108 protein-coding genes (2 of these 108 running past the window's edge) are annotated in these 111,898 nt (G+C 64.2%); 59 read left to right on the top strand and 49 right to left on the bottom strand.

What is annotated here, in order from left to right:
• The 3 genes in view from ACP7DW_RS20140 to ACP7DW_RS20130 are tightly spaced (at most 13 nt apart) and all read left to right on the top strand, a layout consistent with a single transcriptional unit that may run on beyond the window.
• Window positions 1–679: the 3' portion of a sugar phosphate isomerase/epimerase family protein gene (locus ACP7DW_RS20140; protein ID WP_426056352.1), read on the top strand. 383 nt of this gene lie to the left of the window's left edge; the window shows 679 of its 1,062 coding nt (coding positions 384–1,062); the start codon falls outside the window, past its left edge; its stop codon occupies window positions 677–679.
• A gap of 13 nt (window positions 680–692) precedes the next feature.
• Window positions 693–1,565, top strand: a complete 873-nt coding sequence (locus ACP7DW_RS20135; protein WP_426056351.1) for an alpha/beta fold hydrolase — start codon at window positions 693–695, stop codon at window positions 1,563–1,565.
• Window positions 1,562–2,491, top strand: coding sequence for an alpha/beta hydrolase (locus ACP7DW_RS20130; RefSeq protein WP_426056350.1), 930 nt, complete (start codon window positions 1,562–1,564; stop codon window positions 2,489–2,491). The genes ACP7DW_RS20135 and ACP7DW_RS20130 overlap by 4 nt, the downstream gene beginning before the upstream one ends.
• 81 nt (window positions 2,492–2,572) lie before the next feature.
• On the opposite strand, the gene ACP7DW_RS20125 is transcribed toward ACP7DW_RS20130, so the two are convergent.
• Together ACP7DW_RS20125 and ACP7DW_RS20120 are read right to left on the bottom strand one after the other, a co-directional pair.
• Complete coding sequence (locus ACP7DW_RS20125; RefSeq protein ID WP_426056349.1) at window positions 2,573–3,109, bottom strand: molybdopterin-dependent oxidoreductase; 537 nt, start codon at window positions 3,107–3,109, stop codon at window positions 2,573–2,575.
• A gap of 30 nt (window positions 3,110–3,139) precedes the next feature.
• Window positions 3,140–5,122, bottom strand: a complete 1,983-nt coding sequence (locus tag ACP7DW_RS20120; protein WP_426056348.1) for a TonB-dependent receptor plug domain-containing protein — start codon at window positions 5,120–5,122, stop codon at window positions 3,140–3,142.
• A gap of 288 nt (window positions 5,123–5,410) precedes the next feature.
• Here ACP7DW_RS20120 and ACP7DW_RS20115 point away from each other — a divergent pair, with 288 nt between their 5' ends.
• From ACP7DW_RS20115 to ACP7DW_RS20080, 8 genes are all read left to right on the top strand, one after another.
• Window positions 5,411–6,235, top strand: coding sequence for an IclR family transcriptional regulator (locus ACP7DW_RS20115; RefSeq protein WP_426056347.1), 825 nt, complete (start codon window positions 5,411–5,413; stop codon window positions 6,233–6,235).
• A gap of 39 nt (window positions 6,236–6,274) precedes the next feature.
• Window positions 6,275–7,429 (top strand): acyl-CoA dehydrogenase family protein, encoded by a 1,155-nt coding sequence (locus ACP7DW_RS20110; RefSeq protein WP_426056346.1) that lies wholly within the window; start codon window positions 6,275–6,277, stop codon window positions 7,427–7,429.
• A gap of 11 nt (window positions 7,430–7,440) precedes the next feature.
• Window positions 7,441–8,979, top strand: a complete 1,539-nt coding sequence (locus ACP7DW_RS20105) for a class I adenylate-forming enzyme family protein (protein ID WP_426056345.1) — start codon at window positions 7,441–7,443, stop codon at window positions 8,977–8,979.
• 60 nt (window positions 8,980–9,039) lie between these two features.
• On the top strand, window positions 9,040–10,206 hold the full coding sequence (locus ACP7DW_RS20100) for an ABC transporter substrate-binding protein (protein WP_426056344.1): 1,167 nt from the start codon (window positions 9,040–9,042) through the stop codon (window positions 10,204–10,206).
• 103 nt (window positions 10,207–10,309) lie between these two features.
• The gene (locus tag ACP7DW_RS20095; RefSeq protein WP_426056343.1) at window positions 10,310–11,182 is read left to right on the top strand and encodes a branched-chain amino acid ABC transporter permease; all 873 of its coding nucleotides are present in this window, start codon (window positions 10,310–10,312) and stop codon (window positions 11,180–11,182) included.
• Complete coding sequence (locus ACP7DW_RS20090; RefSeq protein ID WP_426056342.1) at window positions 11,179–12,153, top strand: branched-chain amino acid ABC transporter permease; 975 nt, start codon at window positions 11,179–11,181, stop codon at window positions 12,151–12,153. The genes ACP7DW_RS20095 and ACP7DW_RS20090 overlap by 4 nt, the downstream gene beginning before the upstream one ends.
• Complete coding sequence (locus ACP7DW_RS20085; RefSeq protein ID WP_426056341.1) at window positions 12,146–12,859, top strand: ABC transporter ATP-binding protein; 714 nt, start codon at window positions 12,146–12,148, stop codon at window positions 12,857–12,859. The genes ACP7DW_RS20090 and ACP7DW_RS20085 overlap by 8 nt, the downstream gene beginning before the upstream one ends.
• 4 nt (window positions 12,860–12,863) lie before the next feature.
• Window positions 12,864–13,565 (top strand): ABC transporter ATP-binding protein, encoded by a 702-nt coding sequence (locus ACP7DW_RS20080; protein WP_426056398.1) that lies wholly within the window; start codon window positions 12,864–12,866, stop codon window positions 13,563–13,565.
• A gap of 26 nt (window positions 13,566–13,591) precedes the next feature.
• On the opposite strand, the gene ACP7DW_RS20075 is transcribed toward ACP7DW_RS20080, so the two are convergent.
• On the bottom strand, window positions 13,592–14,581 hold the full coding sequence (locus tag ACP7DW_RS20075) for an HDOD domain-containing protein (protein WP_426056340.1): 990 nt from the start codon (window positions 14,579–14,581) through the stop codon (window positions 13,592–13,594).
• A 164-nt stretch (window positions 14,582–14,745) separates the two neighbouring features.
• Between ACP7DW_RS20075 and ACP7DW_RS20070 the strand changes: the two genes are divergently transcribed.
• A complete protein-coding gene (locus ACP7DW_RS20070) occupies window positions 14,746–15,330 on the top strand; it encodes a DinB family protein (RefSeq protein ID WP_426056339.1) in 585 nt (194 codons plus the stop codon).
• 1 nt (window position 15,331) lies between these two features.
• On the opposite strand, the gene ACP7DW_RS20065 is transcribed toward ACP7DW_RS20070, so the two are convergent.
• Complete coding sequence (locus ACP7DW_RS20065) at window positions 15,332–15,724, bottom strand: VOC family protein (RefSeq protein WP_426056338.1); 393 nt, start codon at window positions 15,722–15,724, stop codon at window positions 15,332–15,334.
• An 81-nt stretch (window positions 15,725–15,805) separates the two neighbouring features.
• Here ACP7DW_RS20065 and ACP7DW_RS20060 point away from each other — a divergent pair, with 81 nt between their 5' ends.
• The 7 genes from ACP7DW_RS20060 (at window position 15,806) to fghA (ending at window position 21,351) form a co-directional block, all read left to right on the top strand.
• A complete protein-coding gene (locus ACP7DW_RS20060) occupies window positions 15,806–16,348 on the top strand; it encodes a GNAT family N-acetyltransferase (RefSeq protein WP_426056337.1) in 543 nt (180 codons plus the stop codon).
• Between the two features lie 132 nt (window positions 16,349–16,480).
• A complete protein-coding gene (locus ACP7DW_RS20055; protein ID WP_426056336.1) occupies window positions 16,481–18,055 on the top strand; it encodes an oleate hydratase in 1,575 nt (524 codons plus the stop codon).
• Between the two features lie 126 nt (window positions 18,056–18,181).
• Window positions 18,182–18,433: a hypothetical protein gene (locus tag ACP7DW_RS20050; RefSeq protein ID WP_426056335.1), complete on the top strand. Its 252-nt coding sequence runs from the start codon at window positions 18,182–18,184 to the stop codon at window positions 18,431–18,433.
• A complete protein-coding gene (locus ACP7DW_RS20045) occupies window positions 18,430–18,675 on the top strand; it encodes a hypothetical protein (protein ID WP_426056334.1) in 246 nt (81 codons plus the stop codon). The genes ACP7DW_RS20050 and ACP7DW_RS20045 overlap by 4 nt, the downstream gene beginning before the upstream one ends.
• Before the next feature lie 162 nt (window positions 18,676–18,837).
• Window positions 18,838–19,509 carry a signal peptidase I gene (lepB, locus tag ACP7DW_RS20040; protein WP_426056333.1) on the top strand — a complete coding sequence of 224 codons (672 nt, stop codon included), beginning with the start codon at window positions 18,838–18,840 and terminating at the stop codon, window positions 19,507–19,509.
• A gap of 49 nt (window positions 19,510–19,558) precedes the next feature.
• Complete coding sequence (locus ACP7DW_RS20035; protein WP_426056332.1) at window positions 19,559–20,422, top strand: NAD-dependent protein deacetylase; 864 nt, start codon at window positions 19,559–19,561, stop codon at window positions 20,420–20,422.
• Between the two features lie 56 nt (window positions 20,423–20,478).
• Complete coding sequence (gene fghA / locus ACP7DW_RS20030) at window positions 20,479–21,351, top strand: S-formylglutathione hydrolase (RefSeq protein ID WP_426056331.1); 873 nt, start codon at window positions 20,479–20,481, stop codon at window positions 21,349–21,351.
• Window positions 21,352–21,613: 262 nt separating this feature from the next.
• On the opposite strand, the gene ACP7DW_RS20025 is transcribed toward fghA, so the two are convergent.
• The 5 genes from ACP7DW_RS20025 to ACP7DW_RS20005 all read right to left on the bottom strand — a co-directional run bounded on the left by ACP7DW_RS20025 (window position 21,614) and on the right by ACP7DW_RS20005 (window position 27,862).
• Entirely contained in the window at window positions 21,614–22,423 is an 810-nt protein-coding gene (locus tag ACP7DW_RS20025; protein ID WP_426056330.1) for a hypothetical protein, read from the bottom strand.
• A 507-nt stretch (window positions 22,424–22,930) separates the two neighbouring features.
• Window positions 22,931–23,596 carry a dienelactone hydrolase family protein gene (locus ACP7DW_RS20020; protein ID WP_426056329.1) on the bottom strand — a complete coding sequence of 222 codons (666 nt, stop codon included), beginning with the start codon at window positions 23,594–23,596 and terminating at the stop codon, window positions 22,931–22,933.
• Between the two features lie 161 nt (window positions 23,597–23,757).
• Window positions 23,758–26,079, bottom strand: coding sequence for a molybdopterin cofactor-binding domain-containing protein (locus ACP7DW_RS20015; protein WP_426056328.1), 2,322 nt, complete (start codon window positions 26,077–26,079; stop codon window positions 23,758–23,760).
• Window positions 26,072–26,539, bottom strand: a complete 468-nt coding sequence (locus ACP7DW_RS20010; protein ID WP_426056327.1) for a (2Fe-2S)-binding protein — start codon at window positions 26,537–26,539, stop codon at window positions 26,072–26,074. Before ACP7DW_RS20010 ends, ACP7DW_RS20015 begins: the two co-directional genes overlap by 8 nt.
• 24 nt (window positions 26,540–26,563) lie before the next feature.
• On the bottom strand, window positions 26,564–27,862 hold the full coding sequence (locus tag ACP7DW_RS20005; RefSeq protein WP_426056326.1) for a cytochrome c: 1,299 nt from the start codon (window positions 27,860–27,862) through the stop codon (window positions 26,564–26,566).
• A gap of 189 nt (window positions 27,863–28,051) precedes the next feature.
• Between ACP7DW_RS20005 and ACP7DW_RS20000 the strand changes: the two genes are divergently transcribed.
• The 7 genes from ACP7DW_RS20000 (at window position 28,052) to ACP7DW_RS19970 (ending at window position 34,096) form a co-directional block, all read left to right on the top strand.
• On the top strand, window positions 28,052–29,704 hold the full coding sequence (locus tag ACP7DW_RS20000; protein ID WP_426056325.1) for a Na+/H+ antiporter: 1,653 nt from the start codon (window positions 28,052–28,054) through the stop codon (window positions 29,702–29,704).
• A gap of 196 nt (window positions 29,705–29,900) precedes the next feature.
• Window positions 29,901–30,491: a YfiR family protein gene (locus ACP7DW_RS19995; protein WP_298408977.1), complete on the top strand. Its 591-nt coding sequence runs from the start codon at window positions 29,901–29,903 to the stop codon at window positions 30,489–30,491.
• Window positions 30,488–31,759, top strand: coding sequence for a diguanylate cyclase domain-containing protein (locus ACP7DW_RS19990; protein WP_426056324.1), 1,272 nt, complete (start codon window positions 30,488–30,490; stop codon window positions 31,757–31,759). The genes ACP7DW_RS19995 and ACP7DW_RS19990 overlap by 4 nt, the downstream gene beginning before the upstream one ends.
• 16 nt (window positions 31,760–31,775) lie before the next feature.
• Complete coding sequence (locus ACP7DW_RS19985) at window positions 31,776–32,279, top strand: OmpA family protein (protein WP_426056323.1); 504 nt, start codon at window positions 31,776–31,778, stop codon at window positions 32,277–32,279.
• 32 nt (window positions 32,280–32,311) lie between these two features.
• Window positions 32,312–32,809 (top strand): gluconokinase, encoded by a 498-nt coding sequence (locus ACP7DW_RS19980; protein WP_426056397.1) that lies wholly within the window; start codon window positions 32,312–32,314, stop codon window positions 32,807–32,809.
• A 28-nt stretch (window positions 32,810–32,837) separates the two neighbouring features.
• Entirely contained in the window at window positions 32,838–33,155 is a 318-nt protein-coding gene (locus ACP7DW_RS19975; RefSeq protein ID WP_071078001.1) for a DUF3144 domain-containing protein, read from the top strand.
• On the top strand, window positions 33,152–34,096 hold the full coding sequence (locus ACP7DW_RS19970; RefSeq protein WP_426056322.1) for an acyl-CoA desaturase: 945 nt from the start codon (window positions 33,152–33,154) through the stop codon (window positions 34,094–34,096). The genes ACP7DW_RS19975 and ACP7DW_RS19970 overlap by 4 nt, the downstream gene beginning before the upstream one ends.
• On the opposite strand, the gene ACP7DW_RS19965 is transcribed toward ACP7DW_RS19970, so the two are convergent.
• From ACP7DW_RS19965 to ACP7DW_RS19950, 4 genes are all read right to left on the bottom strand, one after another.
• Complete coding sequence (locus ACP7DW_RS19965; protein ID WP_426056321.1) at window positions 34,069–34,611, bottom strand: gamma carbonic anhydrase family protein; 543 nt, start codon at window positions 34,609–34,611, stop codon at window positions 34,069–34,071. The genes ACP7DW_RS19970 and ACP7DW_RS19965 overlap by 28 nt on opposite strands.
• A gap of 186 nt (window positions 34,612–34,797) precedes the next feature.
• Window positions 34,798–36,006, bottom strand: a complete 1,209-nt coding sequence (locus ACP7DW_RS19960) for a benzoate/H(+) symporter BenE family transporter (RefSeq protein WP_426056320.1) — start codon at window positions 36,004–36,006, stop codon at window positions 34,798–34,800.
• A 95-nt stretch (window positions 36,007–36,101) separates the two neighbouring features.
• A complete protein-coding gene (locus ACP7DW_RS19955) occupies window positions 36,102–37,577 on the bottom strand; it encodes a PLP-dependent aminotransferase family protein (protein WP_426056319.1) in 1,476 nt (491 codons plus the stop codon).
• Window positions 37,574–38,515 (bottom strand): hypothetical protein, encoded by a 942-nt coding sequence (locus ACP7DW_RS19950; RefSeq protein WP_426056318.1) that lies wholly within the window; start codon window positions 38,513–38,515, stop codon window positions 37,574–37,576. Before ACP7DW_RS19950 ends, ACP7DW_RS19955 begins: the two co-directional genes overlap by 4 nt.
• Before the next feature lie 148 nt (window positions 38,516–38,663).
• Between ACP7DW_RS19950 and ACP7DW_RS19945 the strand changes: the two genes are divergently transcribed.
• On the top strand, window positions 38,664–39,119 hold the full coding sequence (locus ACP7DW_RS19945) for an META domain-containing protein (protein WP_426056317.1): 456 nt from the start codon (window positions 38,664–38,666) through the stop codon (window positions 39,117–39,119).
• Window positions 39,120–39,174: 55 nt separating this feature from the next.
• On the top strand, window positions 39,175–39,897 hold the full coding sequence (locus ACP7DW_RS19940) for an HAD-IA family hydrolase (RefSeq protein ID WP_426056316.1): 723 nt from the start codon (window positions 39,175–39,177) through the stop codon (window positions 39,895–39,897).
• On the opposite strand, the gene ACP7DW_RS19935 is transcribed toward ACP7DW_RS19940, so the two are convergent.
• The 5 genes from ACP7DW_RS19935 to ssuE are packed head-to-tail and all read right to left on the bottom strand — an operon-like array spanning window position 39,842 to window position 44,325.
• Window positions 39,842–40,681, bottom strand: coding sequence for an ATP-binding cassette domain-containing protein (locus tag ACP7DW_RS19935; protein ID WP_426056315.1), 840 nt, complete (start codon window positions 40,679–40,681; stop codon window positions 39,842–39,844). The two genes, ACP7DW_RS19940 and ACP7DW_RS19935, sit on opposite strands and share 56 nt — an antisense overlap.
• Before the next feature lie 25 nt (window positions 40,682–40,706).
• On the bottom strand, window positions 40,707–41,507 hold the full coding sequence (ssuC, locus tag ACP7DW_RS19930; RefSeq protein ID WP_426056314.1) for an aliphatic sulfonate ABC transporter permease SsuC: 801 nt from the start codon (window positions 41,505–41,507) through the stop codon (window positions 40,707–40,709).
• Between the two features lies 1 nt (window position 41,508).
• A complete protein-coding gene (ssuD, locus tag ACP7DW_RS19925; RefSeq protein WP_426056313.1) occupies window positions 41,509–42,669 on the bottom strand; it encodes an FMNH2-dependent alkanesulfonate monooxygenase in 1,161 nt (386 codons plus the stop codon).
• 12 nt (window positions 42,670–42,681) lie between these two features.
• The gene (locus tag ACP7DW_RS19920) at window positions 42,682–43,680 is read right to left on the bottom strand and encodes a sulfonate ABC transporter substrate-binding protein (RefSeq protein ID WP_426056312.1); all 999 of its coding nucleotides are present in this window, start codon (window positions 43,678–43,680) and stop codon (window positions 42,682–42,684) included.
• 24 nt (window positions 43,681–43,704) lie between these two features.
• Window positions 43,705–44,325: an NADPH-dependent FMN reductase gene (ssuE, locus tag ACP7DW_RS19915; protein ID WP_426056311.1), complete on the bottom strand. Its 621-nt coding sequence runs from the start codon at window positions 44,323–44,325 to the stop codon at window positions 43,705–43,707.
• 254 nt (window positions 44,326–44,579) lie between these two features.
• Here ssuE and ACP7DW_RS19910 point away from each other — a divergent pair, with 254 nt between their 5' ends.
• From ACP7DW_RS19910 to ACP7DW_RS19890, 5 genes are all read left to right on the top strand, one after another.
• Window positions 44,580–45,794, top strand: coding sequence for an acyl-CoA dehydrogenase family protein (locus tag ACP7DW_RS19910; RefSeq protein WP_426056310.1), 1,215 nt, complete (start codon window positions 44,580–44,582; stop codon window positions 45,792–45,794).
• Between the two features lie 21 nt (window positions 45,795–45,815).
• Window positions 45,816–46,643, top strand: a complete 828-nt coding sequence (locus tag ACP7DW_RS19905) for a MetQ/NlpA family ABC transporter substrate-binding protein (protein WP_426056309.1) — start codon at window positions 45,816–45,818, stop codon at window positions 46,641–46,643.
• Between the two features lie 3 nt (window positions 46,644–46,646).
• Window positions 46,647–48,038, top strand: a complete 1,392-nt coding sequence (locus ACP7DW_RS19900; protein WP_426056308.1) for an LLM class flavin-dependent oxidoreductase — start codon at window positions 46,647–46,649, stop codon at window positions 48,036–48,038.
• Window positions 48,039–48,138: 100 nt separating this feature from the next.
• Window positions 48,139–49,044 carry a subclass B3 metallo-beta-lactamase gene (bla, locus tag ACP7DW_RS19895; protein WP_426056307.1) on the top strand — a complete coding sequence of 302 codons (906 nt, stop codon included), beginning with the start codon at window positions 48,139–48,141 and terminating at the stop codon, window positions 49,042–49,044.
• A 79-nt stretch (window positions 49,045–49,123) separates the two neighbouring features.
• Window positions 49,124–49,603, top strand: coding sequence for an META domain-containing protein (locus tag ACP7DW_RS19890; protein ID WP_426056306.1), 480 nt, complete (start codon window positions 49,124–49,126; stop codon window positions 49,601–49,603).
• Between the two features lie 123 nt (window positions 49,604–49,726).
• On the opposite strand, the gene epsC is transcribed toward ACP7DW_RS19890, so the two are convergent.
• The gene (gene epsC / locus ACP7DW_RS19885) at window positions 49,727–50,665 is read right to left on the bottom strand and encodes a serine O-acetyltransferase EpsC (protein WP_426056305.1); all 939 of its coding nucleotides are present in this window, start codon (window positions 50,663–50,665) and stop codon (window positions 49,727–49,729) included.
• Between the two features lie 189 nt (window positions 50,666–50,854).
• On the opposite strand from epsC, the gene ACP7DW_RS19880 reads away from it, so the two are divergent.
• Window positions 50,855–52,030 carry a multidrug effflux MFS transporter gene (locus ACP7DW_RS19880; protein WP_426056303.1) on the top strand — a complete coding sequence of 392 codons (1,176 nt, stop codon included), beginning with the start codon at window positions 50,855–50,857 and terminating at the stop codon, window positions 52,028–52,030.
• Window positions 52,031–52,131: 101 nt separating this feature from the next.
• On the opposite strand, the gene ACP7DW_RS19875 is transcribed toward ACP7DW_RS19880, so the two are convergent.
• Window positions 52,132–52,428, bottom strand: a complete 297-nt coding sequence (locus ACP7DW_RS19875; protein WP_426056302.1) for a hypothetical protein — start codon at window positions 52,426–52,428, stop codon at window positions 52,132–52,134.
• Window positions 52,429–52,507: 79 nt separating this feature from the next.
• The gene (locus ACP7DW_RS19870; protein WP_426056301.1) at window positions 52,508–52,948 is read right to left on the bottom strand and encodes a carboxymuconolactone decarboxylase family protein; all 441 of its coding nucleotides are present in this window, start codon (window positions 52,946–52,948) and stop codon (window positions 52,508–52,510) included.
• Between the two features lie 103 nt (window positions 52,949–53,051).
• Here ACP7DW_RS19870 and ACP7DW_RS19865 point away from each other — a divergent pair, with 103 nt between their 5' ends.
• The gene (locus ACP7DW_RS19865) at window positions 53,052–54,524 is read left to right on the top strand and encodes a PLP-dependent aminotransferase family protein (protein WP_426056300.1); all 1,473 of its coding nucleotides are present in this window, start codon (window positions 53,052–53,054) and stop codon (window positions 54,522–54,524) included.
• On the opposite strand, the gene ACP7DW_RS19860 is transcribed toward ACP7DW_RS19865, so the two are convergent.
• The 5 genes from ACP7DW_RS19860 to trxC form a co-directional block, all read right to left on the bottom strand.
• Window positions 54,493–55,083 (bottom strand): DUF1287 domain-containing protein, encoded by a 591-nt coding sequence (locus tag ACP7DW_RS19860; RefSeq protein ID WP_426056299.1) that lies wholly within the window; start codon window positions 55,081–55,083, stop codon window positions 54,493–54,495. The genes ACP7DW_RS19865 and ACP7DW_RS19860 overlap by 32 nt on opposite strands.
• 62 nt (window positions 55,084–55,145) lie before the next feature.
• The gene (locus ACP7DW_RS19855; RefSeq protein WP_426056298.1) at window positions 55,146–55,481 is read right to left on the bottom strand and encodes a DUF6616 family protein; all 336 of its coding nucleotides are present in this window, start codon (window positions 55,479–55,481) and stop codon (window positions 55,146–55,148) included.
• Between the two features lie 19 nt (window positions 55,482–55,500).
• Complete coding sequence (locus ACP7DW_RS19850) at window positions 55,501–56,247, bottom strand: HEAT repeat domain-containing protein (RefSeq protein WP_426056297.1); 747 nt, start codon at window positions 56,245–56,247, stop codon at window positions 55,501–55,503.
• Entirely contained in the window at window positions 56,244–56,765 is a 522-nt protein-coding gene (locus ACP7DW_RS19845; RefSeq protein WP_426056396.1) for a MarR family winged helix-turn-helix transcriptional regulator, read from the bottom strand. Before ACP7DW_RS19845 ends, ACP7DW_RS19850 begins: the two co-directional genes overlap by 4 nt.
• A gap of 70 nt (window positions 56,766–56,835) precedes the next feature.
• Window positions 56,836–57,288 (bottom strand): thioredoxin TrxC, encoded by a 453-nt coding sequence (gene trxC, locus ACP7DW_RS19840; RefSeq protein ID WP_426056296.1) that lies wholly within the window; start codon window positions 57,286–57,288, stop codon window positions 56,836–56,838.
• A 130-nt stretch (window positions 57,289–57,418) separates the two neighbouring features.
• Here trxC and ACP7DW_RS19835 point away from each other — a divergent pair, with 130 nt between their 5' ends.
• Entirely contained in the window at window positions 57,419–58,849 is a 1,431-nt protein-coding gene (locus ACP7DW_RS19835; protein ID WP_426056295.1) for a coniferyl aldehyde dehydrogenase, read from the top strand.
• On the opposite strand, the gene ACP7DW_RS19830 is transcribed toward ACP7DW_RS19835, so the two are convergent.
• Entirely contained in the window at window positions 58,850–59,455 is a 606-nt protein-coding gene (locus ACP7DW_RS19830; RefSeq protein WP_100872449.1) for a LysE/ArgO family amino acid transporter, read from the bottom strand. It lies immediately after the preceding gene.
• Between the two features lie 204 nt (window positions 59,456–59,659).
• Here ACP7DW_RS19830 and ACP7DW_RS19825 point away from each other — a divergent pair, with 204 nt between their 5' ends.
• On the top strand, window positions 59,660–60,550 hold the full coding sequence (locus tag ACP7DW_RS19825) for a LysR family transcriptional regulator ArgP (RefSeq protein WP_426056294.1): 891 nt from the start codon (window positions 59,660–59,662) through the stop codon (window positions 60,548–60,550).
• Between the two features lie 106 nt (window positions 60,551–60,656).
• On the top strand, window positions 60,657–61,676 hold the full coding sequence (locus ACP7DW_RS19820) for an alpha/beta hydrolase (protein ID WP_426056293.1): 1,020 nt from the start codon (window positions 60,657–60,659) through the stop codon (window positions 61,674–61,676).
• A gap of 118 nt (window positions 61,677–61,794) precedes the next feature.
• Here the strand turns inward: ACP7DW_RS19820 and ACP7DW_RS19815 are convergent, their stop codons facing one another.
• From ACP7DW_RS19815 to ACP7DW_RS19790, 6 genes are all read right to left on the bottom strand, one after another.
• Window positions 61,795–62,433, bottom strand: coding sequence for a phasin family protein (locus ACP7DW_RS19815; protein WP_426056292.1), 639 nt, complete (start codon window positions 62,431–62,433; stop codon window positions 61,795–61,797).
• Window positions 62,434–62,707: 274 nt separating this feature from the next.
• Complete coding sequence (locus ACP7DW_RS19810) at window positions 62,708–63,025, bottom strand: DUF2628 domain-containing protein (RefSeq protein ID WP_426056291.1); 318 nt, start codon at window positions 63,023–63,025, stop codon at window positions 62,708–62,710.
• A gap of 27 nt (window positions 63,026–63,052) precedes the next feature.
• On the bottom strand, window positions 63,053–63,424 hold the full coding sequence (locus ACP7DW_RS19805) for a VOC family protein (protein WP_426056290.1): 372 nt from the start codon (window positions 63,422–63,424) through the stop codon (window positions 63,053–63,055).
• Window positions 63,425–63,540: 116 nt separating this feature from the next.
• A complete protein-coding gene (locus tag ACP7DW_RS19800; RefSeq protein ID WP_426056289.1) occupies window positions 63,541–64,818 on the bottom strand; it encodes a hypothetical protein in 1,278 nt (425 codons plus the stop codon).
• A gap of 57 nt (window positions 64,819–64,875) precedes the next feature.
• Entirely contained in the window at window positions 64,876–65,769 is an 894-nt protein-coding gene (locus ACP7DW_RS19795; RefSeq protein WP_426056288.1) for a creatininase family protein, read from the bottom strand.
• 149 nt (window positions 65,770–65,918) lie between these two features.
• Window positions 65,919–66,383, bottom strand: a complete 465-nt coding sequence (locus ACP7DW_RS19790) for an SRPBCC family protein (protein ID WP_426056287.1) — start codon at window positions 66,381–66,383, stop codon at window positions 65,919–65,921.
• A 181-nt stretch (window positions 66,384–66,564) separates the two neighbouring features.
• Here ACP7DW_RS19790 and ACP7DW_RS19785 point away from each other — a divergent pair, with 181 nt between their 5' ends.
• From ACP7DW_RS19785 to ACP7DW_RS19775, 3 genes are all read left to right on the top strand, one after another.
• A complete protein-coding gene (locus tag ACP7DW_RS19785; protein WP_426056286.1) occupies window positions 66,565–66,963 on the top strand; it encodes a hypothetical protein in 399 nt (132 codons plus the stop codon).
• Window positions 66,964–67,012: 49 nt separating this feature from the next.
• Entirely contained in the window at window positions 67,013–67,543 is a 531-nt protein-coding gene (locus ACP7DW_RS19780; protein ID WP_426085226.1) for a lysozyme inhibitor LprI family protein, read from the top strand.
• Window positions 67,544–67,729: 186 nt separating this feature from the next.
• Window positions 67,730–68,083, top strand: coding sequence for a hypothetical protein (locus ACP7DW_RS19775; protein ID WP_426056284.1), 354 nt, complete (start codon window positions 67,730–67,732; stop codon window positions 68,081–68,083).
• A 215-nt stretch (window positions 68,084–68,298) separates the two neighbouring features.
• Here the strand turns inward: ACP7DW_RS19775 and ACP7DW_RS19770 are convergent, their stop codons facing one another.
• The 3 genes from ACP7DW_RS19770 to ACP7DW_RS19760 all read right to left on the bottom strand — a co-directional run bounded on the left by ACP7DW_RS19770 (window position 68,299) and on the right by ACP7DW_RS19760 (window position 72,377).
• A complete protein-coding gene (locus tag ACP7DW_RS19770) occupies window positions 68,299–69,945 on the bottom strand; it encodes a methyl-accepting chemotaxis protein (protein ID WP_426056282.1) in 1,647 nt (548 codons plus the stop codon).
• Window positions 69,946–70,038: 93 nt separating this feature from the next.
• Window positions 70,039–71,154, bottom strand: a complete 1,116-nt coding sequence (locus ACP7DW_RS19765) for a patatin-like phospholipase family protein (RefSeq protein WP_426056281.1) — start codon at window positions 71,152–71,154, stop codon at window positions 70,039–70,041.
• A 308-nt stretch (window positions 71,155–71,462) separates the two neighbouring features.
• On the bottom strand, window positions 71,463–72,377 hold the full coding sequence (locus ACP7DW_RS19760) for a LysR family transcriptional regulator (protein WP_426056280.1): 915 nt from the start codon (window positions 72,375–72,377) through the stop codon (window positions 71,463–71,465).
• A 133-nt stretch (window positions 72,378–72,510) separates the two neighbouring features.
• Between ACP7DW_RS19760 and ACP7DW_RS19755 the strand changes: the two genes are divergently transcribed.
• From ACP7DW_RS19755 to ACP7DW_RS19745, 3 genes are all read left to right on the top strand, one after another.
• Window positions 72,511–74,052 carry an MFS transporter gene (locus tag ACP7DW_RS19755; RefSeq protein ID WP_426056279.1) on the top strand — a complete coding sequence of 514 codons (1,542 nt, stop codon included), beginning with the start codon at window positions 72,511–72,513 and terminating at the stop codon, window positions 74,050–74,052.
• 209 nt (window positions 74,053–74,261) lie between these two features.
• A complete protein-coding gene (locus tag ACP7DW_RS19750; RefSeq protein ID WP_426056278.1) occupies window positions 74,262–75,482 on the top strand; it encodes a maltoporin in 1,221 nt (406 codons plus the stop codon).
• A 291-nt stretch (window positions 75,483–75,773) separates the two neighbouring features.
• The gene (locus ACP7DW_RS19745; protein ID WP_426056277.1) at window positions 75,774–76,784 is read left to right on the top strand and encodes a substrate-binding domain-containing protein; all 1,011 of its coding nucleotides are present in this window, start codon (window positions 75,774–75,776) and stop codon (window positions 76,782–76,784) included.
• Window positions 76,785–76,828: 44 nt separating this feature from the next.
• On the opposite strand, the gene ACP7DW_RS19740 is transcribed toward ACP7DW_RS19745, so the two are convergent.
• On the bottom strand, window positions 76,829–77,503 hold the full coding sequence (locus tag ACP7DW_RS19740) for a hypothetical protein (protein ID WP_426056276.1): 675 nt from the start codon (window positions 77,501–77,503) through the stop codon (window positions 76,829–76,831).
• 345 nt (window positions 77,504–77,848) lie between these two features.
• Between ACP7DW_RS19740 and ACP7DW_RS19735 the strand changes: the two genes are divergently transcribed.
• From ACP7DW_RS19735 to ACP7DW_RS19665, 15 genes are all read left to right on the top strand, one after another.
• The gene (locus tag ACP7DW_RS19735) at window positions 77,849–79,486 is read left to right on the top strand and encodes an alpha-amylase family glycosyl hydrolase (protein WP_426056275.1); all 1,638 of its coding nucleotides are present in this window, start codon (window positions 77,849–77,851) and stop codon (window positions 79,484–79,486) included.
• 87 nt (window positions 79,487–79,573) lie between these two features.
• Entirely contained in the window at window positions 79,574–80,659 is a 1,086-nt protein-coding gene (locus ACP7DW_RS19730; RefSeq protein ID WP_426056274.1) for an ABC transporter ATP-binding protein, read from the top strand.
• A 109-nt stretch (window positions 80,660–80,768) separates the two neighbouring features.
• Window positions 80,769–81,989: a maltose/maltodextrin ABC transporter substrate-binding protein MalE gene (malE, locus tag ACP7DW_RS19725; protein WP_426056273.1), complete on the top strand. Its 1,221-nt coding sequence runs from the start codon at window positions 80,769–80,771 to the stop codon at window positions 81,987–81,989.
• A gap of 128 nt (window positions 81,990–82,117) precedes the next feature.
• Window positions 82,118–83,629, top strand: a complete 1,512-nt coding sequence (malF, locus tag ACP7DW_RS19720; protein WP_426056272.1) for a maltose ABC transporter permease MalF — start codon at window positions 82,118–82,120, stop codon at window positions 83,627–83,629.
• A gap of 10 nt (window positions 83,630–83,639) precedes the next feature.
• Window positions 83,640–84,530, top strand: a complete 891-nt coding sequence (gene malG, locus ACP7DW_RS19715; protein ID WP_099759769.1) for a maltose ABC transporter permease MalG — start codon at window positions 83,640–83,642, stop codon at window positions 84,528–84,530.
• Window position 84,531: 1 nt separating this feature from the next.
• Entirely contained in the window at window positions 84,532–86,166 is a 1,635-nt protein-coding gene (locus tag ACP7DW_RS19710; protein ID WP_426056271.1) for an alpha-amylase family glycosyl hydrolase, read from the top strand.
• Entirely contained in the window at window positions 86,163–87,074 is a 912-nt protein-coding gene (locus ACP7DW_RS19705) for a carbohydrate kinase family protein (RefSeq protein ID WP_426056270.1), read from the top strand. The genes ACP7DW_RS19710 and ACP7DW_RS19705 overlap by 4 nt, the downstream gene beginning before the upstream one ends.
• Window positions 87,075–87,168: 94 nt before the next feature.
• A complete protein-coding gene (locus tag ACP7DW_RS19700; RefSeq protein ID WP_426056269.1) occupies window positions 87,169–88,455 on the top strand; it encodes an O-acetylhomoserine aminocarboxypropyltransferase/cysteine synthase family protein in 1,287 nt (428 codons plus the stop codon).
• Window positions 88,456–88,996: 541 nt separating this feature from the next.
• Window positions 88,997–90,547, top strand: coding sequence for a glycerol-3-phosphate dehydrogenase (gene glpD / locus ACP7DW_RS19695; RefSeq protein WP_426085162.1), 1,551 nt, complete (start codon window positions 88,997–88,999; stop codon window positions 90,545–90,547).
• 147 nt (window positions 90,548–90,694) lie between these two features.
• On the top strand, window positions 90,695–92,194 hold the full coding sequence (glpK, locus tag ACP7DW_RS19690; RefSeq protein WP_289949219.1) for a glycerol kinase GlpK: 1,500 nt from the start codon (window positions 90,695–90,697) through the stop codon (window positions 92,192–92,194).
• 42 nt (window positions 92,195–92,236) lie between these two features.
• Window positions 92,237–92,944 carry an MIP/aquaporin family protein gene (locus ACP7DW_RS19685; protein WP_099759773.1) on the top strand — a complete coding sequence of 236 codons (708 nt, stop codon included), beginning with the start codon at window positions 92,237–92,239 and terminating at the stop codon, window positions 92,942–92,944.
• A gap of 108 nt (window positions 92,945–93,052) precedes the next feature.
• Entirely contained in the window at window positions 93,053–93,634 is a 582-nt protein-coding gene (locus tag ACP7DW_RS19680; protein WP_426056267.1) for a DJ-1/PfpI family protein, read from the top strand.
• Window positions 93,635–93,710: 76 nt separating this feature from the next.
• On the top strand, window positions 93,711–94,613 hold the full coding sequence (locus tag ACP7DW_RS19675) for a methylglyoxal synthase (RefSeq protein ID WP_426056266.1): 903 nt from the start codon (window positions 93,711–93,713) through the stop codon (window positions 94,611–94,613).
• Window positions 94,614–94,725: 112 nt separating this feature from the next.
• Complete coding sequence (locus ACP7DW_RS19670) at window positions 94,726–97,539, top strand: FAD-binding and (Fe-S)-binding domain-containing protein (RefSeq protein ID WP_426056265.1); 2,814 nt, start codon at window positions 94,726–94,728, stop codon at window positions 97,537–97,539.
• Between the two features lie 178 nt (window positions 97,540–97,717).
• The gene (locus ACP7DW_RS19665; RefSeq protein ID WP_426056395.1) at window positions 97,718–98,641 is read left to right on the top strand and encodes an AraC family transcriptional regulator; all 924 of its coding nucleotides are present in this window, start codon (window positions 97,718–97,720) and stop codon (window positions 98,639–98,641) included.
• A 3-nt stretch (window positions 98,642–98,644) separates the two neighbouring features.
• On the opposite strand, the gene ACP7DW_RS19660 is transcribed toward ACP7DW_RS19665, so the two are convergent.
• From ACP7DW_RS19660 to ACP7DW_RS19605, 12 genes are all read right to left on the bottom strand, one after another.
• Entirely contained in the window at window positions 98,645–99,688 is a 1,044-nt protein-coding gene (locus ACP7DW_RS19660) for an AAA family ATPase (RefSeq protein WP_426056264.1), read from the bottom strand.
• Window positions 99,685–101,064 carry a capsule biosynthesis protein CapK gene (locus ACP7DW_RS19655; protein ID WP_426056263.1) on the bottom strand — a complete coding sequence of 460 codons (1,380 nt, stop codon included), beginning with the start codon at window positions 101,062–101,064 and terminating at the stop codon, window positions 99,685–99,687. The genes ACP7DW_RS19660 and ACP7DW_RS19655 overlap by 4 nt, the downstream gene beginning before the upstream one ends.
• Window positions 101,061–101,654, bottom strand: coding sequence for a hypothetical protein (locus tag ACP7DW_RS19650; protein WP_426056262.1), 594 nt, complete (start codon window positions 101,652–101,654; stop codon window positions 101,061–101,063). The genes ACP7DW_RS19655 and ACP7DW_RS19650 overlap by 4 nt, the downstream gene beginning before the upstream one ends.
• A 1-nt stretch (window position 101,655) precedes the next feature.
• Complete coding sequence (locus tag ACP7DW_RS19645) at window positions 101,656–103,425, bottom strand: vWA domain-containing protein (RefSeq protein ID WP_426056261.1); 1,770 nt, start codon at window positions 103,423–103,425, stop codon at window positions 101,656–101,658.
• On the bottom strand, window positions 103,422–104,393 hold the full coding sequence (locus ACP7DW_RS19640; RefSeq protein WP_426056260.1) for a hypothetical protein: 972 nt from the start codon (window positions 104,391–104,393) through the stop codon (window positions 103,422–103,424). The genes ACP7DW_RS19645 and ACP7DW_RS19640 overlap by 4 nt, the downstream gene beginning before the upstream one ends.
• Before the next feature lie 9 nt (window positions 104,394–104,402).
• The gene (locus ACP7DW_RS19635; RefSeq protein WP_426056259.1) at window positions 104,403–104,876 is read right to left on the bottom strand and encodes a hypothetical protein; all 474 of its coding nucleotides are present in this window, start codon (window positions 104,874–104,876) and stop codon (window positions 104,403–104,405) included.
• Complete coding sequence (locus ACP7DW_RS19630; RefSeq protein WP_070218287.1) at window positions 104,873–106,453, bottom strand: AAA family ATPase; 1,581 nt, start codon at window positions 106,451–106,453, stop codon at window positions 104,873–104,875. Before ACP7DW_RS19630 ends, ACP7DW_RS19635 begins: the two co-directional genes overlap by 4 nt.
• 159 nt (window positions 106,454–106,612) lie before the next feature.
• The gene (locus ACP7DW_RS19625) at window positions 106,613–107,764 is read right to left on the bottom strand and encodes an ABC transporter permease (RefSeq protein ID WP_426056258.1); all 1,152 of its coding nucleotides are present in this window, start codon (window positions 107,762–107,764) and stop codon (window positions 106,613–106,615) included.
• A complete protein-coding gene (locus ACP7DW_RS19620) occupies window positions 107,761–108,942 on the bottom strand; it encodes an ABC transporter permease (RefSeq protein ID WP_426056257.1) in 1,182 nt (393 codons plus the stop codon). Before ACP7DW_RS19620 ends, ACP7DW_RS19625 begins: the two co-directional genes overlap by 4 nt.
• Window positions 108,943–108,948: 6 nt before the next feature.
• Entirely contained in the window at window positions 108,949–109,923 is a 975-nt protein-coding gene (locus ACP7DW_RS19615; RefSeq protein WP_426056256.1) for an HlyD family secretion protein, read from the bottom strand.
• Between the two features lie 2 nt (window positions 109,924–109,925).
• On the bottom strand, window positions 109,926–111,335 hold the full coding sequence (locus tag ACP7DW_RS19610) for a TolC family protein (RefSeq protein ID WP_426056254.1): 1,410 nt from the start codon (window positions 111,333–111,335) through the stop codon (window positions 109,926–109,928).
• 177 nt (window positions 111,336–111,512) lie between these two features.
• On the bottom strand, window positions 111,513–111,898 hold the end of the coding sequence (locus tag ACP7DW_RS19605; RefSeq protein ID WP_426056253.1) for a bifunctional aspartate transaminase/aspartate 4-decarboxylase. The gene runs 1,219 nt beyond the window's last position; 386 of the gene's 1,605 nt are visible here — the last part of the coding sequence; its start codon lies beyond the right edge, outside the window; it ends in the stop codon at window positions 111,513–111,515.

The following is a 111,898-nucleotide window of genomic DNA, read 5'->3' as shown; positions in this document are numbered from 1 at the left end:
ACGCCTGGGCCTGACGGACATGGGCACGTTTTCCGGCTCGTTCGCCTGGCCATATCTGTTCCCGTTCCCGCAGCGCCCGCCCGGCCTGATCGAGGCGGCCTTCGACGAACTGGCGCGCCGCTGGCTGCCCATCCTCGACGTGTGCGAGGAACAGGGCATCAACCTGTGCTACGAAATCCACCCGAGCGAAGATCTGCATGACGGCATCAGCTTCGAGATGTTTTATGAAAGAGTGGGCCGCCACCCGCGCTGCAAGATGCTGTTCGACCCCAGCCACTTCGTGCTGCAGCAGCTGAACTACCTGGAATTCATCGACATCTACAAGGACCACATCCGCATGTTCCATGTGAAGGATGCGGAATTCAATCCGACGGGGCGGCAAGGCATCTATGGCGGCTACCAGTCGTGGGAAAACCGCGCCGGGCGTTTCCGTTCGCTGGGCGATGGCCAGGTCGACTTCAAGGCCATCTTCTCGAAGATGGCGCAGAACGATTACGCGGGCTGGGCCACCCTGGAATGGGAATGCTGCCTGAAGGACCAGGAAGTGGGTGCGCGCGAAGGCGTGGCCTTCATCAACGCCCACATCATCGCCGTGACCGACAAGATCTTCGACGACTTCGCCGGCGCCCCCGTCAGCGAACAACAGATCCATCAATTGCTGGGCATCCAGCACAACTGAACAAGGAAACACCATGAACGAATTTACACATGATTACGTCCGCATCGACGGCCAGCGCCTGCATTGCGTGATCGCTGGTCCCGGCACCGGCAAACCCGTGCTGCTGATCCCCGGCTGGCCGCAAACCTGGTACGCCTGGCGCCATGTCATGGCGGCGCTGGCGGCCAATGGCTACCAGGCGATCGCCATCGACCCGCCCGGCAGCGGCCACTCCAGCCGCCCGGCCGATGGCTACGACACGGGCGCCGTGGCCGCCACCCTGCACCGCACCATGCTGGCACTGGGCCACGCACAGTACGATGTCGTCGGCCACGACATCGGCATGTGGGTCGGCTATGCGCTGGCCAGCGATTTCCCGCAGGCCGTGACGAAACTGGCGCTGACGGAAGCCGTGATTCCCGGCCTGGCACCGGCGCCGCCGATCTTCGTTGCGCCATCCGACAACATCTTCCTGTGGCACTTCATGTTCAACCAGGTGCTCGATTTGCCGGAAATGCTCACGGCGGGCAAGGAGCGCGAATATATCCGCTTCATTTTCGACCGCTGGTCGTACCGCCGCGACAAGGTGGCCGTCGACGTGTATGCGGACGCCTACGCCACGCCGGGCGCCCTGCGCGCCGGTTTCGCCTACTACCGGGCGATTCCGGAAACCATCCGGCAAAACCTCGAGCGGGCCAAGCGCAGCCTGCCGATGCCCGTGCTGGCCATCGGCGCCGACCACGCGACGAATGACGCGCCCCTGCTGACCATGCAGGGCAAGGCGGATCATTTACAAGGCGCCATCGTCGCCGAATGCGGCCACTTCATCATGGAAGAACAGCCGGAAGCGTTCATCGCTCACCTGCTGCCCTTCCTGGCCGGAGAAAAGTCAGGAAACAACGCATGAGCCTCGATCCGCTGATCGCCGCCTGGCTGGAAGAGAGCAAAAATGCGCCGCCGCCCGCCTCGCTGGCAGACCTGCGCGCCGCCACGGAAACGGGCTTGCGCCAGCTGCACGGGCCATTGGAAGACGTCGCTTCGATCCAGGATTACGTGCTGCCCGGTGAACATGCGCTCATCGTGCGCGCCTACGTGCCGGCCGGCGCGGACACAAGCAAGGCCGTGCCCGCCATCGTCTTCGCGCATGGCGGCGGATGGTGTCTGTGCTCGCTGGACCTGTACGACAATCCGTGCCGTGCGCTGGCCAACGCCACCGGTTGCGTGATCTTTTCCGTCGACTACCGGCTGGCGCCCGAGCACAAGTTCCCCGTGCCGCTAGCCGATTTTTATCGGGCCTTGTGCTGGGTCGCCGAGCATGCGGCGGCGCTGGGCGTCGACGCGAAGCGCCTCGCCGTGGGCGGCGACAGCGCGGGCGGCAACCTGGCCGCCGCAGCGGCACTGATGGCGCGCGACCAGGCCGGCCCGGCGCTGGCGCACCAGTTGCTGCTGTACCCGGCGCTCGATTTCGCCTTCGACACGGCGTCGTACCAGCGCTATGCGGACGGCCATTCGCTGACCAGGGAGGCCATGCGCTTTTGCTGGTCGGCGTACCTGAACGAGCCGGCCGAGGGCGCGCAGCCTTATGCTGCGCCCCTGCGGGCCGCCTCGCTGAAGGACCTGCCGCCGGCGACGGTGCTGGTGTGCGAATTCGACCCGCTGCATGACGAAGGCGCGGCGTATGCACGGCGCTTGCGCGACGACGGCGTGGCGGCAGAGTACGTGCAGCTTGACGGCATGATCCACGCATCGATCCACATGCTGGGCCTGACGCCAGCGGCGCGGGGATTGTTCGACGTGGCGGGCAAAGCAATGAGACAGGCACTAGGCGCTTAATGGAAAGGGGGCTGTCCTTACAGGATCGGTATGCGCCCTACTAGGGCGCATACCCCCGGCGGGTCAGACCCCAGCATGCCTCTATTCCACCAATTTGCGCACCTCGATGCCGTTCAGCCACTTCACGTGGCGCGGACCCGTGCGAATGTCTTTTGCCGAGATGAGGGCGATCTCGCCATCGTTGTCGTCGAGCGCCTTGCCGTTTTTTTCGTAGTAGACGATCACGCCCTCGCCGGCCGGCGCGTTATACAGCTCGCCCCAGGAAAACACCACCGCGTAGCCATCGGTGGCCGTGGCGATGATGGCGAGCTTCTTGACGTCGTTGTGGCCAGGCGCATCGAGCACCGCCTTGTCGAGAATATCGCGCAGGCGCACGCCACGATAGCTGGTGATGGTCTCGGCCTTGTCGCCGTTATGGCGCGTGACGGCAATCTCTCCGCCATTGGCCGGCGGCAGGCCGCGCAGGTCGGCCACCTTCAGGGTCAAGGGCGTTTCCACCATGCCCGTCACGGCGAGCGCGTGGCTCATGTTGTCGCGCGCCTGCGCCGGACCGGCCCATGCGGGTGCCGCCGACAGCAGCGCGGCCGAAGCAAAACCAAGGAATATTTTCTTCAACATGCTGTGTCCTTTCATGAAACAATCAAAAAATCAGAACTGGTATTGCGCATTGGCCAGCCAGGTGCGTCCGGCGCCGGGAAAACCGTCGGCCAGCGCGTAATTGCGGTCAGCCAGGTTCGCCACGCCCGCTTCCAAGGTCAATGCCGGCATGGGGCGGTACACGGCCTTCAGGTTCAGCGTCGTAAAACCGCCGAGTTCCAGGGTGTTCGAGACCCAGCGCCCGCTGTTCGATTCAGCGATGGCCACCACGTCGACCTGGCGCCCCGCGTGCAGCACGGCGTGCGCCGTCAGCTTGTGGCGCGGCACGTCCGTCAGGCGGATGGCGCGGTCGCTGACGTTTTTCATGTCCGTATACGTGTAATTGCCGCCGACATCCAGCCAGGCGCCGGCGCGGCCGCGCAAGCCCAGCTCCACGCCGCTGATGTGCGCCCTGCCCGCGTTGCGCATCTGCGCGCGCACGCCCGAGACGTTCGCCACGCTCTGGATCTTGTCCTTCACGTCGCTGTAGAACAGCGCCGCCTCCAGCGCCAGGCCTTGCGCATTACCCTGATAGCCCAGCTCATAATTCATCGCCTCCTCCGCGCGCAAGGCCGGGTTTTCGATATACGTGCCCAGGCGCTGCGAGTAGCGGTCCTTCAGGGTCGGCAGGCGCGACTTGCGCGCCACGGTGGCATACACGCGCGCATCAAGACCGGTCTTGCGGAACAGGCCCGCCTGCAAGTCGGTGGCCGATTGATTCTCCGGCAAGGTATAGGCATTGCCGGCGCTGTAGACGGTGTCCGGGCGCAGCGCGTTGCGCGAGACGCCCAGCGACAGTTCCGTCGCTGCGTCAATGGCGATGCTGTCTTCCGCGCCCAGGGTCCACAGGGCATCCTTGTACCAGGTGGTGCGCACGCCTTTGGCATCGAGTTCCTGGTGCTCGTCGGCCTTGACGCTGGCGACAAAACGCAGGCTGTGCGCGGCCAGGCGGAACGATTCGAGTTCCACCGCGCCGCCATTCGTGCGGTCGTTATAGATGCTGCGACCGCCGCTGACGCTACCCTGGCCGCTGGTTTTCAGGGTCGTGTAGCTGCCGTTCGTGTAAGACGTGATTTCATTGTCGTAGCTGTCGTGGTACAGGCGCAGTTTCAGGCGCTCCTGCTGGCCCAGGCGCGTCTGCGAGACGAAATACACGCTTTCCTTGTTCCAGTACGGCCATTGCCAGTAGCGCGCGCCGACGGGGTTGGTCGACGGCGGCTGGCCCTTTTCGCCATGCTGCTTGTAGTAGCTCAGTGCATACTCGTCGCCAGCCTGCGCGCCATCGGGCGTGTAGCCCACCTTGAACGACAGTTTATGGTCCTTGCGGTAGGCGTTGTTGCGCATGCCGCCGTCTTGCGTGGCCGTCGGGCGGAAGTCGGACGACAGGGGGAAGCCGTCGCTGTCGATATACGACACGCCCGCCTGCAGATACCACAGGCCCTGATTCGTGCCCACGTTGGCCGAGACCTGGCGCTCGCTGTCCGAGCCGAAACCGATGGAGGTATCGCCTTCCAGCAGCGCGGACGGCTTGCGCGAGATCAGGTTGATGGCGCCGCCCAGAGTATTGGCACCGTAGGCCACGGAACTGTAGCCCTTGGCCACCTGGATGGCGGCCAGGTCGGCCGTCGTGAAGCGGTTGAAATCGACGTAGCCGTCATACGGCACGTAGACGGGAATGCCGTCGATGTACAGCGGCACCTGGCGCGCATCGAAGCCGCGGATGGCGACGGTTTTTTCGTTGCGCGCATTGGTCGACAGCGACACGCCCGACAGCAGATTGAGGGCGTCGCCCACGTTGTCGCGGTTAAAGCGGCGCATCTCGGCGCGGCTTATTTGCGCGCCCACCTGCTGTTCCATTTCTCCTGCCTGGTCGCGCTGGCCGATCACCGTCACCGTGCCCAGCACGAACGGCGCCGCAGCATCCGCGTCTTCCTTGCCAGCGGCCTGCTGTGCCAGCGCCAGCATCACGGCGCCTGCCATTACCTGTTTCAACATCGTTTCAATCTTTCCATTATCGTTGTATATCGTCTTATATAGCGATATGCAAAAAAATACAAAAAAAGCGGCCACGCATGCGGTGGCCGTCACCCAACAGCGCAATATACAGACGTATATAGCGATGCTCAAGCGACAAGAGCGAAAGCGCGCGCGCAGGTCAAATTCCACGCTTTTTTCATGCAGCGCAGCATTTCGCTGTGCGAACGCATGTTTCACAAAACGGTTGACATGCGAGATCCGGCTAGGCAAACTGATTTCCAGGGAGTCAGAAAAATGAAGGCAAATATGACAAATATTCCAGCCGCGGCAGATCCGGAACTCATCGTCTTCAGCGACGACGAGGAAGGCAAGGACCGCCAGTTCGTCAACGCGCTGGCGCGCGGTCTGGAGGTGCTCCGGTGCTTCCGCCCCGGCGAAGTCCATCTGTCGAACGCGGACATGGCCAAGCGCACGGGCATCCCCAAGCCCACCATTTCGCGCCTCACCTATACCCTCACCAAGCTCGGCTACCTGAATTACTCGGACAGCCTGGGCAAGTACCAGCTGGGCGCCGGCGTGCTGGCCCTCGGCTACCGCATGCTGTCGAACCTCGACGTGCGCAAGATGGCGCGCGCGCTGATGGAGGAGCTGGCCGAACATGCGCAGGCCTCCGTCTCGCTGGGCACGCGCGACCGCCTCAGCATGGTCTACGTGGAAACCTGCCGCAGCAGCGCCAACGTCACCCTGCGCCTCGACGTCGGCTCGCGCATTCCCCTGATGACGACGGCCATGGGCAAGGCCCTGCTGTGCATCCTGCCGCAGGCCGAGCGCGACTATCTGATGGACCATGCGCGCCTGCACGAGACGCAGCGCTGGCCGCGCATCAAGGCCGGCATCGAACAAGGCTTCAAGGATTACCAGGACCGGGGCTTTTGCATCTCGGCCGGCGAGTGGCAGAACGACGTGCATGCGGTGGGCGTGCCCATGCTGGGAGCCGACGGCGAACAGGTGATGGCCTTCAATTGCGGCGGCCCCGCCTTCCTGCTGTCGCGCGAAAAACTCGAGTCCGACCTGGGACCGCGCCTGGTCGCCCTGGTCAAGACAGTGGAAAAAAACCTGGGCCGCGGGTAGACTGCGCGCCCCCTCTCAATATCGCCTTCGAGGACCCCGATGATACGCGACGAAGAAACCCTGAACATCCTGCTCGACAGCATCGCCCGTTTCGTGCGCGAAGTGCTGGTGCCGAACGAGGCGCTGGTGGCCGAAACGGACACGATACCGCCGGCCATCGTGGCGCAGATGCGCGAGCTGGGCCTGTTCGGCCTGTCCATTCCGGAAGCCTACGGCGGCCTGGAACTGAGCATGGAAGAGGAAGTGCGCGTGGCCTTTGAAATCGCCCGCACCTCGCCCGCCTTCCGCTCGCTGATCGGCACGAACAACGGCATCGGCTCGCAAGGCATCGTCATCGACGGCACGGAAGCACAAAAACAATACTATCTGCCCAAGCTGGCGGCCGGCGATATCATCGGCTCGTTCGCCCTGACGGAAGCGGGATCGGGCTCCGACGCGGCCTCCCTGCGCACGAGCGCCGTGCGCGATGGCGACTTCTATATCCTCAACGGCAGCAAGCGCTATATCACCAACGCGCCCGAAGCCAGCATCTTCACGGTGATGGCGCGCACGGACCCCGTCAAGCGCGGCGCCTCTGCCATTTCCGCCTTCATCGTGGAAAAGGATACGCCGGGCCTTTCTTTAGGTAAGATCGATAAGAAGATGGGCCAGCAAGGCGCGCATACCTGCGACGTCATCTTTGAAAACTGCCGTGTGCCGGCCGCGAACATCATCGGCGGCAAGGAAGGCGTAGGCTTCAAGACGGCCATGAAGGTGCTCGACAAGGGCCGCCTGCACATCGCCGCCGTCTGCGTGGGCGCGGCCGAACGCATGCTGGGCGACGCCCTGGCGTATGCCATGGAACGCCAGCAATTTGGCCAGCCCATCGCCGATTTCCAGCTGATCCAGGCCATGCTGGCCGACAGCAAGGCCGAGATTTACGCGGCGCGCAGCATGGTGCTCGATTGCGCGCGCCGGCGCGACAACAAGGAAGACATTTCGACGGAAGCGTCGTGCTGCAAGCTGTTCGCCTCCGAAATGTGTGGCAGAGTGGCTGACCGCTCCGTGCAGATCCACGGCGGCGCCGGCTACATCAGCGAATACGCGGCCGAGCGCTTCTACCGCGACGTGCGCCTGTTCCGCATCTACGAAGGCACGACGCAGATCCAGCAGATCGTCATCGCCCGCAACATGATCAAGGCTGCACAAAAGTGAAGGAGGCCGCGATGGACATTCCCGCCCTGCTGGCCGGCTTGCCGGCGCGCCTGTCGGCCATTCCCGCCTACTGGGCGGCGCGCGCGCCGGACGCGCCGGCGCTGCATGAAGCTGGCCGCAGCTGGACCTACGCGCAGCTGCAGCACAGTGTGGAAAGTGCCGCGCAGCTGCTGCGCCAGCTGGACGTGCGCGCCGGCGACCGCCTGATGGTGGTGGGCGAGAACTGCGCGCTGCAGGTGGCGCTGATCTTCGCAGCGGCCAGCATCGACGCGTGGATCGTCAACGTCAATGCACGCCTGTCGGCGCGCGAGATCGACACCATCGCAGGCCACTGCTCGGCGCGGCGGCTGCTGTTCCTGGCCGGCGCCTCGCCGGAAGCGGCCGCACATGCGGCACGTCTGGGCGCGGCCAGCGCCACGGTTGACGGCATGGGCGAGCTGCTGGCGGGCGAGTCGAACGACGCAGCCATCGCGGAAGCCACGGTCCCCGGTGACGAACAGGTGGCCGCGCTGATCTACACGACGGGCACCACGGGCCAATCGAAAGGCGTGATGCTGACGCACCGCAACCTGCTGTTCATCGCCGCCGTCTCCAGCACCTTGCGGGGCTTGAGCAGCAGCGACCGCGCCTACGGCGTGCTGCCGATTTCCCACGTGTACGGCCTGGCCTCGGTGGCCCTGGGTACCCTGTATGCGGGCGCCGCGCTGTACCTGGTGCCACGCTTTTCCGTCGATGGCCTGCTGGCCGCATTGAAAGACGATGGACTGACCATCGTCCAGGGCGTGCCCGCCATGTACGCCAAGCTGCTGCAAACCCTGGGCGGCGCCGACACGCCGCTGCCCACGCGGCTGCGCTTCGCGTATGCGGGCGGCTCGCCGCTGGCGCCGTCGCTCAAGCGCGACGTGGAAAAACTGCTGGGCACCACGCTGCACAATGGCTACGGCATGACGGAAAGCGCGCCCACCATCAGCCAGACGCGCCTGGATGCACCGCGCCGCGACGATTCGGTCGGCATGCCGATCCCGGGCGTCGAAGTGCGCGTGGTGGACGTGGCCGGCCTGGACGTGGCGCCGGGCGAGCCGGGAGAATTATGGATACGCGGGCCGAACGTCATGGCCGGCTACTACCGGGAACCGGCCATGACGGCGGCCACCATGCGCGACGGCGGCTGGCTCAATACGGGCGACATGGCGCGCCAGGAACCGGACGGCGCGCTGTTCATTGTCGGGCGCACCAAGGAACTGATCATCCGCTCCGGCTTCAATGTGTATCCGCTGGAAGTGGAAACGGCCCTGAACGCCCACCCTTCCGTGGTGCAGTCGGCCGTGGTCGGGCGCACGCTGGACGATGGCAACGAGGACGTCATCGCCTATGTGGAGCTCGATCCGCGCCAGCCCGCCAGCGTGGCACAATTGCAGGCCTGGCTGGCGCAAACGCTGTCGCCGTACAAATGCCCGTCCGCCATCATCGTCATGGACGCGCTGCCGGCCGCCGCCACGGGCAAGATTTTAAAGGGGCAGCTGCGGCAAATGGCGCAGAATGCCCGATAAGTTGACCATGTAGTACCAGACCCGAGAATAAAACCAAGCCACATCACCGGAGGAGACACGATGAAACGCAGCTACACACGCATCGCCATGGCAGCGCTGGTTGCCAGCGCCTGGATGACGCAGGCCAGCGCCGACGAATTCCTGGTCGGCGCGGAAATCCCGCTGACGGGCAACCTGGCGCGGGTCGGCGCCGGCATGCAGGAAGGGATCATGGTCGCGGCCGAGGTCTTCAACAAGACCAACGGCAAGCACACCATCAAGGTCATCACCGTCGACGACGAATCGGCGCCCGCCAAGGCCATCGCCGCCGTGGAAAAGCTGGCCAGCCAGGGCGTGGTGGCCATCACGGGCGGCTATGGTTCGAACAATATCTCGCCCGCCTCGGACACGGCCAATAAGCTGGGCCTCGTCTATATCACCTCGGGCGGCGTGGACGACAGCCTGGTGGCCAGCGGGCGCAAGAATTTTTTCCGCATCAATAACACGGCCGGCTACGAAAAAGCCATGCTGGGACTGCTTGCCGACGTGGGCGCCAAGTCCGTCTCCATCGTGTATTCGACCAAGGACGCCACCACGGGCCTGGCGAAAGACGTGGAAAAAGCGCTGACGGCCAAGGGCGTGAGGGTGACGACGCATTCCTTCGACCCTGCCATTACCGACTTCAAGCCCATCATCAACAAGATCAAGCTGCAGGATAAATCGGAAGTGGTGGCCATGGTCGGCTACGAAAACGATTACGTGGGCATCATCCGCGCCGCCCGCGTCCTGAAACCGAAGATCAAGGCCATGGTGGGCGTATGGTCGCTGGCCACGCCGAAAATGGCATCCGACTTCCCCGACCTGATGCCGAACGTCTTCGGCACGGCCCTGCTGCCCTTCCCCACGCAATTCAAGACGGCCGACGGCAAGGCCTTCAGCGACGCCTACAAGCAGTTGTACAAGAAGGAACCCGATTACCTGGGCCAGTTCGGCTATGTGCAGTCGATGCTGCTGTTCGAAGCGATCGCGCGCGCGGCCGACAAGGGCACCATCAAGAAGGGCGGCGTGGCCGAGGAAATGCGCAAGACGGACCGCGAAACCCTGATCGGCCGGGTGCAGTTCGCCGCCAATGGCGACAACCAGAACTTCGTGCACCGCATGGCGCAGCACCAGGACAAGAAGGTGGTGATCGTCTGGCCGAAGGAACACGCGACGGGCAAGCTGGCCTACCCGGCCCTGCCCTGGTAACAGCAGCCTCCCGCTGCACACGCGCGTGCTCCGGCGCGCACCGATGAACGGCAGTCCTGCGCAGTGTACATACTGCGCCAGGGCTGCCTGACGGGATGACGACATGACAGAATTAATCTTGCAAGCCCTGTATTCGGGCTTGCTGCAGGGCGGCTCCTACGCCCTGATCGCACTGGGACTGGCGCTGGTCTTCGGCACCATGAAAGTGATCAACCTGGCGCACGGCGAACTGGTGCTGCTGGCCGCCTACATCGCCTACAGCGTGGAATCGGACCTGGGCCTGGGGCCCATGTTCGCCATTCCCATCGCGCTGGTGATCGTCAGCCTGACGTCCGTGGGCGTGTATCTGATCGTCAGCCGCATCCAGAAAGACCGCGAAATCAATTCGCTGATCCTCACCTACGGCATCGGCGTGATACTCACCAATGTCATTTTGCTGGTCTGGAAGGCCGACATCCGCTCGACCTCATCGAGCTGGCTGCAGGAAGGCATCGAGATCGGCCCGTTTTTCAGCATGCGTAGCGAAGTGATTTTCTTTGGCGTCAGCCTGGTGCTGATGGCGGCGCTGTGGCGCTGGCTGGCCACCAGCTGGTACGGCCGCGCCGTGCGCGCCGTGTCCAGCAACCGCGACGCGGCCAAGCTGATGGGCATCGACCCGGGCCGCACGGAACTGGTGTCGTTTCTCGTCGCCGGCATCCTGGCCGCCTTCGCCGGCGTCGCCCTGTTCAGCTATGGCGTGATCCAGCCCGCCTACGGCGGCGCGCTGACGGTGAAAGCGTTCATCATCACGGTATTGGCCGGCATCGGTTCGATCCCCGGCGTGCTGCTGGCCGCCGTGCTGCTGGGCGTGGCCGAAGCGTTGACCGTCACCCTGGCCAGCTCCGCGCTACAGGAATTGTCCGGCATGGTGCTGTTCCTGCTGGTGCTGTTCATCATGCCGAACGGCTTGTTCGGCGCACAACGGAGGCGCGGATGAAGCGCTCGACACTGATTGCAACGGCCGGTTTGCTGCTGGCCGCGTATGTCGCCGTGCCGCTGGCCCTGGGCGGCAACCAGTACGTGATGAGCATGGTGGTGGCGGCCCTGATCATCGGCGGCGTGGCCATGTCCTGGGCCTTGCTCGGCAACTTGGGCGGCATGGTCAGCTTCGGCCATGCCGCGTTCTTCGGCGTGGGCGCGTATGTCTCCGCGCTGGCCACCGTGAAACTGGGCTTGCCCGTGTTCGCCGCCATGCTGCTCGGTGGCGCGGGCGCGGCCATCGCCGCCGTCATCATGCTGCCCGTGCTGCGGCTGCGCGGGCCGTATTTTGCGCTGGCCATCCTCGCCTACGCGCACATCTTCCGCATCCTGGCCACGGAATGGAGCTCGGTGACGGGCGGCGCAGGCGGCATCAACAATATCCCGGCCTTGCCCACCGTCTTCGGCTTCGATTTGGCCAGCAAGACGGGCGCCTACCTGGTGGTGCTGACCCTGGTGGTGGCATGTACGTTTGCCTACAGCCGCATCCGCGCCAGCCATTACGGCATCGCCCTGCGCGCCATGCACGACAGCGAAGACGCCACGCGCGTCGTCGGCGTCAACAGCACCCTGCTGAAAGGCGCGATGCTGCTCGTGTCGGCCTTCATGGCGGGCCTGTTCGGCGCCTTCAACGCCCACTACATCAACTTCCTGGAGCCGGACTACGCCTTCAACAGCCTGTGGGTGACCTTGCCGATCGTGGCGGCCATCTTCGGCGGCTACCGCACGATACTCGGCCCCGTGCTGGGCGCCGTGGTGGTCTACCTGGTCGACCAGCTGATCTTCAAGTCGCTGATCCCCACCGGGCACCAGCTGGTGCTGGGCGTGCTGCTGGTGGCGATGATCGTCTTCAGTCCGAACGGCTTGCTGCCGCTGCTGCAAAAATGGCTGAAAAACATGTTCCAGGCGAAGGAGAAAGCACATGCTTGAACTCGACAATGTGTCCGTGCGCTTCGGCGGCCTGACGGCAGTCGATTCCGTCACGTTAAAGGTCGGCAGCCACGACGTGATCGGCCTGGTGGGCGCGAATGGCGCCGGCAAGACCACGCTGTTCAATGCGATTTCCGGCCTGGTGCGCCCCACCAGCGGCAGCATCCGCTTCGAAGGGCGCGACATCATGGCCACACCCATGTACCAGCGCGCGCGCCTGGGACTGGGCCGCACCTTCCAGATTCCGCAACCGATGCATGAACTGACGGTGCGCGAAAACCTCGTCGTGGCGCAGCGCTTCGGCACCGGCAAGGTCGACATGCGCAAGATCGATGAAATCCTCGATTTTACGAGCCTGCTTGACAAGGCCGGGCGCGATGCGGCCAGCGAACTGGCGCTGACGGAACTCAAAGCGCTGGAAGTGGCCAAGGCGCTGGCGACGAACCCGAAACTGCTGCTGTTAGACGAAGTGCTGGCGGGCCTGGAAACGAACGGCAAGCGCCGCTTCATGGGCATGCTGAAGGACTTGCACGCCGCCTTTGGCGTGGGCATCGTCATGATCGAGCACGACATCGAGACCATCAGCAACCTGTGCCAGCGCGTGGCCGTGCTCAATTTTGGCCAGCTGATCGCGGACGGCACGCCCGATTGCGTGTTCCGCGATCCGGCCGTCATCGAAAGCTACACGGGAGCAGCGCATGCCTGAAACGATGCTTGAAATAAGTCAACTGCGCGCCGGCTATGGCGCCATCAATGTGCTGTGGGATGTCTCGCTGTCCATCCAGAAGGGCAAGCTGACCACCATCATCGGCCCGAACGGGGCCGGCAAGACCACGCTGCTACGCGCCATCATGGGGCTGCTGCCCGTGGGTGCAGGCAGCATCGCGCTCGACGGCGTGGCCATCAACGGCACGCCCACCTGGAAGATGAGCGACGCCAGAGTCACCATGATCCCCGAGGGGCGCATGACGTTTCGCGACATGAGCGTGGAAGAAAACCTGATCATGGGCGCCTTCCCGAAAGAGCACCGCAGCCACATGCCGGCGCGTCTGGCCGACGCCTATGCCATGTTCCCGCGCCTGCACGAGAGGCGCCGCCAACTGGCCGGCTCGCTCTCGGGCGGCGAGGCGCAGATGCTGGCGATGGCGCGCGGCTTGATGTCGGACCCGTCGCTGCTGATCATCGACGAGCCTTCGCTGGGACTGGCGCCGCTGGTGGTCAACGAACTGTTCGAGATCCTCGCGCGCCTGAACGACGGCCGGCGCACCATCATTTTAGTCGAGCAGAACACGGCACGCGCCGTGGCCGTGGCCGATCACGTGTACCTGATGCAAAGCGGCAAAGTGGCGCTGTCGCAGGCAGCTTCCGAAGTCAAGCTCGAACACCTGCACGAACTCTATTTTGCACGCTGAGTGATATCAGCCGCACGCGGCTGGCATCACTCGTCGTCGGCCAGTTTGCCAAACGCCAGCAGCTCACTCTTGCCGAGTCCGGTCGTCACGAAAGGATCGTCGGCAGGAAAGCGGCCGCTATCGGCCAGCATGCGCAGCTTGCTCAAGCGCTCGCCCAGCGCCAGCGCTTGCGCCTGCGGATCGGCATCGGCGCTGGCATCGACGCCCGCCAGCCCGATCGCGCGGGTCACGGACTGGGGAAACTCCCACAATTCGGCGATGCGTACCGACAGGATGCGCGCTTGCGCAAACACCTGCGCAATGAAGGAGTCCGATTGCGGAAAGACATCGGGGCCATGCATCTGGTCGATCAGCCGGAACGCCACCACCAGGCCGACATTGGCCATCAGCCCCGCGAGGTAGGCATCGAAGGCGTTGGCATGCATCGTCGGCGCGACCAGGCTGGCCGCCAGCGCACATTTTTCGGACTGGCGCCAGATCAGCGGCGCCGTGCGCACGGTCAGCCCGCCGCTTTGCATGCTGACGATGGGACGGAAGGCGACGCGGGCGAGCAGCATGCGCATGCCGTTTTGCCCGAGCAGCATGATGGCGCCTTCCATGTTGTTGATCGACGGGCTGGCGTTGTAGCGCGACTGGTAGCAGGGCCGGTTCGCTTCGCGGTAGACCTCGGCCACCAGCAGCACATCCTGGGCCAGCTGGGCCGACAGCTTGGCCGCGCTCATGTTTTCATCTTGCAAGGTACGCATCAACTGCGGAATGATGGCGGGAATGCGCGGCACCAGCGCGGCGCCGGCGATCGGTTCACGCACCAGGCGCGCCAATTCGTCCAGAATCTGCTGTTCCGTCTCCGCCGGAGCCTGCGCCGAACCCGCAGCCGCCAGCCAGCGGTAGTACATGGCATCGATTTCGGTGATGGTGGCTGGCTGCCGCGTCGCCTCGGGCGCCGCCGCTGCCGTGACTGGCGCAGGCTTGTTTTTTTCGTCGCCGCCGTTCAGTAATTTTCCTATCCAGCCCATTTTGCTATCCCAAGCCCTGTATGCATCATTATCGCGAAATTCGCTCCGTGATTTTACTTGATGACAGCAGCGCCGGTGCAGCGGGCGTGAGCGCTTTGTCCATCTGCCGCAACATGCTAAAGTGGCACGACATGCACCCTGCCCTCCTCGACCAGCGATCCAACATGAACAATCCACTTGCGCACTACATCACCAGCCAGGCGTATAACAACGCCTGGGCCAACCACCGCCTGCTGAAAGCCTGCGGGCAGCTGACCCAGGCCGAGTTCCAGGCCACGCGCGTCAGCTTTTTCCCCACCATCGGCTTCACCCTGAACCATATATTGACGTGCGACTGGTTTTATCTCGACGCGCTCGAACGCGAGCTGCGCGGCGCAGCGCCCCATGCCGACTGCTATGTCTTCTTTGAAAAGGATGAGCCATTTACCGATTGCGCCGCGCTGCAGGCGGCGCAGCGCGCCACGGACCTGCGCCTGATCGCCCATTGCCGCAGCCTGAGCGATGCGGATCTGGCGCGGCCCGTGACGATTCTGCGCGACAATCCGCAAATCGACACGCGCCAGCGCATGCTGGCGCATGTGTTCCAGCACCAGATCCACCACCGGGGGCAAGTGCACGCCATGCTGGCCGGCACGCGCATCGAAGCGCCCCAGCTCGACGAGTTCTATTGCGCCGGCGAGGCAAGCGAGCGGGCGCAGGACTTCCTGGAACTGGGCTGGACAGAGGAAGATATCTGGGGCCAGCGCTGAGTTACTCTTCCGCGTGGCAGCAGACGCACAGCTTGTTGCCGTCGAGGTCGCGGAAGTAGGCGCCATAATAATTGGCGTGGTAATGGGGGCGCAAGCCGGGTGGCCCCTCGCACACGGCGCCCAGCGCCAGCGCGACCTGGTAGCTGCGGTCCACCTGGGCGCGGCTGGCCGCCAGCCAGGCCGTCATCTGGCCATTGCCGGGTGTCGCCGGCAAGCCGTCGTGTGGCGCCGTCAGCACGAACAGGGGGCGCGGCGCCTGCTGCGCCATCCAGCCGGCCCAGGGTTGGGCCGGATCATGAAATTTTTCGATCAAACCGAGTTCTCCCAGCAGGGCCGCATAGAACGCGTAGGCGCGGGGAAAGTCGTTGGTGCCGAGGCAGAGATGGGACAGCATGTTGCTCCTTCATGAATTAAGGCATGGGCGGCGAAATGCGCCAGCTGATTATAATGGCGCATCGTTTTCCCACACGCTCCCATGACAGACCTCGACCGCCTTCATCTGCTCCCCCCCTCCAGCGCCGACCTTGCCGCCTTGCTGGCCTTCGAGCTGGAAAACCGCGCGTATTTTGAATCCTGGGTCACGGCCCGGGCGCCATCCTATTACCACCAGGACGCCATCGCCGCCGCCATCGAGCAGGCGCAGCGCGAGCGCGAGCAAGACCGCGCCTACCAGTATCTGGCCAGGCTGGACGGACAGATCATCGGCAGGGTCAACCTGACGGCCGTCACGCGCCCGTATTTCAATAAAGCTGCGCTCGGTTACCGCATCGGCGAACAATTCGGCGGACGTGGCTACGCCACGCGCGTCGTGGCCCTGCTGCTGGAAGAAGCGTTCGGTCCACTGGAACTGTGGCGCCTGGAAGCGACGGCGCGGCCGCAAAACCTGGGCTCGGTCGCGGCCATGCAGCGCAACGGCTTTCACCAGTATGGGCGCGCGGAAAAAGCCATGCATTTCCAGGGCGCCTGGTCGGACTTGCTGTATTTTGAACGGCGCAACGAGCACGCCGGCATGGAATAAAACCGAGCAGTTGCTCTATTGTGAGGCCATACCTCCCCGGATGTTATAAAATAGGCAAATATGGCACGACATCGGCCGTGCCGCTTGCCAGCCTTTCGCGCATGCGGATGCGCTCACATTCAGGGGAAAACCATGACCAATACAAACAAAAAAGCCTACCTCGTCGGCGGTGGCATCGGCTCGCTGGCTGCGGCCGCCTTCATGATCCGCGACGGCGGCATGCAAGGCAGCAACATCACCATCTTCGAAACGTCGCCCGTGACGGGCGGCAGCCTCGATGGCGGCGGCAATGCCGAGGATGGCTATACCTTGCGCGGCGGGCGCATGCTGACCACCGACAATTACGAGTGCACCTGGGATCTGTTCAAGAGCATCCCCTCGCTCGAACATGCGGGCCAGAGCGTCTACGATGAAACCATCGCCTTCAACGAACGGCACCTTCCCCACTCGCGCGCGCGCCTGGTCGACCGCAACCGTTTCAAGGTCGATGTCAGCAGCATGGGCTTTTCCATGCAGGACAGGCTGGAACTGCTGAAGCTGACGGAAGCCGATGAAGACACGCTGGGCAGCAGCGCCATCACGGACTGGCTTTCGCCGGAATTCTTCGACACCAAGTTCTGGTACATGTGGGCCACCACGTTCGCCTTCCAGCCCTGGCATAGCGCCGTCGAGTTCAAGCGTTACCTGCACCGCTTCATGATGGAGTTTTCGCGCATCGAAACCCTGGCTGGCGTCAAGCGCACCGTCTACAACCAGTACGACTCGCTGGTGCGCCCGCTGGTCGCGTGGCTGCAGGAGCAAGGCGTCAACATCATCATGGATTGCACGGTGACCGATATCGAGGTACAGGAACCCGAAGGCCGCCTGACTGCCACCGCCCTGCACTGCCAGCGGCGCGGCCTGGCCGACGTGATTCCCGTCGCCGCCGGCGACCTGGTCTTTTTCCAGAATGCCTCGATGACGGATGCCTCCAGCTATGGCAGCATGCACAGCGCACCGGCCAAGCGCACGAAAAACGACAGCCAGGGTTGGCTTCTGTGGGAAAAGCTGGCCGAAGGCCGCCCGGCGCTGGGCCGTCCAGCCGCCTTCAACAGCAGCATCCCCGAATCGTACTGGGCCTCGTACACGGTCACCTTGAAAGACAGCGCCTTCTTTGACAGGATGGAGCAATTCACGGGCAACAGCGCGGGCACGGGCGGCCTCGTCACCTTCAAGGACAGCAACTGGTTCATGTCCATCGTGCTGGCGCACCAGCCCCATTTCGCCGGCCAGCCCGAGGGCGTGCAAGTATTCTGGGGCTATGCGCTGCACCCTGACCGCATCGGCAACTTCGTCGCCAAGCCCATGTCCGAATGCAGCGGCGAAGACATCCTGCGCGAGCTGTGCGGCCACCTGAACTTCGACCTCGACATCATGGCCACGGCCAACTGCATTCCCTGCCGCATGCCCTACATCACCAGCATGTTCATGCCCCGCGCAAAGAGCGACCGCCCGCTGCCCGTGCCGGCCAATTCCGTCAACCTGGCCTTCGTCAGCCAGTTCGTGGAACTTGCCGACGATGTCGTCTTCACCGTGGAATACTCGGTGCGCGCGGCGCAGACAGCCGTCTACCAGCTGCTCGGCGTGCAGCGCGACGTGCCGGCCATCCACGCGCACGACAAGTCGCTGAAGGTCAAGCTCGATGCCGTCATCAAGGCCTTCAAATAGGCGCATTTTCCGGCGTCAACGCAGTATTGGTCCTGTCGGCCGCGCCTTTGTCACAGCGCAAAGCACGGCGATATTGAACTGATAACGTCAGGGTTCGGGAATTTCCCCTATCTTGCCAAGTCCAACATGAAACTGCGGCGACGCCTGTTCGAACATGTGCTGCTGGTGCTGGCATTGGCCGTTGTCATCTTTGCCGCCGCCATCGTGCTGGCACGCATGACGCAATGGGCGGAAGCGCAGGAATTGCCCGCCTACCTGATACAGGGCATGCATCTGGTGGGCAAGGTGCTGTTTTTTCTGGACGGCTGCATCGTCATTGCCGTCAGCAGCATCCTGCCCGCCCGGCTGTTCCGCCTGCTCACCAAGGAGGATGTATGAAGCACCTTCATTACCTGTTCACGCTCCGGCATCCGCGCCGCTTCTGGTGCAGCGCCCTCGTCATCGCCGTGGCTTCGGCCATCGTGCTGGGCCCCTGGATCGACAACATCCCATGGCTGGTGGCGATCCCCCTCGTGGCCGGCGGCCTGCTGGTGGCGCTGGGCGAACTGTGGGATGAAATGCACGGCAAGCGCCTGCCGAACGGCAACGACGATACGCAAGCGCCGTGCCGCCATCCCTGATGACTGGCACGGTGATGCGTACACGCAACAGCGGTCACGCCATCGGCCCCGCATGCGCTGGATTTAAGACTGGCTTCAGCCTCGCCGTGCATCGTGGATAGGGCGCCAGCAACCATGGCGCTTCCCTCACACTCACGGGCACGGCCCAGCGAAAGAGCCAGCATGACAACATGGATGCGCGCCAACAAAGGTTTTTTGATGTTTTTACTGCTGTTCGGCGTGTTCCGCACGGCCGTGGCGGACTGGAATCCGATACCTTCGGCATCCATGCGCCCCAACCTGCTCGAAGGCGACGTGGTCTTCGTCAATCGCCTCGCCTTCAACCTGAAAGTGCCGCTCACCGATATCGTGCTGCAGCGCCTGGGCGACCCGCAGCGCGGCGATATCGTCACCTTTTCCTCGCCGAAAGACGGCACGCGCTTGATCAAGCGCATCATCGCCCTGCCCGGCGACACGGTGGAAATGCGCAATGAACAGCTGGTCATCAATGGCCAGCCTGCCCGGTACACGGCGCTCGACACGGCGCCCGAAACCATCGCCCACCTGGGCCAGCTGACGGCGCAGCGCATCAGCGAGCGCAACGCAACCGAGCAGCACCGCATCCAGGTCTTGCCGCAAATCGCCGGGGCGGCACGCAGCTTTGCCCCCGTGACGGTGCCGGCCGACCATTTTCTCATGCTGGGCGATAACCGCGACAACAGCGCCGACTCGCGCTACTTCGGCTTCGTGCCGCGCGCATTGCTGATTGGCAGGGCCGAGCGCATCCTCGTCTCGGCCGATATTGACGAGCATTGGCAGCCGCGGCTGCAGCGTTTCGGCATGAAGCTGGAGTAACCATCCCCCCTTGCAACGGCGCCGTGCTTTTGAGTTAGCATGGCGCATCATGCAAAATTTTTCCTCAGCCAGCCTGCCAGCCGCCAGCGACGATGCCGCCCTGGAGCAACTGGCGCAGTTCCTGCGCAGCCATCCCGACGTGCTGCTGCTGACGGGCGCCGGCATCAGCACGGCGTCCGGCATTCCCGCTTACCGCGACACGGATGGCGTGCGGCGCGGCAATCCCCCCGTGCAAGGCCCCGATTTTCGCCGCCAGGAAGCCGTGCGCCGCCGCTACTGGGCGCGCAGCATGGTGGGCTGGCCGACCCTGGCGCGCGCCACGCCCAATCCCGCTCACCTGGCCATCGCGCAATTGGCACAGCGCCAGCACATCGGCGGCCTGATCACGCAAAACGTCGATGGCTTGCATCAGCAGGCAGGCAGCAGCGCCGTCACGGAGTTGCACGGCAGCATACATGGCGTGATATGCCTCGATTGCCAGGCCCGCCATACGCGCCGCCTGATCCAGGATCAGCTCGAACGCGACAATCCGCAAATGCTGGGCGCCACGGCCACTCCCGCGCCCGATGGCGACGCCTTGCTGGAACCATCCCAGCTGGCCACCTTCCACTTGCCCGCCTGTCTCCACTGCGGCGGCACCCTGCAGCCGGACGTGGTGTTTTTCGGCGACGGCGTGCCCGCCGCCTGCGCGGCCGAGGCCGAAAGCAAGATGCACGCGGCCAGCGCCTTGCTGGTGGTCGGCTCGTCCGTCATGGTGTATTCGAGCTTTCGCCTGTGCCGCATGGCGGCCGAGACGGGCAAGCCCGTGGCCGCCATCAACCTGGGCAAGACGCGTGCCGACCATTTGCTGGCATTCAAGACCGAAGCGCCGGCACAGGACATCCTGCCTGCAATAGCGGCCATGCTGGGCTGATGCCGTGTCGGCGCTGCGCCACTCTCGCTATACTGTGGCATTAACGAGGAGAATTCATGCTGGAACTGTTGAGTGAACACGCCTGTTTTGGCGGCGTACAACGCTTTTATCGCCACGACGCGCACGCCATCGGCTTGCCCATGCGTTTTTCGGCCTTCATTCCCGATACGCCGCCAGGCGCCACGGTCAGCACCAAACGCCCCGCCCTGTTTTACCTGGCGGGCCTGACGTGTACGGAAGAAACCTTCATGATCAAGGGCGGCGCGCAGCGCGTGGCGGCCGAGGAAGGCCTGATCCTGATCGCGCCCGACACCAGCCCCCGTGGCGCGAACATCGCGGGCGAGAGCGAATCATGGGATTTCGGCGCGGGCGCCGGCTTTTACGTCGATGCCACCGAAGCGCCGTGGCACAGCCACTATCGAATGTATAGCTACATCCTGGAACTGCGCGCGCTGCTGGAACAGGAACTGGCGATCGATGCGCAACGCACGGGTATTTTCGGCCACTCGATGGGCGGCCATGGCGCGCTGGTGCTGGCCTTGCGCAACCCACACATGTTCCGCTCGGTCTCCGCCTTCGCCCCCATCGCCGCGCCGAGCCAGTGTCCGTGGGGCAAGAAGGCGTTTACAGGCTACCTGGGCAGCGACGCAGCCAGCTGGCAGCCATACGACGCCAGCGCGCTGATGCGCGGCCTGCAAGGCCAGCCGGCACCATTTCCCGAAGGCATCTTGATCGACCAGGGCCTGGCCGACAAGTTTCTGTCCGAGCAACTGTACCCCGACGTCTTCGAAGCGGCGTGCCGCGACGCCGGCCAGCCATTACGGCTGCGCCGCCATGCCGGCTACGACCACGGCTATTACTTCATCGCCAGCTTCATGGAAGAGCATGTGCGCTTCCATGCGAGGAACTTGCGCGCCATAGAGGCATAAGCGACCGATGCATTTTTTTGATGTCATTTTCGCCATAATTTCGTTGATTTCTTAGTTATCAGAATGCATTCTTCCTGACCTCTGCAATACTAATTCCGTAGCAGAATTCGTGCATTTTTTTGCGCACGGAGTCGGTATTGCATCACTTCAGGAGAATGAAATGGCAATTTACCAACGTAATGGTCTTTGGCACTGACGCAAAATGGTCGATGGTGTAACGCTTACCTGACAGAAATGCGCATCGAAAAAGCTCCCGGGGAACTTACACATTGCCATCCAACAGGCCATGTTCGTTGGCAAACTCTTCCTCAGCATTAATCAGTTGTCGCTTGCCTCGCTGAAGAAAGCTATCGAGATCGATTACCTTGTCGAACTCCTTACTTAGATCACGTTTCAGATCATCTAAAGAAGCGGCCTTTTGGATTTCATGGTAAATCTTGAAAAGTAAGGAACTTGCAATACGAATGTCCCGCTCATGCTTAAGCAGTATCTCTGACAGAGTATTCGGCAAGTCGCTAAAAGGTGCGGAAGTCACCCGAGCCTTGAAACGCTCGTCGAAAGCCAAATCTCTTTCGATTTCTTCAAGGCCGTTGGTGGTCCGCGCTCGTTCGAGCGAATTTATACCATGCTCAAATTCATCTCTTTGCTTCCGCTCTCTTCGAGCCTGATAGACTTCACGCATCTCCGGATTTTTTTCAGCGTAAGCTTGCAAAGCATTGACGGCCCATTCGGGACAACGTCGACTACTCCGTTTGCCTGTTTGGGCCACCCAGGACTGAAGCGTCCGCTCGGAAACGTTTCTTCCTGTTAAGTCTTTCAGGATGTATGCGGCTGCCGTAAAGTCTCCGCCAAAAACACGTTCAAGTAAGCCCCGCATGAGCACCTTTAATTCCCCATCCCTTATTACTACTTTCAGTTCCGAAAGTAGTAAGAACACCTGAGATTCGGCTCCTTTAGGTGCCCCATCTACCAACGAAATAGCGACGTCATCAGACGAATAGTCAATGTTAAAAATGAAATTTGTTGGTATGTGAATTGCTTTTTTACTAGGGTACTGGTATTCCCATTCCATAATCCCTCCATTTGTGCGCACACTTGTACGCACAAATAGTGGCACATAAATTCAGTATTAACAAGAAAATTTGCATCGTCGATACCTGGAGGGGAAATGTCATGTCAAGTCGTAGCTCACAGCGGCTTCAAACTTCAAGTGCAATACTGGATTAATTAACAGTATCGAAAAGGTGCGCTTTTTAGTTAATCCAACTGAGTAAGTCGAATTCTTGGTTGATGCTATCTGCCACTGAGTAGGAACGCTACACTTCATGCCATTTCAGGATTGAGATTTGGGAGATTTATTCACAGGCGTGTTGAAAAGTAACCTGCAGGGAAAACCTGTACTATTTCCCAAAGGTATCTTGATCGACTAGGGCATGGCCGACAGGTTCTTGCCGGATCAAACGTACCCCGATGTGTTCGAAGCGGCGTACCGCTGCGCCGGCCAGCCTTTAGAGCTGAGCTGCGCGCGTCATGCGAAGAACTTGCGCGCCGCCTGAGCGCCAATCCAGCAACTATCCAGCTACTGCGCCGTGCTGGTATGCCCGCTGAAATGGCGCGTGTACCAGTCGGTAGCCAGCAAGGCCGCCTGGTGGCGCGTGTCGGGGCCGCCGGGTGCGGCGATCTGTTCCAGCTGCTTGTCGCAGCGCAAGGTGGCAAACGCCATGCGGTTCAGGCCAGCCACGTCGGGGTCGCGCCCGCCCACGATCAGCAGCGATGGCACGCGCACGTTTTCCAGCGCCGCCTTGCCCGCCATTTCCACCTGGCCATCGCAGACGGCCAGCGCGGCGATTTCCGCGCTGCGCCAGGCCGCCAGCTGCATCACCACGGCCGCGCTGGTGCCATAGCCATACAGGCCGCAGGGCAAGCGCCGCGTGGTCGGATCGACCTGCAGCCAGCCCAGGGCTTTTTCCAGTTGACGCGCCAGCAGCACGATATCGCTGCGCACGAAATAGGTATGGCTATCGCTGCCGCCGCCAGGCTCGACACCGCCCTGATCGAAGCGCAGGGTGGCGATGCCCGCCTGCAGAAAATCCTGGGCGGTGGCATGGCTGGAGGCGCCCAGGTAGTCGCTGTCGGCTCCCGCGCCGTGGGCAAACAGGACGATGCCCACCGGCCGCTCGGGCATTTCCAGCACGCCATCCATTTGAAGTTCATCGGCCGTGATGCTGACAAATTGTTCTTGCATGGTTGCCTCCGCTATCGAACTGCAATCGGGCTGAAATCACGCCGCTGGTGCGCTGATTTTGCCGGACCGGACGCCGCTTGCGCGCCCCGAGCGGCAAGCTTCAGTGTAGCAGCCTGCGCCCGTTCACGTGCGGCGCACGTCAAATTTGCCGCGCGCCCGCATCAGACGGCGCCGTGCCGGTCCAGCCCCTTCAGCACCGCTTCCGGGCGGATCGGCAAATGCCGCACGCGCGAGGCCACGGCGGCGAAGATGGCGTTGCCGATCGCCGGCGCCACGGCCGTCGTGGGCGGTTCGCCCATGCCCGTCGCCATTGCCGTGCTGGCAACAAATTCGATGTCGAGCTCAGGCACGTCGGCCATGCGCAGCGGTGTGTAGGTATTCAGGTTGGTATCCTTCACTTCGCCATTCAGGAAAGCCGTGCCTTCATGCAAGGCCATGCTGACGCCCCACAGGGCGCCCCCTTCCGCCTGCGCCAGCGCGCCATCGGGGTCGACGATGCTGCCCGCGTCGATCACCATGAACAGCTTTTCGACTTTCACCATGCAAGTGCTGCGGTCCACTTTTACCCGCGCGACGCAGGCCGTCCAGGTCGGCATGTCGCGCTCCTGGCCGAACGTGGCGGCGATGCCCAGGCCCGTGTCGGGCGGCATGGCCGTGCCCCAGCCCGCCTTGTCCGCCACGCGCTGCAGCACGTGGGCCAGGCGCGCGGCGCCGCCGACGGCGTTCGGCGCGCTGCCCGCGTTGCGCCCCGTCGCCTGCAGCAGCGACAAACGGAAGGCCAGCGGATCGACCTTGGCCGCCTGCGCCGCCTCGTCCATGAAACTTTCCACGGCCCAATTCGTCCAGCCCGGCCCCACGGAGCGCAGCCAGCCGGGGCGGAAACTGCTGTTGGCCAGGTCGTTCGACACGGCCCGCACGCGCTGCGCGCCCACCGTGTACCAGTGGTCTGCGCCGGCGATGGCGAACGGGTCATACGGATGGCCCTGCTTATCCTTGGCCAGGAAGGCGGGAATCATGGCTTGCGTGGGCCAGCCTGCGCTCGCTTCGTGCACCATCGCCGAGACCTTGCCCGCATCGTCGAACGCCATGCGCACATGCTGCACGGATGGCGAACGGGGCGAATCGAAACGCGCATCGTCGGACCGCGTGCAAATCATCTTGACGGGCCGACCCACGGCTTGCGCCGCCAGCGCGGCCGGCACGCAATAATCGCCATTCAGGCGCCGGCCGAAGCCGCCACCGAGCAGATAGGTGTGCAGCATGACCTGGCTCTCGGGCACCTTGAGCGCCTGCGCCAGCACGGGCAGGATCAGCGATTGCCATTGATTGCCCGCATGGATATGCCAGACGCCGTCGATTTCCTGCGCCAGCGCATTCACCGGTTCCAGCTGGAAATGCAACACGGTGCTGGTCGTGTAGTGGCGTTCCAGTTGCAGGCTGGCATCCTTGAACGCTTGCTCCACGCCATCATCATCGACCACGCGGGCGCCCAGGCTGGCATCGGCCAGTTGCTTGGTGGCATAGTTGACGATATCCTGCTCCGCCACGTGGGCCGCCGCGCCGGCCCGCCATTTCACCTGCACCAGGTCGGCCGCGCGCACGGCCGCCGCATACGTGTCGGCCACCACCATGACCCAGCCGGGCACCGTGCCGCTGGGGTCTTGCAAGGCAAACGACCGCAGGTAGCCCTGCACTTTTTTCGCGGCCGTATCGTCGATGGACACGACTTTCGCGCCGTAGCGCGTGGGCGGGATCTTCGGACGCGCATACAGCATGCCCTCGATTTCCGCATCGATGCCATACACGGCCGTGCCATTGATTTTCGCGGGAATGTCGAGCGCCTGCACGTTCTGGCCGATCAGGCTGCGCTGCCGCGGCGTTTTCAGCACGATGGCTTGCAATTGCTCCGGCGTGTACTGGCGCGCCAGCTTGCCACGGCGCACGATGTCGCCATAGCTGATCGAGCGCCCCCGGCCATGCACGACGCCGAGCCGGGCGTGGCAGGCGGAGACGGGCACGCGCAGCAGGCGCGCGCCCTCCTCGACCAGCGCGAGGCGGCCGGCCGCGCCGGCACGGCTGAGCGGGTCGAAATTCTGCCAGACGGACCAACTGCCGCCCGTCACCATCAAGCCCCATTTCGGGTCCGTGTCCACGTAATGCAGGCGCACCTTGTTCCAGTCCGCTTCCAGCTCCTCGGCCACGATGCGCGCCAGGGCCGTGCCGATATGCTGGCCCATTTCCGCCTTGGCGATGTTGACGGTGACGATACCGTCGCGGCCGATCTGGAACCAGATGCTCGGGTCGAACACGGGCGCAGTGGCAGACTTGGCCGGCGGCGCGGACGTCACCTTGCCGGCAGCCAAGGAGCTGTCGGCGCGCAAGAAGGCCAGCGTAAACCCCGTGCCGGCGGCGGCGATCAGGAAACCGCGCCGTCCCAGCGAGCTGGGGCGGGCAGCGGAATTTTCTTTTGGCAGTTTAAACACCGGGCGCCTCCTGCATGCCGGCCGCCAGCTTGATGGCCTTGCGGATGCGCACGTACGCCATGCAGCGGCACAGGTTGCCGCTCATGACGGCATCGATATTCGCATCCGTCGGCTGCGGATAGTCTTTCAGCAAGGTGGCCGCCTGCATGATCTGGCCCGACTGGCAATAGCCGCACTGGGGCGCCTGCGTGGCGAGCCAGGCCCGCTGCAGCGGGTGCCTGCCATCGGGCGAGAGGCCTTCGATGGTGGTGATGGCGCAACCGGCCACGGCGGCAATCGGCGTGATGCACGCGCGAATGGCACGGCCATCGACGTGCACGGTGCAGGCGCCGCACATGCCGATGCCGCAGCCAAACTTGGTGCCTTTTAATTTCACTTCGTCGCGCAGCACCCATAACAGGGGCGTCTCGGCGTCGGTCTCGGTGCCGAAGGGCTGGCCATTCACGGTGATGTTATACATAAATATTGAAGACACTTTCAAGAATTACTTGCCGGCCCGCGCGCGTGCCACGGCCGCTTCCAGGTTCGTCCAGGCGGGCTGGGGGCTGCGGCTGCGGCGCAGATAGGCGGCCAGCTGGGCCACGTCGTTGTCCGTCAGCGAGGCGCCAAAGCCGGGCATCAGCACGCCGGGCATGGCCTCGTCCTTGCTGATGCCGTGCAATATCACCTGGATCAGGTTGGCGGGATCGGGCGCGCTGACGGCGCTGTTCAGGCTCAGTTCCGGACGCAGGGCCACGGGCCGGCCGTCGCTGTTCGAGTGGCACGACGCGCAGGCGGCCACGTACAGGCTGGCGCCACGGTCGTTGTCGACCAGGCTGACCCGCTGCGAACGCTTGATGCCCGCTTGCACCACGGTATCGGTATCGACCTGGCGTTGCTCGACTCCGGCCACGCCGGCAAGATACGTGGCCAGCGCGCGGATATCGCTGTCGGGCGACGCGCCCATGCCTTCGTGCACGACGGCCGACATCGGGCCGGCCGCCACGCCGTGCAGGGCCGTCGCTCCCGTGCGCAGGAAGGCGTACAGCTCATCCTGCGTCCACGGCAAGGGCGCCGTATTGGCACTGGTCAAGGCCGGCGCATACCAGTGATCGATGGACGCGCCCAGATACGACGAGCCGGCAAGCTCGGCGCCCAGCGCATTGCGCGGCGTGTGGCAGGCGGCGCAATGGGCCAGGCCTTCGGCCAGGTAGCGGCCCCGGTTCCAGTCCAGCCCTTGGGCGGCATCAAGCTGATACGTCGTTGGCTTGAAAAACAGCAGTTTCCAGCCCGCCTGCAAGGGGCGCAGGTTCAAAGGGAAAGGCACGCTATTGGCGGGCGCGACCGCATACACGGGCGGTCGCGTCATGAAGTACGCGTACAAGGCCGTCAGGTCGGCGTCCGAGACGAGATTGAAATGGGTGTACGGAAAGACGGGATACAAATGGGCGCCATCGCGGCCCACGCCTTCGCGCATGGCCCGCTGGAAGGCGGCCAGCGACCAGCGGCCGATGCCCGTCTGCCGGTCCGGCGTGATATTTGTCGCGTAGATCGTGCCGAACGGCGTGGCCAGGCCGTGGCCGCCCGCGTACTCGGCGCCGCCCTGGGCCGTATGGCAGGCGGCGCAATTGCCCATGCCGGCCAGGATGCGGCCCTTCTCCACCGCTTGCGGGGAAAACGCGGTGGCGGCAGGCGGATCGATGGGCGCCAGCGCGGGGCGCCAGTAATACAGGTAGGCAGCCAGCGCCGCCACGATGAGCAATGCCAGCGACAGCAGCAGGCCGGTGAAAATCTTTTTGAGCAAAACAGGAGTCCGATAATAGGCTAAGCACGCGCCTGCCGCGCACGGACGGCAGCAACAGGGCAGATTATGACAATGATAGGGACAATCTTACCGCGATTGTGACTTGTTGTATGTACGCAATGACACGCAGGCAACGCCGCGGGCTGGCTGCGCCTTATAATCAGCGTTTCAGCACGCCGCCGCCCCTTCATGCATACCGTTACCATCATCCTCATCCTCGTCCTGAGCGTCGTCCTGTGCGGCTTTCTCGCCCGTTCGCGCTGGGTCAAGCTGCCGCTGCCGCTGATCCAGATCGCCGGCGGCACGGGATTGGCCCTGTTTGGCGTGCAAGTGCCGCTCGATCCCGATATTTTCTTCCTGCTCTTCATTCCGCCGCTGCTGTTTCTCGATGGCTGGCGCATTCCCAAGGGCGCCTTCTTCTCCGATGCGCGCTCGATCCTGATGCTGGCCATCGGCCTGGTGCTGTTTACCGTGCTGGGCATGGGTTTCTTCATCGACTGGCTGATCCCCAGCGTGCCGCTGGCCGTCGCCTTCGCGCTGGGCGCCATCCTCTCGCCGACCGACCCCGTGGCCGTCTCGGCGATCGCCGCCGGCAACCCGATCCCGCCGCGCCTGATGCACATCCTCGAAGGCGAATCGCTGCTGAACGACGCCTCGGGCCTGGTCTGCTTCACGTTTGCCGTGGGCGCCATGATGACGGGCGGCTTTTCCATCGGCGCCGCCTCGCTCAGTTTCCTGCAGGAAGCCGGCGGCGGCATCGTCATCGGCCTGGCCATCTCGTGGGGCGTGGGCCTGGCAAATAAATGGCTGGTGAGCAAGGTCGGCGAGGAACCGGGCTTGCAAATCCTGATCAGCATCCTGATTCCGTTTGCCGCCTATCTGGGCGCCGAACAAATCCACGGCTCCGGCATCCTGGCCGCCGCCACGGCGGGCGTATCCATGCATTACGCCGACCTGATCGGCCGCCCGCTGGCCGCCACGCGCACCCAGCGCAAGGCCGTGTGGGATACCGTGCAACTGGTCTTGAACGGCGTGATCTTCGTCATGCTGGGCGCGCAGCTGCCCGCCACCGTGGCCGGCTTGCCCGCCGCCTCCATGGAAGTAGGCGCCGGCAGCGCCTGGAAACTGCCGCTGTTCGTCATCGCCATCACGGTGGGGCTGACCTTCATGCGCTTCGTCTGGGTCTTCATTTCCATGAAACTGACCCTGTTCAAGCACCACAAGAAGACGGCGGGCGAACCGAAGGACGCGGCGCTGCTGGCCCGTCCCAGCCTGCGCCTGCTGCTGGTGGCCTCGTTCGCGGGCGTGCGCGGCGCGCTGACCCTGGCCGGCATTTTGACCCTGCCCTTGTTCTTGCCTGACGGAAATCGTTTCCCCGCGCGCGACCTGGTCATCTTCCTGGCCATGGGGGTGATCTTGCTGTCGCTGATACTGGCCAGCGTCACCCTGCCCCTGCTGACCAAGGGCCTGGTGTTCGCGCCGCCCGCGCGCCGCTCGACGGAAGAGCGCGATGCCCGCGCCGCTGCCGCCGAAGCGGCCATCGCGCGGCTGGAAAAGGTGTGCGAAGGCATCGACATGAATGACAAGCAGCAAGTCGTCACCGAGGCGGCCAACCGCCTGATCGAAGCCTACCGGCGCCGCCTCGCGTACGGCGAAAGCAGCAACGACGAGGCGACGCGGCTGCAGGAACTGGCCAAGGCCGAACGGGCGCTGCGCCTGGAAGCGCTGAATGCGGAACGCGATGAACTGTACCGCCGCCGCATCTCGGGCGAACTCGACGACAGCATCCATTTGCGCCTGCTGCGCGAAATCGACTTGCTGGAAGCGACACTGGAAGAATAACAACACTCTGCTGCACGACAATAGTGTCTATCAGTTAATTGTCATGGTAAAGAATGCAAGTTTCAGCATTCGTGTTTATAATGCAAGCTTTATGGCGTAGCGCCATCATTTACTTTCAGCATGGACTTCCGTACAGTCTGTGTTGTTGAGTAAGGATGTGAATCGCCGCCCGACCTGCATAAAGATACCCGACGCCGTGCCCTCCTCCCACCGCCACCGGCAGCGCCCCGCGCCGCCCGCCCTGCTCGCAGTGCTGCTGACCTCGCTGCTGGCCTCGCTGTTCGCCTGCGGCGCGCTGACGCCGTGCGCGGCGTGGGCGCAGGCGGGCGCGGCGGCCGATGCCAGGCGACCGGCCGAGGTGGCCCAGGTCCTGTTTGGCATCATCAGCTATGTGCGCTGGCCCGTGGCGCGCCCGGAAGTGCGCGTCTGCATGCTCGGCGTGCCCCGCTATGGGGCGGCCATCGTCGACAAGCCCGCCTCCAGCCTGGGCCAGCGCATCCGCGTGAAAGTCCCGGCGGCCGCGGCAGCAACTGGCGAATGCGACGTCATCTACCTGGGCAGCCTGCCCGAGGGGGAACGCGACCAACTGCTGGTGCAGATCATCGGCAAGCCGATTTTATCGGTCGCCGAACCCGGCACGTCCTGCAGCGTGGGCACCATGTTCTGCCTGCGCCTGAACGATGCGCAGATCGGTTTTGACGTCAACCTCGACGCCATCGCCCGCAGCGGCCTGCGCGTGCATCCGAACGCCTTGCAAATTGCACGCCGCAAGGCAGCGCCGCCATGAGCGCCAGCATGCCTCCCCAGTCGGCGCGCAAGCCCCGCCGCACGCTCGACAGCGTGCTGCGGCGCGCCCACCTGAGCGTGTCGCTGATTGCCGTGCTGGCGGCCGGCCTGACCCTGACGGCCGTGGCGCTGCTGGCCTTGCGCGTCTATTCGGACCAGAACCTGCGCCTGGTGGCCCGCTCGATGAGCTACACGGTGGAAGGGGCCGTCGTCTTTGGCGACGCCCTGGTCGCCAAAGAAGCGCTGGCCTTGATCGGCGTGAATGAAGATATCGACCAGGCACAGGTGAGCGACATGGCCGGCAAGGTGCTGGCCCGCTGGGAACGGGGCGAACACGGCACGCGCTACTACATCGAACGCGCGCTGACGGGCTGGATGCTGCCCGATTCGCTGACCTTCCCCGTCATGCGCAATGACCAGGCCATCGGCAGCATCACCCTGGTGCCGCACAGCCGCAGCCTGCTGCCCTTCCTGCTGAGCGGCCTGTCCTGCCTGCTCGCTTGCCTCGTGCTGAGCCTGGTCGTCGCCGTGCGCCTGTCGCGCCGCATGGAAACGGAAATCACCTCGCCGCTGCGCCACCTGGCGGAAACGGCCCACCGCGTGCGGCGCGACCGCTCGTTCGAATTGCGCGTGCCGCCGGCCAACATCGCCGAACTGAACCAGATCAGTGACGACTTCAACGCCCTGCTCGACGAACTGGAGGCGTGGCAAAGCCATCTGCAAAAGGAACACGCCTCGCTGTCGCACCGCGCCAACCACGACAGCCTGACGGGCCTGTCGAACCGCGCCTTCATGGAAGCGGAGCTGGAACGCGCCATCCTCGACGCGCGCATCGGCAATGGCAAGGTGGCCGTGTTGTTCCTCGACAGCGACCGTTTCAAGTACATCAACGACACGTTTGGCCATGCCTCGGGCGACCGCGTGCTGGTGACGATCGCCGCGCGCATCAAGCAGCAATTGCGCGAAGGCGACCTGGTGGCGCGCCTGGGCGGCGACGAATTCGCCATCGTGCTCAAGCCGCTGCGCAACAGCAGCGACGCCATGCACATCGCCGACAACATCATCACCGCCATGGCGCAAGCCATTGAACTGCCTACCGGCAACAGCATCGTCAGCTCGCTGACCATCGGCGTGGCCGTCTTCCCCGATCACGCCATCGACGCCGTCTCGCTCGTGGGTGCGGCGGACGAAGCCATGTACCGCGCCAAGCAGGCGCAGCGCGGCACGCGCCAGGTGGCGCGCCTGCCGCAACCCCACACTCACCCCTGAACCAAGGAGCAACACCATGCAATTCATCTACACGCAATTACGCCGCGGCTTCCTCGGCCTCGTTATGCTGGGCCTGCTGGCCGCCTGCCAGAGCACGCCAGAGACCAAACCGCTGTTCAACGCCGAGCAAGTCGCCACCTTGACAGAACAGGGCTTCAAGCAGACCGACGAAGGCTGGGAGCTGAGCTTTACCGACAAGCTGCTGTTCGATTTCGGCGCTTCCAGCCTGACGGCGCCGAGCCGGGCCGCCATCCAGAAAATCAGCGCCGCCCTGCTGAAAGTGGGCATCACCCACCTGCGCGTGGAAGGCCATACGGACAACGAAGGTGCCGAAGTACTCAACAACAAGCTGTCGCTGGCGCGCGCCAACGTGGTGGCCGATGCGATGGGCGTGGTCGGCATTCCACGCGGCAATATCGTCGTCAAGGGCCTGGGCATGAGCAAACCCGTGGCCTCGAACGCCACCAAGGCTGGCCAGGCGGAAAACCGCCGCGTCACCGTCATCGTTTCGGCGCCTTGAGCGTGGGCGTGCCCGTCGTGCGCTGGGTCGTGATGGGTGTCTCCGGCTGCGGCAAGAGCGCCGTCGGCAGCCTGCTGGCCGACGCCTTGCACGTGCCGTACGTGGAAGGCGACGACGTGCATGCCCCGGAAAACGTGGCCAAGATGGCCGCCGGCATTGCGCTCGACGATGCCGACCGGGCCGGCTGGCTGGCCGCCCTGCGCGAGCGCATCGCCACGGCCCGCGCGCAAGGCAGCGGCCTGGTCGTCTCCTGCTCGGCCCTGAAGCGCGCCTACCGCGACGTGCTGCGCGAAGGCGACCCGGCCCTGCGCTTTGTCCACCTGGACGGCCCGCGCGCCGTGCTGGAGCGCCGCTTGCAGCGCCCCGGCCATTTCATGCCGCCCAGCCTGCTCGACAGCCAGCTGGCCACCCTGCAGCCCTTGCAGCCGGACGAAGACGGCATCGTGCTCGACATCCGCCAGCCGCTGCCCGTTTTGCTGGAACAGCTCCTGCAGACGGCGCGGCTGGACAGCCCGCGGTCCCCTGTGTAGACTGGCGCGCACTTTCATAGGGATTTTCATGAACACACCAACGACAAAACCAGCACCGGGCCCGGAATTCTGGGAACGCGCCGACCAGGTCATCGCCCTGGCCAACGAGCAGTGCGAACATAGCCGCGGCAACGAAGTGGCCACCTCGCTGCTGTACGCGGCCGCCCGCTTCAACGCCTTCCTGGTCGCCAGCAAGAGCAACGACGTGGCCAAGATGCAGGAAGAGAAGGAAGGCGCCGTGGCGTTCTTCACGGAACAGTACAAGCGCATGCTGACCGACAACTTCAACGACTACATCACCAACTTCGACAAGTACACGCAACCGTCGTCGGCCCCCGAGGGTTGATAACGGCTGCCAGCCTGGACAGTCACCGCGCCCGCGCCACGCGCGCCGACAGCGTCATTGACGGCGCGGTGCGCCATGCGCCTTTGCCATCGCTGTGGCTGACAGCCATGCTGGCCGGCGCCGTGACCGGCGCCCTGCTCTTCTTCAGCTGGACCGGCCTGCTGCTGTTTGTCAGCGGCACGGCCATCGTCCTGCTGTTCGGCCACTCGCTGGGCAGCCACCGCAAGCTGATCCACGACAGCTTCGATTGCCCGCAATGGCTGGAATATGTACTCGTCTATCTGGGAGTGCTGGTGGGACTCAGCGGCCCGCTGGGCCTGCTGCGCCAGCACGAACTGCGCGACTATGCCCAGCGCCTGCCCGATTGCCACCCCTACCTGCGCCACGGCGCCGGTTTCTGGCGCGATGCCTGGTGGCAGTTGTTCTGCCGCCTGGACCTCGTCCACCCGCCGCACATCGCCATCGAGCCGCGCATCGCGCACGACCGCTTTTACCGTTTTCTGGAAGCCACCTGGATGCTGCAGCAACTGCCGTGGGCCGTGCTGTTCTACGCCTGGGGCGGCTGGGGTTTCGTCTGCTGGGGTGTCTGCGCGCGGGTCAGCGCCGGCGTGCTCGGCCATTGGCTGATCGGCTACTTCGCCCACAACCATGGGCAAATGCACTTTCATGTCGATGGCGCCGCCGTGCAAGGCAAAAATATCCGCCTGACGTCGCTGCTGACCATGGGCGAATGCTGGCACAACAACCACCACGCCTATCCGGGCTCGGCCAGGCTGGGCCTGCTGCCGGGCGAATGGGACCCGGGCTGGTGGGTCTTGCTGCTGTGGCAACGCATGGGCCTGGTGTCCAGCCTGCGCCTGCCGCAAGACCTGGCGCCGCGGCCGGAACTGCGCCGCCTCGATCATGCCGACAATCAGGCGTCGTCGCCACCGGCCAGGTAATTGTTCTTCACGCGCACATAGTGTTCGGCCGAATAGCGCAGGTAGGCGATCTCGGCCTCCGTCAGTGCGCGCACCTTGGCGGCGGGCCGGCCCACATACAGATGGCCGCTTTCCAGCACCTTGCCCGGCGACACCAGGCTACCCGCACCCAGCATCACGTGCTTTTCCACCACCACGTCATCCATGACGATGCTGCCCATGCCGATCAGGCATTCGTCGCCGATGGTGCAGCCATGCAAGATCACGGAGTGGCCGATGGTCACGTATTTGCCGATGGTCAAGGGTGAACCGTCGGGCTTGGCCGCATTCTTGTGCGACACATGGCCCATGGAAAAGTCCTGGATATTGCTGCCTTCGCCGATGACGATGCGGTTGACGTCGCCGCGCAGCACGCTGTTGCACCAAATCGAGCAGTCGTCGCCGATCTGCACATCGCCAATCACTTGCGCCGTGTCATGCAGGTAGACTCTTTCGCCCAGCACGGGACGGGTATTCAGGTAGGAACTGACAGGCATCGCTTTCTCACTCTTCATTAATAGTAAAAGTAAACATTCACACCCAGCCGGCGGCCAGCGCGAAAATCGCCAGGCCATGCGCCAGGGAGCTCAACTCGGCCATCGCTCACATCGGGAAAAGTACGGTGCCAACGGACACGGGCGCAGCAATTGTATGCGGCGCCCGGCAAAATGGCCATGCCGCCGTCAAGCCGCCTTGCGCCAGCCATGCATCAGCACGTGCGCCGCCAGCCCCGCCGCCAGTCCCCACAGGGCGCCGCCCACGCCCAGCAGGGTCACGTTCGCCGCCGTCGCCAGGAAAGTAATCAAGGCCGTTTCGCGCATGCGCACGTCCGCCATCGCCTGCGCCAGGCTGTTGCCGATGGCGCCCAGCAGGGCCAGGCCCGCCAGCGCCGTGATGAAACTGCGCGGCAAGACCATGAACAGGCTGGCCAGGGTGACGCCGAAGATGCCCACCAGGATGTACAGCACGCCGCAGGCCAGCCCCGCGACATAGCGCTTCGACGGGTCCGCATGCGCATCCTTGCCCGTGCAGATGGCGGCCGTGATGGCGGCCACGTTGAAGGCATGCGCGCCAAATGGCGCCATGAGCAGCGAACCGAGGCCCGTCACCGTCAGGATCGGATTGGCGCTGACCGGGTAACCGTCATTGCGCAGCACCAGCATGCCGGGCATGTATTGCCCCGTCAAGGTGATCAGGAACAGCGGCAGCGCCACGCCCAGCAGCGACGCCACGGAAAAGCGCGGCATCTCGAAGACGGGCGCGGCCAGGGCCAGTGCTATGCCTTGCGCATCGATGCGCCCTTGCGCCAGCAGCAGTGCCAGGCCGATCAGCATGATGCCGACCACGGCAAAGCGTGCCGTGAAGCGGCGCAACACGGCGTACGACAGCAGCAGCACGACCACCAGCAGCGGGTCGGCGCTGGCGCCGCCAAACGCGTTCACGCCAAACTGCAGCAAGATGCCGGCCAGCAAACCCGCCGCGATGCCGCCAGGAATCCATCGCACCAGGCGCTCGAAGGCGCCGGACATGCCCAGCAGAATGAAGGCGATGGCCGACACCATATAGGCGCCGATCACCTCGGCATACGGCGTGTGCGGCATGACGGTGGCCAGGAAGGCCACGCCGGGCGTGGACCAGGCCGTGATGATGGGCGCGCGGTAGCGATAGCTGAGCCAGATGCCCGTCACGCCCACGCCGATGCTCAGCGACCAGACCCAGGATGCCGTCTGCGCCGCGCTCAGCTGGGCCAGCTGGGCCGCCTGGAACACCAGCACGAAGGTGCCGCCATAGTTGACGAGCACGGAGATGCAGGCGGCCATCGTCGGGGCAGCAAGATCGCGCCAGTGCAGCCGGTCGGCCATGGCGGCGGTTGTGGTGGTGGTTGTTGTCATGTGTATGCCCCTGCCATTGAAAGGGAGCATCTTAATGGCCATATGGACTGCTCAAGCAGGCCAATTTTCACGTGTACAGCAGACCATTTTATCGATCACCCCAACGCGCGCGCCAGGCGGACGATGCCGCTGTCGATCTCGTGCGGCGTGAGCGCCGCAAAGCCCAGCAGCCAGCCACCGCGCGCCGGCGGCCTCGCATACAGCCGGCTCAGGCCCGGCAGCACGATGCCCGCCTGCGCCGCCAGGCGTAGCGTGTCCAGCTCCACCCTGCCCTCGTGCAGCAGGCAAGGCATCTGCAAGCCGCCCGGCGGCAGCTGCGCCGTGACCACGTGCGGCAAATGCCGCCGCACGGCCTGCGCCATCGCGTCGCGGCGCACGGCGTAGACCTTGCGCATGGCGCGCACATGGGCCGCGAAATGGCCGTCGGCGATGAAACGGGCCAGTGTCAGCTGGTCCAGTTGCGGCGTGTGGCCATCGAGGATGCTGCGCGCATACGTCATCGGTTTGACCAGCGCGGGCGGCAGCACCATGTAACCGATGCGCAGGCCCGGATACAGCGACTTGGCGAAGGTGCCCAGATAGATCGTGCGCTGCTGCGTGTCGAGCCCCTGCACGCATGCCGTCGGCAAGCCCGCGTAATGAAACTGGCTGTCGTAATCATCCTCGATGATCCAGCCCTGGCGCTCGGCAGCCCAGGCAGTCAGGGCCAGGCGGCGCTCGAGCGCCAGCGTGACGCCCGTCGGGTACTGGTGCGACGGCGTGACGTACACCGTGTTGGCGCCGCTGCGGTCCGCCCGCAGGTGGTCGATCGACAAGCCCTGCGCATCGACGGGTACTGGAATCACCTGCAATTGCGCCATCTCGAACGCCTTGCGCGCGCCAAAATAGCCGGGGTCTTCCATCAATATCGGGCCATGCGCGTCGGCCAGCACCTGCGCGCACAGGTACAGCGCCTGGCGCGTGCTGCTCAAGACCAGCACCTGATCGGCCGTGGCCCGCGCGCCCCGCTCCAGGTTCACATAATCGGCGATGGCTTGCCGCAAAGGCTCCGCGCCTTGCGGGTCGCCGTGCAGCAGTATGCCGGCACGGTGTTCGCCGGCCGCCTGGCGCCGCAAGCGTTCCCACACATCGAGCGGAAAGGCGCGCGTTTCCGGCAAGCCCGTGGCGAAAGCTTTGACGCTCTGCTGGTCGGCCACGCCGCCGCTGGCGAGGATGTGCGCACCGCGCGCGCTGAGGGCCACCGGCTGCGCGGACAAGGGCGGCAGCGCAGCCGCAGGCTTGCCCAGCAGGCTCGCGCCTATCGTCGGCGAGACAAAACTGCCCGATCCCGCCTGCCGCCGCAGATAGCCATCGAGGCGCAGCTGCGCATATGCCATTTCCACCGTATCGCGCGACACGTCCAGCGACTGCGCCAGCGCGCGCGTGGCCGGCAGGCGCAGGCCAGGCGCCAGCACGCCATCGAGTATCAGCTGGCGCAGCGCGCGCTGCACCCGTACGCGCAGCTCGAGCGCCGCCAGCTCGGGCGCGGCGAGGCGGATTTTCAGGGTGTCGAGTTCAAACTGCGGCGTCATGGTGCTTTCGGCGCAGCGCGGGCGGCATCCACGGCCGCCATGCTGCTGGCGTGCGAAAAGCCGTGCTGCTGCAGCACCGCCACCAGCTGTTCGCCGGCGCAGCCCAAACGCAGGTTTTCCGCCACCCAGTCCTGCCAGGCGGCGCCGATTTCCGGCATCGGCTCGGGCGCCAAAGTGAGACCGAGTATGCAGCTGGCCAGCAAGCCGTTGATCCGTTTTGTGTCGATCAGGTGCTGCACCACCGCGTGGCCCGACTGGGGAAACGGATGCAGGGTGCAGCGGCCAAAGGCGGCCAGGCGCTGTGCGTGCATGGCGTCGAGATTCACCGACTCGCTGGCACTGGCGCCGGCGTTGGCAACGTCCGGCCGCGTGCCGAACACCAGGTGCAGCTGCGTGTCGTCCGTCGCCCTGGCGCGGCACAGGGCCGCCAGGTCATAGTAACCCGAGAGCGGCGGGTCCTGTGCCAGCGATACCATCACGGGCAGCCAGCGCAGCTCATGGTACAAGCGCGCCTGCTGCACGTCGAGGAAAGACAAGGGGCCGAAGGCGACGATCTGCTGCGCATCGAGCAGCAAGCCATACATGACGGCCCCATACGCGCCCATGGACTGGCCGAGGGTGGTGACTTGACTGGGAGCGATGCGGCGCACCAGTTCGCGCAGGGCCTGCGCCGTTTCATCCACATGGTTGCCCAGGCCCGCGATCTGGCGGTGATACCAGGCATTGCCGGAGTCGCGCACGAGGATCTTGTTCAGCGGCTGCCCGCTGACCTGCTCCAGCTTGCGCAGACGTCCATAAAAATCGAAGGCGGGACGCGTCGTCCACGAAACGAAGCCGAAGGCGATCACCAGCGGCGCGCCGGGCACGATGCGGTCGACCAGCACGTCGTCGCCAGTGGTGGCGACCAATCGATTATCCAGCGCTTGCGCTTGCAGCATCGGCCCGGCTCCCCGATCAAGGTTGAAACAGCAGAAAGCATGAGTTTAATGCCAGCACTGGCAAAATGGAAACAATCACCGCTGCCGTGCGCTAAGCGGCACGAAAAACCTGCTAGTCTGCACGCATTCCCCCTCACAGGAGCATCCCATGCCGCATCGTCTGAAATACCTTCCTCTTGCCGCCGCCATCGCCATGGCCGGCGGCTGCGCCGCCACCGGCGACAGCGCCAAGCCGGACAACGGCCTGGCGCCGCAGGCCAGCCTGACGAATACCTACTGGAAGCTGACGCAGCTCGATGGCGCCCCGGTGACGATGGCGCCGCAGCAGGAGCGCGAAGTGCGCATCACCCTCAGCGACGATGGCAAGGTCACCGGTTTCACGGGCTGCAACCGCGTGATGGGCGGCTACACGCTGGCCGGCACGGCCCTGCGTTTCACGCAATTGGCCGGCACGCGCATGGCCTGTCCGCCGCCGTTGATGCAGCTGGAAAGCGCGGTACTGGCCAATTTGAACAGCGTGACGGGCTACCAGCTTGAGGGCGAGAAGCTGATCCTGCTCAAGGATGGCGCGCCCGTGGCCCGCTTTGAATCGGTCTACCTGTGAAATAAAAATCGACTGCCGTTACAATGGCTTCCAGCCCATCATCCGGAAGGAAGCCATGTCCGCACTGCCCTCGCCGTCCGCAGTTCCCCCGCCATCGGCCGCCGGCCGCTACCGCGCTTTTCTGTTCGACATGGACGGCACCGTCATCAATTCCATCGCCGCCGCCGAACGCATCTGGGGCACCTGGGCGCAGCGCCAGGGCCTCGACGTGGCAACCTTCCTGCCCACCATCCACGGCGCGCGCTCGGTCGACACCATCGCCCAACTGCGCTTGCCCGGCGTCGATGCGCAGCGCGAATCGCAGGGCATCACGGATGCGGAGATCGTCGACGTGGAAGGAATCATTGAAATCGCGGGCGCGCTGCGTTTTTTGCGGTCGCTGCCGCCGGCCCAGTGGGCCATCGTCACGTCGGCGCCGCGCGCGCTGGCCACGGCCCGTCTGAAAGCAGCCGGCATGCCCATTCCCGCCATCATGGTGACGGCGGAAGACGTCAAGGCAGGAAAACCCAGGCCCGATTGCTACCTGCTGGCGGCGGAAAAACTGGGCGTGGCGCCCGCTGACTGTCTGGTATTCGAAGATGCGTCCGTCGGCATCGAGGCGGGCGAGGCGGCCGGCGCGAAGGTCATCGTCGTCACCGCCACGCATGCGCACCCGCTGGTCACGCGCCACCCGGCCATCGACAATTATGAAGCCATCGTGGCAACCGTCGATGCGGATGGTTTCATCGTGCTGGCGCAGCTGTCTGACCCTGCGGCTGCAACACGCGCGACAAGATAGCCTGCTCCAGCGCGGCGAAAGCCGCATGGCCGCGCTGACGCGGGCGCGGCAAGTCCACCCGCACGTCCAGGGTAATGCGCCCCTCCTCGATCAGCAGCACCCGGTCGGCCAGAGCCACCGCTTCGGCCACGTCGTGCGTCACCAGCACGGCCGTGAAGCCGCGCGCCAGCCACAGCGACTCGATCAGCTGCTGCATCTCGATGCGCGTCAGGGCGTCGAGCGCGCCCAGGGGCTCGTCAAGCAGCAGCAATTGCGGTTCGTGTACGAGGGCGCGCGCCAGCGCCACGCGCTGCTTCTGCCCGCCCGACAAGGCAGCCGGCCAGTCGTTCGCGCGTTCGGCCAGGCCCACCGTCCACAGCGAGGCGGCCGCCGCGCCCACTGAACGGGGCAGACCGAGGGCCACGTTGTCGAGCACCGTTTTCCACGGCAGCAGACGCGATTCCTGGAACATGATGCGGATGTCGGGCGCGCCCACGCCGCTGCCGATGGCGATGCTGCCCTCGTCGATGCTTTCCAGGCCCGCGATCGAGCGCAGCAAGGTGCTCTTGCCGCAGCCGCTGCGCCCCACGATGGCGACGAATTCGCCCGCTTCCAGCTGCAGGTCGACGTTGTTCAGCACGGGCCGGCTGGTGTAGGATTTACTCAGATTTGTCAGTTCCAAAGGAACGCCACGCCGTTGCAAGGGGGCGGACGGCGCCTTGGCCTGCGGCGGCGCGCCGGCCGGATCGTACTGCACGAAGTGCGACAAAAAATCCGTTTCGATCTGGATGGGGGCGAGCAGCATGGTGTCTTCTTTCGTCAATTCGTCACTATCGGTAGGCGGGATTCCAGCGCAGGCAGTGGCGTTCCAGCCCCCGCGAGAACAAATCGGCCAGCTTGCCCAGCAAGGCGTACAGCAGTATCCCCACCAGCACCACGTCCGTTTGCAAAAATTCGCGCGCATTCATGGTCATGTAGCCGATGCCGGCCTGCGCCGAGATGGTTTCGGCGACGATCAGCAGCACCCACACGAGGCCCAGCGAAAAGCGCACGCCGACCAGAATGGAGGGCATGGCGGCCGGCAGGATCACGTCGCGGTAAAGGGGCCAGCCGGACAAGCCATAGCTTTTCGCCATTTCGATCAAGCCCTGGTCGGCCGAGCGGATGCCGTGGAAGGTGTTCAGGTAGACGGGAAAGAACACGCCGACGGCCAGCAGAAACAGCTTGGCCGTCTCGTCGATGCCGAACCACAGGATCACCAGCGGGATCAGGGCCAGCGCCGGGATATTGCGCACCATTTGCAAGGTCGTGTCGAGCAGCGTTTCCGCATGGCGGAAGCTGCCCGTGAATAGCCCCAGCAACAAGCCCAGTCCCGCGCCGACGGCGAAACCGACGGTGGCGCGCCACAAGCTCGTTTTCAGGTGCAGCCACAATTCGCCCGATGCGGCCAGGTGCCAGAAAGCCTTCGCCACGGCCCACGGCTCGGGCAGGATGCGGCTCGACAGCCAGCCCCACTGCGCGGCCAGTTGCCAGGCCAGCAGCAGCGCCACGGGCAGGGCCCACGGCGCCAATGCATGACGCAGCGAAGGCCACGGCGCGGCGCTTGCCCATTTTGTGGTGCCGGCCGCCATCTCAGGCTGCCTTTTTCTGCGCTGCGGCCGGCACGATATTGCTGGCCATGACTTCGCCGAAGGGGCCGCTCAAGGATTGCTCCCCCACGGCCTTGCCCTTGCCCAGCAGCGGGAATACCAGTTCGGCGAAGCGGTACGCTTCTTCCAGGTGCGGGTAGCCGGAGAAAATGAAGGTGTCGATGCCCAGGTCCGCGTATTCCTGCATGCGCGCCACCACCGTGGGCGCATCGCCCACCAGGGCCGTGCCCGCGCCGCCGCGCACCAGGCCCACGCCGGCCCACAGGTTCGGCGACACTTCGAGCTTGTCGCGCCGCCCGCCATGCAGGGCCGCCATGCGCTGCTGGCCCACGGAATCCATCTTGCCGAAGGCCGCCTGCGCCTTGGCGATAATCTCGTCGTCCAGATGGCTGATCAGTTCATCGGCCGCGCGCCAGGCTGCCTCGTTTGTTTCGCGCACGATCACGTGCAATCGGATGCCAAACCGGACTGTGCGACCGTGTTTTGCCGCGCGGGCGCGGATGTCGGCGATCTTTTCCGCCACGGCGGCAGGTGGCTCGCCCCACGTCAGGTACACGTCCATCTGCTCGGCCGCCAGTGCATGCGCGGGCTCCGACGAGCCGCCAAAATACAGCGGCGGATACGGTTTCTGCACGGGCGGGTACAGGGTTTTCGCGCCCTTCACCTGGATATGCTTGCCCTCGAAATCATAGCCGGCAGCGCCGCCCTCGCCCGCCAGGGTGGCGCGCCAGACCTTGATGAATTCATCGGAGATTTCGTAGCGCTTGGCGTGGTCGGCAAACAGGCCGTCCGCTTCCAGCTCGCCCTGGTCGCCGCCCGTGACGACGTTGATCAGGAGGCGCCCGTTCGACAGGCGGTCAAAGGTGGACGCCATGCGCACGGCCAGGCCGGGCGTGGACAGGCCGGGCCGCACGGCCACGAGGAATTTGAGCTTTTGCGTCACGCTGATCAAGGACGACGCCACCACCCACGCATCTTCGCAGGAGCGGCCCGTGGGCAGCAGCACGCCGTCGTAGCCCAGCGTGTCGGCGGCCACGGCCACCTGGCGCAGATAATCGGCATCGACGGGACGCGCGCCCTGCGACGTGCCAAGGTAGCGACTGTCGCCGTGGGTGGGGATGAACCAGAAAACATTGAATGACATGATATTTGTTCCTTATTTTGTGCTGGTAGCGAGCTGGCGCGCCGGCAGCAGCGCGTCCTTGACGACGATCGGTTTGGGAATCAGCTTCAGGCTGGAAAAGGCGTCGGCCACCCTTTGCTGCGAAGCGATGACGTCGACCGACACGGCTTTGACGCCATACGCATAGCGCGAGGCGGCCAGCGCCACGACGTCTTTACTCAAGCCCGTCTGCGCCGACAAAATCGTCGCCACTTCCTCCGGGTTGTTGCGGCCCCAGTCATCGACCTTGGCCACTTCATCGAGCACGATGCGCAGGATCTCGGGATGCTTTTCCGCATACGTGCGCGAAGCCAGATAAAACTGGTAGTTCGCCACCAGGCCCTTGCCATCGGCCAGCACGCGCGCGCCCAGCTGCTTTTCGGCGGCCGCCAGGAACGGGTCCCAGATGGCCCAGGCATCCACGCTGCCCCGTTCAAAAGCGGCGCGCGCATCGGCCGGCGGCAGGAAAACGGGCTGGATGTCGGCATACGCGACACCGGCCTTTTCCAGCGCCTTCAACAGCAGGTAGTGCACGTTCGAACCCTTGTTCAGGGCGATTTTCTTGCCCTTCAAGTCGGCCAGGGTGCGCAGGCCGGAACCCTTGGGCACGACGATGGCTTCGCTGGCCGGCGACGCCGGCTCATTGCCGACATATACGAGGTTGGCGCCGGCCGCCTGGGCGAAGATCGGCGGCGCCTCGCCCACGGTGCCGAAATCGATGCTGCCCACGTTGAGGCCTTCGAGCAGCACCGGGCCGGCCGGGAACTCCGTCCATTTCACGCCCACACCCTGCTCGGCCAGGCGTTTCTCCAGCGTGCCGCGCCCTTTCAACAGGGTCAGGGTGCCGTACTTCTGGTAGCCGATGCGGACTTCCCCCTTGGCCTGCGCGAGCGCCGCGGCCGGCATGCCGGCCGCCATCACGCCGGCGGCGGCGGCAAACAGCAGGCCCAAAGTGGTACGGCGCGAGAGGCGTTGTGCGTGGCGGTGTGTCATGAGGGTTCCTTGGTAGGTAAATAATCAGGCGGCTTGATAGTGGGGAGCGTAAGGCTGGTCTTGCAGCGAACGCACGGGGAGCGGGATCTCGGCTGGCGCGGTCGGGCGCCGGCCCTGCAGCACGAACAGGCCGGCAGACAGCTCCTCGATGCCGGCCTGCACGCGTGCGGCAATCGGCGCGTCCAGGCTCAGGCCCCGCTCGTCGTGCCAGTCCAGCTGCTGCGCATTGGCGTAGATGCTGGTGAAGACTTGCTTGGCGCCCAGCGCATGCAGCACGGGACGCAGCGCATAGTCGAGCGCCAGCGTGTGGGCATGGCCGCCGCCCGTGGCCAGCGGCAGCACCAGCTTGCCGGCCAGGCCATCTTGCGGCAGCAGGTCGAGGAAGGCTTTCAGCAAACCTGTATACGCGGCCTTGTAGATGGGCGTGGCGATGACGATGGCGTCGGCATCGGCCACGGCGCGCACGGCGCGGGCAATCGCCGCATCGTCGTAGTCGGCCAGCAGCAAGGCACGCGCCGGCAGGTCGCGCACATGCAGCTTGGCGTAGCTGTGGCCCTGCAGCGCCAGCTGTTCGCCGATATGCAGCAGCAAGCGGCTGGAACTCGATGGGAGTTGCGGGCTGCCGCCCAATAACAAGATGCTCATGTGATGCCCGTCCCTGTAGGTTGTCGAAAGTGGCGTTGCTCGGATGCTTGCAGCCTATCGCCATCAGCCGCCGTGTAAAACGAATGCTTTCGCGCTTCGATATGCGTTTTTTGACGATCCGGGCCTGGCGCCCCGCAAGCGAAGGCGGCGCTCCCCGCGCGACTTTTTTCGCATATCCATGCGCGGTTTTCTTCGTGTACGGCGCGCGCCTGGCGGTGCAATATCGGCCTCATCGTCTTTCTGGAATGTCTCTCATGTCTAGCGCTTTTCTCCATGCCGCCCGTCCCCGGTCGCCTGTGCCGGAACCCTTGCAGGACGCCATCCGCATCGCCACAAAGCTGGCCGCGCGCCTCGCCGAAACGGCCAATGCCCGCGACCAGGCCGGCGGCCACGCGGCGCAGGAACGCGAATGGCTGCGCGAGTCGGGTCTGCTCACCTTGTCGATCCCCGTGGAATTCGGCGGCCAGGGCGCGTCGTGGCCCCTCGTGTACCAGGTGATCCGCATCCTGGCGCGCGCCGACAGCGCGCTGGCGCATGTCTTCGGTTTCCACCATTTGCAGCTGGCCGGCCTGCAGCTGTATGGCAGCGCGCAGCAGCAGCGCCGCCTGCTCACCCTGACCGTCGACGAGCGCCTGTTCTGGGGCAATGCCTTGAATCCCCTCGACAAACGGGTCACGGCCAGCGACAGCGACGACGGCTATCTCCTCGACGGCATCAAGAGCTTTTCTTCCGGCTCCGTCGGTTCCGATTGGCTGACCGTCTCGGCCTGGCACGCGCCCACGCAAACGGCGCTGATCGCCGCCCTGCCCACGCGCCAGGATGGCGTGAGCGTGCAGGCGGACTGGGACGCCTTCGGCCAGCGCCAGACGGACAGCGGCAATGTGCATTTCGAGCAGGTACGCCTGCCATCCGAGCTGGTCTTGCAGGCGCCGGGCCAGGCCGCCACACCGCAAGCGACCGTGCGCTCGCAGATCGCGCAGCTGATCATGGCGAATTTATATCTGGGTATCGCCGAAGGCGCGTTCGAGGCGGCGCGCCGCTACACGGACGAGCAGGCGAAAGCCTGGTTTGCCTCGGGCGTGGCCAAGGCAACGGACGACCCGTTGATCCAGCACCGCTATGGCCAGCTGTGGCTCTTGCTGCGCCCCGCGCAAGTGCTGGCCGACGCGGCGGCGCAGGAACTGGAAACTGTGTTTCGCAAGGGTGCGCTGGTGACGGCGCGCGAACGGGGCTTGCTGGCGGTGGCCGTGGCCGAAGCCAAGTGCCTGGCGCACCAGGCGGGCCTGCAGATCAGCAGCCAGATGTTCGAACTGACGGGCGCCCGCTCCACCTCGGCCCAGTACGGCTTCGACCGCTATTGGCGCAACGTGCGCGTGCATACCCTGCACGACCCCATCGACTACAAGCTGCGCGACCTGGGACGCTTTGCCTTGAATGGCACCGTGCCCGAGCCGACGGCGTACTCATAATTTACCCACCAAGGAGCCAGCATGACCATCGCCCGCCGCAGCATCCTCCTCAGCGCCCTGACCCTGGCCTTGACGGCTAGCTTCGCCCACGCCAAGGACCCGAAAGACATCACCATCGGCACCAGCGCCGGGCCGTACGCGGACCAGATCAAGCTGGGCATCAAGCCTATCCTGGAAAAGCAGGGCTACAAGGTCAGGCTGGTCGAGTTCAACGACTACATCCAGCCCAACTTCGCGCTGGCCGAAGGGTCGCTCGACGCCAACGTGTTCCAGCACATCGTCTACCTGAAGAAATTCGCGCTGGAACACAAGCTGGCCCTGACGGACCTGATCACGATCCCCACGGCGCCGATCGCCATCTACAGCAAGAAGCACAAGAGCCTGGACGACGTGAAGGAAGGCACGACGGTGGGCTTGCCGAACGATCCGACCAACCAGGCGCGCGCGCTAGTGCTGCTCGACCAGCTGGGATGGATCAAGCTGCGCCCCAATTTCGACCCCGTGCGCGCATCGGAAAGGGATATCGCCGTCAACACGAAGAAAATCAAGCTGCTGCCGCTGGAAGCGGCGCAGCTGCCACGTTCGCTAGGCGACACCGACTACTCCTTCATCAACGGCAATTACGCGCTGGCGTCGGGGCTGAAACTGACGCAGGCGCTGGTGGCCGAGAAAATATCGCCCAACTACATCAACCTGGTGGCCGTGCGCACGGCCGACAAGGACAAGCAGTTCGCCAAAGACCTGGCGGCCGCCTACCGCTCGCGCGAATTCCTCGATATCACCAATAAACACTTCGCCGGCTATTCGAAACCCGATTACCAGCAAGCGTTGCAGACAGCCGCGAAATAAGCCATGGCAAAGACGATACGCTTCAACGCCTTCCAGATGAATACCGTCGGCCACCAGTCGCCGGGACTGTGGACGCATGCGCGCGACCGCAGCCACCGCTATACCGATCCTGCGCACTGGACGGAGCTGGCGCGGCTGCTGGAAGAAGGCCTGTTCGACGCGGTGTTCCTGGCCGACGTGCTGGGCGTGTACGACGTGTACCGGGGCAGCCTCGATGCGGCCCTGGAACTCGGCGTGCAGGTGCCGCTGAACGACCCGCTGGCGCTCGTGCCCATCATGGCGCAGGCCACCACGCACCTGGGTTTCGGCGTCACCTGCGCCCTCACCTACGAACACCCGTACACGTTCGCGCGGCGCATGTCCACCCTCGACCACCTGACGGGGGGCCGCATCGGCTGGAATATCGTCACCGGCTATCTGGACAGCGCGGCGCGCAACCTGGGCATGCAACAGCAACTGGGTCACGACGAACGCTACGACTTGGCCGACGAATACCTGGACGTCGTCTACAAGCTGTGGGAAAAGAGCTGGGACGACGACGCCGTCGTCAACGACAAGGCACGCGGCATCTACGCCGATCCGGCCAAGGTACATCCGATCAACCATGCCGGGCGCCACTACCAGGTGCCCGGCATCCATTTGTGCGAGCCCTCGCCGCAGCGCACGCCCCTGCTGTACCAGGCGGGTACCTCGCCACGCGGCACGCGCTTCGCGGCGCGCCACGCGGAAGCGACCTTTGTCAGTGGTCCCAGCAAAACGGTGGTCAAGCGCTACGCCGACGACTTGCGCGCAGCCGTGCGGCAAAGCGGGCGCGATGGCGACGCGCTGCTGATCTACGCGCAGGCGCTGGTCATCACGGGCGCCACGGAAGAAGAGGCGCGCGCCAAACACGCCGACTACCTGCGCCACATCAATATTGAGGCGGCGCTGGTGCTGCTGTCGGGCTGGACGGGCGTCGATTTCAGCCGCTACCCGCTCGACGCCACCATCGACTACATCGATTCCCCGGCCGGCCGCTCGGCGCTGGCGTCGTTCAGCCAGGCCGACCCGGAGCGCAAGTGGACGGTGCGCGAGGCAGCCGAATACATCGGCCTGGGTGGACGCGGTCCGGTGCTGGTGGGCGATGCGCGCCAGGTGGCCGACCAGCTGGAAAGCTGGCTGGACGAGACGGGCATCGACGGTTTCAATCTGGCCTTCGCCGTGGCGCACGACAGCATGGCCGACGTGGTGACCCACATCGTGCCGGAACTGCAGCGGCGCGGGCGTTATCGCACCCATTACGAGGAAGGCAGCTTGCGCCACAAGGTGTTTGGGCAGGGCCCACGCCTGCCCGCCGGCCACGCGGGACACCAGGTCAGCATCGATCCCGGCAGCGCCACCCTGGCCGCGGCCTGAACACCCGCTTCGTCAGCAGCGATCCATGCAAGGATGCGTTTGCATCCCGCTCCGTTCCGTGTCAGCATACGCCACCTTGGCACCACGGATAAGGATTGCAATGCCCCTCACTCTTACACGCGCGCTGGCACTGGCGCTGCTGGCAGGCCATGGCTGCCTGGTATTCGCGCAGGCGCCAGCCACGCCGCCGACGCCAGGCTGCGATGTCTGCACCGCCTGGAACGCCGACCAGGCGCCGTTCCGTATCTTCGGCAATACCTATTATGTGGGCGTGAAAGGCCTCAGTTCCGTGCTGGTGACGTCGCCGCAGGGCCACGTGCTGATCGACGGCGGCTTGCCGGAATCGGCGCCCAAGATCATCGCCAATATCGCCACCCTGGGTTTTCGCATCGAGGACGTGAAGCTGATCCTCAATTCGCACGGCCATATCGACCATGCGGGCGGCCTGGCCGAATTGCAACGGCGCAGCAATGCGCTGGTGGCCGCCAGCCCGTCGGCGGCGCTGGACCTGGCGTCGGGCGAAGTGGGACCGGACGATCCGCAATACCACGCGCTGCCCAAGTACCCGCCCGTGAAGGACATGCGCCTGGCGCGCGATGGCGGCCATTTCAATGTCGGCCCCGTCGCCCTGACGGCGCACGCCACGCCGGGCCACACGCCCGGAGGCCTGAGCTGGACGTGGCAATCGTGCGACGGCCCCCGCTGCCTGAACATGGTCTACGCGGATAGCCTCAACGCCGTCTCGCGCCCCGGCTTCAAGTTCAGCGCCAGCAGCGAGTATCCGCACGCGGTGGCGGACTTGCGCCACAGCTTCGAGACCCTGGAAAAACTGCCGTGCGACGTGCTCATTTCGGCGCATCCGGAAGCGTCGCAATTGTGGGAGCGGCTCGAAGCGAGCGCCACGGCGGGCAGCGATGCCTTTGTCGACCCGCAGGCTTGCCGCGCCTACGTGGCGGCGGCGCGCACCTTGCTCGACGCGCGCCTGGAACAGGAAAAGCAGGAATAAGCTTGTCAACCGTGCACGCTGGCGTGGCGCCGATCTGCTACGCTGGCGGCTATACCCATCACGTTAACCAGGAAATGCCATGTTCACACTCGCCAGACTGATTCCCCTCGCCGCCATCGTCGCCATCACCGCCGGCTGTGCGCAAACGCCCGTGCGCAGCGACGCTGCAGCCGCCGCGCCAGGCGCCACCTCGCCCGCCAAGCCGGCGCCCAAGCTGACCGGCACGCAGTGGAAGCTGAAGGAATTGAAGGGCAAGCAAGTGGTGCGCAAGGCGCCTGAACAGCGCGAAGTGACGCTGCAGCTGGCCGAAGGCCGCGCCAGTGGCCACAGCGGCTGCAACCAGATGATGGGCGGCTATACCAGCGATGGCGTCAGCACCCTGGCCTTCTCGCAGCTGGCCGGCACCATGATGATGTGCCAGCCGCAGGACATGGAACTCGAGCGCCTGCTCCTGACCACCCTGGGCGAAGTCAATGGCTACCGCTACGCCGACCAGGAATTGCTGCTGCTGAAAGATGGCGTGCCCGTGGCGCGCTATGAAGCGTTGACGGTGAAGTAAAACCCGCACTCCCGCATGTGAAGAGTGCCCGAAAAACGTTCAGGGCAAGGCGCAGCGCCGCAGGCAGTACGCTAGTACGCCAAGGCGCTGCAACGCCGTCATGGACGTTTTCTCGGCCACGCTTCAGTCGTTGCGCATCTGCGCCTGCGATACATTGCTATTTGGCGGCACGCTCTGCGTCAGCCACACGTTCCCCCCGATGGTCGATCCCGCGCCGATGGTGATGCGCCCCAGCACGGTCGCGCCCGCGTAGATGACCACGTCGTCCTCGACGATGGGATGGCGCGGCGTACCCTTGATCAGCGCGCCGCTTTCGTCGGCCGGAAAACGCTTGGCGCCCAGCGTGACGGCCTGGTACAGGCGCACCCGCTGGCCGATGATGGCCGTCTCGCCGATCACCACGCCCGTGCCGTGGTCGATGAAGAAGGACGCGCCGATGTGCGCGCCCGGGTGGATGTCGATACCCGTCAAGGTGTGCGCGATGTCGGCGATCAGGCGCGCCAGGAACGGCGCGCCCAGCGCGTGCAGCCGGTGCGCCAGGCGGTGGTACAGGATGGCGATGGTGCCCGGATAGCACAGCATGATTTCAGCCACAGAGGTGGCGGCCGGGTCGCCCGCATAGGCGGCCTGCACGTCCGACACCAGCAAGGCGCGGATGTCGGGCAGGCTGGCGGCAAACGCGCGCGTGATCTCGCGCGCCTGCTGCGCCAGGGCCGCATCGTCGCTGGCGCCATCGCCCTCGTCGCCGGCCGGCACGGAGAACAGCAGGCCGCGCCGCACCTGTTCACTGAGGCGGTTCAGGGTGGTGTTGAGCGTGTCGCCGACAAAATAGTCGATGCTTTCATCGGTCAGGTTGGGCCGTCCGTAATGCGTGGGGAACAGCGCTGCCGACAGGCCGTTGACGATGGTGGTGAGCGCTTCGCGCGACGGCAGTTCGCGCACCCTGCCGTTATGGCGGATCTTGTGCTTGTCTTCGCGCGAGCTGCGCAAGGCCTGGATCACGGGCCCCAGGTTCCACTGGGCCGTGTCGTCGGCGGGCGCTGCGGGATAAATGCTGTGCATGGCGTATCACTTCCAGAAAAAGGCAAACAGGCCGGGTCGCCCCAGCTTAACGGCGCAGACAGGCAAAGCCAACGAAGAATTGCGCGCTTTGATATGCGAAAAACGCATATGGATGGCAAACAGCGTCGGCGCCAAACCCGATTCCAGTCACTAGCGTAAAATGACGGACTAACAAAAACACTCTTTGACATGACTAAATTATTAACCTGGATTCTGGCGGGCCTGGCGATGGTCGGACCGCTTGCCATTGATACCTATCTGCCGTCTTTCCCCGCCATCGTGCAAGATTTCAATGCCAGCCCCCTGCTGGTGCAGCAGACGCTGAGCTTTTTCCTGTTCACGTTCGCCTTCATGATGCTGTTTTACGGCACCCTGTCCGATTCGTTCGGCCGCCGTCCCGTGATTCTCGTCTCGCTGGTACTGTATGTGATCGCCTCCGTGGGCGCCGCGCTGGCGCCGTCGCTGGGCTGGCTGCTGGCCTGGCGCGTGCTGCAGGGGCTGGCGGCGGGCGCCGGTTCCGTGATCGGCCGCGCCATCGTGCAAGACCGCTACTCGGGCGCCGCCGCGCAAAAAATCCTTTCACACATCATGATGGTGTTCGCGCTGGCGCCGGCCATCGCGCCCGTGCTGGGCGGCTGGCTGCAGGTGGGCCTGGGCTGGCGAGCGATCTTCTGGTTCCTCACGGCCTTCGGCGTGCTGATGTTCATCGTCGTCTGGCGCGCGCTGCCGGAAAGCCTGCCGAAGGAACAGCGCCACGCCTTCCACCTGGGCGACATCGCCGTCAATTACTGGAAAGTGCTGTGCCACCGCCAGTTCCTGCTGCTGTCGACGGCCATCGGCGCCGCCTTCGGCGGCTTCGCCCTGTACATCGGCTCGGCCGCCTACTTCATCATCAACATCCTGCATTTGCCGGAAACGGCATTCGCCTGGCTGTTCATTCCCTTAATTAGCGGCATGGTGTTCGGCTCGGCCCTGTCGGCCAAAATCGCCCACCGCCATAGCCAGCGCCAGATGATCTGGGCCGGCTTCATCCTGATGCTGGTGGCGGCTGCAGCCAACATCGGCTATAACTACTTCTTTGCCGCCGAAGTGCCATGGGCCGTGCTGCCGCTGTTCTTCTACTCGTTCGCGCTGTCGATCGCCATGCCGCCGATGACCCTGATGGCCTTGAACCACTTCCCCAACAACAGCGGCCTGGCCTCGTCGATGCAATCGTTCATCCAGATGCTGCTGTTCGCGCTGGTCTCGGGCCTGGTGGCGCCGCTGCTGTTCGACAGCGCCCTGAACCTCGCGTATGGCGTGATGGCGGGATTGCTGGTCAGTTTGGTTTGCTGGGTGTTTGCGCAGGGTAAGGCAGAAGCGTAGGTCGGATTAGCGCAGGGCGCGTAATCCGACACCATTGTTGGCGGTTCAAGTCGGATTACGCGCAAGCGCTAATCCGACCTACGAACAATATACAGCCACGATTACGGCCACGGTGCAGGGGTGACGTCAACATACTGCGCGCCACCCTGCTCCGGTTCCGCTTCATTCTGCTGCGCCGGCTGGCTCAAGGAACCGGCCGGCGAACGCAAGCTCAATATTTCTTTGCGCGCTTCGACGAAGTCGGCGGAACTCAAGGGATGCTGCTGGTCGGGCCAGTGGGTCACGGCCCATTCCTGCAAGGCTTCAAAGCGCCGCCACAGTTCGGCGATGAATTCGCGGCGCGCCTCTTCCAGTTGTTCCGGGGACTTTTCCATTGCTTCGCTCACATTGACTTCCATGGCCGTTCCCTCGCTGACAAGTTGTTTGCCAGCCTACCCAGGGAGCAGCCAGGCGTCTGTTCGCGAACGAACACAGGACTTATTCGGGCATCTTGCGGAAACCCACGGCCAGGCGGTTCCAGGTATTGATGGAGCCGATGGCCAGGGTGACGTTGACCATTTCCGCCGGCGTCAATTGCTGCGCCAGCGCCGCATACACGTCATCGGGCGCCTGGCTTTGCGGCAGCAGGGTCAGCGCTTCCGTCCAGGCCAGCACGGCCCGCTCGCGCGCCGTAAAAAACGGCGTTTCGCGCCAGACGGACACGGCATACAGGCGGCGTTCCGTTTCGCCCGCCTTGCGCGCGTCGCTCGTGTGCATGTCCACGCAAAAGGCGCAGCCATTGATTTGCGAAGCGCGCAGGCGGATCAGCTCGAGCAGCGCGTGTTCCACGCCCAGCCTGGCGATCGCCGCTTCCAGCGCGTACATGGCCTTGACGGCGTCGGGCGAAGCTTGTGTAAAATCGAGTCGTTGCTGTGTCATGATGCATTCCTTGATGATGAGAGATGCACCATTCTAGAAGCGCAAGTAGCGCGCGCGGCAGGCCAATCCCCCCGAAAAGCAGCAGACCACCAACAGATACTCCATGGAATTACATATCCTGATCGACGGCACGCGCGACCTGGGCGGCCAGCTGTACCGCCAGCTCAGCGAGGCCATCCGCTCGGGCCGGCTGACGGATGGCCAGCAATTGCCGCCCACGCGTCTGCTGGCCAGCCAGCTGGGCCTGTCGCGCAAGACGGTGTCCGACGTGTATGACAAGCTCGGTTATGAAAAGCTGCTGGTCGGCAAAGTGGGCGTGGGCAGCTTCGTGCAGACGCCGCACGCCTCGCCGCAACGCCGCCATGCCAGCACGCCGCTGGCCAGCGCGCAGCGCCTCGCCCGCTGGGAAGCGACGCCCACGCCCCTGCGCCGCGCCAGCCAGGAAACGCCGGCGCGCTACGCCTTCATCGGCGGGCGCGCCACGCCCGCACACTTCCCGCAGGATGAATGGCGCGCCTGCATGCTGCATGCGCTGCGCCAGGGTGGCCAGGCGCGCGGCCGCTATGGCCCCGTGGAAGGCTTGCCCGCCTTGCGCGCGGCGATCGCCGGCCATGCCGCCTTCAGCCGCGGCATCCATTGCACCGAGGAACAAGTGCTCGTCACCAGCGGCGCGCAGCAAGCCTTGCACTTGCTGGCGCTGACCCTGCTGGAGCCCGGCGACACGGTTGCCGTGGAAGAACCCGGCTACCCGGTGGCGCGCGCCGTGTTCGCCAGCCAGGGCGCGCGCGTGGTGGGCATCGAGGTGGACGAAGATGGTCTCATCGTCGCGCAGATCCCCGACGGCACGCGCTTGATCTATGTCACACCCGCCCATCAATTTCCGCTCGGCATGCCGATGAGCATGGCGCGCCGCCATGCCTTGCTGGAGCGTGCCCGGCAACTGGGCGCCATCATCATCGAAGACGATTACGACAGCGCCTTCCGCTATGAAGGCCGGCCCGAGGATGCGCTGCAAAGCATGGACCGCTATGGCGTCGTGGCGCACGTGGGCAGCTTTTCCAAGATCATGCTGCCGGAATTGCGCCTCGGCTATGTGGTACTGCCGCAAGCCCTCGTGGCCGCCATGCAGACGGTGAAATACCTGAACGATTGCCATACGGCCAGCCTGGGCCAGCATGCGCTGGCCAAGTTCATCGACGATGGCCATTTGCTGCGCCACATACGCCGCTGCCACGACATCTATGCGGGGCGGCGCGAACGGCTGCAGCACTGGTTCAACGGCCCGTTGGCGCCGTGGTTCCGCCTGGTGCCCGCCAGCGCAGGCTTCCACGTGGCGGCGCTGGCGCAGGCGCCGCTCGACATCGCGCAATTGCTGCGCCGTGCGCGCCTGGCCGACGTCAGCCTGTATGCGCTATCGGGCTTTTACCATGGCGTGCCACGCCACGAAGGCCTGTTCCTCGGCTATGGCGCCATCGACAAGCTCGATATCGACACGGCGCTGGCCATCGTGCTGGCGATCCTGCAAGACATGGCGCCCCTGCCCCTCAGCGCGGTTGCCAGCGATAGTGCCCCGTGATCGGATAGCTGAATAAGATATTTTCCTCGCGCGCGCCCTCGCCGATGTTGTGGATGATCAGCGGCACGCCGCTCCACGACTGCTTGTCGCTGACGATGCCGATATGCGTGAGGTTGCGCGGCAAACGCCAGGTGACGATGTCGCCCGCGCGGTAAGCGTTCGCTTCCTTGGCTGGAGGCAGGCTGGTGCCGTGGCGGGCAAAGTAGGTACCCAGGTTCGGCACGCGGCGGTGGTCGATATTGCGGTCCGGCCCCTTCATCTGCCAGCGTCCCTGCCGCTGGTACACCTGCCACGCCTTGCGCATGTCTTCGTGCACCAGCACCTGCAAGTCCTGCCCCAGCTGGCGGTAGGCGCGCACCACCACATCCGTGCACACGCCCCGCTCGAGCGGCACGTCGCCGCCCGGATAGGCCAGCCGTTCATAGCGCGGATCGTACTGCACGGTCACGCCCACCTGCTTGCGGGCGGCGACGACGAGGGCTTGCGGTGTGGCAGGGATTGCCGACGCCAGCATGGGCGCCAGGGCAAGCATCACGGTGAAAAGCGGTTTGATTGGCATCAACGTTGGTGGTCGGATGAAAATGCCAACTTTACCGCAGCGGCAAGAAAAACGTCGGACGCTTAGACGCCTGCCAGCTGCGCCAGGTGGCCTGGGAAATCCACGGCCGGTCCCGCCGCATTGACGGTGTCGAAATAATTGTGCCAGCCCGTGGCGGCGATGCCGGCCAGCAAGGCATCCAGTGCCGCCTCGTCCGGGAAGCGCCAGACGGCATAGAATTGCTGGGCAGCCGCATGCAGCTTGCCGCCGTCGACGGCGCCCATGGCCAGCGCTTCGGCGCCGCTGCCCGACAAGGCGGCCATGCCGGCGCCCACCGTGGCGAAATACGCCTGGCGCGCGGCGCCATCGAGGGCCAGCCAGGCGGGTTTCGGGCTGTACAGTTCTAACAGGTAATGCATGTTTTTTCCTCCAAAAAAGTTAAGAAATCGAGCGCTGGGCGCGCTTGCAGATGCGTGCCGTGGCGGCATTCGGACTTTCCAGCAGCCATTGCGCGCACAGGCTGCGTACCCAGTCCGGCTGGCTCTTGGCCGCATCGTTGAGCCAGTTGGCCACGGAATCCTGCACGTAGACGGCCGGGTCGGCGCGCAGGGGCTGCAACAGGGGCATGGCCAGCTGCGGCTGTTCTTTTAACTGGGCGATATGCGCACACCACACGCCGCGCGGGCGCAGCGCTTCGCAGGCAAAACGGCGCACTCTTTCCGACGGGTCCGCCGTCCACGGCGCCAGCAGCGCGATGGCGTCAGGCAGATGCTCGGCCAGATGGGGCCGCAGCGCCAGCCAGGCCCATTCGCGCACGCCAAAATGGCCATCGTCGGCCAGCGGCCGCATGGCGGCCAGTTGTTGCGGCAGGGTACTGCCCGCCTGGGCGGCGATGGCAAAGCAGGCCCAGCCACGTACCGTATCGGACGCATGTGCCAGCAAAGGCGCCAGCTCAACTTGTGCGTCGAGCAGCAATTGTGCCGCCAGTGCCATGCGTCTGGTGATGCTGGCGGTGGCCTGCGCGCGCATCCGGTCCAGGCGGGCGGCGCCGAGATCGGGTACGGCTGCGGCCAGCAGCCGGGCGAAATCGATGGCCAGCCCCTCCGTCAGGGTGGCGCTGGCTACGCTGCCCTGATTCAGCAGAGCCAGGCGCGCGGGCGTCACGTCAGCGATGCCACGGCTCATGGCGCACCCTGCATTTCACCTTTATCCGTCTTGCGCCAGGCTTTTTCCAGCAATCCACTCAATAATTGCATCTCGTCCGGCGTGAAATCGGCAAACAGGCTGGCGATCCACTGCGCGTGCTCGTCGACGAGGGTCGCGGCGGCAGCCTCTCCCTTGGCGTCCAGGCGCACCAGCAGCTTGCGCCGGTCGAGCGGGTCAGGATGGCGCGCCAGGAAACCATCGCGCTCCAGACCGTCGAGCAAGCCCGTGATGGTGCCGCGCGTCACGCCTGCCCGCTCGGCCAGCTCATGCGGCGAGAGTCCGTCAGGCACGTCGCGCAGCAGGGACAGCAGGACGAACTTGCCTTCCGACAAGCCATGCCGGCCCAGGCGCGTGGCGCAATCGCCATCGATGGCGGACGCCAGGCCCAGCACTTCAAAGCACAGGCGCAAGCGCGCCGTGGACTGCGTCATGTCGAGACCGCTGGCGCGGCGCTGCACGTCACCCAGCAGGGCCGTGTATTTCTGTTCGAGCTTTATCATATGGCACAATATAATATGGCACCATACTAAATGTCAAATGGAAAACCGTGATGGTTTTCCTGGCGGCTCACAGGCGGGCTTTGTCCCTGGCCCAGGCGATGATGGCCTGCGCATCGATGGCGCCCGGCTGGCGCGCCACTTCCACGCCCCTGCGAAACAGGGCCAGGGTGGGAATGCTGCGGATATTGAAACGGCTGCCCAGGTCCGGCGACGCTTCCGTATTGACCTTCACGACGCGGAACGCCGGCTCCAGCGTCCTGGCCGCTTGCGCATAGAATGGCGCCATGCTGCGGCACGGGCCGCACCAGGGCGCCCAGAAATCCACCAGCACGGGAATGTCGCTGCGTTCGATATGCTTGAGGAAACGGGCGCTGGCCAGGTCCACGGGCTGGCCCGTAAACAAATCCTTCTGGCACTTGCCGCAGACAGGCTGCTCGCTAAGGCGGGCGTGCGGCAAGCGGTTGACGGCGTCGCAATGGGGGCACACGATGTGCAGGGAGTCTGGCGTGGTCGGGGTCATGGCATTCCTGGAAAGGGTAGCGTACAGTTGGCGGCCATTTTACGGCGTATCGTGCGGCGGCGCTGATCCGCATAGTCCACTATAGTGTGCTGGAACGGCGCGCGTATTGCCCAGCCAGCCAAGGAGAAACATGCCTGATGTCGCAAACAACATGGAGCTGAAGAACGCCGGGCTGGCTGCCGCCCTGGCCTTGCAGCGCGCCGCCTTCCGGGCCCACCCCCTACCCACGCTTGCCGAGCGCAAACGCGACCTGCACACCCTGCAGCGCTTCCTGCGCGAGCACACAGACGCGCTATGCGAAGCGATCAGCGCCGACTATGGCAACCGTTCTCACCACGAAACCTTGCTGGCGGAGATCTTTCCCGCCATCGACGGCATAGACCATGTAGTAAAACACTTGAAAAAATGGATGAAGCCGCAACGCCGCAGCGTGGACTGGCGCACCTTCCCCGGCGCCCGCAACCGCGTGCTGCCCCAGCCGCTGGGCGTGGTGGGCGTGCTCGTGCCGTGGAATTTCCCCGTGAACCTGAGCCTGGTGCCCTTGACCTACATCTTCGCCGCCGGCAACCGCGCCATGGTCAAGATGAGCGAGAATTCGCGCCACCTGGCGCGGCTCTTGATCGAGAAGATGCCCGCCTATTTTCCGCCGGACAAGCTGCAATTTTTTGACGAGACGGGCGGCGTGGGCATCGCTTTTTCACAACTGCCGTTCGACCACCTGCTGTTTACGGGTTCCGGCCAGACGGGCCGCGCCGTCATGGCGGCGGCCGCGCGCAATCTGTGTCCCGTCACGCTGGAGCTGGGTGGCAAGGCGCCGGCCATCGTCTGCGCCGATTTCGACGTGCGCACGGCGGCAGAGCGCATCCTGTTCGTCAAGTACCTCAACGCGGGCCAGATCTGCACCAGCGTCGACCACGCCTGGCTGCCCGAGGCCAGCATCGCCGCCTTTGTCGAGCATGCGCGCCAGATCATGCCCACGCGCTACCCGCGGCTCGATACGCCCGACTACACGTCCATCATCGACGAGGCCGCCTTTGAGCGCCTGCTGCTGGCGCTGGACGAAGCGCGCGCGGGGGGCGCGCAAGTGATTCCCCTGTTACCGGGGCCTGCATACGACCGCGCCACGCGCAAGATCGCGCCGCACATCGTGCTCGACGCGCCCGCAGATTGTCTGCTGCTGACGCGCGAAATCTTTGGCCCCATCCTGCCGCTGCGCGGCTATACAGATCTGAACACGGTGATCGACAGCATCAACGCGGGGCCGCGCCCGCTGGCCATCTATCCGTTCAGCAACCAGGCAACTACCGTACAGTTGCTGATCGACACGGTGATGTCGGGCGGCGTGTCCGTCAACGACGCCCTGTTCCACGTGGGCCAGCACGATCTGCCCTTCGGCGGCGTGGGCGAGTCCGGCATGGGCCACTACCACGGCGTCGAAGGTTTTCACACGTTCAGCAAGCTGCGCCCCGTGTTTTACCAGGCCCGCTTCAGCCCTTTGACACTGCTGCGACCGCCGTATGGCAAGCTGGCCAGCCGCGTGCTGGCCTTCCTGACCCGCTGATTACAGGAACAGCGAGGCGGCGATGGCCCACATGACGACGGCGATGATGCCGTCGAGCACGCGCCAGGCCATGGGCTTGGCAAACACGGGCGCCAGGTAGCGGGCGCCAAAACCCAGCAGGAAGAACCACAGGGCCGAAGCCATGATGGCGCCGCCGGCAAAGTAGAAGCGTCCCACGCCTTCATGCTGGCCGCCGATCGAACCGAGCAGGATGACCGTGTCGAGGAAGGCGTGCGGGTTCAGCAGGCTGAACGCCAGCGCCGCGCCGATCACGGCCCAGTAGCCTTCGGGCGACTTGGCCGCCGACACCGTCAGGGCCGTTGGACGCCAGGCCGACTTGGCCGCGCGCAAGCCATACGCGATGAGGAAGGTCGCGCCACCAGCCTTGGCCCACAGCAAGAAATTAGGATTGTCGGCAATGAAGGTGCCCATGCCGGCCACGCCGGCCGTGATCAAAATGGCATCGCACAACAGGCACACCAGGATACAGGTGAGCACATAATGGCGCTTCAAGCCCTGCTTGAGCAAGAAGGCGTTCTGCGTGCCGATGGCCACGATCAGGCTCGCTCCGAGCCCCATGCCTTTCAAGAAAATTGCGCTGTCCATATCGATTCCTTTCTATTGCTTTCCATCACGCGCACGGCCGCCCACGCTCTGCCGGCAACGGCAAAGTCATCAGAGGTAGGTGGAGGGTGGTGCGGAACCAGGAGGACCGCGCGGGAGAGTGGAGTTGTTACCCTATTTCAACAGTGTAAAGAAAAAGTAAATATAAGTATAATGAATGATTCTAACCATATATAAGAGAATCTTATGCGCGTCGTCGATTACCGTGGATTGGCCGCCCTCGACGCCGTGATCGGCCTGGGCAGTTTTGAAAAGGCCGCGCAGGCGCTAGCGATCAGCCAGCCGGCCGTGTCGCAGCGCATCCGCACGCTGGAAAACCTGGAAGGCACCCTGTTGATCATCCGCAGCCACCCGCCCCTGCCCACGGAAGCGGGCCAGCGCCTGATCGCCCATTACCGGCAAGTCAAGCTGCTCGAAGCGGCGCTCGACGCCCAGCCCGGCCCCACCACGCAATTGCCGGAGCTGGCCATCGCCGTCAACGCCGACAGTGCCGCCACCTGGATCCCGGAAGCGCTGGGACCGCTACTCTCGCCGCCGTCCTGCCTGCTCGATATCCGCCTCGACGACCAGGACCATACCCTGAGCCAGCTGCGCGAAGGCCGCGTGTTTGCCTGCGTCACCAGCGCCAACGACCTGGTGGCCGGCACCACGGCCACGCCGCTGGGCGGCATGCGCTACCTGTGCGTGGCCTCGCCCGCGTTCGCGCTGCAATGGTTTCCCCATGGTTTTACGGTGGAAGCCGTCAGCCAGGCGCCCGCCATCACGTTTGGCAGCAAGGATGCCCTGCACGAGCGCTATCTGCAGCACCGCCTCGGCTACACGGGCCGCTATCCGCACCATGTGCTCGGTTCGGCGCGCGACTTCGTGCGCTTCATCGAAGCGGGCTATGCCTATGGCATGGTGCCTTTACTGCAGGCGGAAACGGCGCTGGCCGCGGGCAGGCTGGTTGACGTGGCGGCCGGGCAAGCGCTCGACGTGCCCCTGACCTGGCATGCCTGGGATATCCAGACGCCACTCACGCGCACCTTGTCGGACGCCGTCATCGCCACAGCACGCAAATGGCTGCTACAAGATTGAAACAAAACATGCAACAGTTACCTGCGCCAGATTGCAACTTCCCCATGTGCGCCCCGCCCTGCCTGGCCTACACTACAAGCATGATCCATCACCATCAGGAGCTGGCATGACGACCCTGCGCACCACCTTGCTCGGTTTGCTGGCGACCATCCCGCTCGCCGCCAGCCTGGCCGCCTGCTCACCCTTGAGCGTCATCAATGCCTTGTCGTCCGGCAGTGCCTCGCAAGTGACGCGGGGCCTGGCCTACGGCCCCCTGCCACGGCAAAAACTCGATGTGTATGCCCCCAAAATCCGCACGGGGCCCGTACCCGTGGTGGTGTTCTTTTATGGCGGCAACTGGACGGCGGGCGAGCGCGCCGACTATGCCTTCGTTGGCCACGCGCTCGCTGCGCGCGGCTACCTGGCCGTGATCGCCGACTACCGGCTGTATCCGGAGGTGCACTACCCGGAAATTTTGCAGGATGCCGCCCGCGCCGTGGCCTGGGCCGCGATGGAATCGAGCCGCCATGGCGGCGACCCCGCGCGCCTGTTCGTGATGGGCCATAGCGCGGGCGCCTACAATGCGGCGATGGTGGCGCTCGACGCCAGCCTGCTGGCGCGCCACGGCATGCACCCGCACGACTTGCGCGGCTGGATAGGCTTGGCCGGTCCCTACGATTTCTTGCCGATCGAAAATACGACCACCCGCCCCGTCTTCTTTTACCCGGACACGCCGGCCGCTTCGCAGCCCATCCAGCACGTGACGGCCGAGGCCCCGCCCGCCCTGCTGATCGCCCCCTTGCCCGGACAGGACAAGCTGGTCAATCCACAACGCAATACGGGTGGCCTGGCCAATGCCTTGCGGGCACGGCAGCGGCCCGTGACGGAAGCGTATTTCGACAAGGTCAGCCATACCACCCTGGTCGCCTCGCTGGCCAGCCCCCTGCGCATACTGGCCCCCACGCTGGACGCCGTGAGCGCCTTTATCGACGCCAACAGCAAGGTAGATACCGTGCTGACACGTAACCTGGGCGTGGGCATGGACGGGCGGGACATTCCCGCCACGCCGCCACGTCCTGCAACGGCGCGAAGCGCCGCCACGCAGGCTGGCGTCGCGCGCGCCCACGACAAAACGCCCGCCCCCTGAAGGACGGGCGCTCTGCCCGGACCGCTACGCACGATGCAGCGCCTCAAGCAGCCGCATCTCAAGGCTCGGCCCTTGCGATGCGAAGTCAGCTGGCATTCAGCTACCGGCGGCAGCCCGCTTACTCTTTACGGCTGGCGCTGCTGCTTTTGCTTTGTGCCGAGCCCGCTTGCGATGCGCTGCCACTGGCGGAGCTTTCGCTGCCGGCCGACTGCTGGCTGCCTTGCTGGCTGGCGCTTTGCAGGCTTTGACCGTCACGGCTGTGCGCGCCGCGCTGCTGCTCGCGGCTGGCGCCGTTTTGCTGATAGGCCTGGAACGGTTCGGCCATGCGCTGCATCGCTTCCTGCTGCTTGCGCACGTTTTTCTCCGTTTCTTCCGAAGCCGTGCGGGCCACTTCTTCGGCCAGCGCCTTGGCAGTACGGCTCGTTTCATTCACATGCTGCTCGGCCACGTTGGCCAGTTCGACCTGCGTATCGGCGGCCAGACGCGACAGCTGTTGCTGATACTTGCGCAATTGCTCGGCAGCTGGCTGGCCCGCTGCGGCTGCCACCTGGAACACATCTTCTGCGCGCTCGACCGTCAGCAGGTTCTGGCCGGTAACGGTGGTTTCTTCCAGCAAACCTTGCGCCAGCTGCATGTTCAGGTCATTGAAGTGCTGCACCGACTGGAAAAAGGACTTCGACAAACTATTGAAAAAAGCCAGTTGCGCTTCCAGGTGGTTTTTGGCGGCTGGGGTAACACTACGGGAATATGGATACATGGAGTTCCTCATTAAATAGCGGTTGGGTAGACACAAGGCGACACCACCGGCTGTCGAACGGTGAAGCAGACGACCGGGCTACGCCACGAAACGCGAAAAAACATATCCGATTGGTGGGAAGATGCTTTGCAACGCGAGTCCCAAGGCTACGTGAGCACCGCAGGTGAGGCATGATCTGGATCAAACGTGCGCTAAGCTGCGCAGAAAGTTTTGGCTGGACAGCTTGCCCTTGGCAAACGTCAGTGAGAGGAAGGAAAATCTGTGCCACGCATGCTCAACGCACGACGGGCTTGTAGCCATGGCTGCGCAGCGACGCTTCCAGCCAGCGGTTGCCATACCAGCCACGTGCCAGCAGGTAACTGAGTTCCGCGGCGGCCATCAGCAGCATCATCGGACCGATGTGCAGTTCGGTGGCCAGATGGCTGCCAAACCACAGGCAGACATCCATCGCCAGCATGAGCAGCAATAGCCACCAGCGGCGCTTGGCCACGGCCCAGAACGAGCCCAGCAACAAGGCCGGCCAGGAAAATCCCGCTTTCACGTAGGCATAGCGACCCGCATCGTCGACAAACAGGGTGGCGCTTTGCTTCATGCTGCTCTCTTCTGGTAATGAACGGTGTCAGGGTTCGGGATGGTGGCAGACGGCTTCGACATTGTGACCGTCCGGGCCCAGCACGAAGGCGCCGTAGTAATTCGGATGATACATGGCGCGGATGCCGGGGGCGCCGTTATCCTTGCCGCCCGCTGCCAGTGCAGCCTGGTAAAACGCGTCCACCTGGGCACGGTTGTCCGCCGCAAAGGCTAGATGCATGCCGGCATGCGGCGTGCCGCCCACGCCAAACCAGAAATCGGGCTTGCCATCCTTGCCCAGGCCGACCCAGCCCTGCTCTTCCATCACCACCGACACGCCCAAGGGCGCCAGGGCGGCCGCAAAAAAAGCCTTGCTGGCCTGGGCATCGCTGACATTCAAACCGATGTGATCAAGAATCATGATGGTGCTCCTCGCAGGTAAGGGGACAGGAAATACAGTATGCGCCAATATTGCTTTTTAAGCAAGCATAACTGCAGACCCGGCACTCCGGCTCCAGGCAGCGCCACGCGCCTTGCCTAGCGCAGGTTGCCCGTATGCCCGAGCGAATAACGGCCCGGCTGCGGCCACACGGTCAGGCCGTGCGGTTCCTGGCCGACTTTCACTTTCGACACGTCGCCACTGTTCGTATCGATGCGGTAGACCACGTCGTCGAAACGGCCGGACAGCCACAGATACTTGCCGTCGGCGGATACATTACCCATGTCGGGGCTGCCGCCGCCGGGAATCGGCCAGTTCGCCACCACTTTTTCGGTGGCGAAATCGATCACGCTGACACTGCCCTTGCCATTGCGCTTGCCGTGGATGCGGTGCGTGCCGCGGTTGGCCACGTACAGTTTCTTGCCATCACGGCTCGGGTACAGACCGTGCGCGCCCACGCCCGTCTGGATGAAGCCGATTTCCTTCAGGGTGGCGCCATCGACGATGTGCACGCCGTCAGCGTCCATGTCGGCGATAAAGAACTTCTTGCCGTCCGGCGAGATGCGTATGTCTTGCGGCATGCCCTTCTTGACGCTGCAGATTTCATTCGCCGGGCCGCCCACGGGGCCGGACTCGGCAAAGCGCTTGGCCGGCATCTGCAGTTTCAGGTAGCCGTCGACCTTGCGCCCCACCAGGTCGATCTTGGCGATGGTGCCGTCGAACTCGCAGGTGAACATGGCGTAGCGGCCGTCATTCGAGAAATCCGCATGGTTGATGCCGCCGCACTGGGGCGTGTCGATCGAATACTGTACCGCCATGGTCTTCGGATCGCGGAAATCGAGGCGGTGGCGCGCTTCGGCCACGACGATGGCCGACTTGCCGTCCGGCGTGAAATACATATTGTAGGGATCATCGACGGGAACTTCCTTGCCCGGCTTGCCCGTCAAGGGGTCGACCGGCGTCAGACTGCCCTTGTCCGTGCGTTCGGCATTGTTTGCCACCCACAGGGTGCGCAAGTCCCACGACGGCACCACGTGCTGCGGGCCGCTGCCGACCTTGAACTTGTCGACCACTTTCAGGCTGTCCTGATCGATCACGTACACATCGTTCGAGCGCAGGTTGGGCACGTAGACTCTGCGCAAGTGATCCTTGACGACGGGACTCATATTGCTGCTGCCGATGCTGCCGTAGACGTTCTTCGGGTCCACCAGCGGCGGCATGCCCGGCAGCGGAGAGTAGGCGGCAGCCGGCGCCACAGCAGCAGCGGCAGGGGCCGGCGTGCTGGCGCCGATGACCTGGCTGGCCACGCCCAGGCCGGCCAGTGCGGCAGCCAGGGCGGACAAGGTGACGATGGTGCGTCGTTGAGATTTTTTCATGTGATTTAGCGTTGTTTCGTTGCAAAAGCCGGAAGTTCTGCACTTCCGGCGGAGAATTTACTTGTTACGTTGCAGCAATTGCTTGATGGCGGCCACCGACGTGTCCACCTGCAGCTTGATGCCGATCTGGCCCAGTTCAGCCGTGGCCCGCGTGGCGTCGCCGCGCACGCCGTCCGCCACACCGGGCTTCGGTCCGTGCGCCATGGCCTCGCTGCGCACCAGCGACGGGTCCGTCGCCAGCATCAGCGCCGCGTCAGCCAAGCCCGCGTGCAGGCCGATCTCGGCGCTGCTGTGGCCGCGCTTCTGCAGCTCGGCAATATATTGCGATTGCGTGATGTCATAGTAATCGAGCAAGGCATACGCACGCGCATCTTTCGCCGTGGAAGCTTTGCCCCAGGCCCGGTTGAGTTTATTTGCCACATTCTGCTCGTTTTTTTGATAGCCGCCATGGTCGCCGATAAAAATGATGTCGCGGAAACCATGCTGGCGCAGGCTGGCAGCCGCCCCTTCCAGCACGGCTTCGAAGGCGGCCGGCGGTATCGAGATCGTGCCGGCAAAGCGCATGTGGCCGGCTGGTGGAGAAATACTGCCTTCCGGCACGTAGGACACGACGGGCGCGACGATGGTGTTGCCCAGCTTTTGCGCAATCTGGCGCGCCAGCAAAGCGGCGCGCACATTGTGCTTGCCCAGCGCGATATACGGCCCGCTCTGCTCGACGCCGCCAATCGGCACCAGCACGGTGGTGGCGCCGTGGTCGATACGGCTGCGCAACTCCGTGCTGGTCAGCTCTTCCAGCATGACACTGCTGCTGGCAGGCGTGGCCGCCAGGGCGGACGCCGTGACCAGCAAACACGACAACGTCAGGACGAACAGGGAAACGAGGGGATTGCGTGAAAGGCGGAGCGTGGATGGCGCGCCAGGCGCCGTTCGCTGGGGGAACTGCAGAGTCATAAGCAAACATCTTTCCGAGGTCAAAGGCGCCGTGCCCGGCCTTGCCAGGCAAGCTGGCTGCCACGCAGGAATTGTATTCCATCATGACGGGAAGGGCACGTTAATTTGACGCGGTGCTTTGCAAGGAATTGACGAGGGGAAACTATCTGTCAGGCGACTGTCGCCTTGGCCCCATCCACCCCGCCATCATGGAGCGATTCGTGGCGTTTCTCGGCATAGGCCTTGAGCGAACGCATCGTTTTGGGTAGCCCTTGCCGGACTTGTTTGGCAACGCCTGGTCCGAACAGAAAAGCCAGCGCTCCGGTGAACCACACGCGGTGAACGACTTCCGCTCCGCCATCCACCGCGGCAACCGTGTGCTCGAAGTGGATACGGAACAGCGGGATGTAGCCCTCGACGGTGAACGAGCGGCCGGCAGTGCGCTCGGTAACCACCATCGGAATACCCATCCCCTTATTCGGCACTATCCTGCCCTGTGTTCCCGCTGCGAATGGTCCATTGAGCCGGGCTTGCTTTGTATCCGGATCCCACAAGTGCCATCGGTCGACTTCGCTCCAGATTTGATCGATGCCCGTGGGCGGGACGGCAATGTGGATGCTTTCTTCGATATGCATCAATTGGGTTCTCCCTGATATTATCAGTAGAATGGAATTCCGGCTGTACTGGCCGGGCCATGACGAGCGCCTTGTTTGTAGCCTATCCAGGCAGGCGCGCTTGACAAGGCAAGTATGTCACACCTGGGCACGATGCTACCCTAGAAACGCTGCCCAAGAGCACCTTGGATGTTGAGAGACTATGAACGCAATACATTGGAGGGTTCAGGAGCTAAAGCATCACACTGAGGATATCGTCTGGCTTGATGCCGAGGGTGCTCGCCATGCATATCATTTAGTGGGCCTTCATGACTCAAAGACGCATCTCGGCCTGGACGTTAACACCGTTGGCTCCATCGAGCGGCTCGCATACGGCAATGATGTGGCCAGTGCGACCAGGTGGTTACGTGCCCGTATGCCGGGAAGTCAGCAGGTCGTAGTTGTGTTTGGAAAAGACGAAAGCTTCGTATGCAACAGTGTATTCCTGGTCGAAAATTGGTCGGATGTTTTTGTCCCATCACGTGACGACGCGATGATCTATTCGAACGACACGCCGCATATCCTGTTTTATTGCCATGAAAAGGCATTCGAGGCGGGGTAGCGAATTGTCTCTGATTAAAGGCCGAGTTCGGCCAGAAACCGACCTCCATATGATCCAGTATAAGAAGGAGCGAGTGCTCGTGGGAAATGCCGTTTTAAGCCGCTTGTCCATATTGGGCGTTGTTTTCTTGTGCCTTTCGCTGTCGTCCTTGACCAATGCTTCCGAACAACAAAGCGATATGGCATCGATCAAGCAGGAGCATTGCGAAGAAAGTAATAATCTTGAAAATACCTTCTGCATGAGTCGAGAGCTAACAGAATCCGACGCGCGCTTAAACGTCGTCTACAAGACATTGATGTACGCGCTTACCAAGCCACGAGGACTGCAAAGCGCCCAACGCGCATGGATGGTTTTCCGTGACGCGGAGTGCAAGTTCCAGAACGCGGCGATGCATGGTGGAAGTGCTTACAACTTTTCGACGGACCTGTGTTTGATGCGGTTGACTGAACAGCGCATATCGGTGTTAGAAACCGTTAGGCCCTGTAATGGATGCGTAGAATTCAAGGATGAGTTTTATGGAACGAGGAAAGAGTTCACCTTGCCAGAGCGCAAACGCACTCCTGCTTCGGGCAAGCTATGACACGGGGCGAAGCTTGCTAACTTAGAAACGACGGCAATCAGGGCCAGCGGCAGACGTTCACGTTGAGGTGACAATGCGTGACTTTTCTCGCTTGGCCATTCCTTATACTCATCGGCAGCTGGCGGTCAACTCTTCAACTCTGTATGTTGACCAGCTCCTCAAACCAGTTTTCCGCACAGTCCGATCATGACCACATTGCGTAAAGCAATTATCCTGGCAGTCTTTTTTGCGGTGACAAGCGCTGGCGCAGCGCTGTCATATGCGGCACCGTGGACGGACATATCGTGGCGGCAAGCGCAGCTTTGGGCAGGTTCCTTCTGCTGTCTCGGATTCTTACTCGGGGGGATATACGCCTTCGATCCGGATTCCGACTTGAAGATCAAGTCCAGTGCAATCGGTCGGATGTCATTCGGGGTCATAGCCTCGTTAATATTGTCCGCTTTGTGGCGCTGGCCGCTTGAAGGCGTTGCGCTCGCAAGCCTTATTGGTGCTGTGCTTGGGTATTTAGGCATGATGTGGGCAAAATTTGCCGACTTTTGACGATAGGGCTCACTGCCTGCAACGGGGCGAGAGCGGAATCGCGCGCCCGCAAGGCAGGCTGACACTGGACTGCAGCGGAACCGGGCTGCGCTTCCTGCATGCCACCCTGCCAGCCCGGCCAAACCTTCCGACACTTGCCACAAGTGCAGAACTCAACGCCCCCCATGGAACGGCGCCACCACCAAAACCCCGGCATACCGGGGCAGTCACAAGGCTTACACGCGGGCGCTGCGGCCCGGCAGCGCCAGGCGCCGGCTGGCGGCGCTTGAAACCGGGGCCGGCAAGCCGCCCGCCACTTTCAACGATTTTGCCTGGGCATCGCCACGCAGGCGGAACACGGCCACCACGTCGACCAGTTCCACGGCGCGCTCTTGCAGCGAAGACGCTGCGGCGGCCGCCTCTTCCACCAGGGCTGCATTTTGCTGGGTCACCTGATCCATTTGCGAAATGGCCTGGTTCACCTGCTCGATACCGGCGCTTTGCTCGTGGCTGGCGTTGGCGATGTCGCCCATGATGTCCGTCACGCGACGGATGCTGGCGACGATTTCTTCCATGGTCGCGCCGGCCTGGTCGACCAGCACGCTGCCCGTGTTGACTTTATCCACGGAATCCTCGATCAAGCCCTTGATTTCCTTGGCGGCCGCCGCCGAGCGCTGCGCCAGGTTGCGCACCTCGGTGGCCACCACGGCAAAGCCACGGCCCTGCTCGCCCGCGCGCGCCGCTTCGACGGCCGCATTCAGCGCCAGAATATTGGTTTGGAAGGCAATGCCGTCGATCACGCCGATAATGTCGGCGATCTTCTTCGCCGATTCATTGATCGATCCCATCGTGCCCACCACTTGCGCCACCACGGCGCCGCCCTTGCGGGCCACGTCCGAGGCGGACACGGCCAGGGTATTCGCCTGGCGCGCATTGTCCGTATTCTGGCGCACGGCCGAGGTCAGCTCTTCCAGGCTGGAGGCGGTTTCTTCCAGCGACGACGCCTGCTGCTCGGTGCGCACGGACAAGTCCGCGTTGCCGGCAGAAATCTGCGCGGCCGCCACGCTGACCGTATCGGCCGAGGTGCGCACGGTGGCGATCACGTCGACGATGCGTTCGAGGAATTTATTGAAGGCGGTGGCCGTGCGGCCCACTTCATCCATGCGCTCGACAGGCATGGCGGCGGACAGGTCCAGCGAGGCGCTGACCCTCTCCAGCGTAGTTTCGATATTACCCAGGCCGCCGCTGATGGTGCGGTAGATGTGCCAGGCCAGCGCGCCCGTCAGCAGCACGGCCACGCCCAGCACGGCCAGCATGGTGTTGAACGCCGTGTCGTAGGCCGCCAGGCTTTCGGCCTTCACGTCATCGACCAGCTTGTTGTTGTAGGCGATATGGTCATCCATGCTCTTTTTCGCGGCGGCGGCCGTGATGGCCAGGGGCGTGCCGGCCAGCAAGGTGGCGCGCACGCCATCCATGTCGCCCGCGTAGGCGGCGGCAAAGAATGGCACCAGCGCGCGGCGGTACGCTTCCATGGCGGCCTGGTCGGCGTCGAGCATCTTGCTGTCCGTCGCGTCGTACAGGCGCTCGGCGCGGTAGGTGGCGATGACCTTGTCGAAATTCGTGTTGGCGTCGGCCACGGCCTTGTCCAGCGCCGTCTTGTCGGCCAGGTTGGAGAATACGGACAGGCGATAGCCGGCCAGGCGCGAATCGGCCAGGAAACCCTTGGCCGCATTCAAGCCCTGGATGCTGGGAATGATGCGGTTTTGTACGGTGTCAAAACGTTCCTGGGCGCGCTGCAGCTGAATGGCGCCGCCGGCACCCAGCAATAGCAGGGCCAGCAAGGCGATGGTGAGGGTCAGAATCAATTGCTTGGTGATATTCATTGTGTGTCACAGTCAAAAAAGCAGCCTGGCAGAGCCAGGCGGGATGAGTAGCTGCCGATCAGGTGGCCGGGACCGGTTGCCGGCGGCGCGAGCTCAGGCCGCCAACGGGGAAACGTCAGGCGTGCGGCGCAGCAAGTCGCCATGCTGGCGGCAAAACGCCAGGCCCGCCTTGTGGCCCACGTCGAACAGCAGCTGCATGTTCGAGCTGGACCAGTCCAGGGTGTCGGGCCAGTGCTGCTCCGGGATGCCGCCCATCAGGTCGAGTTTCAACAGACGCCGCTTGGGCTGGCCCGTGCGCGCATCCGTGTTGTGCTCAAGTTCGAACAGGCGCAGTTCGCTCTTGGAAATCTTCACCAGCGGCGTGATGATGGAGCGCACCCAGGCGTCGTACAGGTTGCGCGGCTTGCGCAGCAGGCGCTCGTCGCCGAGGATGTCGAGGATGACCAGGGTGTCGGCGTCAGCGTGTTCGCCCTTGCCTTCGATGAACGGCTCGAAATTGAGCGTGTCGAGCGCCGCGCCTTCGATGTAGTCGTCGCCATCGATGGTGGTGGGCGCATACAGGAAGGGGAACGACAGGGCCGCGCGCACGTGGATCGGTGCGATCTCGTGCTTGCCCCAGATTTGCATGCGGTGCTCGCTGAGGTTGTAGGCATTGATGTAGAAATCGGGGCGCATGCGCGCCACGCCCGAGAAATCCACGGCTTTTTCCAGAAAGGGCAAGTGCGCGCACAGGCCCAGGCTTTTCGCCGACAGGTCCGATGGCGACAGCGACGACACCATCAATTTCCCCCAGTCCGACCAGGCCGTGGGCACACCCGCAAACGTTTGCTGGAACGCCTGAAAAAAAGGATTGTTGGCCGGCGGCTGGAAGGCGTCGCGGAAACTGCTCGCATGCATGCCCGGCTTCTGGAACACCTTGTAATTGATCGGAATCATCTTGTAGATGCTGTCGGCCACGCCCGTGTCGGCCCAGCTTTGCAAGGCCTGGCGCGGCGTGGCTTCGTGCGGTGTCGTGTAAAGCAAACCCATCAGCACACCGGCGCCGGAGGCGGAAATGACATCGAATTCGATGCCTTCGTCGAGAAACGCGGCCAGCGCGCCCGCGATCAAGGTGGAATTTGGTGCACCGCCACCAAGCAGCAGGCCCGTCTTGCGGGCAGCTGTCGCGGCTGGCGCCGGATGTGGCGGCGTCGTGCTTGCTGTCTTCATGCACACTCCCTGAATGGAACCGGGCTCACGCCCTAATTGTTGGTTACTACGCTGACTACGCTGATGCATGCCCATGTTCCAGCAACAGGAAACTATTGCAATATTGCCGAAACAGATATGAAATTAACATAATTAAATTCCTTATGGCAATTTAATTAACGCATGATGGGTATTCAGAAAGGGTATAAGTTGACGGCACGCGGCGTCGCGTGACGCATCGCAGCAAATAAATATTTCGCAATGTTAGGAAAAATCTCTTGGGGGTAGGAATATTCCGCAACTGGCCGCCATGGCGGCCGCCAGACCGTTCAGGGGGCGGAAGGTGGGGAAGAAAAATGCAGGTGGGTACACAGATGGTCAACAAAGACGCGAATTTTCGGCGACAGGTGGCGGCTCGATGGCCACAGCACCCAGAACTTGCTCGAGTACAGCAAGTGCTCGGCCAGCACGGCTTGCAGTTCGCCGCGCGCTATGGCGTCGCGCACGATAAAGTCAGGTAAATAAGCGAGGCCCACGCCCTGCGTGGCGGCGCCGATCAGCGCTTCGATATTGTTGCAGGTCAAGGCCGTCGGCAAGCGCAGCTCGCCGCCGCCGTCGCCCTCGGCGCGCTGCAGCGCCCACTCCTGCAACTTGCCCGTGGTGGGGAACTTATAGCGCACGCAGGCGTGCCCTTCCAGCGCGCGCGGCGTGGCCGGCACGCCATGGCGGGAAAAATACGCGGGCGAGCCCACGATGGCAAAGGCAAACGGCCCCAGTTCGCGCGCCATCAGGCGCGAATCCGTGAGCGTTCCGCTGCGCACGGCCACGTCGACGCCTTCGGCCACCACGTCGACCAGGCGGTCGTTGAAATCGAGGTCGAGTTCGATCTCGGGATACCGCCGCGTAAACTCGGCCAGCAGGGGCAGGATGATGCGGTAGCCGATCACGGGCAGGCTGACCTTGAGCTTGCCGCGCGGCGCCTCGGCCAGGTGCGACAGTTCCGCCTCGGCATCGCCCAGATCGGCCAGGATGCGCTGGCAGCGCTCATAGAACAACGCGCCCTCGTTGCTCAGGCTGATGCGCCGCGTGCTGCGGTTGAGCAGGCGCACGCCCAGCTTTTCTTCCAGCCGCACCACGCTCTTGCCCACGGCCGAGGCCGACACGCCGAGCAGCCGCCCGGCCGCCACATAGCTGGAAGTTTCCGCCGCGCGCACGAACGCGGCAATGCCGTTCAGATTATCCATGCCACTCGCCATCTCCATTAAGGAATATTTGTCCGTTATGAGTGGATTTTCAGCCACTTTTTCATAGATTGCGTCCATATTATCATCGAATTCCCTCTTTTTGGAATCGTTTCCCATGGATACAAACCACCGTATGAAGCCAGCCTCCCCGGCCCGGCGCGCCGTCGTGCTGGCCGCCGTCTGCCTGGCCGCGCTGTGCATGCCGCTCAGTTTTACGGGGCCGGCCATCGCCATCCCCGCCATCGCCGCCGACCTGCACGGCACGCCGCTGGCGCTGGCATGGATCACGAACGCCTTCATGCTCAGCTTTGGCGGCTGCCTGATGGTGGCCGGCGCGCTGGCCGACCGCTATGGCCGCAAGCGCGTGTTCTTGCTGGGCATGGGCGTGTTTTCCGCCGCCGCGCTGGCACTGTCGGCCGCCCCCGGCATTGCGTGGCTCGACGTGCTGCGTGCCGTCCAGGGCCTCGGTTGCGCCATGGCCCTGTCGAGCGGACTGGCGGCGCTGGCGCAGGAATTCGACGGCCCGGCCCGCGCGCGCGCCTTCAGCCTGATCGGCACGGCCTTCGGCGTGGGCCTGGCCTTCGGTCCCTTCCTGGCCGGCACCTTGATCACGCACACGGGCTGGCGCGCCATCTTCATCGCCACGGCCGCGGCCGGCCTGACCGCCCTGCTGGCCGCCGCGCGCGCCATGCGCGAATCGCGCGACCCGCAGGCGCAGGGCGTCGACTGGCCCGGCGCGCTGACGTTTACGGGCGCGCTCTCCTTGTTTACGTATGGCTTGCTGCAAGCGCCCGACAGTGGCTGGGACAGCCCCGCCAGCCTGGGGCTGCTCGGTGGCGCGGCCCTGCTGCTGGCCGTCTTCATCCGCGTGGAACGGCGCGCGGCGCGGCCCATGCTGGACTTGACCCTGTTCCGCCTGCCCGCCTTTGCCGGCGTGCAACTGCTGGCCGCCGCGCCCGCGTTTTCCTTTGTCGTGCTGCTGGTGTTGCTGCCGGTCCGCTTCATCGGCATCGAAGGCTACAGCGCGCTGGAAGCGGGACGCATGATGATCGCCCTGTCGGCGCCCATGCTGGTGCTGCCGGTCCTGGCCGGCCTGGCGGCGCAACGCATTGCCGCCGCGCACATTTGCGCCAGCGGCTTGCTGCTGGCGGCGGGCGGCCTGCTGTGGTTGTCGACCTGCGCGCCAGGACAGTCGCCCGCCAGCTTGCTGGGACCGCTGCTGCTGATCGGCTGCGGCATCAGCCTGCCCTGGGGCTTGATGGATGGCCTGGCCATCAGCGTCGTGCCCGTCGAACGGGCCGGCATGGCGGCCGGCATCTTCAATACGACGCGCGTGGCGGGCGAAGGCCTGGCGCTGGCCATCGTCAGCGCGCTGCTGGGCACCTTTGCCGTGGCGGCGCTGGGCCGCGCCGGCCTTGCCGGCATCGGCGCGGAGCAGGCCGCGCACGCGGGACCCTTCCTGGCGCTGGGCGAGCTGCGCCATGCGGCTACCCTGCTGCCGCAGGCGGGCGCGGCCGCACTGGCGCAAGCGTACGGCACCGCGTTCCGCCACTTGCTGTATGTGCTGGCCAGCATTACGACGGCCTCGGCCCTGCTGATCCTGGCCTTCTTGCGCCATCCTGCCCCTGCCGCAACGGACACGGCCACCCTGCCCGCCTGCGACGCCTCCTCCTGATTTCCTCCTGCCATACACGGCGGCGCCCGCGCGCCGCCGCCCTGCCTGATGTTTCTCCGCAACACATCAAAAGTTTCAAGGAATAAAACTAGTTTACTGATCAAAGCGCTTTGAACTATACTCAAAGCGCTTTGAAACATAACTAAAGCGCTTTGGTTGTGCGAAGTTATGCGCACCGATCCCACACCTATAAAAACACTGGAGACGCAATGAACAAACATTTCTTGAAAACTTTGCCTGCCGCCGTGGCGTTGGCCTTGAGCGCTTCGGCTGCCCAGGCTGCCCTGCCGATCGACTTCGGCGGCTACATCCGCTCGGGCTTCGGCACCAGCAGCGAAGGCGGCAAGGAAGCCTGTTTCGGCCTGGCCGGCGCCTCGTCCAAGTATCGTCTGGGCAATGAGTGCGAAACCTACGGCGAGCTGAAATTCGGCGGCGAAGCCTTCAAGGCAGCCAACGGCACCACCTTCCGCATCAACACCCTGGTGGCGTTTTCCGTCAACCAGAATCAGGACTGGGAACAATCGGACCCGTCGTGGCGCGAAATGAACGTGGTGGCTGACAAGATCGGCACGGGCGCCTTCGCCGAAGCGCGCGCCTGGGTCGGCAAGCGCTACTACGACCGCCAGGACGTGCACATCACCGATTACTACTTCTGGAACAACAGCGGCCCTGGCGCCGGCCTGGAAAACATCGACCTGGGCGCCGCCAAGCTGGCCTACGCCGTCGTGCGCACGGCCGACGACGGCGACAGCAAGCGCATGGGCCTGTCCCACGACCTGCGCTTTTCCGGCATCAAGGTCAACCCGGACGGTGAACTGACCTTGGGCCTGCAATTCAACCAGAAACGCAACGCGCAAGGCGCGGCCCCCATCGCCAGCGGCCACTTGCTGACCATCATGCATACGCAGGGCAACCTGCTGGGCGGCTTCAACAAGGTGGCATTGCAGTATGGCAAAGGCAGCGCCGCCAACACGGGCGGCTTCAACCTGGGCGCCAACAAGGATGACAAGGTCGTGCGCCTGACGGAACAGATCATGATCCAGCCCAAAGGCGCCTGGTCGGGCATGGGCACCTTCGTCTACGAAGACAAGGAAACGGCAGGCGTGAGCAGCAAGTGGACCTCGATCGGCGCGCGTCCCGTCTACCACTTCACGGACAACTACAGCCTGGCAGTGGAACTGGGTCATGACATCGTCAAGCCGGAAGGCGGCGAGAGCCGCAACCTGACCAAGCTGACCTTCGCGCCGCAACTGTCGGCCGGCAACAGCTTCTGGTCGCGTCCCGTGCTGCGCGCCTTCTACACCTACGCCAAATGGAACAAGGCAGCCCAGTCGGCCGCCGCCGCCGAATCGGCGCTGTCGTCGACGGGCGTGTTCGGTGGCAAGACCAACGGCAGCTCCGTCGGTTTCCAAGTGGAATCCTGGTGGTAAGCGCGGGACTCTAGAACGTTGGCAAGCGTCCCCGGACGCTTGCCGGTGGCAGCAACACCGCCCGCTTTTTCAGGGGCAAGGAATATCCGGACCCACCATTTCGCCGCTGCACGCGATGGCCGGCAGCTTCACTGTAGTGATTCAGCAGTATCCTCTTTTAGCGCGGGCGCCCCTGGGTTTGCCCGCGTATTTTTTTGGGCGCCGCCGCCGCTGGTCATCCCCCTGATCATTCCGGCATTTATCAGATAAACTACCCTGCATCGCTCCCGATCCCCCCCAGACGCAGCATCCATGAACCTCAAAAATCTCGCCAAAACGCTAGGAATATCCGAAACCACCGTCAGCCGCGCCTTGAATGGCTATCCGGAAGTGAGCGAACGCACGCGCGAGCGGGTGCTGGCCGCCGCGCAGGCCGCCGGCTACCGTCCCAATCCCATGGCGCGCAGCCTGGCCGTGGGACGCACGAATATCGTCGGCATCATCTACCCGCTGATGCCGAACGACCTGGCCGACCCCATGTTCATCGACATCGTGGGCGGCATGTCGGAAGCGCTGGAAGCGCAGCAGATGGACATGATGATCGCGCCCGCGTCGGCCACCAATGAATTCCACACCTATCAACGCATGGTCAAGGGCCGCCGCATCGATGGCCTGATCGTCGGGCGCACCAAACCGTACGACGAGCGCATCGCCTACCTGGCACAGCAAGGCATGCCGTTTGTCGCACATGGCCGCACGCAGCTGAACCAGCCGCACGCCTGGTTCGACTACGACAACGAGGCGGGCATGCGACTGGCCGTCGAGCGCCTGGCGCAGCTGGGCCACCAGCGCATCGGCCTGATCAGCGCCACGCCGGACCTGAACTTCGTGCGCCAGCGCGTCGAGAGTTTCCAGCACGCCATGCAGGCGGGCGGCCTGGCCATCGATCCGGACAACCTGGTCGACAATGCGCACGACCGCCGCGCCGGCTACCAGGCGATGCAGCGCCTGCTGGCCCGCTCGCCCCGTCCCACCGCCGTCATCGTCGACAATCACATGTCGGGCGTGGGCGCCGTGCGCGCCCTGCTCGACGCAGGCATCGCCATCGGCAGCGAAATGTCGCTGATCGTCTGGGGCGTGATGGAAGATTCCCTGGCCGGCCACAACGTCACCACCGTCGTCCAGCCCGACCCGCGCGGCGCCGGCGCGAAGATGATCCACATGCTGCTGGCCCTGATGGATGGCACGCCCGTCGCCGACCTGCAGGAACTGTGGCCGTGCGAACTGTTGCCGGGCGAGTCGGCGGGGCCGGTAGCGGCCTGATGCCCCTGCGCCGCCGCCCTGGAGCAGCGTGGACGGCGTGCGCCTCAGCGGGCCTGGCTTGGCGAGACAATCTGCAGCTGCTGCGCGCTTGCCGCAGCCTGCCCAGCACATTGGCTGACCTTGTCTTCGCTCCCCTCGCAGAACAGGACGGAAACTCCTTTTTTCAAGGCCAGGCCATGGGTGGGTGAGAGAACATACACACCGCCTTTGCGTTCTGTAATCCTGTTCATCGCCGCCGAAAAATCAGCTGGCGAAGGCTGCCCGGTCCGCGCTTCCAGCCATGCCAGCAAAATCACCTTGGTCTCCAGGGCCGGCATCTGGCGCCCTGGCTCAAATCCAGGATGAAACATCAGGGCCGAATCGGGCTGTTCGGAGGAAAATTCCCTCACCTCGCCGCCCATGAATGCGATTGCGCATGCCGATGCGCAAATGCCTTCGGCAACCGTTGTTAGCTTTTTTTCTGCAATTAATTTCCCGATCCTGAGCCCCCAGGAAAATGAACCGCCGCCTGAATTCTTGAAGACGACCTTGGAAATTTTCTCAGTTGCAAGAATTGCAGATAACTTTTCATACTCTTCCAATCCGATGCGGCCGCTGATGGTGACGGCATGCCCGTCGGCAACCACATCGGCCCTGGCCGCATGCGCGCCAAGGATGAACAGCAGGAAAAATATCACGATGAAACGATAGAGTAATGCTTGGCGGTAAAGAATTTTCATCGGTAGAAAGCGCAACCCTCGTGTCTTCGCCTTGTGCAGGGCCAGAACAGGCTTCCTCGGCGCACGACGATGCCGCCATTATGCAACTGTTCCACCCGCACAGGCGCTGGAAAACAGGGACAGTGCAGGCGGCCCGTGCCGCGCGGCAGGCGCCACGGTGCCGGGCCGCGGCCTCGAAAAAATTTCACGGTTTCGGCACACGGTATCGCTTTACTTTTCAAAGCGCTTTGAACTATACTCATTTCATACCCAAAGCGCTTTGAATTTTAAAATAAGACGTTCGCCTACCAACCAGCAGCGCTGCCCTGATAGCCAAGGCTACAGGCAACTTTTAAGAAATCATTCATGCCGACCATCCAGAACAATCTCGCCAACCTGCCCGCCGACTGGTGGCGCAGCGCCGTCATCTACCAGGTCTACCCACGCAGCTTCCTCGACAGCAATGGCGACGGCATCGGCGACTTGCCCGGCATTACCTCCAAGCTCGATTACATCGCCGCCCTCGGTGCCGACATCGTCTGGATCTCGCCCTTCTTCACGTCGCCGATGAAAGACTTCGGCTATGACGTGGCCGACTTCTGCGACGTCGACCCCATGTTTGGCACCCTGGCCGATTTCGACCGCCTGGTGGCGCGCGCCCATGAACTGGGCTTGAAAGTGATGATCGACCAGGTGCTGTCGCACTCGTCCGACGTCCACCCGTGGTTCGTGGAAAGCCGCTCCAGCCGCGACAATGCCAAGGCCGACTGGTATGTGTGGGCCGACCAGAAACCCGATGGCACGGCGCCCAACAACTGGCTGTCCGTGTTCGGCGGTTCCGCCTGGCAATGGGAGCCGCGCCGCGGCCAGTACTTCCTGCACGATTTCCTCGCCAGCCAGCCCGACCTGAATTTCCATAACCCGGCCGTGCAGCAAGCGCAGCTGGACAACCTGCGCTTCTGGCTGGAACGCGGTGTCGATGGCTTCCGCTTCGATTCCTGCAACTTCCCGTATCACGACCAGTTGCTGCGCGACAATCCGCCAGCCGCCCAGCGCGACGCCAGCAGCGTGTCGGCCATCAACCCGTACGGCATGCAGGCGCACGTGTACGACAAGACGCAGCCGGAAAACATCGCCTACCTGCAGCGCGTGCGCGCCGTGCTCGATGAATACCAGGCCATTTCCATCGGTGAAGTGGGCGACGACAATGCGCTGGCCACCATGGCCGCCTACACGGGCGCCGACAAGCTGCACATGGCTTACAGTTTCAACTTGCTGACGGCGGAGTTTTCGGCCGCGCACATCCGCACGCAGGTGGAAGAATTCGAAGCGCAAGTGGCCGACGGCTGGGCTTCCTGGTCCGTGGGCAACCACGACAGCGTGCGCGTCATGACGCGCTGGGGCGGAGATAATCCGTCGCCCTCGCTGGCCAAGGTGGTGCTGGCCGTGCAAGCGGCATTGAAGGGCACGCCGTGCCTGTACCAGGGCGACGAGCTGGCCCTGACGGAGGCGGACATTCCTTTCGAGGCATTGCAAGACCCGTACGGCATCCCGTTCTGGCCCCAGTTCAAGGGTCGCGACGGCTGCCGCACGCCGATGCCGTGGGTGGCTGACGCGCCGCATGGCGGCTTCAGTTCGGCAAAACCCTGGTTGCCCGTGCCGCCCGAGCATCTGGCGCGCGCCGTCGATGTCGAAGAAAACGATGCCGCGTCGCCGCTGCGCTTTGCGCAGAACATCCTCGCCTGGCGCCGCACCCTGCCGCAATTGCTGCGCGGCGATATCGTCTTCTTCGATGCGCCGGAACCCGTGCTGGCCCTGCGCCGCGACTTGGCCGGCCAACAGTCCGTGCTGGCCGCCTTCAACCTGGGCACAGAAACGGTCACGTTTGAATTGCCGGCCGCCGCTGCAGCGGCCGACCTGGCCGGTCACGGCTTGCCAGGCAGCAAAGATGGCCAGCAGATCAGCCTGCCACCGCATGGCGGCTGGTTCGGCACCCTGGCGTAAATCGCAGGCTTTGGCGGCCGTGCCGCCAATTACAATAACGAGCCCCGCGCATCAGCGGGGCCGAATTGACAGAATGAGGATGGAGACATGGCTGGACTGAAGTTAACAGGCCTGAAGAAGGCATATGGCGACGTGCAAACCCTGCACGGCATCGACCTGGAGATCGCCGATGGCGAATTCATGGTCTTCGTGGGACCCTCGGGTTGCGGCAAATCCACCTTGCTGCGCAGCATCTGCGGCCTGGAAGAAATCAGCGGCGGTGACTTGTTCATCGGCAAAACGCGCATGAACGACGTGCCGCCCGCCAAGCGCGGCATCGCCATGGTATTCCAGAGCTACGCCCTGTACCCGCACATGAGCGTGGCGCAGAACATGGCCTTCGGCCTGAAGCTGGCCGGCATGAGCAAGGTGCAAATCGCCGACGCCGTGCAGCGCGCCGCGCAAATCCTGCGCATCGAGCCTTTGCTTGAACGCAAACCAAAAGACTTGTCGGGCGGCCAGCGCCAGCGCGTGGCCATCGGCCGCGCCATCGTGCGCAAACCCGACGTCTTCCTGTTCGACGAACCGCTGTCCAACCTGGACGCCTCGCTGCGCGTGCAGATGCGCATCGAACTGGCGAATCTGCACCGCGAATTGCGCTCGACCATGATTTACGTCACGCATGACCAGGTCGAAGCGATGACCCTGGCCGACCGCATCGTCGTGCTCAACGCGGGCCGCATCGAACAGGTGGGCGCGCCGCTGGAGTTGTACCACCACCCCGCCAACCTGTTCGTGGCCGGCTTCCTCGGTTCGCCCCGCATGAACTTCCTCAAAGGCAAGATCCACAGCTATGCCGACGGCGTGGCCACGATCGCCACCAACGCGGGCGGCATGCTGCAGGCGACGTTGACGCAACCATTGGCCAGCGGCACCCCCGTCACCGTCGGCGCGCGCCCCGAACACGTGCAGGCGTGCGCGCCCGGCGCCACTGCCGCCATCACGGCCACCGTGCAGGCGGTGGAAAAACTGGGCGACATCAGCTATCTGTATGTACAGGTAGCGGGCGGCGACGAGCCGCTGGTGGTGCGTGCCGATGCCGATACGGACTGGGCCATTGGCCAGTCCGTGGCGCTGCAGGTGGCGCCCGCGCGCGTCCACGTGTTCGACGAGCACGGCCAGACACGGACCTGACACCCGAATTAAGGGGCCAGGCGCTACAGGCGCCGCCTGGCCTGGTTGCATCGTTTCAGCCTTGATACTCAACATAAACTTAGCATAAAAAAAGATACTGGAGATTGACATGTCCTTCACGCACCCGAAACGCAGCTTCATCAAAACCACCCTGATCGCCGCCGCCCTGGCCGGCATCGGCAACCTGGCCGCCGTCAGCATGGCGAACGCGGCCGAAGCAGGCACCCTGTTGATCTGGATCAATGGCGACAAGGGCTACAAGGGCCTGGCCAAGGTCGGCGAGGAATTCACCAAGAAGACGGGCATCAAGGTCGTCGTCGAGCACCCGGAAGATGCGCCAAACAAATTCCAGCAGGCAGCGGCCGCCGGCAAGGGCCCGGACATCTGGATCTGGCCGCATGACCGCATCGGCGGCTGGATCGACGCCGGCTTGCTGCAACCAGTGACGCCAAGCAAGGAAGCGCGCGCCGCCATCCTGCCGCTGGCGTGGAATGCGTTTACCGTGGGCGGCAAGACCTGGGGCTACCCGATCTCCATCGAAGCCGTGGCCCTCGTCTACAACAAGGACCTGGTGCCGAACCCGCCCAAGACGTTCGAGGAAATCGCCGCGCTGGACAAGAAACTCTCCGCCCAAGGCAAGAAAGCCATCCTGTGGGATTACACGAATACCTATTTCACGTGGCCTTTGCTGGGCGCGGGCGGCGGCTTCCCGTTTGAAGTCAAGTCCGATGGTCGCTACGATGCGGCCAAGACGGGTGTCAACAATGCCGGTTCGCAGGCGGGCGTGAATGCGCTGATGAGCCTGATCAACAGCGGCGCCATGCCGAAGGGCGCCGGCTATGCCGAGATGGAAGCGGGCTTTAACCAGGGCAAGATCGCCATGATGATCAACGGCCCATGGTCGTGGGACAACGCGCGCAAATCGAAGATCAATTACGGCGTGGCGACGATTCCTACCGTCGCAGGCAAGACGGCCACCCCATTCGTGGGCGTGCTGGGCGCGATGATTTCGAAAGCCAGCCCGAACAAGGACCTGGCGACGGAATTCCTGGAAAACCAGATGCTGCAGCTCAATGGCCTGAAAACCATCAACGCCGACGTCCCGCTGGGCACGCCAGCTAATAAAGTGCTGTTCGCGGAATTGAAAACCAATCCGAACATCCAGGCGACGATGGAAAGCGCGCAAGCGGGCCGCCCGATGCCGAACAACCCGGAAATGGGCCGCTTCTGGTCGTCGATGCAATCGGCGCTGGAAAACATCACGCAAGGCCGCCAGACCACCAAGGATGGCCTGGACGCGGCGGCGAAGCGGATTACGACCGCCAATTAAGCCATATTTTGTTTGAGCGTAGGTCGGATTAGCGTGTAGCGCGTAATCCGACATGTGCCGCCAACAATGTTGTCGGATTACGGCCCTTTGGGCCTAATCCGACCTACGTATCATTACAGGTATCCATCGTGCGCAAGTTTATAGGCCCTACGGTATTGACCATCAGCATGGCGCTGGGTCTGTATCTGCTCTTCATGTTGTACATTTCCGGCCAGACCATGCTGGCCGCCGTTTTCCTCGGCTTGCTGACCCTGACGACGTTTGTCTTCACGTCGCCGCGCGCCTATGCCTACCGTTATCTGTTTCCCGGCATCACGGCGGTCATCGTCTTCGTGCTGCTGCCGATGGTGTACACGGTGTCGATCGGCTTTACCAATTTCAGTTCACGCAACCTGCTCACCTACGAGCGGGCCACGCAATATTTGCTGGACGAGACGCAGCGCGTGGAAAGCACGGGCTATGCGCTGACCGTGCACCCGGACAACAAGGAATACCGCTTGCGCCTGGAAAGCCCGGACACGGGCGAGGTGCTGCTGTCCGAGCCGCTGGCCCTGAAGCGCGCCGTACCTTTGACCGTGGAGGTGGCGCCGCTGGACCCCGTGCAGGCGCCCGTGCTGGCCCCGCCGCTGCCCATCAAGGACATCATCGCCCTGCAAAAGGATTTGAAGCTGCTCACCCTCGTGCTGCCGAACAAGATCGAGCTGCGCATGGTGGGCTTGCGCGAATTCGGCCCCGTCGCGCATGTCTACAAGCAACTTCCCGACAAAACACTCAAGAAAGTCGCCACGGGCGAACTGGTGACACCGAACTTCAAGACGGGCTTTTATGAAATGCCGGACGGCACGAAACTGGAACCGGGTTTCAAGGTCAACGTGGGTTTCGCGAACTTCGTGAAGATTTTCTCCGATGAAGCGTTCCGCGGCCCCTTCCTGCGCATTTTTGTGTGGACCGTCGTTTTCGCGCTGATCAGCGTGGCCACCACGACGGGCCTGGGCATGGTGCTGGCCGTGCTCTTGAACTGGGATGCGCTGCGCTTCCGCGGCCTGTACCGCACCCTGCTGTTCCTGCCGTACGCCGTACCGGGCTTCATCTCCATCCTGGTCTTCAAGGGCTTGTTCAACAATAACTTTGGCGAGATCAACCTCGTGCTCGACGCCCTGTTCGGCATCAAGCCCGCCTGGTTCTCGGACACCACCCTGGCCAAGGCCATGATTTTGATCGTGAATACCTGGCTCGGCTACCCCTACATGATGGTCGTGTGCATGGGCTTGATCAAGGCGATCCCGTCGGACCTGTACGAAGCGTCGGCCCTGGCCGGCGCGGGACCGCTGACGAATTTCTTCAAGATCACCTTACCGCTGATCATCAAGCCGTTGACCCCCTTGATGGTGGCCAGCCTGGGTTTTAATTTCAACAATTTCGTGCTGATCAGCTTGCTGACGGGCGGGCGTCCCGATTTCCTCGACACGACGTTACCGGCCGGCACGACGGACTTGCTCGTGTCCTACACCTACCGCATCGCGTTCGAGGATTCCGGCCAGAACTTCGGCCTGGCCGCCGCCATCTCGACCCTGATCTTCTTCCTCGTGGCCGCGATTTCGCTGGTCAACATGCGCCTGACGCGCATGAACAAAGCATAAAGGACAGACCATGGCTATCGTTGTCGACCGTTCCAACCGCTGGCGCATCCTGGCGGCCCACGTCGCCGTGATCGCGCTGATCGCGCTGGTGATGTTCCCCTTCCTGATGATCTTGTCGATCTCGCTGCGGCCCGGCAACTTCGCCTCGGGCAGTCTGATTCCGCCCGAGATCAGCTTCGAACACTGGCGACTGGCGCTGGGCATGTCCTACCAGGCGCCCAACGGCACCCTGGTCGAGCCGGACTTCCCCGTGCTGCTGTGGCTATGGAATTCCATCAAGGTGGCCAGCATGAGCGCCACCGTCACCGTGCTGCTGTCGACCACCTGCGCGTATGCGTTCGCGCGCATGCAGTTCCGCTTCAAGTCGCAAACGCTGTCGGCCCTGATGCTGCTGCAGATGTTCCCCGCCGTGCTGGCCCTGGTGGCCATCTACGCCATCTTCGACGTGCTGGGCAACTACGTGCCGTGGCTGGGCATCGACCACCACGGCAGCCTGGTGCTGGCCTACACGGGGGGCATCGCCCTGCACATCTGGACCATCAAGGGCTACTATCAAACCATTCCCATCGAGATCGAGGAAGCGGCCAAGGTCGACGGCGCCACGCAATGGCAGGCGTTCATCTACGTGCTGCTGCCGATGACGGTGCCCATCCTGATGGTGGTCTTCCTGCTGTCCTTCATCGGCGCCATCATCGAATATCCGATCGCCTCCGTGCTGCTGCATGAACAGAACAACCTGACCCTGGCCGTCGGTTCGAAACTGTTCCTGTACGAGCAAAAATACCTGTGGGGCGACTTCGCCGCGGCAGCCATCTTGTCCGGCCTGCCCATCACGGCTGTATTCCTGCTGGCGCAGAAGTGGATGATCTCCGGCCTGACGGCTGGCGGCGTGAAGGGCTGACATGAAGACCGTGCTGACCGCCCTCGCCGCTTTGCTCTTCAGCGCTTCGGCGCAGGCAGGGAGCGTCAGCTTCGCTGACAACTCCATCGTCTACTTCGCCGTGACGGACCGCTACGCCAACGGCAACCCCGGCAACGACCACAGTTATGGCCGCGCGGCCGACCCGCAAGGCGGCGATGTCGGCAGCTTTCACGGCGGCGACATCGCCGGCATCACGCAGCAGCTGAAAGCCGGCTATTTTCAAGACCTGGGCGTCAACGCCCTGTGGATCACGGCGCCGTACGAGCAGATCCATGGCTGGGTGGTGGGCGGCAAGCAGCAATTCCAGCACTACGCCTACCACGGCTACTGGGCGCTCGACTACACCACCATGGACGCCAACATGGGCACGCGCGAAGAATTGCGCGAGATGATCGATCTTGCCCATGCGCAAGGCATCCGCGTGCTGTTCGACGTGGTGCTGAACCACCCCGGCTATGCGGACTTGCGCACCCTGGCGCAATACAAGGTGCCCGTGCTGTGGCCCGGCCACGAGAAGGCCGGCTTGCGCGACTATCACAGCTTCATCGACTACAACAACTTCGCATTCGCGCAGTGGTGGGGCCCGGACTGGGTGCGCGCCGGCTTGCCAGGCTATGCCGACGGCGGCAAGGACGATTTCACCATGCAGCTGGCATATCTGCCCGACTTCCGCACGGAGAGCGGCAAGGCCGTGGGCTTGCCGCCCATCCTGCAGCGTAAAAGCGACACGCGCGCCGTGGCCCTGCCCGACACCACCGTGCGCGGCTACCTGGTCCACTGGCTGGCAGACTGGGTGCGCGAATTCGGCGTCGACGGTTTCAGGGCCGACACCGTCAAGCACGTGGAACCGGCCAGCTGGCTGGCACTGCGCGCGGCCGCCAGCGACGCCCTCAAGGATTGGAAAACGCGCCATCCGCAGCAAAAGATCGACGACGCACCGTTCTGGATGACGGGCGAAGCGTGGGGCCATGGCCCCGAGCGCAGCAGCTGGCATGACGCCGGCTTCGACTCGATGATCAATTTCGACTTTCAGCATCGCGCCGGCGGCGACTGGAAAAGCATCGATGGCGTGTACCGCCAGTACGCGGGCTTGCTGAATAAGCGTCCCCGCCATGACATCCTGTCATATATCTCCTCGCACGACACCAGCCTGTTCCCGCGCAATCAATTGAAACATGGCTTGTCCGCCCTGCTGCTGGCGCCCGGTGGCGTGCAGCTGTTCTATGGCGATGAAAGCGCGCGCCAGCCTGGCGCCGCACCCATCGGCGACGAACAGCAGGCGACCCGCTCCGACATGAACTGGAGTTCGATGGACGCCGCCACCTTGGCGCATGCGCGCAAGCTGGGCCAGTTCCGCCTACGCCACCCTGCGCTGGCGCGCGGCGAGCACAGATTAATCCATGAACAGCCGTATGCGTTTGCCCGCGTAATCGATGGCGACGCCGTCATCGCCGTGCCCGAAGCGCAAGGCGCGCTCGACCTGAAGGTGCACGGCGTGTTCGCCGATGGCAGCAAGCTGCGCGATGCCTACACCAATCAAACCTACACCGTCAGCAATGGCGCCGTCGCCGTGAACGCGGCCGGCACCGTCCTGTTAGAAAAGGCAGCACCATGAGTAGCTATGACATCTTAGTGGTCGGCGGCGCCGGCATCGACACCATCGTGCGCGTCCCTTCCCTGCAATTGCCCGTCGCCGATTCCGTGCACGTGCCAGCCATCCGCGACTATGTAGCGCACACGGGCAATGGCGTGGCGCTCGGTTGCCACGCGCTGGGCTTGCGCTGCAAGTTCATCGACTTCATCGGCGACGATGCGCAAGGCGCGGCCATCCTGCAGCGCTACAAGGAGGCCAGGCTCGATTTCTCGCACATCGTCGAGCCGTCCGGCACGCGGCGCAGCGTCAACCTGGTCGACCCGCAGGGGCGCAGGATGTCGCTGTACGACGGCCGCCATCCGGAAGACCTGCGCATGCCGGCCGCCTTCTATCTTCCCTACCTGGGCCCGGCGCGCCACGCGCACTTTTCCATCATGGGTTGGGTGGCCGAGCTGTTTGACGATGCGCAAGCGTGCGGCACCACGGTGTCGACCGATTTGCACGACTGGGATGGCGTCAACCCGCACCACAAGGTGTTTGCCCTGCGCGCCGACCTGGTCTTCCTCAGCACGGCCGCGCTGGGCGAGCGGCGCGACGATGTCATGCGCGCCATCATGGCGGAAGGCCGCGCGCAGCTTGTCGTGGCCATGGCCGGCGCGGAAGGCGCCTACCTGCTGGAACGGGGCGGCGGCGCAGTGCGCCACTACCCGACGGCAGGCTTGACGCTGCCCGTGGTCGACACGAATGGCGCCGGCGACTCCTTCGTGGCCGCCTTCCTGCAGGCCTGGCTGGACGACGCTGGCCTGGACACCGCCATGCGCCGCGGCGCCATCGCCGGCGCATTCGCCTGCGCCAGCCCCGGCACGCATGAACGCTTCATCAATCGGGAAGAACTGCACGGCTTATATCAGGCATGCACTAGCTTATGACTTAATATTCTATCAAGCGTAGCATCGAGTTAACGGACGCATGGCACAATGGCTGCGGATTTCACCACCGCAGCCCATTCGAACCGGAGACCATATGAGAATCGAAACCCTGGCCGTGCACGCCGGCTACACCCCCGACCCGACCACCAAGGCCGCCGCCGTCCCCATCTACCAGACGGTGGCCTACGCCTTCGACAATGCCCAGCATGGCGCCGACCTGTTCGACCTGAAAGTGGCCGGCAATATCTACACGCGCATCATGAACCCCACGCAGGATGTGCTGGAAAAGCGCGTCGCGGCGCTGGAAGGCGGCGTGGCCGCGCTGGCCGTGGCGTCGGGCATGGCGGCCATCACCTACGCGATCCAGACCATTGCGGAGGCGGGCGACAATTTCATCTCCGCCAGCCAGCTGTATGGCGGCACCTACAACCTGTTTGCCCACACCCTGCCGCAGATCGGCATCGAAGTGCGCTTCGCCGACGCGCGCCAGCCCGAGACCTTCGCCGCGCTGATCGATGCGCGCACCAAGGCCATCTTCTGCGAATCGATCGGCAACCCGCTGGGCAATGTCACCGATGTGGCCAAACTGGCCGAAATCGCGCACGCGCACGGCATCCCGCTGATCGTCGATAACACGGTGCCGAGCCCCTATCTGTTCCGCCCCATCGAGCATGGCGCCGACATCGTCGTCCATTCGCTGACCAAATACCTGGGCGGCCACGGCACCACCGTGGGCGGCGCCATCGTCGACAGCGGCAAATTCCCGTGGGCCGAACACAAGGAACGCTTCAAACGCCTGAACGAACCGGACGTGTCGTATCACGGCGTGGTCTACACGGAAGCGTTCGGCCCCGCCGCCTTCATCGGCCGCGCGCGCGTGGTCCCGCTGCGCAACATGGGCGCGGCGATTTCGCCCTTGAGCGCCTTCCAGCTGATCCAGGGCATCGAGACCCTGGCCTTGCGCATGGACCGCATCTGCGACAACACGCTGGCCCTGGCCAAACACCTGAAACACCATCCGAAAGTCGCGTGGGTCAATTACGCGGGCCTGGAAGACCACCCGGACCACGCCCTGGTGAAAAAATACATGAATGGCCGCGCCTCGGGCATTCTGTCGTTCGGCCTGAAGCTGGCCGAAGGCGAAGATCCGCGCGCAGCCGGCGCCCGCGTGCTCGACGCCCTGCAGTTGTTTACGCGCCTGGTCAATATCGGCGACGCCAAGTCGCTGGCCACCCACCCGGCGTCCACCACGCACCGCCAGCTCAATCCGGCGGAACTGGCCAAGGCCGGCGTGTCGGAAGACATGCTGCGCCTGTCGGTCGGCATCGAGCATATCGACGACTTGCGCGAAGACCTGGAGCAGGCCTTGAACGCCGCCTGAATCCAGCTGAAATCAGCTTGAAATCAGGCTGAAAGCCTGTCCCGGCAGAGGCATGCAGACCGCGCCGGGACAGGCGCTTACCTGCCGTAAAGCGAAGCCGGCGTTCACGCGGAGCGCCAGCGACGCGTCTGTCATCGTCCCCCTGGTGGCACTGGATCGCCCCCCGGTCCAGCACGGAACCTCCTTGTCGCTCCCTCCCCGCATCCCCTGATATCACGCCTATGCCATGGCAAGTGGCGGGCGGCTGACGTATGCGCCGCTGTTCATGGTCGATATGCTCGTGTTGCGAAAACGAATCGAAACGAACAAAAAAGAAGAATTAGATGTTGTTAAATTTTCGAACGTGCGTAGAATAAACAAAAAAAAGCGCGTTATTCTTCACTTCAGCGCAGTTCTCTTCCTGTTCGCGTGAATGCCCGGATGCGCCCATGGCAGTGGCAGGCAGGCGCATGGCAGCGACTGCGTAGCTGGATGAAAAAATACCCTGAAACCATGCACTTTTTATAGCCCATAGCGGCCTATCACCACCTCCAGGATCATGATGCAATCGACAACCAAGCAGCTAGCGCAACAGGACTGTGATCTTTTAATCGTCGGCGGCGGCATCAACGGCGTCGGTATCGCGCGCGATGCGGCCGGCCGCGGTTTGCGCGTCATCCTGTGCGAGCAGCACGATCTGGCCCAGCACACGTCCTCGGCCAGCACCAAACTGATACACGGCGGCCTGCGCTACCTTGAGTATTACGAATTCAAGCTGGTGCGCAAGGCCTTGCAGGAACGCGAATTGCTGTTGCGCACGGCACCGCACATCATGTGGCCGCTGCGCTTCGTCATGCCGCACGACGCAGGACAACGGCCGGCCTGGATGATCCGTGCCGGACTGTTCCTGTATGACCATCTGGCGCGACGCGCTTTCCTGCCGGCCTCGCAAGGCGTGTCGCTGCGCCAGCACGTGGCGGGCGGCCCGCTGAAAGGCGATTTCCGCAAGGGTTTCGTGTACTCCGACGGCTGGGTGGACGATGCGCGCCTGGTGGTGCTCAATGCGCTTGACGCCAGCGAACGCGGCGCCAACATCCTGACCCGCACCCGCTGCGCGGCGGTGCGCCAGGAAGGCCAGGGCTGGCACGCCACGCTGGAGAGCGAGCAGCATGGCCGCATCGAGGTGACCGCGCGCGCCATCGTCAACGCCGCCGGCCCCTGGACCGCGCAATTTGCCAACGCCGCCTCGGGCGTGAGCAATACGCACGGCCTGCGGCTGGTCAAGGGCAGCCACATCATCGTGCCGCGCCTGTTCGATCATCCCTACGCCTATATTTTCCAGAACCAGGACAAACGCATCATCTTCGCCATTCCCTATCAGGACGAGTTCACCCTGATCGGCACCACCGACCTGGAATACACCGGCGCGCCCGGCAAGGTGACGATCAGCGACGGCGAAGTGAGCTACCTGTGCGAGGTGGCCAACCGTTACTTCACCAAACAGATTGCACCGAGCGACGTGGTCTGGACCTATTCCGGGGTGCGGCCGCTGCTCGACGACAGCGCGCAAAATGCCTCGGCGGTGACGCGCGACTACCTGCTCGAATGCGACCCGAACACCGCCCCCTTCCTCAATATCTGGGGCGGCAAGATCACCACTTACCGGAAACTGTCGGAAGAAGCGCTGGCCATGCTGCAGCCGCGCCTGGGCGTCGATGCACCGGACTGGACCGCCTCGGCACCGTTGCCGGGCGGCGACCTGCAGCAAGCGGACGCACTGGTTGAGAACATCGACTTCGCGCGCTTTGCACAACAGCTGCACGTCCAGTACCCATGGCTGCCAGGCAAGCTGGCGCAACGTTATGCGCGCTGTTACGGCACCCGCGCCCGGCGCATGCTCGGCACGGCAAAGAAGATGACGGACCTGGGCGAGGAACTGACGCCCGGCGTGTACGAACAGGAAGCGCGCTATCTGTTTGAGGTGGAATGGGCGCGCTGTGCCGAAGACATCCTGTGGCGCAGAACCAAATGCGGCTTGTACTGCCAGCCGCGGCATGTGGCGCGTCTGGAGGAGTGGATCAAACAGATGTCGATGCCTGAGATGAGCACTTGAAAAAATCAGCCTGAGAGCCAGGCGGCGTTGCCTTGCCCGGGCCACCTCCCTGGATACGGGATACCAGTTTTACCGAGTGACCGGCGCGGCAAAGACCGGCAAAAAAAATCAACTATAGACGGAGAAGAAGACATGCAGAAAATGGCGATGCAGGACCAATACATTCTTGCGCTCGATCAGGGAACGACAAGCTCACGCGCAGTATTGTTTGATCGGGCCGGCAACATCGTCTCGGTGGCACAAAAGGAATTCCCGCAAATATATCCGCAGCCGGGCTGGGTCGAACATGACCCGCAGGATATCTGGTCGACGCAGGCCGGCGTCGCCGCCGAAGCCGTCACGCACGCGGGACTGAATGGCGCATCGATCGCCGCCATCGGCATCACCAACCAGCGCGAAACGACCATCGTGTGGGACCGCGAGACGGGCCGCCCGGTGTACAACGCCATCGTCTGGCAAGACCGCCGCACGGCCGATTTCTGCGATGAACTGAAAGGCCGCGGCCTCGAAGCCATCGTGCGGGAAAAAACCGGCTTGCCGATCGATTCGTATTTCTCCGCCACCAAGATCCGCTGGATACTCGACAATGTGCCAGGGGCGCGCGAACGCGCCAACCAGGGCAAGCTCGCCTTCGGCACTGTCGACAGCTGGCTGGTCTGGAATCTCTCGCAGCAAGGATTGCACGTCACCGATGTCACCAACGCCTCGCGCACCATGCTGTTCAATATCCACACGCTGCAATGGGACGATGAGTTGCTGGCCATGATGGATATCCCGCGCAGCATGCTGCCGGAAGTCCATCCTTCTTCCGCCGTCTACGGCACCACCAAAACCACCTTGTTCGCCTCCGCCGTGCCGCTGGCCGGCATCGCCGGCGACCAGCACGCGGCGCTGTTCGGCCAGATGTGCACCAAGCCAGGCATGGTCAAGAACACCTACGGCACAGGTTGCTTCCTGGTGATGAACACGGGCGACAAACCGATCGAATCGAAGAACAATCTCGTCACCACGATCGCCTGGCAGATCGGCGAGCAAGTCAACTACGCGCTCGAAGGCAGCATTTTCATCGGCGGCGCGGTCGTGCAATGGCTGCGCGACGGGCTCGGCATCATCAAGAGCGCCTCTGAAATCGAGGAGCTGGCACGCTCGGTGCCGCATGGCGACGGCGTCTATCTGGTGCCGGCCTTCGCCGGCCTGGGCGCACCGCATTGGAATCCGCGCGCCCGCGGCACGCTGTTCGGCGTGACGCGCGGCACCACCTCGGCCCACATCGCGCGCGCTGCGCTCGACAGCATCGCCTACCAGTCGCTGGACGTATTGAAGGCCATGGAAGCCGACTTGGGCGGCAAGATCACCGAATTGCGGGTCGACGGCGGTGCGGTGGCCAACGATTTGTTGATGCAATTCCAGTCGGACCTGCTCGGCGTGGACGTGGTGCGCCCGCAAATCACCGAAACGACGGCCTTGGGCGCGGCGTATCTGGCCGGCCTGGCGGTCGGCTACTGGAAGGATGTCAGCGACATACAGGACCAATGGAAACTGGACCGCCGTTTCACGCCGGCGCTCGACGCCAACACAGTGAAGAGCCACATACAGGGATGGCAGCGTGCGGTCAACGCCAGCAAAGCCTGGGCCGATGCGGTCTGATCGACCCCACGCCCATCCCCACCACCTCACTGGAAGTTTCACATGCATCCTTTATTCGCCGAATTCATCGGCACCACTTTGCTCGTCCTGCTGGGCAATGGCGTGGTCGCCAACGTCATCCTGCAAAAAACCAAGGGCCACAACAGCGGCCTGATCGTGATCGCCATCGGCTGGGCGATGGCGGTCTTTGTCGCCGTGCTGTGCACCGCCACCGCCAGCGGCGGCCACCTCAATCCGGTGGTGACCGTGGCGCTGGCGGTGGTCGGGAAATTTCCCTGGGCAAATGTCCCCGCCTATGTCGCCATGCAGATGCTCGGTGGCATGATGGGGGCGTTTCTGGTCTGGGTCATCTACTACAAGCACTTCGAGGCCACCTCCGATGGCGACACCAAACTGGCGGTCTTTTGCACCGGCCCGGCGATCCGTGGCACCTTCGGCAGCCTCGCTTCCGAAATGATCGCCACCTTCGTTCTCGTGTTTGCCGTGCTGAACATGGCGGCGCCGAGCTTCGGACTGGGCGCCATGAGTGCCTTGCCGGTCGCCCTGCTGGTGCTGGGTATCGGCGTGTCGCTCGGCGGCACCACCGGTTACGCGATGAGCCCGGCGCGCGACTTCGGTCCGCGCATCATGCACGCGATCCTGCCCATCCCGGGCAAGCGCGACAGCGATTGGCGCTATGCCTGGGTGCCGGTCGTCGGCCCGCTGCTGGGCGCCGTCCTGGCGGCACTGCTGTACAACTATAAATCTTAATTCCACTACTCCCCCGCGTCTGCCGTACAGGGCCGTCTTGCCATGCAGGACGGATGACGACGCACGGCCGGCGCGGCGTGGAGCAGGCACTTTCACCAGGAGACACACATGGCAGCGAAAAAAATCTTGTTTTTGACCGGCGATTTTGCGGAAGATTATGAAATGATGGTGCCGTTCCAGGCATTGCAGATGGTCGGCCACACGGTGCACGCCGTCTGCCCGGGCAAGAAGAGCGGCGACAAGATCAAGACCGCGATTCACGACTTCGAGGGCGACCAGACCTATACCGAGAAGCCGGGGCATCTGTTTGTGCTCAATGCCAGCTTCGACGAAGTCGAGGCGGGCAACTACGACGCCCTGATGATCACGGGCGGCCGCGCGCCGGAATATCTGCGCCTGAACCCGCGCGTGATCGAGATCGTGCGCCAATTCGCGGCCGCCGGCAAACCGATCGCGGCCATCTGTCATGGCGCGCAGGTACTGGTGGCCGCCGATGTCATCCGCGGAAAACGCATTGCGGCGTATCCCGCGTGCGCGCCGGAAGTGCGCCTGGCCGGTGGCGACTATGCGGACATTGCAGTGGACCAGGCAGTCACCGATGGCGGTTTCGTCACGGCGCCGGCATGGCCCGCGCATCCGCAATGGCTGGCGCAATTTCTCCAGCAACTGGGAACAGCAATCACGCTCTGATCCGTGACACAGATTGGCCTCGCGCCCTTTCCGGACGCGAGGCCACCCGCAGCGCCGCCTTGAAAGCCGAACCATCATGCCCTTGCATTGTCCCCGCTACAGAATCGGTCTGGCTGCAAACCGGGCGCATCAGGATGCCGCCGACTCGGCCCTGGTGCGCCTGCTCCAGGGTGGGCAGGCGGCGATCGAAAACCACCTGCAACCGCAATTCGTCGTCGTCGGCAGAACCCTCGACGCGATCCTGAGCCACGGTTTGCTGCCGCACTACCCGTCGATCGAGCGCTTTCCTTATGGCCGCGAAGGCGGCCTGATGATGCTGGTGTCGCGCGTCGTCGAGAGCGATCCGGCCAAGGCGCTGGACGCGGTGATTTACCTGATGGACCCGCTGGACCCGTCGTCCAATTTTCCCGAAGCGCTGGCCTTGAAACGTCAATGCGTCATCCACGGCAAACCATTCCTCTCGACCCTGGCCGGCGCCAGGGAGTGGCTCGAACTGGAAGCGGTGGCCGTTGGCGCGGCGCCCGATCCGACGCTCGATTCCACCTTTGACCTGGCCAATGAAAGCATCGCCCTGATTGCGCACGACGCGATGAAAGGCTGCATGCTGGCCTTGGCGGAGCGGCATTTCGCATTGCTGGACAGCTTCGCGATGCGCTGCGCCACCGGCACCACAGGCGGCTTGCTCAATCAGCTGGCGCAAAAGATCAAGGGAGAAGAGGCCGGCCGCAACTGGGTGCGACCTTTCCGCAGCGGCCCCCTGGGCGGCGATGCGCAAATTGCCGAACTGATCCTGAACCGCCAATGCCGCCGCGTGCTGTTTCTCGAAGACCCGCATGTGGCGCGCCAGCACGAGGCGGACATTCAGCTGCTTGAGCGCGCGGCGCGCACCGTCACCGACTATGCATCGTGCAGCAGCGATGTGAAAGGCGTGGAACGCTGGCTCAATTTGCTGGCCCTGCGCTGCAAGCGGGTGGCCTGAACGCCCTTGCGTGACTGAAGCGTTGACATGTCAGCGATAACAATGAGCATGGCAAGGCCATGATGGTAGTGGCTTCTGTCTTGCCGACGATAATCAACAGGAGTACGCCAGCATGAACCGATCAAACACCGCATCCACCACCGCGAACCCGGCCTTGATCGCGGCGCTGCGCGCACGCTTGCCGGACGCGCGCGTCATCACCGATGAACTGCGCCGCCTGAGCTGGGGCAGCGACGCCAGTTTCTACCGCATGCTGCCCCAGGTGGTCGTGGTGGTGGACGACGAGGCCGACGTGGCGCATGTGCTGCAGGTGGCGCGCCAGCATCAGATGCACCTGACCTTCCGCGCCGCCGGCACCAGCCTGTCCGGGCAAGCCGTGACCGACGGCATGCTGGTGTTGCTGGGCGACGGCTTCGCCACCTATGCGCAGGCCGACGATGCGCTGAGCGTGCGACTGGGGCCGGGCATGATAGGCGCCGAAGTGAATCGCCGCCTGGCGCCGCTGGGCCGCAAGATCGGCCCCGATCCGGCCTCGATCGCCACCTGCAAGATCGGCGGCATCGCCGCCAACAATGCGTCGGGCATGTGCTGCGGCACCTCGCAAAACAGCTACCGCACCCTGCGCGCGATGCGCGTGATGCTGGCCGATGGCGCCCTCCTCGACAGCGCCGACCCGCTCAGCGTCGCCGCCTTTCAACGCAGTCACGGCGCACTGCTGTCGACGCTGGCGCAGCTGGGCAGGGAAACGCGCGCGAACCTGGCGCTGGCGGCCCTGATCCGGCGCAAGTACAAGATCAAGAACACGACCGGATACAGCCTGAACGCGCTGGTCGACTATGACGATCCGATCGACATCCTGTGCCATCTGATGATAGGGTCGGAAGGCACGCTCGGCTTCATTTCCAGCATCACCTACGACACCGTGCCGGAACACCGGCACAAGGCCAGCGCGCTGGTTTTTTTCGCCGACATCGCTGGCGCCTGCGCCGCCGTGCTGGCGCTCAAGCCCCTGGCCGTGTCGGCGGTGGAGTTGCTCGACCGCGCCGCGCTGCGCTCGGTCGAGAACAAGGCCGGCCTGCCGCCGATGCTACGGCAACTGGACGCCGGCGCGGCCGCCCTGCTGATCGAAGTGCGCGGCGGCGACGAAGCGGCCCTGGAACGTGGCGTGGCGGCGGCACTGGCGGCGCTGCAAGCGTTTGACACGATAGCACCGGCGCGCTTTTCGAGCGACCCGGCGCAATGCGAGATCTACTGGAACGTACGCAAGGGCATCTTCCCCAGCGTCGGGGCGATGCGCGCGACTGGCACCACGGTCATCATCGAAGATGTCGCCTTCCCGCTCGATTCGCTGGCCGCCGCGACGCTCGACTTGCAAGCCCTGTTGCGCCAGTACGCATACCACGAGGCGGTCATTTTCGGCCATGCGCTCGAGGGCAATCTGCACTTCGTGTTCACGCAGGATTTCGGCCAGGCGCAGGAAGTGCAGCGCTACCGCCGCCTGATGGAGGCGCTGTGCGACCTGGTGGTGAACAAGTACCAGGGCTCGCTGAAGGCCGAACATGGCACCGGACGCAATATGGCGCCTTTCGTCGAGCTGGAATGGGGCCGCGAGGCGACCGCCCTGATGTACCGCATCAAACAAAGCTTCGACCCGGCAGGATTGCTCAATCCCGGTGTCATCCTCAACGACAATCCCACAGCCCATCTGGAGCATCTCAAGCCGCTGCCCACCGCGTCCGCATTGGTCGACAAATGCATAGAGTGCGGCTTTTGCGAGCCGAAGTGTCCCTCGCATCAGCTCACGCTGTCGCCGCGCCAGCGCATCATCGCGTGGCGCGAACTGTCGCGGCGTGAACTGGCCGGCGAGGCGCCCGGCAAACTGGCCGAGGACTACGTGTACATGGGACTGGGCACCTGCGCCGGTTGCAGCCTGTGCGCCAGCGCCTGCCCGGTCGGCATCGATACGGGCGCCCTGGTGCGCGATTTGCGCGGCCGCCGGCACAGCGGCGCGGCGCGCCGTATCGGGCGCTGGAGCGGCAACCATTTCGGCGCCGTCGCCCTGCTCGCGCGGCTGGGATTGCGGCTTGGGCATGGCGCCGCCGGTATCGTTGGCGAACGGACGCTGGCCACGGTGTCGGGCGGCGCCTGGCGCCGCAGCATGCCACGCGCCGCCGCCAAAGTGACGCAGCAGGCTCCCGGCCCGGGCGAACCGGTGGTGTATTTCCCCAGTTGCGCCAGCCGCATCTTTGGACCGGATCAGGCCGGCGAAGCGCCGCTGCCCGAGGTGATCCAGACACTGCTGCAGCGTGCCGGCTACGCGCCACGGCTGCCGCGCGGTGTCGAACAACTGTGCTGCGGCCAGATGTTGGCCAGCAAGGGCATGACGGAACAAGCCGATGCCAGCGCCAGGCGGCTGGAAGCGGCGCTGGCCGAAGCCTCCGAAAACGGGCGCTATCGCATCGTCACCGATGCCAGCGCCTGCGCCCTGCGCCTGCAGCAGCACATGGCCGGGCGCCTGAGCGTGTCCGATTTCCATGAATTTGCACATGACGCCTTGTTGCCCAAGCTGAGCCTGGTCAAACAGGCTGGCCCGATTGCCTTGCATATCAATTGCTCGGTTCAGAAAAGCGGTTCAGACAAAAAACTGCGGGCCGTGATGAGCGCCTGTGCCGAACAGATCGTGCAGCCGGCCAGCGTGGGCTGCTGCGGTTTCGGCGGCGACCTGGGCTTCGCGGCGCCTGAACTGAACCGCCACGCGCTGCGCAAGATCGAGGCCGAACTGCCCACCGGCTGCGCCTGCGGCGTATCGACCAACCGCACTTGCGAGATCGGGCTCTCGTCCGAAACGGGCCGCCCGTATCGCTCGATCGCCTGGCTATTGGAACTGTGCAGCCGACCAGCGGGCCAGGTATCACTGCCGGCATAAATCGACCACTGGCGCAACGAGCCAGAACCGGCCTTCCACGCGGCCGCAGGCCCTGTTGCAAACCGCACGGAGGGGACTTCATGCCATAATCGGCGGCATGTCTACTCCTCCTACTCCCCCTGAGCAGCCGGCATCTTGCCAGTTCCGTGGCCAGTTCCGCGCAGAATATGCGCGGCGCATGAATGCCGTGCTCGATCATATCGACCGCCACCTCGACACGCCGCTGGACCTGGCGCAGCTGGCCGACGTCGCGCATTTTTCGCGCTTCCACTTTCACCGCGTATTCGCCGCCTGGATGGGCGAAACGCTGGGCGACTATGCGCGCCGCCGGCGCCTGGAAACGGCCGCCCTGCGGCTGGCCTGCCGCGCCGACGAAACGATACTGGACATCGCGCTGGCGACGGGCTTCGGTTCCGGCGAAGCGTTTGCGCGCGCCTTCAAGATCAAATTCGGCTGCACGCCGACGGCATGGCGCGCCGGCGTCGCCGACAAAAACGCCGCCATGCTGGCGGCCATGCGCCTGCGCCGGCAAGATAGCAATCCGGATCAGGCCATGCGCAATCCCGGTCAGGAAAACGGACCGCACTTCCAGCACCATGGGCACTCCAATCCACTTGATAGAGAGCGTCCCATGCAAGTCACCATTATCGACCTGCCACCCGCCAGCGTGGCATGCCAGCGCCACATCGGCCCCTACGGTCCCGCCATCGGCGCCTTCTGGCGCGACACCGTCGCGCCATGGATGCAGTCGCACGGCCTGGCCGATGCCATTTGCTACGGCATCGGCCATGACGATCCCAGCATCACGCCGCCGGACAAATGCCGCTACGACGCCTGCGTCGCCTTGCCAGATGGCTTCCAATCGGGCGGCCGGGCCAGCATCACCACCCTGCCCGGCGGGCGCTATGCGGTGGCGCAGTTCAAAGGGCCGTCCAGCGCCATCGCCGAAGCGTGGACGCGCATGATGCGCGAATGGCTGCCGTCCAGCGGCTTGCAGTGGGATGAGCGTCCGTGCTTCGAACGGTTTTACGCCGCCACGGCGATGGACCCGGCCACCGGCGAATTCTCTTGCGAGATCTGCATTCCCGTGCGGCCGCTGTAATGGTCACGTCGGATGACGCGCCGCCAATAGCTGCGCCACCTGCCTGACCCTGTCGTCCACCGTCCCTGACACATCGACATACGCAATCCCCCGCCGCGCCAGCTCAGCCTGGTACCACGCATGCTGGCGCGCGCGGAAATCGCCGTCGCGGCGCGTACCATCCTGGATGAAGGGAAAATCGGGCGCGCACAGCAGCACCCGGTCGTAACGATGTTCGGCCAGCTGCGCCAGTTCCTGCTCGGCCCGGCCGAACATCTCGACGCAGTAAAAATACGTGGTCAGGGGCGACGTGTCGCAAAACAGCCAGCGTCGCGCCTGTGCGGCAGCGGCAGCTTCACGCTTGAGCTGTTCCCTGCCGATGTTCAGCAGATCGTCGTAGTGCAAAATGCCATCCTGGCTTTCCCACAGTTCGCGGCCATATTCGGCCACCCATTCCGTCTCGAAATGCCGCGCCAGCGCCTGCGTCAATGTCGTCTTGCCGCTCGATTCGCCACCGAGCACGCACACGCGCGTGACCAGGTCGGCGCGCACGACGGGCGACAGGAAGGCGCTGTGCGCCTGTGGGTCTTGCCTGACCCGCGTGCCGGACACGGGCACCAGCGTTCTCGCCTGGTCCACGCTGACATGCGCCACCGCGCCCATCGCGTAATGCCGTGCCAGCACCTGCGCAAAGCCGGGACCGTAATCCTCGCTGCTGAACACCGCATCGACGGGCAGGTCCAGCACCGTCCAGCACAGCCAGCCCATGAAGTGGCGATGCGCGTCGCCCTCGTCGTCGTTGTGCGGCAGCGGCCGCGCAGGCACGCCGCGCGCTGCGCACAGGGCGGCCAGGCGCGCATCGTCGAGCACGACGATGTGCGCCTGCGGGAACTGCGCGTGCAGCCAGGTTTCCCGGCGCGCCGGTTCCAGGCCGGGAAATTCAGGCCTGGTGTAGCTGACCACCAGCAGTTCTTCGCAAGCGTCTTGCGCACGCTTGATCAACAGTTCGTGGCCCAGATGCAGCGGACAGAATTTGCCCACCACGAGGCCGCGCTTATAAAGGTTCATGCCACTGCTTCCTGCAAATCCGAAGTGTATTGAATGATCTTGTCTTCCGCCAGCAAGGTCTCGACCGTGATGGCGCCGAAAAAGGGCGCCAGCAAAGCGCGCGCCCGGTCAGCCTGCGGCATGGCGCCCGGCGCCAGGCGCAGCGCGACGCTGCCATCGCCATGCTGGTGCACGCCGAACAGGGCGATGGCCAGCGGCTTCAAGGCGTGCGTGATGTCGATATTATTGATCCATTCCCCGCTGGCCGTCCGGTAGCGCAAAGGGCTGCGCCCGGCCAGACCCACCAGCACGGGACCGTGCGGACCATGCGCCAGCGAGGCGTAATCGCCCGTGCGGTAGCGCACCAGGGGCAGGCAAAAGTTAAAACCGCCCGTCACGGTGATTTCGCCGCGCACTCCATCGGCCACGGGCTGGCCGCAGCTATCGAGGATTTCCACGTAGAGCCTGTGCTGCAGCAGCACGTGGCCGCCCGCCTGCTCGTCGTAGACGGCCACCGGGCCCACTTCATTGAGCGAATAGATGTCGAGCACGGGACAGCCGAAACGCTGTTCCAGGCGCGCGCGCATGCCGGGCAACAGCATCATCGAGACGGACAGCAGCGCAGCTGGCTTGTGCGTCATGGACAATGTCAGCAGCTCGGCAAACGAGATGGGGTCGCCCGCGATCAGCTCGGGCGCCATGGCGTCCAGATAGCGTGCGCGGTCGTCCGGGTGGCGCCAGTCGTCCGGATGCAGGTTGATCTTCGCCAGGCCCGATTCGTCCATCGTGGGCGTGACGGAGACATAGGTGAAGCAGCGGCGCTGGTGCCCCAGCAGCATGACGCCCACCTGGCCCGCGCCATGGCGCAGGGTCACGCCGAAGCGGCGCAGCGCGCGCTTGTGGAAGGCCAGGTAGCGCCCTGCCACCAGTGGATGCGAGGCGATCAGCAGCGGGTGGCCCGTGGTGCCCGTGGTCTGAAAATTGATCATGCGCGCCAGATCCGCATCGTCGGGCACGAAGGCGGCGATATCGTGCGCCAGCTCGGCGCGGCTGATGGGCGCCACGTCCACCAGGCGAGAAGGCGGCGAACCGCAGGCGCGGTAGTACGGCACCGCGGCGTAAGTCGCCTTGAGAAAATCGGGCAGCCAGGATGGCGGCGCGGCGGCGCTCCAGGCGACTACCGCCTGCATGACTTCCCGCTCATAGGCGCGCAGTGCCTCGACCTCTGCGGCAAACAGCTTGTTGCCGCTGCGGTTGCGGTACTGGGGCGCGCAAGGATGGCTGCGCAGTTTTTCCAGCATGCGCGCGCCCGCCGGCGTCAGGGTGGGACAGTAGTCGCGGTCCGATTCCCAGGCGCCGCCCGGCAGATTGACGTCAGCTTTGCCAGCGAGCGTCATTCGCGCGACCACTTGTCGGCCGATTCCTCGGCCGCCTTCTTCGCCAGCGCCTCGCGGATTTCGCGCGCGCGCTGCTCGGCCAGACGGCTCGCTTCGAGCAGGCGGCGGCGCTCCGTGCCGCTGATGGCGGACAACCTGTCCGTGGCCTGCGCCACGCTTTCGTCGCGCGGCCGAAAGCCCAGGCGCGCCAGCACGATACGCGCCAGTTCCTCGCGCCGCTCCGGGTCTTGCGTGAACTGGTGGGCCGGCGTACTGGCGGCCAGTTCGCGCGCCGCCTCGCCCAGCACCTGCAGCAGGGCGGGCTGCGGCAGCTGCTGCTCGATGAACCAGTCGTCGGCCAGCAGCCAGCACAAGATCATGGACAGCGCCAGCCGGTTGCGGTCCGCCTTCACCTGTGCGCCGACAAACCCCTGCAGTGACGCGGCCGGCGCGCGCGCGCCATGCAGCAGCAAAATGTCGTTGACCAGGGCGGCCACCGCCACCGCCTGCGCATTGGCGACACCGGCGATGCGCGGCTCGGCGAGGAATTCGACGGGCGTGTCGGCCAGGCGGTGCGTCAGGGTTTCGAGGTGGGGTCCGGGAGTGTGCATGTCATGGTTGTATATAGTGGCGCCGGCTGAACGCGCGCGCAAAGTCCAGCAAGTCCTCGTAGCGCTCGACGGCGTGGATATCCCAGCCCTGTTCGCGGCTAGCGCGCTTCAAATCGTCATAGGTTTGCTGCAGCCACTTGTTGGCCGCCGCGCCATCCCAGTCGCGCTCCAGGTTCAGGGCCATGGTGCCGCCCGCGCCGCCCTGGGCCAGCGCCTTGGCGGAAATATCCCAGCCGCTGTTGCCCAGTTCATCGTTGTCGAACATGGTGGTGATGCCATCGTCGGAGATCATCAGGATGTGCGCGGGCCGTTCGCGCTTGCCCGCATACGTCTGGCGCAGGCGGTGGATGGGAAAGCAGGTGCCGCCGCCAAAAAATTCCGTCAGCACGCCGAGGATCATGTCTTCATCGCGCACGAAACCTGGCGTCTGCATCACCTCGTTCTTGCCACTCCACAGGGTCACTTGCACTTTCGCGCCGGCGCGCAGGGCGGACAGGGCGATGACGGCGCCGGCCAGCGTCAGGAACGAAGTGTGCGCCTGCGGGTTCGGCATGGAGCCGGAACTGTCCACGTACATGTCCAGGTCGACGGGCACGGCGTCGATGGCACGCGCCGGTTCGCGGCCATATACGCGGCGCACGGTGGTCACGCCCGGCACGGGGCGCGGCGACTGCATCACCGATTGCAGCCAGTCGATGTCTTCCAGAGGGTCGCCGATTTCCCACGCTTCCAGCCCTTCCATCTGCGGCTCCTGCGACTCGGGCGCGGGGCGGCTGGGAAACGCCACCAGGTGCGGCAAGGCCCGCTCGCGATAATAGCGGATGGCGATTTCATGGTCGCTCAGATCCACGCCCGAAGCCTTCAAGATGTCGCCCAGCTCGAACGGTTCGCGCAGCTGGCCGCCGCCGTTCCCGGCCGGCGCCTGGGCCTGCGGCTCCTCGCCATCGAGGCCAGAGATGCGTTTGTCGTGCACCGGATGGATGGCGCCGCCCTCCTCGTCATCCTCGATCTGCTGCGCGCCATACGTCTGGCAGCCACGGGCCGCATCGCGCGTGTCGAGCAGGTAGCGGCTCGGGCTCAGAGCGTCCGTGTCTTCCACAAGATAGGGCAGCAGCAAGGTGGCGAAGCGGCCCGCCGCCAGCATCCAGTCGTTCGCATACACGCGTATCAGGCGCGCGCCCAGCCAGGCGTCCGTGTCCAGGCGCTCGTCGGCCTGGCCACCTCCCAGCTCGCCCTTTTCCAGCTGCCACAGGTTTTCATAGATGCGCATGTACAGCGTCCATACGCCACCGCTGGACTTGGCTTCGACAGAGCGCCCCTGCTGCAGCTTGCGGTAGATGTCGGCCATGCGCAAATTCGCCTGCCGCTGCAAACGGTCGTTGATGAACAGGTCCGTGTACAGGTTGGCCACCATGGGCGCGTGCTGTTCCAGGGTGGGCAAGGCGCGGCGCATGCGCGCCAGCAAACGGAACTGGTCGCTGGCGCTGCCCGGCGCGAGGATGTGGTGGCCGATTTCATGCGCGAGGATTTCCAGCGCATAGTCGTCCAGCCCCAGTTCCGTCACCAGCGGCAAATCCACCACCACGCTCTGGTCCAGCAGGCGGATCATGGCGAAGCTGCCGGACAAGCCCTGCTTGCTGGCCGCGACGCGGCTGGCGCACAGGCTCGGGTCGCGCAGGCGCGTAAATTTGCTCCACACGGCCAGGGCCTCGGGCCAGGCGGCGCGCCAGCTGTCGATCAGCGCGGTGTCGGCGGTCTCGGGCTTTTTCATGCGAGCGGCAGCAGGCGGATCGCGTGCGTCCACGGCGACGTGATGGCCAGTGTGTGCGCATTCGCGGCAAGCGCGATGTCACCGGCCGGCAGGTCGAGCGCGATGCGGCGCGCGCCGATCTGCAGGGTCGCGCCATCGAGGCGCACGGACGGAGGCATATCGGCATTCGCCTGCTCAAACTCCTGCGCCGTGGCGCTGTGCAGCACGGCGCCATAGGCGTCGGCAACCAGCAGGTAATGGCGCTCCGCGCTGCGCACGACAAATCCGTCCTTTGTCGCGCGCACCTGCGGCGGCGTGCCGAAGTCGCCACCCAGGCCAGTAAAAGAACCGAACTCCCTGCCCTCGGCGTTGCCGCGCCAGGGATAGTCCAGCAACTGTGCACGCACCTGCGGCCAGTGCGCACCGGGCTCGCCAAAGGCGGCCAGCGCCAGCGCTGGCGGCAAGGTGTCGGCGGCGGCCAGCGCGCCCTGGCGGAAATGCGCGACACCGGCGCGCCAGGCCAGCACCTGGCCCACGGCGCGCAGCTGCGCCACCGAAGTGAGCTGCGGCGCCAAGGCCACCAGCTCGCGCTGCCACTGCGCGGGACGCGCCCCGGCCACGCCGCCGATATGAATGGCGGCGTTGCTGAGCATGCCCAGCACCTCGACGGGGGCCGTCGCCAGCAGCGGCGAAAACTGCGGCGCCAGTTCGCGCCAGACGGTATTAACGAAAGGGTTTTTCGCCACCGGACCGGCCAGGCCATGGCCCACCAGTTCCAGGGCCATGTCGTAGGCGGCCAGGGTCGCACCGCCCGCCCGCTCGGGCGCAGCAGCGGCCACGGCCACCACCAGCGGATCGACGCCATCGTGCAAAAAGGCGCCGAAAGCGGCCATGTCGAGCGAGGGAAAGCGCCGGCGCGCTTCCGCTGCGCGGCCATTGAACTGGGCGCGGCCGCTGGCGAGTATCGAGGCAAAGGCAGGAGAAATCATCGCAGCCTGTCAGTCGCTGTGCGAAAAGTGCAGCAGATAACGTTCATCCCCCAGTTCGAACGCGATCTCGTCCCAGTGGATCGCGTACCAGAAACCGGAGGGCGGCGTCATCGTCACGGCGTACGAGAAAAATCCGCCCAGCGCATCGTCGAGCGACGCCAGGAAGGCGGCCACCAGTTGCGCGCGGAAGCGGCCCGGTGGCGCCGCCTGCATGTGCCGCGACGAGAAAAACCAGCGCTGGCACAGCTGTTCCAGGTGCGCGCGTCCGCACGGCGCCGCATTGATGCGCCACAAGGCGGCCGGCAAGTCGCGTGCCGGAGCGATGACGTGCAAGGCGTAATCCTCCACGCGCAGACCCAGCGCCGTGGCGAGGTCCGGCGCATCGGGCAGGCGCCGCAACTCGTAGCTCGCGCACAAGTCGCTCGCCTCGCCATTGAGCATGGCCAGCGCTTCCAGGAAGCCTTGACAGTGCGGCACGCTCATTGCGAACGCAGCCAGCTGCGGTAATTCGTATAGCGCTGATGCAGGTATTTGAGTTTCAGCAAATCGTCATACAGGGGACCATACAGTTTTCTGCCCTTCGTGCGTTCGCCGATCAGCTTTTCAATGCGGTTCAGGCGCGCCAGGGTCTCGCGCTCGCTGACGCCATCGAGGCCCAGGTCGAATTCGGCGGACAGCACGCCCACCGGGTCATCGCGATCCAGGTCCAGGCGATTGAATTCATCGTTCGACAAATCGAACAAACGGCGCAGCCAGCCCAATCTGTCGCTGCGGTAGGCGGCGTTTTCCGGCAGCGCGAAAAATGGCGCGTCCGGGTCCGGCTGCAGTTTATTGTGCAGGACGAACGGCAGCACCTGGCGCAAGTCTTCCAGCTCCACTTCACCGTTACCTCGAAAATACGCCATGGCCTTGGCGTAGATCATCAGCGCCATCAGGGTGCGCACGGAGATGCCGTTCAGGGTCTGGCAGCCGAGGTCCTTCAGGCGGTCGCGCCCATTGTCGGCCGCCTGCGCCGCTCCCCGGTCGGCGCCGGCCAGGCGGGCCGTATCCTTGGTCATGTATTCGAACTGGCCGCCGGCCGTCTCGAACAGCTCGAACTGGCTGGCGAAAAACTCCAGGCGCCGGCGCACGGCGTCCGGTATGCCTACCTGGCGGATCGCCTCGCCGATTTGATCGACCTCGCCTTCCGTGAAGATGATATCGGGCGGCACCAGCTCTTCGGGCCGCACGTTTTCTTCCACGCGCAGCAGCAGTTCATTCAGGAAGCGCGGATTGAAGGCCAGCGCCTGCACCGTCACGTCGACTCGGTCGCGCAGCGCCTCGATCACCTGATACGTGCCGCCGCCCTGGTCGTCGTTGGCCGTCAGATACCAGGCCGCTTCCGGGCACTCGTAAATATGGTTCAGCACTTCCGCGTAATTGTCGCCCATGACGGTGAGCAGCGCGCTTTGCGTGCGCGTGGGGATGCGGTTGTATTCATCGACGATTTTCACGCGCATGCCCAGCCAGGCGCGCCAGGCGATGCGGATATCGTCCATGCTTTGCGCGTTCACCAGGTCCGCCGGCAGCGGATTGCCCAGCAAATCGGCCACCGTCATCTGCGGATGGCCGTGCTGCATGGCCCGTTTCACCTCCTTGACGGTGGAACCGGCCAGCACCCCCATCAACAGGGCGCTGGCCGTCTTGCCCCGTCCCGGCCCGCCGACGAACAGGCATTTTCGGCGCGTGGCGAAGGTCAGCAGGGGCAGCAAAATGAAGCTCGAATAGCTTTGCGCCGACGGCAAATTCAGAGTGCGCCGGCTGTCGCCCACGGAATACGTCTGCGACGGGCCATCGTTGTACTCGATGTCGTAATGGGGGCTGATGATGGCGTGGTTGACGATCCAAAAGTATGCCTGCCGCAGCTTTTCATCGAAAGGCCGCGCTTGCGCCTCGCCTTCCGCTCCCAGCGCGATGGGCCCCTGGTACAAGTCAGCCACGTCGAACTGCCGCGCGGCGGGCGCCGCCTTGGGTTTGGTGGGGGCCTGGGAAAGGCGCTGGAACAAATTGAAGGCGGACATGGTGATTCTCAGAAAGGCAGCGAGTCAAACCCTAAGCCAAGGACTGGGGTCGGACCCTCAGGGGGAATGCAGTCCAATGGACTGCATTCCAATCCCTTTGGGACCGACCCCGGCATTTCGCCGGGGTTACGGAAACGAAATTATTGCATATCGTTCCCACTACGCCTTGTTCAAATCAACAACCGTTTCCTCCATCCTGCGCCAGCGCCACCAGCCCAGCACCACGCACGCCAGCAGCAAGGCCAGCAAGCCGGCCACTTCATGGCGGATTTCATACAGCGAAGCGCCCATCTGGTTGAGCGCGACAAAGCCCTGGATGCCGGCCGTCGATGGCAGCAGCCAGCGCAGCCATTGCAGCACGACGGGCATGGATGACACGGGCCAGGTCAGGCCAGCGAGGAACAGCACCGGCATCGAGGTGGCGATCATCAGTTGGGTGCCCCGTTCGCGCGTGCGGAACAGCATGCCCAGCAGCATGCCGAAGGCCGCTTCCGCCAGCGAAAACAGCACCAGCAGCAAGAGCATGCCGCCAAAGTTGCCGCCACGGGGGTAATCCTGGAACCAGAAGACGAAGCCGAAGAAATAGCAGCAGTTCAAGAAGGCCACGCAGGCAAAGGCCAGCAGCATGCCCGCATAGCCGCCCGCCGTGCGCCGGCCCGCCAGCGGGAAACTCTTGCGCTGATACCAGGTGCCAAACAGCATGGTCATGCCGATCAGCAAAGTCTGCTGCACGATCAAGGTGGCCACGCCCGGCACGACATACGCGCCATAGCCTTCCTTGACGTTAAACAGGGGCACGGCGTCAAACGCAATGGGCGAGCGCTGCTGGTTCGCCTGGATGGTCGATGGCGTCCCCGCGCCCAGACGCTTGAGCTCAATACCGGCCGACACGGTGCCCACCACTTCGGCCAGGCCATTCAGGGCCACCTTGTTCAGCATCAGATACAAACCATTGCCCGCCACTTGCGCATGGGCGGCGCGGCCGGCCAGCACGTCCGTCTGCAAGCCGTCGGGCAGGATCAAGACGCCCATGACCTGGTCGCGCCACAATAAATCCTGTGCGACGGGCAAGTCCGGCGTGACGGCGATCACCTGCAGCGATGGATGGGCCATGGCAAAGCGCGTCAGCTGGCGCGACATGGCGCTGCGGTCCTGGTCGACGACGGCCACGGGCACGCGCTGGACGATTTCCGTCGAGTATGGCAAAGGATAAAAGAAGGAATAGATGATGCCGCCGATGAACAGCAAGGTCAGCGCGCCCTTGTCCGTCAGCATGGCGCGCCAGGTGGCGAGGAAGGATTGCCACATCATGTGCGCCCCCATGCCGCAGGCGCATTCGCGCGGCGCGCCAGCAGGAATACACCCACGGCGCCGCAGCCGATGGCAAAGCCGGCCAGTATCAGCATTTCCTGCACGCCATAGCGCCATGGCGCGCCGGCCAGCCAGTATTTGGTTTGCAGCTGCAGATAATGCGTGAGCGGCAAGGCTTCCGCCCAGGCGCGCGCCGGTGCCGGCATGGCCATCAAGGGAAAGGCCTGGCCCGCGAACGCGAAGGCCGGCGCCGTGATGAAAGCCGCGCCCGACAGGGCCAAGCGCAGCGACAGGGTGGCGGCGATCAGCAAGGTGGCCAAGCCGCAGTAAGCGAGCACCAGCAGCAACATGCTCAGCAGCAAGGCCGGCAAGCTGCCCGCCACGGCCCAGTCCCGCACCAGGCTGAAGAACAGCAAGTACAGCAGCGCCAGCGCGCAATAGGCGATGAGGGGAAACAGCAGCTTGGCGCCGACGGCGCGCAGCCAGCTGCCGTTCGCCGAGGCCAGCCATTGCGGCACCGTGCCGTCGCGCAACTCACGCCCGATGCTCGTGACGACGGCGACGACGATGAAAATCTGCAGCATGGCCGGCATCAGAGCCAGGGTCAGGAACGCTTCATAGCTGGTGTTTTCATTGTATAAACTGTTCAGTGTCGTGCGGATCGGTTCGAACTGGGCCGCCGCCTGCACGCCCGACATGCCCTTTTTCACCCGCGCCGTCATCTCGATGCCGGCCGACAAGGTCGTGCTGACCGTGCGCACATCGCGCAGCAAGGCGCCCGCGTGCGAGGAAAATTGCGCGTTGTACAGCCATTGCACGGTGGCTTGGCGGCCGCCCAGCAGTTTCTGCTCGAAATCGCCGGGAATGACCAGATAGCCAAACGCCGTGCGTTCGCGCAAGCGGTGCAGGGCTTCGTCGCTGGACGCCACTTTCGCCGCCACGGCAATGCCGGGCGAAGCGTCGAGCCAGCGCGTCAGCTGGCGCGACAGGGTGGAATTGTCGTTGTCGATGACGACGATGGGCAAGTCGCGCGCGATGCCGGCGGAAAACACCAGCCACAACATGCCGCACAGCACCACGGGAATCCAGCTGAGCATGCCGACATCCCAGAAGTCGCCGCGCAAGCGCCGCCATTCGCGCACCAGCGCTGAAACCGGCTCTTTATTCGCTACGTTCATCGGCTATCAGAGCGGAGGAAACACGACCGACATGCCCGGACGCAAGCCATCGACCTTGATGGCCGGGCGCAGACGGATTTCAAACGTGCGCAAATCCGTGCCGCCCGGACGGGCCGCGCGCCACGTGGCAAAATCGGGCAGCACGGCAACGGAGCTGACCTTGAAGCTCACTTGCTGTTTCAGCGCCGGCACGTTGGCCGTATGCGTGCTGCCCATGCCAAACGCCGCCATTTCATCTTCGCGCACCTGCAGCACGGCCCAGGCATCGTCGAGGTTCACCAGCGTAATCACGGGGAAACCTTGCGGCGCCAGTTCGCCCGGCTGGATCTGGATCTTGCTGACTTGCCCGGCCACCGGCGCGGCGATCTTCGTTTCCGCCAGCGCGATCTGCGCTTCCGTCAGCACGGCGCCCACCTGGCGCGCCTGGGCGGCGGCGGCCGTCTTGTCTTCCGGACGGGCACCCTTTTGCGCCATGTCGTATTGCGCGCGGGCCGCCTGCGCCAACTGGTCGGCGGCGCGCCATTGCGCCTGCGCCTCGTCACGTTTCTGCTGGGCGATCACGCCTTGCTCGTACATATTGTTGACGCGGGTGTAGGTAGTCTTGGCGATGGTCGCCCCCGTTTGCGCCCGTTCCCAGTTGGCTTTGGCGGCACGGACTTCTTCCGGCCGCGCGCCCGCTTCCGCCTTCTTTGCCACGGCATCGGCCGCTTGCGTGGCGGCCGTCGCTTGCGCGATCTTCGCATCCACTTCCGGGCTCGTCAGCTGGAACAGCACTTGCCCTTTCGGTACCGTCTGGCCCAGCTTGACGTACAGCTCGCCCACCCTGCCCGGCACTTTCGACGAGACATTGACTTCCTGCGCATCCATCTGTCCCTGCAAGGGCAGGCGCTGCGGCTGGAAGGCCTGGTACAAGCCCCAGCCGACGAAGCCCAGGACGATGATGGCGGCGCCGATGGCCAAGGGTTTTTTGGAGGTGCTCATTATTATTTGTCCACAGGTAATTGGATATCGGCCGCAGCGGCCAGGCTGCCCAGGCGCTGCGTCTCGCCCGTCGCTTGCAGCAATTGCGCCAGCCCCATCACATAGTGATAGGCGGTCTGCGCGCGCTGGGTCTCGACCTTGGCCAGGTTCAGGCGCGCGTCGACCACTTCCAGCGACGTCACCTGCCCTTGCTGGAAGGCGACTGTTTGCAAGCGGATATTTTCGCGTGCCAGCTCCACCGACGAGGCCGTGGACAGATACTGGATACGGGCGTTTTCCAGCGCGCGCCAGTTTTTCTCGATCAGGGTGGGAATGTCGCGCTCGGCCTGGCGCGCCACCACTTCCACCCTCTCCTGGTCGAGCTTGGCGGCGGCGATCATCTTGCCCGTATTGATGCGGTGCACCAGGGGCACGGACACGACCAGGCCGATGGCCCAGTTTGAGCGCACGAGCTTTTCGCTGCCGCGATTCAAATTGTAATTACCGATGGCAAACACGGTGGGCGCGTATTCCTTGCCATGCAACTTCAAAGCTTGCTCGGCCTGCACGCGCTTGCTGTCGATCTTTTTCCAGTTCGCATTTTCGCGCATGCCCGTGCTGATGAACGATTGCAAAGTGCCAACCGGCAAGCTGTTGACGAACAGCGGCGTGCTGGGCAGCACTTGCGAGTTGACGGCAAGCAAGCGGTCGAGCGCCACCTGGGCGATTTCCTCGTCGCTGCGCGCCTGCGCTTCCTCGCTGCGGGCGCTGTCCAGGGCGACGTCGGCGCGCAGGCGTTCCGCGCGCGAAATCAGGCCGCCCTTTTCCAGCTTGGCCGCGTCGCGCTGGTGCTGCGTCACGCCGGCCGTCACTTCGGCCCGCACGGCCACCACCCGCTTGGCCAGCAGCAACTGGAAATAGCGCTGCGCCACCAGGGTGGCCAGCTGCTCTTCCGCTTCCGTGTGCTCGGCCTGTGCGGCCAGGGTCAGGCTCGACGCAAGGCCCTTGACGGCGTCGAGGCGCCCGCCCGTGTAGATGGGCCACATGCCCAGCAAGCCGAACGAGGTCAGGTCCGTCACCACTTCGCGGTTCAGGGAATTGGGAATGTGCGGCGTAGGCAAGCCGGGAATCGGCGGCAGCACCGATTCGATGCCGCCCACCACGCCGGCCAGGCCGCTCGTATCGATACTCAAATCGGTCGACAAGCGGCCGCGAAACGCCGTCAAGTCCACGGACGGGCCGTCGATATTCGACAAGGCTTCCGCTTTCAGCGTTTTGGCGCGCACGTCGAGCGCCGCGCCCTGCACGGCGCCCGAAGCCTTGGCCGCCTGCTGCAGCGCTTCGTTGAATGTCAGCGGTTCCGCCACGGCGGGCATGGCCGCGCCCAGCGCGCCCGCCAGCAATAATGCTATGTGTCCTTGCAATCTGCCCATGGAGCGTCCAGTCAATGAATGAGGGGAAAGCACGGGGTTGCCATGTTTATACTTTCACAATAGCAATTATATCCACGGATGTCCATTCCAGCCTGCACTATTGGTTACCGGGACGGAGACATAAAAACGGGCGCCTCTTGCGGGGCGCCCGTTGCGGTCAAGCCTTTACCAAACTAGTTATTTCTTCGCCTTCTTGCCGCCCTTCTCCTTTTCAAACACGGCAAAGAACTCGGACGCCATGTTGCGGATGGCGCGGCCGATGTTGGCGTAGTCGTATTCGTTCAGGTTGGCCAGCGACACGCGGCCGGACGGATGCGTGGTGCCGAAGCCGCGGCCCGGCAGCAGGATGACGCCCGTTTCCTCGGCCAGGCGGAACAGCGCTTCGTTCGGTTTCAGCTTTTTCAGCAGCCACTGCGAAAACTCCACGCCATGCATCTGCGCGGCCAGGGACTCCATGTCCAGCAGATGGTAGTAGCGCACGGAGTTGGCGTCATGCACCATCGGCAAGCCCAGTTCGCGGTACAGCGCTTCCTTGCGGCGCAGCACGATGCGCTTCATCGACT

Source organism: Janthinobacterium sp. PSRC1-1 (genome assembly GCF_049897525.1).
Taxonomy (GTDB): Bacteria; Pseudomonadota; Gammaproteobacteria; order Burkholderiales; family Burkholderiaceae_D; genus Janthinobacterium; species Janthinobacterium tructae.
Note: the sequence above shows the minus strand (reverse complement) of the source record. Positions and strands in the feature narration are given on the sequence as shown.

Excerpts from the sequence above, each read along its gene's own strand:
- ACP7DW_RS20135 (WP_426056351.1), top strand. The coding sequence starts at position 693 with ATGAACGAATTTACACATGATTACGTCCGCATCGACGGCCAGCGCCTG.
- ACP7DW_RS20130 (WP_426056350.1), top strand. The coding sequence starts at position 1,562 with ATGAGCCTCGATCCGCTGATCGCCGCCTGGCTGGAAGAGAGCAAAAAT.
- ACP7DW_RS20125 (WP_426056349.1), bottom strand. The coding sequence starts at position 3,109 with ATGTTGAAGAAAATATTCCTTGGTTTTGCTTCGGCCGCGCTGCTGTCG.
- ACP7DW_RS20120 (WP_426056348.1), bottom strand. The coding sequence starts at position 5,122 with ATGTTGAAACAGGTAATGGCAGGCGCCGTGATGCTGGCGCTGGCACAG.
- ACP7DW_RS20115 (WP_426056347.1), top strand. The coding sequence starts at position 5,411 with ATGACAAATATTCCAGCCGCGGCAGATCCGGAACTCATCGTCTTCAGC.
- ACP7DW_RS20110 (WP_426056346.1), top strand. The coding sequence starts at position 6,275 with ATGATACGCGACGAAGAAACCCTGAACATCCTGCTCGACAGCATCGCC.
- ACP7DW_RS20105 (WP_426056345.1), top strand. The coding sequence starts at position 7,441 with ATGGACATTCCCGCCCTGCTGGCCGGCTTGCCGGCGCGCCTGTCGGCC.
- ACP7DW_RS20100 (WP_426056344.1), top strand. The coding sequence starts at position 9,040 with ATGAAACGCAGCTACACACGCATCGCCATGGCAGCGCTGGTTGCCAGC.
- ACP7DW_RS20095 (WP_426056343.1), top strand. The coding sequence starts at position 10,310 with ATGACAGAATTAATCTTGCAAGCCCTGTATTCGGGCTTGCTGCAGGGC.
- ACP7DW_RS20090 (WP_426056342.1), top strand. The coding sequence starts at position 11,179 with ATGAAGCGCTCGACACTGATTGCAACGGCCGGTTTGCTGCTGGCCGCG.
- ACP7DW_RS20085 (WP_426056341.1), top strand. The coding sequence starts at position 12,146 with ATGCTTGAACTCGACAATGTGTCCGTGCGCTTCGGCGGCCTGACGGCA.
- ACP7DW_RS20080 (WP_426056398.1), top strand. The coding sequence starts at position 12,864 with ATGCTTGAAATAAGTCAACTGCGCGCCGGCTATGGCGCCATCAATGTG.
- ACP7DW_RS20075 (WP_426056340.1), bottom strand. The coding sequence starts at position 14,581 with ATGGGCTGGATAGGAAAATTACTGAACGGCGGCGACGAAAAAAACAAG.
- ACP7DW_RS20070 (WP_426056339.1), top strand. The coding sequence starts at position 14,746 with ATGAACAATCCACTTGCGCACTACATCACCAGCCAGGCGTATAACAAC.
- ACP7DW_RS20065 (WP_426056338.1), bottom strand. The coding sequence starts at position 15,724 with ATGCTGTCCCATCTCTGCCTCGGCACCAACGACTTTCCCCGCGCCTAC.
- ACP7DW_RS20060 (WP_426056337.1), top strand. The coding sequence starts at position 15,806 with ATGACAGACCTCGACCGCCTTCATCTGCTCCCCCCCTCCAGCGCCGAC.
- ACP7DW_RS20055 (WP_426056336.1), top strand. The coding sequence starts at position 16,481 with ATGACCAATACAAACAAAAAAGCCTACCTCGTCGGCGGTGGCATCGGC.
- ACP7DW_RS20050 (WP_426056335.1), top strand. The coding sequence starts at position 18,182 with ATGAAACTGCGGCGACGCCTGTTCGAACATGTGCTGCTGGTGCTGGCA.
- ACP7DW_RS20045 (WP_426056334.1), top strand. The coding sequence starts at position 18,430 with ATGAAGCACCTTCATTACCTGTTCACGCTCCGGCATCCGCGCCGCTTC.
- lepB (WP_426056333.1), top strand. The coding sequence starts at position 18,838 with ATGACAACATGGATGCGCGCCAACAAAGGTTTTTTGATGTTTTTACTG.
- ACP7DW_RS20035 (WP_426056332.1), top strand. The coding sequence starts at position 19,559 with ATGCAAAATTTTTCCTCAGCCAGCCTGCCAGCCGCCAGCGACGATGCC.
- fghA (WP_426056331.1), top strand. The coding sequence starts at position 20,479 with ATGCTGGAACTGTTGAGTGAACACGCCTGTTTTGGCGGCGTACAACGC.
- ACP7DW_RS20025 (WP_426056330.1), bottom strand. The coding sequence starts at position 22,423 with ATGGAATGGGAATACCAGTACCCTAGTAAAAAAGCAATTCACATACCA.
- ACP7DW_RS20020 (WP_426056329.1), bottom strand. The coding sequence starts at position 23,596 with ATGCAAGAACAATTTGTCAGCATCACGGCCGATGAACTTCAAATGGAT.
- ACP7DW_RS20010 (WP_426056327.1), bottom strand. The coding sequence starts at position 26,539 with ATGTATAACATCACCGTGAATGGCCAGCCCTTCGGCACCGAGACCGAC.
- ACP7DW_RS20000 (WP_426056325.1), top strand. The coding sequence starts at position 28,052 with ATGCATACCGTTACCATCATCCTCATCCTCGTCCTGAGCGTCGTCCTG.
- ACP7DW_RS19990 (WP_426056324.1), top strand. The coding sequence starts at position 30,488 with ATGAGCGCCAGCATGCCTCCCCAGTCGGCGCGCAAGCCCCGCCGCACG.
- ACP7DW_RS19985 (WP_426056323.1), top strand. The coding sequence starts at position 31,776 with ATGCAATTCATCTACACGCAATTACGCCGCGGCTTCCTCGGCCTCGTT.
- ACP7DW_RS19980 (WP_426056397.1), top strand. The coding sequence starts at position 32,312 with ATGGGTGTCTCCGGCTGCGGCAAGAGCGCCGTCGGCAGCCTGCTGGCC.
- ACP7DW_RS19975 (WP_071078001.1), top strand. The coding sequence starts at position 32,838 with ATGAACACACCAACGACAAAACCAGCACCGGGCCCGGAATTCTGGGAA.
- ACP7DW_RS19965 (WP_426056321.1), bottom strand. The coding sequence starts at position 34,611 with ATGCCTGTCAGTTCCTACCTGAATACCCGTCCCGTGCTGGGCGAAAGA.
- ACP7DW_RS19960 (WP_426056320.1), bottom strand. The coding sequence starts at position 36,006 with ATGACAACAACCACCACCACAACCGCCGCCATGGCCGACCGGCTGCAC.
- ACP7DW_RS19955 (WP_426056319.1), bottom strand. The coding sequence starts at position 37,577 with ATGACGCCGCAGTTTGAACTCGACACCCTGAAAATCCGCCTCGCCGCG.
- ACP7DW_RS19950 (WP_426056318.1), bottom strand. The coding sequence starts at position 38,515 with ATGCTGCAAGCGCAAGCGCTGGATAATCGATTGGTCGCCACCACTGGC.
- ACP7DW_RS19945 (WP_426056317.1), top strand. The coding sequence starts at position 38,664 with ATGCCGCATCGTCTGAAATACCTTCCTCTTGCCGCCGCCATCGCCATG.
- ACP7DW_RS19940 (WP_426056316.1), top strand. The coding sequence starts at position 39,175 with ATGTCCGCACTGCCCTCGCCGTCCGCAGTTCCCCCGCCATCGGCCGCC.
- ACP7DW_RS19935 (WP_426056315.1), bottom strand. The coding sequence starts at position 40,681 with ATGCTGCTCGCCCCCATCCAGATCGAAACGGATTTTTTGTCGCACTTC.
- ssuC (WP_426056314.1), bottom strand. The coding sequence starts at position 41,507 with ATGGCGGCCGGCACCACAAAATGGGCAAGCGCCGCGCCGTGGCCTTCG.
- ssuD (WP_426056313.1), bottom strand. The coding sequence starts at position 42,669 with ATGTCATTCAATGTTTTCTGGTTCATCCCCACCCACGGCGACAGTCGC.
- ACP7DW_RS19920 (WP_426056312.1), bottom strand. The coding sequence starts at position 43,680 with ATGACACACCGCCACGCACAACGCCTCTCGCGCCGTACCACTTTGGGC.
- ssuE (WP_426056311.1), bottom strand. The coding sequence starts at position 44,325 with ATGAGCATCTTGTTATTGGGCGGCAGCCCGCAACTCCCATCGAGTTCC.
- ACP7DW_RS19910 (WP_426056310.1), top strand. The coding sequence starts at position 44,580 with ATGTCTAGCGCTTTTCTCCATGCCGCCCGTCCCCGGTCGCCTGTGCCG.
- ACP7DW_RS19905 (WP_426056309.1), top strand. The coding sequence starts at position 45,816 with ATGACCATCGCCCGCCGCAGCATCCTCCTCAGCGCCCTGACCCTGGCC.
- ACP7DW_RS19900 (WP_426056308.1), top strand. The coding sequence starts at position 46,647 with ATGGCAAAGACGATACGCTTCAACGCCTTCCAGATGAATACCGTCGGC.
- bla (WP_426056307.1), top strand. The coding sequence starts at position 48,139 with ATGCCCCTCACTCTTACACGCGCGCTGGCACTGGCGCTGCTGGCAGGC.
- ACP7DW_RS19890 (WP_426056306.1), top strand. The coding sequence starts at position 49,124 with ATGTTCACACTCGCCAGACTGATTCCCCTCGCCGCCATCGTCGCCATC.
- epsC (WP_426056305.1), bottom strand. The coding sequence starts at position 50,665 with ATGCACAGCATTTATCCCGCAGCGCCCGCCGACGACACGGCCCAGTGG.
- ACP7DW_RS19880 (WP_426056303.1), top strand. The coding sequence starts at position 50,855 with ATGACTAAATTATTAACCTGGATTCTGGCGGGCCTGGCGATGGTCGGA.
- ACP7DW_RS19875 (WP_426056302.1), bottom strand. The coding sequence starts at position 52,428 with ATGGAAGTCAATGTGAGCGAAGCAATGGAAAAGTCCCCGGAACAACTG.
- ACP7DW_RS19870 (WP_426056301.1), bottom strand. The coding sequence starts at position 52,948 with ATGACACAGCAACGACTCGATTTTACACAAGCTTCGCCCGACGCCGTC.
- ACP7DW_RS19865 (WP_426056300.1), top strand. The coding sequence starts at position 53,052 with ATGGAATTACATATCCTGATCGACGGCACGCGCGACCTGGGCGGCCAG.
- ACP7DW_RS19860 (WP_426056299.1), bottom strand. The coding sequence starts at position 55,083 with ATGCCAATCAAACCGCTTTTCACCGTGATGCTTGCCCTGGCGCCCATG.
- ACP7DW_RS19855 (WP_426056298.1), bottom strand. The coding sequence starts at position 55,481 with ATGCATTACCTGTTAGAACTGTACAGCCCGAAACCCGCCTGGCTGGCC.
- ACP7DW_RS19850 (WP_426056297.1), bottom strand. The coding sequence starts at position 56,247 with ATGAGCCGTGGCATCGCTGACGTGACGCCCGCGCGCCTGGCTCTGCTG.
- trxC (WP_426056296.1), bottom strand. The coding sequence starts at position 57,288 with ATGACCCCGACCACGCCAGACTCCCTGCACATCGTGTGCCCCCATTGC.
- ACP7DW_RS19835 (WP_426056295.1), top strand. The coding sequence starts at position 57,419 with ATGCCTGATGTCGCAAACAACATGGAGCTGAAGAACGCCGGGCTGGCT.
- ACP7DW_RS19830 (WP_100872449.1), bottom strand. The coding sequence starts at position 59,455 with ATGGACAGCGCAATTTTCTTGAAAGGCATGGGGCTCGGAGCGAGCCTG.
- ACP7DW_RS19825 (WP_426056294.1), top strand. The coding sequence starts at position 59,660 with ATGCGCGTCGTCGATTACCGTGGATTGGCCGCCCTCGACGCCGTGATC.
- ACP7DW_RS19820 (WP_426056293.1), top strand. The coding sequence starts at position 60,657 with ATGACGACCCTGCGCACCACCTTGCTCGGTTTGCTGGCGACCATCCCG.
- ACP7DW_RS19815 (WP_426056292.1), bottom strand. The coding sequence starts at position 62,433 with ATGTATCCATATTCCCGTAGTGTTACCCCAGCCGCCAAAAACCACCTG.
- ACP7DW_RS19810 (WP_426056291.1), bottom strand. The coding sequence starts at position 63,025 with ATGAAGCAAAGCGCCACCCTGTTTGTCGACGATGCGGGTCGCTATGCC.
- ACP7DW_RS19805 (WP_426056290.1), bottom strand. The coding sequence starts at position 63,424 with ATGATTCTTGATCACATCGGTTTGAATGTCAGCGATGCCCAGGCCAGC.
- ACP7DW_RS19800 (WP_426056289.1), bottom strand. The coding sequence starts at position 64,818 with ATGAAAAAATCTCAACGACGCACCATCGTCACCTTGTCCGCCCTGGCT.
- ACP7DW_RS19795 (WP_426056288.1), bottom strand. The coding sequence starts at position 65,769 with ATGACTCTGCAGTTCCCCCAGCGAACGGCGCCTGGCGCGCCATCCACG.
- ACP7DW_RS19790 (WP_426056287.1), bottom strand. The coding sequence starts at position 66,383 with ATGCATATCGAAGAAAGCATCCACATTGCCGTCCCGCCCACGGGCATC.
- ACP7DW_RS19785 (WP_426056286.1), top strand. The coding sequence starts at position 66,565 with ATGAACGCAATACATTGGAGGGTTCAGGAGCTAAAGCATCACACTGAG.
- ACP7DW_RS19780 (WP_426085226.1), top strand. The coding sequence starts at position 67,013 with ATGATCCAGTATAAGAAGGAGCGAGTGCTCGTGGGAAATGCCGTTTTA.
- ACP7DW_RS19775 (WP_426056284.1), top strand. The coding sequence starts at position 67,730 with ATGACCACATTGCGTAAAGCAATTATCCTGGCAGTCTTTTTTGCGGTG.
- ACP7DW_RS19770 (WP_426056282.1), bottom strand. The coding sequence starts at position 69,945 with ATGAATATCACCAAGCAATTGATTCTGACCCTCACCATCGCCTTGCTG.
- ACP7DW_RS19765 (WP_426056281.1), bottom strand. The coding sequence starts at position 71,154 with ATGAAGACAGCAAGCACGACGCCGCCACATCCGGCGCCAGCCGCGACA.
- ACP7DW_RS19760 (WP_426056280.1), bottom strand. The coding sequence starts at position 72,377 with ATGGATAATCTGAACGGCATTGCCGCGTTCGTGCGCGCGGCGGAAACT.
- ACP7DW_RS19755 (WP_426056279.1), top strand. The coding sequence starts at position 72,511 with ATGAAGCCAGCCTCCCCGGCCCGGCGCGCCGTCGTGCTGGCCGCCGTC.
- ACP7DW_RS19750 (WP_426056278.1), top strand. The coding sequence starts at position 74,262 with ATGAACAAACATTTCTTGAAAACTTTGCCTGCCGCCGTGGCGTTGGCC.
- ACP7DW_RS19745 (WP_426056277.1), top strand. The coding sequence starts at position 75,774 with ATGAACCTCAAAAATCTCGCCAAAACGCTAGGAATATCCGAAACCACC.
- ACP7DW_RS19740 (WP_426056276.1), bottom strand. The coding sequence starts at position 77,503 with ATGAAAATTCTTTACCGCCAAGCATTACTCTATCGTTTCATCGTGATA.
- ACP7DW_RS19735 (WP_426056275.1), top strand. The coding sequence starts at position 77,849 with ATGCCGACCATCCAGAACAATCTCGCCAACCTGCCCGCCGACTGGTGG.
- ACP7DW_RS19730 (WP_426056274.1), top strand. The coding sequence starts at position 79,574 with ATGGCTGGACTGAAGTTAACAGGCCTGAAGAAGGCATATGGCGACGTG.
- malE (WP_426056273.1), top strand. The coding sequence starts at position 80,769 with ATGTCCTTCACGCACCCGAAACGCAGCTTCATCAAAACCACCCTGATC.
- malG (WP_099759769.1), top strand. The coding sequence starts at position 83,640 with ATGGCTATCGTTGTCGACCGTTCCAACCGCTGGCGCATCCTGGCGGCC.
- ACP7DW_RS19710 (WP_426056271.1), top strand. The coding sequence starts at position 84,532 with ATGAAGACCGTGCTGACCGCCCTCGCCGCTTTGCTCTTCAGCGCTTCG.
- ACP7DW_RS19705 (WP_426056270.1), top strand. The coding sequence starts at position 86,163 with ATGAGTAGCTATGACATCTTAGTGGTCGGCGGCGCCGGCATCGACACC.
- ACP7DW_RS19700 (WP_426056269.1), top strand. The coding sequence starts at position 87,169 with ATGAGAATCGAAACCCTGGCCGTGCACGCCGGCTACACCCCCGACCCG.
- glpD (WP_426085162.1), top strand. The coding sequence starts at position 88,997 with ATGCAATCGACAACCAAGCAGCTAGCGCAACAGGACTGTGATCTTTTA.
- glpK (WP_289949219.1), top strand. The coding sequence starts at position 90,695 with ATGCAGGACCAATACATTCTTGCGCTCGATCAGGGAACGACAAGCTCA.
- ACP7DW_RS19685 (WP_099759773.1), top strand. The coding sequence starts at position 92,237 with ATGCATCCTTTATTCGCCGAATTCATCGGCACCACTTTGCTCGTCCTG.
- ACP7DW_RS19680 (WP_426056267.1), top strand. The coding sequence starts at position 93,053 with ATGGCAGCGAAAAAAATCTTGTTTTTGACCGGCGATTTTGCGGAAGAT.
- ACP7DW_RS19675 (WP_426056266.1), top strand. The coding sequence starts at position 93,711 with ATGCCCTTGCATTGTCCCCGCTACAGAATCGGTCTGGCTGCAAACCGG.
- ACP7DW_RS19670 (WP_426056265.1), top strand. The coding sequence starts at position 94,726 with ATGAACCGATCAAACACCGCATCCACCACCGCGAACCCGGCCTTGATC.
- ACP7DW_RS19665 (WP_426056395.1), top strand. The coding sequence starts at position 97,718 with ATGAATGCCGTGCTCGATCATATCGACCGCCACCTCGACACGCCGCTG.
- ACP7DW_RS19660 (WP_426056264.1), bottom strand. The coding sequence starts at position 99,688 with ATGAACCTTTATAAGCGCGGCCTCGTGGTGGGCAAATTCTGTCCGCTG.
- ACP7DW_RS19655 (WP_426056263.1), bottom strand. The coding sequence starts at position 101,064 with ATGACGCTCGCTGGCAAAGCTGACGTCAATCTGCCGGGCGGCGCCTGG.
- ACP7DW_RS19650 (WP_426056262.1), bottom strand. The coding sequence starts at position 101,654 with ATGCACACTCCCGGACCCCACCTCGAAACCCTGACGCACCGCCTGGCC.
- ACP7DW_RS19645 (WP_426056261.1), bottom strand. The coding sequence starts at position 103,425 with ATGAAAAAGCCCGAGACCGCCGACACCGCGCTGATCGACAGCTGGCGC.
- ACP7DW_RS19640 (WP_426056260.1), bottom strand. The coding sequence starts at position 104,393 with ATGATTTCTCCTGCCTTTGCCTCGATACTCGCCAGCGGCCGCGCCCAG.
- ACP7DW_RS19635 (WP_426056259.1), bottom strand. The coding sequence starts at position 104,876 with ATGAGCGTGCCGCACTGTCAAGGCTTCCTGGAAGCGCTGGCCATGCTC.
- ACP7DW_RS19630 (WP_070218287.1), bottom strand. The coding sequence starts at position 106,453 with ATGTCCGCCTTCAATTTGTTCCAGCGCCTTTCCCAGGCCCCCACCAAA.
- ACP7DW_RS19625 (WP_426056258.1), bottom strand. The coding sequence starts at position 107,764 with ATGATGTGGCAATCCTTCCTCGCCACCTGGCGCGCCATGCTGACGGAC.
- ACP7DW_RS19620 (WP_426056257.1), bottom strand. The coding sequence starts at position 108,942 with ATGAACGTAGCGAATAAAGAGCCGGTTTCAGCGCTGGTGCGCGAATGG.
- ACP7DW_RS19615 (WP_426056256.1), bottom strand. The coding sequence starts at position 109,923 with ATGAGCACCTCCAAAAAACCCTTGGCCATCGGCGCCGCCATCATCGTC.
- ACP7DW_RS19610 (WP_426056254.1), bottom strand. The coding sequence starts at position 111,335 with ATGGGCAGATTGCAAGGACACATAGCATTATTGCTGGCGGGCGCGCTG.